The organism is Hymenobacter sp. APR13, assembly GCF_000737515.1.
Lineage (GTDB): Bacteria > Bacteroidota > Bacteroidia > Cytophagales > Hymenobacteraceae > Hymenobacter.
The window spans coordinates 749,730-863,842 of sequence record NZ_CP006587.1; the positions used below are offsets into that span (position 1 = coordinate 749,730).

General features: G+C 61.4%; 102 protein-coding genes, 2 tRNA genes and 1 pseudogene (1 of these 105 only partly in view). 69 read left to right on the top strand and 36 right to left on the bottom strand.

Features of this window, described 5'->3' with window-relative positions; translation table 11 throughout:
- The 3 genes from N008_RS03130 to N008_RS03135 all read right to left on the bottom strand — a co-directional run.
- On the bottom strand, positions 1 to 1,291 hold the 5' portion of the coding sequence (locus N008_RS03130; RefSeq protein ID WP_044013672.1) for a sodium:solute symporter. It extends 404 nt beyond the left edge of the window; the window shows 1,291 of its 1,695 coding nt (coding positions 1–1,291); it begins with the start codon at positions 1,289 to 1,291; its stop codon lies off the left edge, out of view.
- The gene (locus N008_RS23990) at positions 1,288 to 1,419 is read right to left on the bottom strand and encodes a hypothetical protein (RefSeq protein WP_261989931.1); all 132 of its coding nucleotides are present in this window, start codon (positions 1,417 to 1,419) and stop codon (positions 1,288 to 1,290) included. The genes N008_RS03130 and N008_RS23990 overlap by 4 nt, the downstream gene beginning before the upstream one ends.
- A 106-nt stretch (positions 1,420 to 1,525) precedes the next feature.
- Positions 1,526 to 4,114 (bottom strand): PIG-L family deacetylase, encoded by a 2,589-nt coding sequence (locus N008_RS03135; RefSeq protein WP_044013674.1) that lies wholly within the window; start codon positions 4,112 to 4,114, stop codon positions 1,526 to 1,528.
- 307 nt (positions 4,115 to 4,421) lie between these two features.
- Between N008_RS03135 and N008_RS03140 the strand changes: the two genes are divergently transcribed.
- The gene (locus tag N008_RS03140; RefSeq protein ID WP_081910583.1) at positions 4,422 to 6,062 is read left to right on the top strand and encodes a S8 family peptidase; all 1,641 of its coding nucleotides are present in this window, start codon (positions 4,422 to 4,424) and stop codon (positions 6,060 to 6,062) included.
- Between the two features lie 123 nt (positions 6,063 to 6,185).
- On the opposite strand, the gene N008_RS21260 is transcribed toward N008_RS03140, so the two are convergent.
- On the bottom strand, positions 6,186 to 6,590 hold the full coding sequence (locus N008_RS21260) for a DUF805 domain-containing protein (protein WP_052381139.1): 405 nt from the start codon (positions 6,588 to 6,590) through the stop codon (positions 6,186 to 6,188).
- Positions 6,591 to 6,742: 152 nt separating this feature from the next.
- Here N008_RS21260 and N008_RS03150 point away from each other — a divergent pair, with 152 nt between their 5' ends.
- The 4 genes from N008_RS03150 to N008_RS03165 all read left to right on the top strand — a co-directional run bounded on the left by N008_RS03150 (position 6,743) and on the right by N008_RS03165 (position 10,549).
- Positions 6,743 to 7,723: a YitT family protein gene (locus N008_RS03150; RefSeq protein WP_044013676.1), complete on the top strand. Its 981-nt coding sequence runs from the start codon at positions 6,743 to 6,745 to the stop codon at positions 7,721 to 7,723.
- A gap of 153 nt (positions 7,724 to 7,876) precedes the next feature.
- A complete protein-coding gene (locus tag N008_RS03155; protein ID WP_044018254.1) occupies positions 7,877 to 8,701 on the top strand; it encodes an MOSC domain-containing protein in 825 nt (274 codons plus the stop codon).
- A 305-nt stretch (positions 8,702 to 9,006) separates the two neighbouring features.
- Positions 9,007 to 9,801 (top strand): DUF547 domain-containing protein, encoded by a 795-nt coding sequence (locus N008_RS03160; protein ID WP_044013677.1) that lies wholly within the window; start codon positions 9,007 to 9,009, stop codon positions 9,799 to 9,801.
- Positions 9,802 to 9,880: 79 nt separating this feature from the next.
- On the top strand, positions 9,881 to 10,549 hold the full coding sequence (locus N008_RS03165; RefSeq protein WP_044013680.1) for a DUF2461 domain-containing protein: 669 nt from the start codon (positions 9,881 to 9,883) through the stop codon (positions 10,547 to 10,549).
- A gap of 159 nt (positions 10,550 to 10,708) precedes the next feature.
- Here the strand turns inward: N008_RS03165 and N008_RS03170 are convergent, their stop codons facing one another.
- Entirely contained in the window at positions 10,709 to 11,332 is a 624-nt protein-coding gene (locus tag N008_RS03170) for a deoxynucleoside kinase (protein ID WP_044013683.1), read from the bottom strand.
- A gap of 157 nt (positions 11,333 to 11,489) precedes the next feature.
- On the opposite strand from N008_RS03170, the gene N008_RS03175 reads away from it, so the two are divergent.
- Positions 11,490 to 11,960 carry a hypothetical protein gene (locus tag N008_RS03175; RefSeq protein WP_156108985.1) on the top strand — a complete coding sequence of 157 codons (471 nt, stop codon included), beginning with the start codon at positions 11,490 to 11,492 and terminating at the stop codon, positions 11,958 to 11,960.
- Between the two features lie 84 nt (positions 11,961 to 12,044).
- On the opposite strand, the gene N008_RS03180 is transcribed toward N008_RS03175, so the two are convergent.
- Positions 12,045 to 12,728: a hypothetical protein gene (locus N008_RS03180; protein WP_156108986.1), complete on the bottom strand. Its 684-nt coding sequence runs from the start codon at positions 12,726 to 12,728 to the stop codon at positions 12,045 to 12,047.
- Between the two features lie 142 nt (positions 12,729 to 12,870).
- Between N008_RS03180 and N008_RS03185 the strand changes: the two genes are divergently transcribed.
- Positions 12,871 to 13,389 carry a GNAT family N-acetyltransferase gene (locus N008_RS03185; protein WP_044013687.1) on the top strand — a complete coding sequence of 173 codons (519 nt, stop codon included), beginning with the start codon at positions 12,871 to 12,873 and terminating at the stop codon, positions 13,387 to 13,389.
- A gap of 108 nt (positions 13,390 to 13,497) precedes the next feature.
- On the top strand, positions 13,498 to 13,740 hold the full coding sequence (locus N008_RS03190; protein WP_044013689.1) for a CDGSH iron-sulfur domain-containing protein: 243 nt from the start codon (positions 13,498 to 13,500) through the stop codon (positions 13,738 to 13,740).
- Positions 13,741 to 13,870: 130 nt separating this feature from the next.
- On the opposite strand, the gene N008_RS03195 is transcribed toward N008_RS03190, so the two are convergent.
- Positions 13,871 to 14,122 (bottom strand): acyl-CoA-binding protein, encoded by a 252-nt coding sequence (locus N008_RS03195; protein WP_044013690.1) that lies wholly within the window; start codon positions 14,120 to 14,122, stop codon positions 13,871 to 13,873.
- Between the two features lie 160 nt (positions 14,123 to 14,282).
- On the opposite strand from N008_RS03195, the gene N008_RS03200 reads away from it, so the two are divergent.
- The 3 genes from N008_RS03200 (at position 14,283) to N008_RS03210 (ending at position 18,331) form a co-directional block, all read left to right on the top strand.
- A complete protein-coding gene (locus N008_RS03200; protein ID WP_197062940.1) occupies positions 14,283 to 15,578 on the top strand; it encodes a metal-dependent hydrolase family protein in 1,296 nt (431 codons plus the stop codon).
- 139 nt (positions 15,579 to 15,717) lie between these two features.
- Entirely contained in the window at positions 15,718 to 16,386 is a 669-nt protein-coding gene (locus N008_RS03205; RefSeq protein ID WP_044013692.1) for a hypothetical protein, read from the top strand.
- A gap of 124 nt (positions 16,387 to 16,510) precedes the next feature.
- Positions 16,511 to 18,331 (top strand): glycosyltransferase family 39 protein, encoded by a 1,821-nt coding sequence (locus N008_RS03210; RefSeq protein ID WP_044013694.1) that lies wholly within the window; start codon positions 16,511 to 16,513, stop codon positions 18,329 to 18,331.
- A gap of 383 nt (positions 18,332 to 18,714) precedes the next feature.
- On the opposite strand, the gene N008_RS03215 is transcribed toward N008_RS03210, so the two are convergent.
- Positions 18,715 to 19,749, bottom strand: coding sequence for a hypothetical protein (locus N008_RS03215; protein WP_044018257.1), 1,035 nt, complete (start codon positions 19,747 to 19,749; stop codon positions 18,715 to 18,717).
- Between the two features lie 225 nt (positions 19,750 to 19,974).
- Here N008_RS03215 and N008_RS03220 point away from each other — a divergent pair, with 225 nt between their 5' ends.
- Entirely contained in the window at positions 19,975 to 21,252 is a 1,278-nt protein-coding gene (locus N008_RS03220) for a zinc dependent phospholipase C family protein (protein ID WP_052381142.1), read from the top strand.
- A gap of 97 nt (positions 21,253 to 21,349) precedes the next feature.
- Entirely contained in the window at positions 21,350 to 22,114 is a 765-nt protein-coding gene (locus N008_RS03225) for a peptidylprolyl isomerase (protein WP_052381143.1), read from the top strand.
- 155 nt (positions 22,115 to 22,269) lie between these two features.
- On the opposite strand, the gene N008_RS22945 is transcribed toward N008_RS03225, so the two are convergent.
- The 3 genes from N008_RS22945 to N008_RS03235 all read right to left on the bottom strand — a co-directional run bounded on the left by N008_RS22945 (position 22,270) and on the right by N008_RS03235 (position 26,878).
- A complete protein-coding gene (locus N008_RS22945) occupies positions 22,270 to 22,446 on the bottom strand; it encodes a hypothetical protein (RefSeq protein WP_156108987.1) in 177 nt (58 codons plus the stop codon).
- Positions 22,447 to 22,968: 522 nt separating this feature from the next.
- The gene (locus N008_RS03230; RefSeq protein ID WP_044013696.1) at positions 22,969 to 25,080 is read right to left on the bottom strand and encodes a M13 family metallopeptidase; all 2,112 of its coding nucleotides are present in this window, start codon (positions 25,078 to 25,080) and stop codon (positions 22,969 to 22,971) included.
- 124 nt (positions 25,081 to 25,204) lie between these two features.
- Positions 25,205 to 26,878, bottom strand: coding sequence for an ArnT family glycosyltransferase (locus N008_RS03235; RefSeq protein ID WP_081910585.1), 1,674 nt, complete (start codon positions 26,876 to 26,878; stop codon positions 25,205 to 25,207).
- A gap of 150 nt (positions 26,879 to 27,028) precedes the next feature.
- On the opposite strand from N008_RS03235, the gene N008_RS03240 reads away from it, so the two are divergent.
- Both N008_RS03240 and N008_RS03245 read left to right on the top strand, forming a co-directional pair.
- A complete protein-coding gene (locus tag N008_RS03240; protein ID WP_081910586.1) occupies positions 27,029 to 28,066 on the top strand; it encodes a GDP-mannose 4,6-dehydratase in 1,038 nt (345 codons plus the stop codon).
- Positions 28,067 to 28,072: 6 nt separating this feature from the next.
- Positions 28,073 to 29,770: a glycosyltransferase family 39 protein gene (locus N008_RS03245; RefSeq protein WP_044013698.1), complete on the top strand. Its 1,698-nt coding sequence runs from the start codon at positions 28,073 to 28,075 to the stop codon at positions 29,768 to 29,770.
- Positions 29,771 to 29,912: 142 nt separating this feature from the next.
- On the opposite strand, the gene N008_RS03250 is transcribed toward N008_RS03245, so the two are convergent.
- Entirely contained in the window at positions 29,913 to 30,542 is a 630-nt protein-coding gene (locus N008_RS03250; protein ID WP_044013700.1) for a lipid-A-disaccharide synthase N-terminal domain-containing protein, read from the bottom strand.
- 111 nt (positions 30,543 to 30,653) lie between these two features.
- A complete protein-coding gene (locus N008_RS03255; RefSeq protein ID WP_052381144.1) occupies positions 30,654 to 31,418 on the bottom strand; it encodes a glycosyltransferase in 765 nt (254 codons plus the stop codon).
- Between the two features lie 162 nt (positions 31,419 to 31,580).
- Between N008_RS03255 and N008_RS03260 the strand changes: the two genes are divergently transcribed.
- The 9 genes from N008_RS03260 to N008_RS03300 all read left to right on the top strand — a co-directional run bounded on the left by N008_RS03260 (position 31,581) and on the right by N008_RS03300 (position 38,392).
- Positions 31,581 to 32,201: a hypothetical protein gene (locus N008_RS03260; RefSeq protein WP_044013702.1), complete on the top strand. Its 621-nt coding sequence runs from the start codon at positions 31,581 to 31,583 to the stop codon at positions 32,199 to 32,201.
- A gap of 58 nt (positions 32,202 to 32,259) precedes the next feature.
- Entirely contained in the window at positions 32,260 to 33,615 is a 1,356-nt protein-coding gene (gene xseA / locus N008_RS21265; protein ID WP_052381145.1) for an exodeoxyribonuclease VII large subunit, read from the top strand.
- A gap of 227 nt (positions 33,616 to 33,842) precedes the next feature.
- Positions 33,843 to 34,130: an exodeoxyribonuclease VII small subunit gene (gene xseB / locus N008_RS03270; protein WP_081910588.1), complete on the top strand. Its 288-nt coding sequence runs from the start codon at positions 33,843 to 33,845 to the stop codon at positions 34,128 to 34,130.
- Positions 34,131 to 34,272: 142 nt separating this feature from the next.
- A complete protein-coding gene (locus N008_RS03275; RefSeq protein ID WP_044013705.1) occupies positions 34,273 to 34,602 on the top strand; it encodes a hypothetical protein in 330 nt (109 codons plus the stop codon).
- A 10-nt stretch (positions 34,603 to 34,612) separates the two neighbouring features.
- Positions 34,613 to 35,332: a hypothetical protein gene (locus tag N008_RS03280; protein WP_044013707.1), complete on the top strand. Its 720-nt coding sequence runs from the start codon at positions 34,613 to 34,615 to the stop codon at positions 35,330 to 35,332.
- Positions 35,333 to 35,391: 59 nt separating this feature from the next.
- Positions 35,392 to 36,099, top strand: a complete 708-nt coding sequence (locus N008_RS03285) for a hypothetical protein (RefSeq protein WP_156108988.1) — start codon at positions 35,392 to 35,394, stop codon at positions 36,097 to 36,099.
- Positions 36,100 to 36,193: 94 nt separating this feature from the next.
- Positions 36,194 to 36,883, top strand: a complete 690-nt coding sequence (locus N008_RS03290) for a hypothetical protein (RefSeq protein WP_044013711.1) — start codon at positions 36,194 to 36,196, stop codon at positions 36,881 to 36,883.
- A gap of 286 nt (positions 36,884 to 37,169) precedes the next feature.
- Entirely contained in the window at positions 37,170 to 37,985 is an 816-nt protein-coding gene (locus tag N008_RS03295) for a sensor histidine kinase (protein WP_052381146.1), read from the top strand.
- The gene (locus N008_RS03300) at positions 37,982 to 38,392 is read left to right on the top strand and encodes a response regulator transcription factor (RefSeq protein ID WP_052381147.1); all 411 of its coding nucleotides are present in this window, start codon (positions 37,982 to 37,984) and stop codon (positions 38,390 to 38,392) included. The genes N008_RS03295 and N008_RS03300 overlap by 4 nt, the downstream gene beginning before the upstream one ends.
- Before the next feature lie 184 nt (positions 38,393 to 38,576).
- Here the strand turns inward: N008_RS03300 and N008_RS03305 are convergent, their stop codons facing one another.
- Positions 38,577 to 41,342 carry a TonB-dependent receptor gene (locus tag N008_RS03305; RefSeq protein ID WP_071884475.1) on the bottom strand — a complete coding sequence of 922 codons (2,766 nt, stop codon included), beginning with the start codon at positions 41,340 to 41,342 and terminating at the stop codon, positions 38,577 to 38,579.
- A 165-nt stretch (positions 41,343 to 41,507) separates the two neighbouring features.
- Here N008_RS03305 and N008_RS03310 point away from each other — a divergent pair, with 165 nt between their 5' ends.
- Together N008_RS03310 and N008_RS03315 are read left to right on the top strand one after the other, a co-directional pair.
- Positions 41,508 to 42,848 (top strand): hypothetical protein, encoded by a 1,341-nt coding sequence (locus tag N008_RS03310; RefSeq protein ID WP_044013715.1) that lies wholly within the window; start codon positions 41,508 to 41,510, stop codon positions 42,846 to 42,848.
- 56 nt (positions 42,849 to 42,904) lie between these two features.
- Positions 42,905 to 44,290 carry a hypothetical protein gene (locus tag N008_RS03315; protein ID WP_044013716.1) on the top strand — a complete coding sequence of 462 codons (1,386 nt, stop codon included), beginning with the start codon at positions 42,905 to 42,907 and terminating at the stop codon, positions 44,288 to 44,290.
- Positions 44,291 to 44,295: 5 nt separating this feature from the next.
- Here N008_RS03315 and N008_RS03320 read toward each other — a convergent pair whose 3' ends face one another.
- Positions 44,296 to 44,649: an MGMT family protein gene (locus N008_RS03320; RefSeq protein WP_044013718.1), complete on the bottom strand. Its 354-nt coding sequence runs from the start codon at positions 44,647 to 44,649 to the stop codon at positions 44,296 to 44,298.
- 271 nt (positions 44,650 to 44,920) lie between these two features.
- Between N008_RS03320 and N008_RS03325 the strand changes: the two genes are divergently transcribed.
- From N008_RS03325 to N008_RS22950, 4 genes are all read left to right on the top strand, one after another.
- The gene (locus tag N008_RS03325) at positions 44,921 to 46,093 is read left to right on the top strand and encodes an efflux RND transporter periplasmic adaptor subunit (RefSeq protein WP_052381148.1); all 1,173 of its coding nucleotides are present in this window, start codon (positions 44,921 to 44,923) and stop codon (positions 46,091 to 46,093) included.
- 88 nt (positions 46,094 to 46,181) lie between these two features.
- Positions 46,182 to 49,265: an efflux RND transporter permease subunit gene (locus N008_RS03330; RefSeq protein ID WP_044013720.1), complete on the top strand. Its 3,084-nt coding sequence runs from the start codon at positions 46,182 to 46,184 to the stop codon at positions 49,263 to 49,265.
- A gap of 47 nt (positions 49,266 to 49,312) precedes the next feature.
- Positions 49,313 to 50,731, top strand: coding sequence for a TolC family protein (locus N008_RS03335; RefSeq protein ID WP_197062941.1), 1,419 nt, complete (start codon positions 49,313 to 49,315; stop codon positions 50,729 to 50,731).
- 186 nt (positions 50,732 to 50,917) lie between these two features.
- Positions 50,918 to 51,103 (top strand): hypothetical protein, encoded by a 186-nt coding sequence (locus tag N008_RS22950; protein WP_156108989.1) that lies wholly within the window; start codon positions 50,918 to 50,920, stop codon positions 51,101 to 51,103.
- Positions 51,104 to 51,203: 100 nt separating this feature from the next.
- Here N008_RS22950 and N008_RS03340 read toward each other — a convergent pair whose 3' ends face one another.
- A complete protein-coding gene (locus N008_RS03340) occupies positions 51,204 to 52,472 on the bottom strand; it encodes a zinc dependent phospholipase C family protein (RefSeq protein WP_044013722.1) in 1,269 nt (422 codons plus the stop codon).
- A 215-nt stretch (positions 52,473 to 52,687) separates the two neighbouring features.
- Positions 52,688 to 56,047, bottom strand: a complete 3,360-nt coding sequence (locus N008_RS03345; RefSeq protein WP_081910590.1) for a fibronectin type III domain-containing protein — start codon at positions 56,045 to 56,047, stop codon at positions 52,688 to 52,690.
- A gap of 455 nt (positions 56,048 to 56,502) precedes the next feature.
- Here N008_RS03345 and N008_RS22955 point away from each other — a divergent pair, with 455 nt between their 5' ends.
- Positions 56,503 to 56,658, top strand: coding sequence for a hypothetical protein (locus tag N008_RS22955; RefSeq protein ID WP_156108990.1), 156 nt, complete (start codon positions 56,503 to 56,505; stop codon positions 56,656 to 56,658).
- A gap of 124 nt (positions 56,659 to 56,782) precedes the next feature.
- On the opposite strand, the gene N008_RS03350 is transcribed toward N008_RS22955, so the two are convergent.
- From N008_RS03350 to mltG, 5 genes are all read right to left on the bottom strand, one after another.
- Positions 56,783 to 56,867: transfer RNA gene (locus N008_RS03350), tRNA-Ser, on the bottom strand.
- A gap of 72 nt (positions 56,868 to 56,939) precedes the next feature.
- Positions 56,940 to 57,026: transfer RNA gene (locus N008_RS03355), tRNA-Ser, on the bottom strand.
- 133 nt (positions 57,027 to 57,159) lie between these two features.
- Positions 57,160 to 58,152: a YihY/virulence factor BrkB family protein gene (locus N008_RS03360; RefSeq protein ID WP_081910591.1), complete on the bottom strand. Its 993-nt coding sequence runs from the start codon at positions 58,150 to 58,152 to the stop codon at positions 57,160 to 57,162.
- Between the two features lie 97 nt (positions 58,153 to 58,249).
- Positions 58,250 to 58,735 (bottom strand): acyl-CoA thioesterase, encoded by a 486-nt coding sequence (locus tag N008_RS03365; RefSeq protein WP_044013726.1) that lies wholly within the window; start codon positions 58,733 to 58,735, stop codon positions 58,250 to 58,252.
- A gap of 103 nt (positions 58,736 to 58,838) precedes the next feature.
- Positions 58,839 to 59,909, bottom strand: a complete 1,071-nt coding sequence (gene mltG, locus N008_RS03370) for an endolytic transglycosylase MltG (RefSeq protein ID WP_052381151.1) — start codon at positions 59,907 to 59,909, stop codon at positions 58,839 to 58,841.
- 221 nt (positions 59,910 to 60,130) lie between these two features.
- On the opposite strand from mltG, the gene N008_RS21270 reads away from it, so the two are divergent.
- Both N008_RS21270 and N008_RS03380 read left to right on the top strand, forming a co-directional pair.
- Positions 60,131 to 61,954 (top strand): T9SS type A sorting domain-containing protein, encoded by a 1,824-nt coding sequence (locus N008_RS21270; RefSeq protein ID WP_052381152.1) that lies wholly within the window; start codon positions 60,131 to 60,133, stop codon positions 61,952 to 61,954.
- Positions 61,955 to 62,214: 260 nt separating this feature from the next.
- A complete protein-coding gene (locus N008_RS03380; RefSeq protein WP_044013728.1) occupies positions 62,215 to 62,847 on the top strand; it encodes an L-threonylcarbamoyladenylate synthase in 633 nt (210 codons plus the stop codon).
- A 175-nt stretch (positions 62,848 to 63,022) separates the two neighbouring features.
- Here the strand turns inward: N008_RS03380 and N008_RS03385 are convergent, their stop codons facing one another.
- Entirely contained in the window at positions 63,023 to 63,907 is an 885-nt protein-coding gene (locus N008_RS03385; RefSeq protein WP_052381153.1) for a lysophospholipid acyltransferase family protein, read from the bottom strand.
- Positions 63,908 to 63,916: 9 nt separating this feature from the next.
- Entirely contained in the window at positions 63,917 to 64,723 is an 807-nt protein-coding gene (locus tag N008_RS03390) for a hypothetical protein (RefSeq protein WP_156108991.1), read from the bottom strand.
- A 366-nt stretch (positions 64,724 to 65,089) separates the two neighbouring features.
- Between N008_RS03390 and N008_RS03395 the strand changes: the two genes are divergently transcribed.
- The 8 genes from N008_RS03395 (at position 65,090) to N008_RS03430 (ending at position 74,381) form a co-directional block, all read left to right on the top strand.
- A complete protein-coding gene (locus N008_RS03395) occupies positions 65,090 to 65,728 on the top strand; it encodes a WbqC family protein (protein WP_044013732.1) in 639 nt (212 codons plus the stop codon).
- 120 nt (positions 65,729 to 65,848) lie between these two features.
- Positions 65,849 to 68,470 carry an ATP-dependent Clp protease ATP-binding subunit gene (locus N008_RS03400; protein WP_044013734.1) on the top strand — a complete coding sequence of 874 codons (2,622 nt, stop codon included), beginning with the start codon at positions 65,849 to 65,851 and terminating at the stop codon, positions 68,468 to 68,470.
- Between the two features lie 177 nt (positions 68,471 to 68,647).
- Positions 68,648 to 70,216, top strand: a complete 1,569-nt coding sequence (locus N008_RS03405; RefSeq protein ID WP_044013737.1) for an acyl-CoA carboxylase subunit beta — start codon at positions 68,648 to 68,650, stop codon at positions 70,214 to 70,216.
- Positions 70,217 to 70,249: 33 nt separating this feature from the next.
- Positions 70,250 to 70,750, top strand: a complete 501-nt coding sequence (locus tag N008_RS03410) for a DinB family protein (RefSeq protein ID WP_044013738.1) — start codon at positions 70,250 to 70,252, stop codon at positions 70,748 to 70,750.
- Between the two features lie 14 nt (positions 70,751 to 70,764).
- Positions 70,765 to 71,286: a GNAT family N-acetyltransferase gene (locus tag N008_RS03415; RefSeq protein ID WP_044013741.1), complete on the top strand. Its 522-nt coding sequence runs from the start codon at positions 70,765 to 70,767 to the stop codon at positions 71,284 to 71,286.
- Positions 71,287 to 71,332: 46 nt separating this feature from the next.
- A complete protein-coding gene (locus N008_RS03420; protein WP_044013742.1) occupies positions 71,333 to 72,403 on the top strand; it encodes a M42 family metallopeptidase in 1,071 nt (356 codons plus the stop codon).
- Between the two features lie 158 nt (positions 72,404 to 72,561).
- A complete protein-coding gene (locus N008_RS03425; protein WP_044013744.1) occupies positions 72,562 to 73,440 on the top strand; it encodes a glycosyl transferase in 879 nt (292 codons plus the stop codon).
- Positions 73,441 to 73,577: 137 nt separating this feature from the next.
- Positions 73,578 to 74,381, top strand: a complete 804-nt coding sequence (locus tag N008_RS03430) for an ABC transporter substrate-binding protein (protein ID WP_052381154.1) — start codon at positions 73,578 to 73,580, stop codon at positions 74,379 to 74,381.
- Between the two features lie 231 nt (positions 74,382 to 74,612).
- On the opposite strand, the gene N008_RS03435 is transcribed toward N008_RS03430, so the two are convergent.
- Complete coding sequence (locus N008_RS03435) at positions 74,613 to 75,887, bottom strand: 3-phosphoshikimate 1-carboxyvinyltransferase (protein WP_316963301.1); 1,275 nt, start codon at positions 75,885 to 75,887, stop codon at positions 74,613 to 74,615.
- A gap of 120 nt (positions 75,888 to 76,007) precedes the next feature.
- Positions 76,008 to 77,048, bottom strand: a complete 1,041-nt coding sequence (gene aroB, locus N008_RS03440; protein WP_044013748.1) for a 3-dehydroquinate synthase — start codon at positions 77,046 to 77,048, stop codon at positions 76,008 to 76,010.
- Positions 77,049 to 77,264: 216 nt separating this feature from the next.
- Between aroB and N008_RS03445 the strand changes: the two genes are divergently transcribed.
- From N008_RS03445 to N008_RS03455, 3 genes are all read left to right on the top strand, one after another.
- Positions 77,265 to 77,615, top strand: a complete 351-nt coding sequence (locus N008_RS03445) for a hypothetical protein (RefSeq protein ID WP_044013749.1) — start codon at positions 77,265 to 77,267, stop codon at positions 77,613 to 77,615.
- Positions 77,616 to 77,816: 201 nt separating this feature from the next.
- Positions 77,817 to 78,230 (top strand): hypothetical protein, encoded by a 414-nt coding sequence (locus N008_RS03450; RefSeq protein WP_044013751.1) that lies wholly within the window; start codon positions 77,817 to 77,819, stop codon positions 78,228 to 78,230.
- A 61-nt stretch (positions 78,231 to 78,291) separates the two neighbouring features.
- Positions 78,292 to 78,726, top strand: a complete 435-nt coding sequence (locus N008_RS03455) for a hypothetical protein (protein ID WP_156108993.1) — start codon at positions 78,292 to 78,294, stop codon at positions 78,724 to 78,726.
- 88 nt (positions 78,727 to 78,814) lie between these two features.
- On the opposite strand, the gene N008_RS03460 is transcribed toward N008_RS03455, so the two are convergent.
- Positions 78,815 to 79,909, bottom strand: a complete 1,095-nt coding sequence (locus tag N008_RS03460) for a chorismate mutase (RefSeq protein ID WP_052381155.1) — start codon at positions 79,907 to 79,909, stop codon at positions 78,815 to 78,817.
- A 159-nt stretch (positions 79,910 to 80,068) separates the two neighbouring features.
- On the opposite strand from N008_RS03460, the gene N008_RS03465 reads away from it, so the two are divergent.
- From N008_RS03465 to lysS, 6 genes are all read left to right on the top strand, one after another.
- Complete coding sequence (locus N008_RS03465) at positions 80,069 to 81,259, top strand: proline dehydrogenase family protein (RefSeq protein ID WP_044013757.1); 1,191 nt, start codon at positions 80,069 to 80,071, stop codon at positions 81,257 to 81,259.
- A 172-nt stretch (positions 81,260 to 81,431) separates the two neighbouring features.
- Positions 81,432 to 81,752 (top strand): hypothetical protein, encoded by a 321-nt coding sequence (locus N008_RS22230; protein ID WP_316963302.1) that lies wholly within the window; start codon positions 81,432 to 81,434, stop codon positions 81,750 to 81,752.
- Between the two features lie 164 nt (positions 81,753 to 81,916).
- A complete protein-coding gene (locus N008_RS24125; protein WP_316963303.1) occupies positions 81,917 to 82,750 on the top strand; it encodes a hypothetical protein in 834 nt (277 codons plus the stop codon).
- A gap of 307 nt (positions 82,751 to 83,057) precedes the next feature.
- The gene (locus tag N008_RS03480; protein ID WP_052381156.1) at positions 83,058 to 85,205 is read left to right on the top strand and encodes a carboxy terminal-processing peptidase; all 2,148 of its coding nucleotides are present in this window, start codon (positions 83,058 to 83,060) and stop codon (positions 85,203 to 85,205) included.
- Between the two features lie 255 nt (positions 85,206 to 85,460).
- On the top strand, positions 85,461 to 86,492 hold the full coding sequence (locus N008_RS03485; RefSeq protein ID WP_044013763.1) for a hypothetical protein: 1,032 nt from the start codon (positions 85,461 to 85,463) through the stop codon (positions 86,490 to 86,492).
- A gap of 190 nt (positions 86,493 to 86,682) precedes the next feature.
- Positions 86,683 to 88,233: a lysine--tRNA ligase gene (lysS, locus tag N008_RS03490; protein ID WP_044013765.1), complete on the top strand. Its 1,551-nt coding sequence runs from the start codon at positions 86,683 to 86,685 to the stop codon at positions 88,231 to 88,233.
- Between the two features lie 417 nt (positions 88,234 to 88,650).
- Here the strand turns inward: lysS and N008_RS03495 are convergent, their stop codons facing one another.
- Together N008_RS03495 and N008_RS24130 are read right to left on the bottom strand one after the other, a co-directional pair.
- On the bottom strand, positions 88,651 to 89,025 hold the full coding sequence (locus N008_RS03495; protein ID WP_044013766.1) for a YtxH domain-containing protein: 375 nt from the start codon (positions 89,023 to 89,025) through the stop codon (positions 88,651 to 88,653).
- A 148-nt stretch (positions 89,026 to 89,173) separates the two neighbouring features.
- A complete protein-coding gene (locus N008_RS24130) occupies positions 89,174 to 89,608 on the bottom strand; it encodes a YtxH domain-containing protein (protein ID WP_071884478.1) in 435 nt (144 codons plus the stop codon).
- Between the two features lie 267 nt (positions 89,609 to 89,875).
- Between N008_RS24130 and N008_RS03505 the strand changes: the two genes are divergently transcribed.
- From N008_RS03505 to N008_RS03520, 4 genes are read left to right on the top strand one after another with little or no spacing between them, the layout of a single operon-like run.
- Positions 89,876 to 90,124 carry a Kazal-type serine protease inhibitor domain-containing protein gene (locus N008_RS03505; protein ID WP_044013769.1) on the top strand — a complete coding sequence of 83 codons (249 nt, stop codon included), beginning with the start codon at positions 89,876 to 89,878 and terminating at the stop codon, positions 90,122 to 90,124.
- An 8-nt stretch (positions 90,125 to 90,132) separates the two neighbouring features.
- Positions 90,133 to 90,507 (top strand): cupin domain-containing protein, encoded by a 375-nt coding sequence (locus tag N008_RS03510; RefSeq protein WP_044013770.1) that lies wholly within the window; start codon positions 90,133 to 90,135, stop codon positions 90,505 to 90,507.
- An 8-nt stretch (positions 90,508 to 90,515) separates the two neighbouring features.
- On the top strand, positions 90,516 to 91,400 hold the full coding sequence (locus tag N008_RS03515) for a hypothetical protein (RefSeq protein WP_044013772.1): 885 nt from the start codon (positions 90,516 to 90,518) through the stop codon (positions 91,398 to 91,400).
- A gap of 59 nt (positions 91,401 to 91,459) precedes the next feature.
- On the top strand, positions 91,460 to 92,320 hold the full coding sequence (locus N008_RS03520) for a dienelactone hydrolase family protein (protein WP_044013774.1): 861 nt from the start codon (positions 91,460 to 91,462) through the stop codon (positions 92,318 to 92,320).
- 53 nt (positions 92,321 to 92,373) lie between these two features.
- Here N008_RS03520 and N008_RS03525 read toward each other — a convergent pair whose 3' ends face one another.
- Positions 92,374 to 93,150 carry an IS5 family transposase gene (locus tag N008_RS03525; RefSeq protein WP_044013775.1) on the bottom strand — a complete coding sequence of 259 codons (777 nt, stop codon included), beginning with the start codon at positions 93,148 to 93,150 and terminating at the stop codon, positions 92,374 to 92,376.
- 144 nt (positions 93,151 to 93,294) lie between these two features.
- On the opposite strand from N008_RS03525, the gene N008_RS03530 reads away from it, so the two are divergent.
- Positions 93,295 to 93,576: a hypothetical protein gene (locus N008_RS03530; RefSeq protein ID WP_156108994.1), complete on the top strand. Its 282-nt coding sequence runs from the start codon at positions 93,295 to 93,297 to the stop codon at positions 93,574 to 93,576.
- Positions 93,577 to 93,993: 417 nt separating this feature from the next.
- Entirely contained in the window at positions 93,994 to 95,433 is a 1,440-nt protein-coding gene (locus N008_RS03535) for a carbohydrate-binding protein (RefSeq protein ID WP_044013778.1), read from the top strand.
- Positions 95,434 to 95,505: 72 nt separating this feature from the next.
- Here N008_RS03535 and N008_RS03540 read toward each other — a convergent pair whose 3' ends face one another.
- Positions 95,506 to 97,080: a M28 family metallopeptidase gene (locus tag N008_RS03540; RefSeq protein WP_044013781.1), complete on the bottom strand. Its 1,575-nt coding sequence runs from the start codon at positions 97,078 to 97,080 to the stop codon at positions 95,506 to 95,508.
- Positions 97,081 to 97,505: 425 nt separating this feature from the next.
- Between N008_RS03540 and N008_RS03545 the strand changes: the two genes are divergently transcribed.
- The 13 genes and pseudogenes from N008_RS03545 (at position 97,506) to N008_RS24235 (ending at position 108,620) form a co-directional block, all read left to right on the top strand.
- Positions 97,506 to 98,300 (top strand): alpha/beta fold hydrolase, encoded by a 795-nt coding sequence (locus N008_RS03545; protein WP_044013783.1) that lies wholly within the window; start codon positions 97,506 to 97,508, stop codon positions 98,298 to 98,300.
- Between the two features lie 93 nt (positions 98,301 to 98,393).
- Positions 98,394 to 99,365 (top strand): proline iminopeptidase-family hydrolase, encoded by a 972-nt coding sequence (locus N008_RS03550; protein WP_052381158.1) that lies wholly within the window; start codon positions 98,394 to 98,396, stop codon positions 99,363 to 99,365.
- A gap of 79 nt (positions 99,366 to 99,444) precedes the next feature.
- Positions 99,445 to 99,876: a hypothetical protein gene (locus N008_RS03555; protein WP_044013784.1), complete on the top strand. Its 432-nt coding sequence runs from the start codon at positions 99,445 to 99,447 to the stop codon at positions 99,874 to 99,876.
- Between the two features lie 101 nt (positions 99,877 to 99,977).
- Complete coding sequence (locus tag N008_RS03560; protein WP_044013786.1) at positions 99,978 to 101,789, top strand: ABC transporter ATP-binding protein; 1,812 nt, start codon at positions 99,978 to 99,980, stop codon at positions 101,787 to 101,789.
- 88 nt (positions 101,790 to 101,877) lie between these two features.
- Positions 101,878 to 102,462, top strand: a complete 585-nt coding sequence (locus N008_RS03565) for a hypothetical protein (RefSeq protein ID WP_197062942.1) — start codon at positions 101,878 to 101,880, stop codon at positions 102,460 to 102,462.
- A 296-nt stretch (positions 102,463 to 102,758) separates the two neighbouring features.
- On the top strand, positions 102,759 to 103,022 hold the full coding sequence (locus N008_RS03570; RefSeq protein WP_052381159.1) for a barstar family protein: 264 nt from the start codon (positions 102,759 to 102,761) through the stop codon (positions 103,020 to 103,022).
- Positions 103,023 to 103,093: 71 nt separating this feature from the next.
- On the top strand, positions 103,094 to 104,101 hold the full coding sequence (locus N008_RS03575; RefSeq protein WP_156108995.1) for a hypothetical protein: 1,008 nt from the start codon (positions 103,094 to 103,096) through the stop codon (positions 104,099 to 104,101).
- Between the two features lie 87 nt (positions 104,102 to 104,188).
- Complete coding sequence (locus N008_RS03580) at positions 104,189 to 105,001, top strand: SDR family NAD(P)-dependent oxidoreductase (RefSeq protein ID WP_044013792.1); 813 nt, start codon at positions 104,189 to 104,191, stop codon at positions 104,999 to 105,001.
- A 168-nt stretch (positions 105,002 to 105,169) separates the two neighbouring features.
- The gene (locus N008_RS03585) at positions 105,170 to 105,979 is read left to right on the top strand and encodes an SDR family oxidoreductase (RefSeq protein WP_231569774.1); all 810 of its coding nucleotides are present in this window, start codon (positions 105,170 to 105,172) and stop codon (positions 105,977 to 105,979) included.
- Complete coding sequence (locus N008_RS23710; RefSeq protein WP_231569775.1) at positions 105,900 to 106,241, top strand: hypothetical protein; 342 nt, start codon at positions 105,900 to 105,902, stop codon at positions 106,239 to 106,241. Before N008_RS03585 ends, N008_RS23710 begins: the two co-directional genes overlap by 80 nt.
- A gap of 249 nt (positions 106,242 to 106,490) precedes the next feature.
- Positions 106,491 to 107,189, top strand: coding sequence for a hypothetical protein (locus N008_RS03590; RefSeq protein ID WP_044013793.1), 699 nt, complete (start codon positions 106,491 to 106,493; stop codon positions 107,187 to 107,189).
- Positions 107,190 to 107,412: 223 nt separating this feature from the next.
- Positions 107,413 to 108,240 (top strand): annotated as a pseudogene (locus N008_RS03595) (porin); the annotation flags it as partial.
- 110 nt (positions 108,241 to 108,350) lie between these two features.
- Entirely contained in the window at positions 108,351 to 108,620 is a 270-nt protein-coding gene (locus tag N008_RS24235) for a hypothetical protein (RefSeq protein WP_410471197.1), read from the top strand.
- Positions 108,621 to 108,837: 217 nt separating this feature from the next.
- Here N008_RS24235 and N008_RS03600 read toward each other — a convergent pair whose 3' ends face one another.
- From N008_RS03600 to N008_RS03620, 5 genes are all read right to left on the bottom strand, one after another.
- Positions 108,838 to 109,659 carry an enoyl-ACP reductase gene (locus N008_RS03600; RefSeq protein WP_044013795.1) on the bottom strand — a complete coding sequence of 274 codons (822 nt, stop codon included), beginning with the start codon at positions 109,657 to 109,659 and terminating at the stop codon, positions 108,838 to 108,840.
- Between the two features lie 154 nt (positions 109,660 to 109,813).
- The gene (gene recN / locus N008_RS03605; RefSeq protein ID WP_044013797.1) at positions 109,814 to 111,487 is read right to left on the bottom strand and encodes a DNA repair protein RecN; all 1,674 of its coding nucleotides are present in this window, start codon (positions 111,485 to 111,487) and stop codon (positions 109,814 to 109,816) included.
- 230 nt (positions 111,488 to 111,717) lie between these two features.
- A complete protein-coding gene (locus N008_RS03610; RefSeq protein ID WP_197062943.1) occupies positions 111,718 to 112,647 on the bottom strand; it encodes a DUF4835 family protein in 930 nt (309 codons plus the stop codon).
- Entirely contained in the window at positions 112,637 to 113,287 is a 651-nt protein-coding gene (locus N008_RS03615; RefSeq protein ID WP_044013800.1) for a phosphopantothenoylcysteine decarboxylase, read from the bottom strand. Before N008_RS03615 ends, N008_RS03610 begins: the two co-directional genes overlap by 11 nt.
- A 121-nt stretch (positions 113,288 to 113,408) precedes the next feature.
- A complete protein-coding gene (locus tag N008_RS03620; RefSeq protein WP_044018277.1) occupies positions 113,409 to 113,996 on the bottom strand; it encodes a flavoprotein in 588 nt (195 codons plus the stop codon).
- Positions 113,997 to 114,113 lie beyond the last annotated feature (117 nt).

Here is a 114,113-nt window from a genome sequence, read left to right on the forward strand (position 1 = left end):
TGAGGCCGGCTGCCGCCGAGCCCATGGCTGCCGACAGCACCACCGCAATCAGCAGCCCTACCAGGCCCTGCGGCATATTGTTGAGCACGAAGGTCAGAAACACGTAGTCGGTGTCTTTGGCCTCGGCTGAGGGCACGGCTTTCTTGATGAGGGCCTGGGCGCGGTCGCGCAGGCCGCGGGTGGCGGCGGTGGCGGCCTGCAGATGGGTTTCGGCGGCGGCCAACTGAGCGGGGTCTTCGGTGTGCAGGGCCTCTACCAACTGGGTAGTGGCCTGGCGGCGCGCCAGAAACAGCGTGGCGTGGGTTTGCTCCAGCTCGCGCAGCTGCGGGCCGTAGGTGGCGGAGCGCGCCACCTGGTCGCGCACGGGGCGGTTGAAGGTGAGCGGCGGCGGGCTGAACTGGTAGAACACAAACAGCAGCACGCCCACCAGCAGAATGGCAAACTGCATGGGCACCTTCACGAGGCCGTTCATGAGCAGCCCCAGGCGGCTTTCGGTCACGCTACGGCCGGCCAGGTAGCGCTGCACCTGGCTCTGGTCGGTGCCGAAGTACGAGAGGGCCAGAAACAAACCGCCCGTCATGCCCGACCAGAAGTTGTAGCGGTCCGTGGGGTCGAAGGTGAAATCGACGAGGTTGAGCTTGCCCTGGTGGCCGGCCACCTGCAGCGCTTCCTTGAAGCCGACTTCGGGCGGCAGGTAGTGCACCAGCAGGTAGCCGGCCACCACCATGCCCGTGAAAATCACGGCTACCTGGCCCTGCTGCGTCACCATCACGGCGCGGGTGCCGCCGGCCACGGTATAGGCAATCATGATGCCGCCCAACAGCCACACCGTGAGCATGATGTTCCAGCCCAGAATGGCCGACAGCACCAGCGCCGGCGCGTACAGCGAGAGGCCGTTGCTGAGGCCGCGTTGCACCAGAAACAGCAGCGCCGCCAACGTGCGCGTGCGCCGGTCAAAGCGGCCTTCCAAGTATTCGTAGGCGGTAAATACTTTGAGGCGGTGGTAGATGGGCACCGCAAACAGCGCAATCAGCACCATGGCCAGAGGCAGGCCAAAGTAGAACTGAATGAAGCGCATGCCGTCGTCGTAGGCCTGGCCGGGCGTGCTGAGGAAGGTGATGGCCGAGGCCTGGGTGGCAATGATGCTCAGGCCCACGCCCCACCAGGAGGCGTCCCGGTCGCCGAGCAGGTAGGAATCCAGGGAGGCGCCGGCGCCGCGCGTGCGCCACGCCCCGTAGCCGACAATAAACAACAGCGTGCTGCTGAGCACCAGCCAGTCGAAGGTACTCATGCAGCGAAAGCGCGGGTGAGGTAGGTGAAAAAGGCCACTTCCGCCACCAGCGCGCCCAGCACCAGCCAGTACCAGGCCCGCCACGAAGGCAGCAGCGGCGGCTTTTCAGATTCAGGAGTAGCAGACATAGGAAACGAAGGTAAAGTAAACCATAGCAACACCCACTACAAAATGCGCCTTGCTTTGGTCAGGCGGCTATTTCGGTTGTCTGACCTACGGCGGCAGATATCAAAGCTACTTGCCCAACGACACCATATTGGTCAAGAGACGGTAGGCGCCCGGCACGCCGGCGGGCAGCTCGCGGAAGAGCGAGAGGCCGGTGTAGATGTAGTGGCCTTTGCCGTAATCGGCGACGAGGATGGCGCTTTCCTTGGCTTTCTCGCCGGGGTCGTTGCTGCTCAGCACGGTCTGGTACTTGGGGTCCCACTGGCTGGGGTAGTAGAGGCCCTGCTCCTGCACCCAGCCCTCGAAATCCTTGCTCGTGATTTTGTTGGGCGTATTGAGCAGGGGCTGCGTGGGGTTGAGGAAGGTAACGGGGGCGTTTTCCACCGTCACCCGGTCGTTGGAGAGCGTGAGCGGGTAGGGGCCGATTTGCGGCAGCACGGTGCCGCGGCTCACCGCATACTGCACCACTAGGTTGCCGCCCTGCTCCACGTAGCGCAGCAGCGTGGGCTGCAGGGTTTTGAGGCGGTCGAGGGTGTTGTAGGCGCGCACGCCCAGCACCACGGCGTCGAAGCGGCGCAGGTTCTGCTCGGTGAGGTCTTCGGGCTTGAGCAGGGTTACGGTGTAGCCGATCTGGCGCAACGCGTCGGGCACCTCGTCGCCGGCCCCCATCAGGTAGCCGATTTCCTGGCCTTTGCGCTTGAGGTCCAGCTTTACCAGCGGGGCCACGGCTTCAGGGAACAGGGTTTGGGTGGGAATGTGGGTGTAGGCAATGGTCTGGTAGCCGCGCGAGTACGCCTGGCCGTCCACGGTAGCCACGGCCCGCAGCTCCGATTTTCCTTCCGCGGCGCCCGCGCCGGGCTGCACCCGGAACTGCACGGTCTGCTCGGCGTCTTTGGCGGCCAGCTCGAACGGAATGCTGGCGGGCTCGGACGTCCAGCCTTTGGGCAGGTTCAAAGCCAGGGCACCTTTTACGCCCGCCTTGCCGGCGCGCAGCATCACGGGAACGGTTTTGGGCTGGTTATCGGCAAACACGTAGGCGTGGCCGCCCACGTTTACCATCACCGGCGGCACCACCGTCAGCGGGCGGTACTTCTCCCCTTCCACCGGGTCGGTGCTTTTGTATTGAAGAGGCTTGGTGTAGTACAGCGGCACTCTATCTACTTCTACGGCAAACAGGACCTCATTTACAGGCAGGTTTTCGGGGCGGCCGAGCACTTCCCGTTTTTCTATCCGCTGCCCCCTATGCGGATGCTCCGGCCAGGAAAATTCTTCCACAACTTCTGGCACCTTGTACATACCTGTTGTCCCGGCTTCGCGTAGCCAGTACGGCTGTGATACTGACTGCTTGGTTGGAATGGTGATAAATGCTTTTTTCAGAAAGGGCTTGCCGCTGCTCAACTGCTCGTTCACCTCCTGCTTAGCCATATTTCCCACCGTTGGGAAGCCGAAATCAATAGCCGGAACTTCCAGCCATTTTACCTTCACAGGTACTGCCGAACGGTTTAAAGCTTCAATAGCTATATCCAGTTTTCCATCGGGCGTGGCGGTGGTTTCCTGCGAAATGGCAGTCAGATTTAGCCCCAGACAGCCATATATCAGCTCATCAATTTCTTCGCGTTTTTCGTCATCCCAGAATCCTGCTTCTTTCGGTAGCTTCTCTAGCGCCACCCGCACCTTCAGCAACCCCGCCACACTCGCCGACGGATTGGCCGGGTCGTACTTGCGAATCACCTCATCAATCATCTTCCCGATGGCCGCGCCGCCGGGCACCCGGTTCCAGGTCAAGTCCACGCCCTCGAACAGGTCGGTGGTGGCCTTGTCGCCTTTCAGGGGCTGGAAGTATTCCAGAGCCTCACCGCGCTGGGCGCTGCTGCCGAAGCCCTGGCTGCGGTGCTGGGAGCGGCTGCGGGCGGCAATTTCGCCGTAGCTCTGCCCTAGCAGCGGGTTGTAGCCGCCGGCATCCAGCTTCAGGTACTGGCTCATGTCCTCACCGGCCTTCACGAAAAAGCTGCCGGTGTTCCAGAGCAGGCGCTTGGCCTGCCAGGGCTGCACGTATTGCAGCTGCTCGGGGAAGCGCTTGGGGTCGGCGGCGGCCGAGAAGGCCTCGATGGCCAACATGGCCGAGGCCGTGTGGTGGCCGTGGCCGGCCCGGGCGTCGGGCGGGAAGCGGGTAATCATCACGTCGGGGCGGCGCTGCCGGATGACCCATACCATATCGGCCAGCACCTGCTCCTTGTCCCAAATGGTGAAGGTTTCCTCGGGCGTTTTCGAGAAGCCGAAGTCGTTGGCGCGGGTGAAGAACTGCCGGCCCCCATCGATGCGGCGGGCCGCCAGCAGCTCCTGCGTCCGGATGACGCCCAGCCCCTCGCGCAGCTCCGGGCCGATGAGGTTCTGGCCGCCGTCGCCGCGGGTGCAGCTCAGGTAGCCGGTTTCCACGAGGCGGCCGTTGGCGAGGTAGGCAATCAGGCGGGTGTTTTCGTCGTCGGGGTGGGCGGCCACGTACAGGGCCGAGCCCAGCACGTTCAGCTTCTTCAGCCCCAGCAGAATTTCACTGGACGACCAGTTTTTGGGGGCCTGGGCGGCGGCTGTGCCGATTAGTAATGAGGAATTAGTAAGTAGGAATGCCGACAGGACGGCGCGGAACAGGCGAGTACGCATATAGTAGGGCAGCTTGAGGGCGTGAAGATAAGCCGCCCCGGCCGACCCTGTCCGGGGAAGCGGAACGAGTGGTGCTACGAGTTGCCCGCAGGGCCTCGTGGCACCACTATCGTTGAACGGCGCGGCTGGTTGTCGTTCAACGGTAGTGGTCCTACGACTGGAAAAAGTCGTAGGACCACACCGGCCACTACATCCTCGTGCGTCCGGGCGGGCGGAACTGTGTCTGTGGTGTTGAAGTTGGCAGGTGATGATCGTGAAGACCCTGCCTGCGTATAGGCCTCTTTTAGTATCCGCTCGCTATCTGCTGATGACGTTTTCCGTTCCTTCCCGCCTGCGCCTGCTGGGCCTGGCCCTGCTGCTGCCCCTGCTGGGCACGGCTCAGAATGCCGTTTCCACTGCCCCACAACCTGCCGTGCCGCCGCAGCAGTGGTACCTGCTCGACCCGGCCGCCGACGGCGTGATGGGCGTGAGCGTGCGCAAAACCTACGACGAGCTGCTCAAAAACCGGCCCTCCACGCCCGTAGTGGTGGCCATCATTGATGCCGGCATCGACACGGCCCACGCCGACCTGCGGCGCCTGCTCTGGACCAACCCGCGCGAAATTGCCGGCAACGGCCTCGACGACGACCAGAATGGCTACGTGGATGACGTGCACGGCTGGAACTTCCTGGGTGGCGCCGACGGCCGCAACGTAGACGTGGAAACCTACGAGGACACCCGTCTTGTGGCCCGCCTCCGGCCGCTCTACGAGGGCAAAGCCCGCACCGCCGTGCCCGCCGCCAAGCGCGCCGAATACGACCTGTATCAAAAAGTAAAAAAGACCCAGGCCGACAAGATTGCCGAGAACAAGGAGCAAGCCGCCTCCCTCGACCAGGCGTACACGCTCAATAAAAAGGGCGCCGACAACCTGCGCGAGGCCCTTGGCCTGGCCCGCCTCGATACGGCCAGCCTGCGCGCCACCACCCCCACCGACCCCAACCTCTACCGCGCCGCCCTCAGCCTCTACGCCAACCTGCGCTCCGCCGGCTACGCCGATCTGGAGTCGGTGCTGGCGGATATGAAAGAGGGCCTCGACGACAGCCGCAGCCAGTTGGAGTTCAGCCTCAATCCGGCCTTCAACCCACGCGCCAGCATCATCGGCGACGACCCCACCAACACCCAGGACCGCCGCTACGGCAACCGAGACAACCACGGCCCCGACCCCATGCACGGCACCCACGTGGCCGGCATCATCGGCGCCGACCGCACCAACCTGCTCGGCATCCTCGGCATTGCCGACAACGTGCGCCTGATGGCCGTGCGGGCCGTGCCCAACGGCGACGAGCGGGACAAGGACATTGCCAACGCCATCCGCTACGCCGTGGATAACGGGGCCAGCATCATCAACATGAGCTTCGGCAAGTACTACTCGCCGCAGCGTGAGGCCGTGGATGCGGCCATGCGCTACGCCGCCACCAAGGGGGTGCTGCTGGTGCATTCGGCCGGCAACGAAAACGACGACATCGATGTGAACGTGGAGTTTCCGTCGCCGGTGTACCCCGATGGCCAGCCCGTGCCGAACATGATTACGGTAGGCGCCAGCGCCCGCCTCAACGACCAGCACCTCGTGGCCGACTTCTCCAACTACGGCCGCAAAAACGTGGACGTATTCGCGCCCGGCAACCAGATCTACTCCACGCTGCCCGGCCAGCAGTACGGCAACAAAAGCGGCACCAGTATGGCCTCGCCGGTGGTGTCGGGCATGGCGGCGGTGCTGAAATCGTACTTCCCTACCCTCACTGCTGCTGATTTGAAGCGCATCATTCTACAGTCGGCGGTGGTGTACCATACCAAAGTACTTAAGCCCGGCACCCAAAAAACTGTGGATTTTGCCGAGCTGTCGCGCACTGGTGGCCTCGTGAACCTCTACCGCGCCGTGCAGCTCGCCGCCGCCGAAACGGCAAAGTAGGTTCGCCTACAGCCATAATTAAGCCCCGTAGCGGCGACAGTTCAGGAAGAGCACTTTCCTGGATCTGTCGCCGTTACGGGGCTTTTTGATTGTTGGCGTAGTCACCCAGCTCTTGCTATGCAGTTAGTCGGCTCCGCTGGATAGCCAGCGCCGGACTGGTGGTTCGTTGCCTGCAGGTGTCGCAACCGGTATCGGTATCAGTTGGGTGCCAGGAGCCGGCCCCCAGGGATTCAGGCCGGGTGTACCAGGCCGCACGGCCAGCAGCATATAGGCCAGCAGATTCACCAGGGGCACCAGCAGCACCAGCGCGTACCAGCCGCTCAGGTATACATCGTGGAGGCGGCGCACCGAAAGCAACGCCGCCAAAGCCGTGCTTACAGCTAGCACCAGCCCCGCCAGCAGCACTTCATACCAAACCTGCGGGGCCGGCAGAAAAGAGGCCGGCAGCAGCGGCACCAAAGCCAGCAGCAGGCGGAGTGCATAGTCGGAGCGGCCCAGGCGGCCCTGCAAAAAGTCGTACTGTTTCATAGTGATTTATGGAGTAATAAAGCGGGCCGCTACGTGCTGTGGCCGTGCTGTCGGTTGTTTCCAAAATCCGGGCCAAAACCGGCGCATTTGTCTGTTTATTCAACGTTTAGGCACCAGGGGCGTATGCTAAAGGACGCTTTAGCCTGCTTCATATGCTGATACCTCAACTCATTTTCCTGGATAAACTACGCAACAAGACCACCCCTGCTGCCCCGCCGGGCAAGCCGAAACGCCGCCTCAAACGGCGCCCGCACCGCACGGCCGCCGCGGCCCGCCGCTGGTTCCGGCACCACCTGTTCAGCGCCATGTATCTGGCTCTGGGCGTGCTGTCGGCCGCTTTCGGCCTGAAGGCCTTCCTGCTCCCCAACGACTTCATCGATGGCGGCGTGACGGGCATTTCGCTGCTGGTGCGCCAGCTTACCGGCCTGCCGTTGTCGTTGCTGATTATTGTCATCAACGCGCCGTTTATCGTGATGGCCTACTTCCAGATGGGCCGCACGCTGGCCCTGAAGTCGCTGGGCGCTATTCTGGCGCTGGCGGCGGTGCTGCTGGTGGTGTCCTTCCCTACCCTGACGCAGGACAAGCTGCTGATTTCTGTTTTCGGGGGCTTCTTCCTCGGGGCCGGCATTGGGCTGGCTATGCGCGGCGGTGGCGTGCTCGATGGCACCGAAATCCTGGCCGTGTTTCTGAGCAAGAAAACTAGCCTCACCGTCGGCGACATTATCCTGCTCTTCAACATCGGCATATTTGCCGTGGCGGCCTATGTGCTGTCTATCGAAACGGCGCTGTACTCCATCTTGGCCTATCTGTCGGCCGCCAAAACCATCGACTTCCTGATTGATGGCATCGAGGAATACACCGGCGTCACCATCATTTCGGGCCGCTCCGATGCCATCCGGCGCATGATTACCGAGAAGCTGGGCCGCGGTGCCACCGTGTACATGGGCAAGCGCGGCTACGGCACCCACGGCGACCAGCCCAATCCCGTCGAAATCGTGTTTACCGTCGTCACCCGCCTAGAACTCTCGCGCCTCAAGGGCGAAATCGACCAGATCGACCGGCAGGCCTTCATCGTGATGCACAGCGTGAAAGACACCAAGGGCGGCATGATCAAGAAACGGCCGCTGCACTAAGACTGAGGGGAAAATGAACGTCATGCAGAGCGGAGCGAAGCATCTCGCGTGCTGACATCTGAATAATTACAACGTCAGCACGCGAGATGCTTCGCTCCGCTCTGCATGACGTTCTACCATTTCACCTTTGCGTTTCGCGGCTACCTTTGCAGTATGGCCGCACCGCTCCTCCTGCAAGACCTCTACATCTACCCCGTCAAGTCGCTGGGCGGCATCCGGGTAACCCAGGCCGAGATAGAGCCGCGCGGCCTGCGCCACGACCGCCGCTGGCTGCTGGTAGATGAGCGCAACCAGTTCATGACCCAGCGCCAGACGCCCGACATGGCGTTGCTACGGGTGGCGCCGGCCTACAACGGCTTCCTGCTCACGCACGCCCAGCGGCCCGATCTGCTGCCGCTGTACGTGCCCTTCGAGGCTACGCCCGAGCGCACGCTGTTCGTGACCATCTGGGACGATATGGTGTTTGCCTGGCGCGGCACCCGCGCCGCCGACGAATGGGTGAGCGAGGCCCTGGGCCGCCCCTGCAAGCTGGTGTACATGTCGGATATGGCCCGCCGCGACGTGGAGCCCGACCTCAACCCCGAAGGCCAGCTGGTGAGCTTCGCCGACGGCTACCCCTTCCTGCTCATCGGCCAGAGCGCCCTCGATGAACTCAACGGCCGCCTCGCCGAGCCCGTGCCCATGGACCGGTTCCGGCCTAACCTCGTGTTCAGCGGCGGCACCCCGTTCGAGGAAGACACCTGGGCCGAATTCCAGGTGGGCGACGTGCCGTTCCGGGCCGTGCGCGCCTGCGGCCGGTGCGTGCTCACCACCATCGACCAGCAGTCGGCCGAGAAAAGCGCGGCCGGCGAGCCGCTGCGCACGTTGGCCACCTACCGCACCCAAGGAAGCAAAGTGATGTTCGGGCAGAACGTGACTGGCCCCGGCCGTGGTCTGCTCCGCGTCGGTGACACCCTGCAGGTACTAAACCTGAAATAAGCACGCCTGCCTTATTGCCTGATTTGCTGCCGGAGCCTTTTCGGGCAGCAAAGAGGCAGCATATTGCCGTTCAGTTATCAGACTATTTTCAGCAGTTTGTACATATCCTTGAAATATGTACATTTGCTAATTCTTACGCGTTTTCTTGTGTTTTAAGAAGATCAGGCAGGCTTGTTTTGCTACGCTGTCTGATCTGAATACCGTCATAATACTCTTCCGCGCTACAATCTGCACTACCCGGCATGGCTGCATGCCGGTGGGCCCATGGGCCGCACACCTGTTGTTCCTCTCCTTACTGCTCCCCTATGACGCGTACGCTCGCCAGCCGGGTTATCGTTCTGCTTCTGATTTTGGCGGGTGCCTTCCCCCAGGTTGGCGCATCCCAAACCGTTTCCAGCGCCCGGCTGCACGCCCCCTGGGACGAGCTGCTGCACCAATTTGTAACGCCCGAGGGGCTCGTAGACTACCAGGGATTGCTGGAGCAGGAAGACAAGCTGCTCGACTACCTGCTGGCCCAGCGCAAAGTGTCGCCCGAAGCGGCTGGCTGGTCGGCGGCCGAGCAGGAAGCCTACTGGATCAACATCTACAACGCTGCCACCGTGTACATGGTGCTGCAGTATTACCCGCTCAGCAACGTCAACGACATCCGGCTGAAAGGCAAGGTGCACTCATTGTGGGAGGCGCCGAGCGTGCAGGTAGGCGGCCAGGAGTACTCGCTCAACCAGATCGAGCGCGAAAAGCTGACGGCGCGCTTTCAGGACCCGCGCCTGCACTTTGCGCTGGTGCAGGGCGCCATGTCGGGGCCGCAGCTGCTGCCCGAGGCCTACGAGGGCGCGCAGCTGGCCCAGCAGCTGGAGCGCCAGACCCGGCGCTTCCTCAACGACCCGGCCCGCAATGTGCTGGCGGGCGCCCAGCCCCAGCTGTCCAGCCTGTTCAATTTCTACGCGGCCGAGTTCGGGAGCCGCACGCAGCTGCTGGAGTTTGTCAACCGCTACGCGCCCATGCCGGTAGCGGCCACCGCTCCAATTGAGTTTCTGCCCTTTAGCTGGGCCCTCAACGACCGGCAGCCGCTATCGGCTACCCAGGCTCTGCACAAATAAGCGGGCAAACCACGTCTCTGAGTGCATCTGAAAAGCTGGCCTGTCGTATCAAGGTCAGCTTTTCACTTATTTCTGCCTCATGGACCGAGCCCTGGTGCTGGCGTTTCTGCGCGAGCTGGCCACCCACAACCATAAAGCCTGGATGGACGAGCACCGGGCCGACTACCAGCAGGCGCGCGCCGAATTCACGGCCCTGCTGCGCGAGCTGCTCAACGGCTTGCAGCAGTTTGAGCCCGGCATCCGCGGCCTCACGCCGGCCGATGTGATGTACCGCCTGCACAAAAACGACCGTTCGCAGCGCGACCCCGAAACCTACAAGCGCCACATGAGCGCCGGCCTCAAGCCCGGTGGCCGCCACAGTCCCTGGGCCGGCTACTACGTGGTGCTGGAGCCGGGCGGCGAGTCGTACGTGGGGGCTGGGCGCTGGGAGCCTGAGCCGCAGCAGCTGGCCCGCATCCGGCAGGAAATCCACTACAACGGCCCCGCCTTCCACGCCCTGCGCCAGGCCCCCGACTTCCAGCGCCACTTCCCCGCCGGCCTCGACCCCGCCGACGCCCTCAAAACCGCCCCCAAAGGCTACGACCGCCTCGACCCCGACATTGAGTGGCTGCGCCTCAAGCGCTTCTTCGTGTGGCGCGCCATCCCCGATGCCGAGGTGCTGCGCCCCGACTTCCCGGCCCGCGTGCTGGAAGCCTGGCGCGCCGCCCAGCCCTTCATGCGCTTCCTTAATGAGACTATGAAGGATTAGGGAGTAGGGAGTAGGGAGTAGGGAGTAGGGAGTAGGGAGTAGGGAGTAGGGAGTAGGGAATAGGGTGTATATGAAAGGCCCCACCGGGTTACGGCGGGGCCTGTATTTTCTCCGTTTATCTGAGCCTAATTTCTAAGCCCTATGCCCTATGCCCTAAACCTAGAACAGCCCAAACAGGGTGCTATTGATGCTTTCGATGATGCCGCTCAGGTCTTCGGGGTTGCTCACGTAGTCGAGGTGGTTGACGTCGACGATGAGCAGCTTGCCGTGCTTGTAGCCGCTGATCCACTCCTCGTAGTGCTCGTTGAGGTGCTTGAGGTAGTCGATCTTGATGTTGTTTTCGTAGTCGCGGTTGCGGCGCTCGATCTGCTGCACCAGCTTGGGCAGGTCGGCGCGCAGGTACAGCAGCAGGTCCGGCGGATCCACCATGCTCACCATCGACTCGAACAGCCCCAGGTAGTTGCGGTAGTCGCGCTCGGTCATCAGGCTGGACTGGTGCAGGTTGGCCGCGAAGATGTGGGCATCCTCGTAGATGGTGCGGTCCTGAATGACGCCCTTGCTGGCCGCCTGCAGCTTCTTGATCTGCTGGGTCTGGCGGAAGCGGCTGTTGAGGAAATACACCTGCAGATGAAACGCCCAGCGCGGCATATCATCGTAGAAGTCCTTTAGGTACGGATTGTGGTCGACGTCCTCCAGGAAAACTTCCCAGTTGAAATGGTGGGCCAGCTTATTGGCCAGCGTGGTTTTGCCGGCCCCAATGTTGCCGACGATGGCAATGTGCATACGTCTGAGAGAAAAGGCGGCCAGCCGCCTTGGCCCGGCCCGAACCACAAAAGTACACAACCCGCCGCAAGTCGGCAGCAGCCGGCGGCCGGCTTTCCGCGTACATATAATAAATAATATATTTATCCTTCCACTCTGCCTCCTCCTTGCCATGCCGGTGCCCCTTCCATCCTTCTTTCAGCAGCCCGAATCAGAACACGCGCTTCCGGCGGGCACCCAGCAGTTGGGCTTCCTGCGCGATGAGCACGGCGCGCCCCTGCTGCGCCAGCTCTATTATGCGCCCGAGCAGCTGCTGTGCGGGCAGTGGTTCGGCAACCTCACGGCCGAATCGGTTATTGCGGGCGGCAAAGCCTGCCTGCAGGGCATGCAGCAGCTGCGCCCAGTACTCGTGCTCAACGACAAGAGCGTAGCCACCGGCGACTGGACCGAGGCCATGGACTGGCTGGAATATGAGTGGCTGCCGCTGGCCCAGCAGTACGGTATGCGGGCCTTCGCCTACGTTTTCTCGCCCGACATGCATAATCAGCTAGCGGCGCTGGAGTTCTTTACTCGCATCCGTCCGCACGTCGCCATTAAGCTTTTCTACGACGCCGATTCCGCCCACGCGTGGCTGCTCACGTATTTGTAGCGCATACTGGCCTAAACAGACGCCGCCCCGGCAACGCACTGCAATAGTGTGCTGCCGGGGCGGGCTTTATTTCAACTGGCGGGATTACTCGGCCATCACGCCTTTCACGTCGCGGGCTTTTTCTAGGGTGCGGAACTCTCCCTGCCACGACCGGATGCGCACTCGCTCTTCCAGCGGCAGCTGCTCGCGCACCTGTTCGTAGCGGGCATTCAGGCGGCCCAGCACGGCCGAGGCATTGCTCCAGTCGGCGGCAGTCCACTGACGGCGCTGGGCGCGGGTGGCCTCAATGAAGCGGCCGTAGAGGTCGGGCAGCTCGGTGGCGCGAGCCCGGCTGATGGTCACGTTTTCACCCAACAGCTTGTTCTGCGATTGTTGCGCGGTTTCGGGCGTGCGGGCAGCGCGGTCAAGGCTATCCTGGCGAGCCTGCCAGGAGCCGTAGCGCTTTTTCTGGATGTCGTATTCGCGCTTGCCTTCCACGGTAAGGCTGTCCACGGCCTTGTCGATGCGCTTGCTCTGGCGGTCAAACTCCTCGGTGATGCGCGGCGTTTCACGGGCTACGTCGTCGGCGACGCGGCTCACTTTGTCGCTTACCCAGTCGGAAAAGATGCGCAGGTCGCGCTCCACGGCCGAGGCCGTGCTGCTGGCCGTAGGGCGGGTTGTGCTGGCCGGCGCCTTGGTGGCCGGCGCTTTGGAAGCGGGCGTTTGCTGGGCCAGGGCGGCCGAAGCCGACAGCAGCACGGCAGCCAGTAAAAGGGAAAGTGGTTTCATGAGCATAGGAAAAACGGGAGAACATCAGCAACGCTGACCGGCCGCCTGGCCGTATGCCACAACAGGCAACTTCTGGCCCAAAAACGAGTGCGCGGGCCTTTTGGGTTCGGTTTTCCGTTATTTTATGCCGTTTTTGCGGCCTATGTCACGCGTTGAACCTGCTTCTGCTACCATCCGGGCGGCCACCACGGCCGATATTGCCACCATCGTTGAGTTGGCCGAAGCGACCTGGGAACCTACCTACCGCTTCATCATCTCGAAGGAGCAGATCGACTATATGTACCGCGTGATTTACACGCCGGCCTCGCTGCTGCGCCAGATGACCGAGCAGGGCCACCAGTTTCTGCTGCTGCTGGATGCCGACCAGCAACCGGGCGGCTTTGCGTCGTACTCGGCCAAGGAGCTGGCCGGCGCCTACCACCTCAACAAGATCTACATTCTGCCCTCGCACCAGGGCCAGGGCTTTGGGCAGCGGCTGCTGCGGGCCGTGGAAACGGCCGTGCGCACGGCCGGCGGCCACATTCTGGAGCTGAACGTAAACCGCCACAACCCCGCGCTGGCGTTTTACGAGCACGAAGGCTTTGCCCGGAACCGCGAAGAAGACATTGCCATCGGCCCCTACTGGATGAACGACTACGTCATGCGCAAGGAGCTGCTGTAGCATAGGCTTCAGCCTGTGCCGCTCTCCAACCCATCCCAATAACTCCGCTTTGTTTCTCCGTTTTTTTAACAAGCACAGGCTGAAGCCTATGCTACATTCCTTTTCTTCATGGCCACCACCAAACTCACCGTCCTCAGCAATGGCTCCCTCCGCGTGGAGGGAACCGATATCGAACTCGTAGATGCCCAGGGCCAGCCCTACGGCCTCGGCGGCCGGGAGCGGATCAGCATCTGCCGCTGCGGCCTCAGCAGCCAGAAGCCCTTCTGCGACGGCTCGCACAAAGGCCACTTCGAGCACGACGCCAAAGCCTTTGACCTGCCCGCGCCCAAGCCCGCTGCCCCGCAGGCTTAACCGATTTTAGATGTAACGCGAAGTTCCACTTCGCGGGTTGGTAGAGTAGTATTGACCGGGGGCATCCCCAACCAACACTGACTCACCGGCCCGCGAAGTGGAACTTCGCGTTACATAATGTTGCCGCCGCTTAGAACAGGGAGTTCACGAAGTCCACGTACTCCTGGCGGGCTTCGTCCTGGCTTTTGCCGCGCATGCCGGCCCAGGCGTCGTATTTGGCAATGGCTTTGAAGTCGAAGCCACCCGGACGGTCGCCGGAGATGTCGCCTTCGCTGCCTTGCTTGTAGAGGGCGTAGAGCTTGAGCAGGGTCATGTTGTCGGGCTTGGCGGGCAGTTCTTTGCTGCGGGCGGCGGCGGCTTCAAATTCTTCGGGAGTGGCCATAAGGCGGAAGGATGAAGTGGTAGAATGGTGAATTTGGTGCTCTGCTAGGCAGAACCCGTGGCAAAAGATACGGATTGCCGGAAAAATAGGCGGCATGCAGCGTTTTTTCTTCGTGTATCTTTCTCGCCTTCTCTCCCACTGCCTTCTTCGCCCCGAGCTCATGCTGAAAAAATTACTCCCCGGCCTGCTGGCCGCCACCCTGCTGCTGCCCGCCTCCACCCTGGCCCAGCGCACATACCTGCACTGCGGCCGCCTGCTGGACATGCGCGCCAACGGCCGCGCCCAGACCGAAATGACGCTGGTGGTAGAAAAAGGCCTCGTGCTGGCTGTGGAGCGCGGCTACACCACCCCGCCCAATGCCACCGACAAGGTCATCGACCTGAAAAACCGCACCGTGCTGCCGGGCCTGATTGACTGCCACGTGCACCTGGAAAGTGAAACCAGCAAAGACCAGTACCTCCAGGAATTCACCCAGAACCCGGCCGACGTGGCCTTCGGCACCCTGGCCCACGCCCGCGTGACGCTGCTGTCGGGCTTCACCACGGTGCGCGACCTGGGCGGCTCGGGCGTGAACATTGCGTTGCGCAACGCCATCAACCGGGGGCAGGTGGTGGGGCCGCGCATCTTCACGGCGGGCAAGGCCATATCGGGCACGGGCGGCCACATGGACCCCACCAACGGCTACCGCCAGGATCTGATGGGCATGCCCGGCCCGGCCGATGGCGTGGCCAACGGCCCCGAGCAGGGCCGGCAGGCCGTGCGCGAGCAGTACAAGCGTGGCGCCGACCTGATCAAGATTGCCAGCACCGGCGGCGTGCTGAGCGTGGCCAAAGACGGCAGCAGCGCCCAGATGACCGAGGAGGAAATCCGCACCATCGTGCAGACGGCCCGCGACCTGGGTTTGAACGTGGCCTGCCACGCCCACGGCGCCGAAGGCATGAAGCGCGCCATCCGGGCCGGCGTGACCAGCATCGAGCACGGCACGCTCATGGACGACGAAACCATGAAGCTGATGAAGAAATACGGCACCTGGTACGTGCCCACCATCACGGCCGGCAAGTCGGTGGCCGACTCAGCCAAAATCCCGAACTACTACCCACCCCTTGTAACGCCCAAGGCCCTGGCCATCGGGCCCAAGCTGCAGGGCACGTTTGGGCGGGCCTACAAGGCCGGGGTGAAGATTGCCTTCGGGACGGATGCGGCCGTGTTTCGGCACGGCGTGAATGCGCTGGAGTTCCGCTATATGGTGGAGGCCGGCATGCCGCCGCTGGAGGCCCTGCGCAGCGCCACCGTGTCGGCGGCGGAGCTGCTGGGCCAGACCAGCAGCCTAGGCACGCTGGAGCCCGGCAAGCTGGCCGACGTGGTAGCCGTAGACGGCGACCCAGTGCAGGACATCAACGCCATGCAGCGGGTGCGCTTCGTGATGAAGCAGGGCGTGATATATCGTAGCGAGTGATTTTTTCAAAACGCTTTTGAACTTTTTATTTAATTGATAATCAAGACTGTAATCAATAATTATAAGGCTATGAGTCTTGTCGAGGCAGCGTCTGGCATGTGTATTGTAAAAAGCGAATAAACCTTATTCCCTTACACATATGCGCTTCTCTACCCTCGTTACCGCCACTGTCTTTACCACGCTGCTTGCGGGCCGCGCCCTGGCCCAGACAGAGCTACCTGCCACCCCGCAGCCGGGCAACCTGCCGGCCCGCAGCGGGCAGCCCGCGTATGCTCAACAGCCCGTGTATCAATCGCCCGACACCCGCTACGCCCAATCAACGCTGGGCATTGACCTAGGCTGGGGCGGGCCCTACGGTTGGGGTGTCAGCTATGCGCATCTGGTAGCGCCAGGCACCGATGTGAATGTTGGCTTGGGGTTGGGAGTAGGCGGCAAAATTGGGGTGGGCGTGCGGCACTTTCTGGCGCCCAGCCGCCGGCTGTCGCCTTACTTTGGCCTGAGCCTGAGCCGCACCGGCCGCATCGATGACTTCACACTCACGCTCGACGAGGGCATGCCTACCGAAGAATACGCCAGCTTTGTACAGCGGCCAACCGGCGTGCTGCACTTCCGCTCGGGGCTGCGCTGGCAGCCGGGCCGCGTAGGGCTACTGGGCACGCTTGGCTACGGTGCCCGTTTCACCGGCGACCCTGCTGAATACGCTCCGGGTATCAACCCCTCGCCTCGCATGCGCAACCTCGTGAAGGCCATCGGGCCGGGCGGATTGGAGCTGTCGTTGGGTGTTGCCTTCAACCTAAGCCGCCTGTAACCGCCGCGGTGGCGCCGCACCGGCTGGCCGTGCCGACGCGGCGCTATACTGAAGCATGGCGCACGCATCCTGCCGATTTTTGAGCAATTTGCCGGCTCATCCCTATCGGCTATCTGCTGTACTAATGCCTCTTCGCAAGTCTCTTTCCTTTTGGGTGCTGCTAGTTTGCTCCGCCTCTATCCTGCTGACTTCGTTTCTGTATTACCCGCGCTGGAATAAGTCCCAGACCGAAGCCCTGATCAGCTGGGATGCGTCGGGTTACTATATGTATCTGCCGGCTACGTTCATTTATCATGACCTGAAGAAGCTGGATTTTCTGCCGGCCATCACCCAGAAATACTCGCCCGACCCGTACCAGAACCAAGCCTACCTGGACTCGACCAGCGGCAACCAGGTGATGAAGTATCCGGCGGGGTTGGCCGTGCAAAGCCTGCCGTTTTTCGCAGCCGGCCATCTGGCCGCCAAGACGCTGGGCTACCCCACCGACGGGTTTTCGGCGCCGTACCAACTGAGCCTGCAGATAGGCGCGGAGCTGGTGGCTATTCTGGGGTTTGTGCTGGTGTGGTATACGCTGCGGCGGCGGTTCAGTGAGGAGGCCACGGCCCTGACGCTGGTGGTGCTGGCGCTGGGCTCCAACTACCTCAACTACGCCGCCATCGACTCGGCCATGACGCATAACTGGCTGTTTACGCTGTATGCAGGCCTGATTCTACTCACTCAGGCTTTCTACAAGCGGCCTACGCTGGGCCGGGCCCTGGCCATCGGCGCGGTGTGCGGCCTGATGGCCCTGACCCGCCCAACCGAAGTGCTAGCCACGCTGATTCCCATTCTGTGGGGGCTGCGGCCTGACCGGCAGGTGCTGGCGGCCCGGCTGGCGTTCTGGCGTCGGCACCTGCCGCACCTGCTACTGGCCGGTTTAGCCGGCGCGGCTATCGGCAGCATCCAGCCGCTCTACTGGCACTACGTGACGGGGCGCTGGCTGGTGTACAGCTACGGCGACCAAAGCTTTAGCTGGCTGCGGCCCCACCTCTACGACGGTATCTTCAGCTTCCGCAGCGGCTGGCTGACGTATTCGCCGCTGATGGCCGTGGCTTTGCTGGGCTTCGGGGCGCTGTGGCGGCGCTACCCGGAGGTGTTCTGGGCCATGCTGATTTACTCGGTGCTGTTCATTTACGTCACGTTTGCCTGGGACATCTGGTGGTACGGCGGCTCTTTGGGGCAGCGGGCCATGGTGCAGAGCTACCCCGTGCTGGCCTGGCCCATGGCCGCGGCCATGAGCTGGCTGCTGGCCCAGCGGGTGCGCGTGGCGGCCTTTGCCGTGCTGCTGCTGCTTGGTATCTACTACAACCTCTGGATGACGCATCAGGCCCACGGCGGCTCCGGCCTGATTGCGGCCGGCGAGATGACCCGCCCGTTTTTCTGGCAGGTGGTGGGCCGCAACGCCGTACCGGTTTCCACCTTCTGGCTGCTCGACAACCCTGACCAGTTGGTGAATGACTCCAACCGCAAAAACGTGCGGGAGCTGTGGCACACCGATTTCGAGCAGGACACCACGGCCGGCTGCGGCACACCCGCGCTGCAGGGCCGCTGCTCGCTGGCCCTCGACCAAACCCACCAGTCCAGCCCCGACTACCGCATCAACATCTTCCAGAACGACGTGCAGTGGGTGCGGGTGCTCGCCCGCGCCAGGTGCGTGCAGAAGGAATGGGACACCTGGAAAATGACCCAACTAGTGGTCAGCTTCCGGCAGGGCGACGACAAGGTGAAGGAAGGCTTTATCCGGCTCCAGCGCGTGGTCGGCCAGGACTGGCCCGCCGAGGTATACCTCGACCTGCAGGCCCCGCGCAACCAGTCCTACGACAACATCCGGGTGGCCTTCTGGAACGCCGACGGCCCCCAGCGCATCCTCATCGACGAAGTACGGGTAGAGGCGTTTGAGCGGTGATTTTTGGTGATGGGGGGATGGGGGGATGAGGTGAATCGTGACAGGTGACAGGTAAATAAGAACGTCATTCCGAGCGGAGCGAGGAATCTCGCCAGCGTGGTAACTACCACCGGCGGGCGCGGTTGCACGTCGGCGGGCATCAGGCAAACAAACCCCGCCAGTTGGTTCTCCTGTTCGGCCACCCATATGCCGATGCCGCGGTTGATCGCCGCCAGCTGCGCCTCATTCATGCGCGATACGATAAATCCCTGCCGTTTTTGGCCAACGTCAGCACGCGAGATTCCTCGCTCCGCTCGGAATGACGTTCTTATTTTACCTGTCACCTGTCACGATTCACCTCATCCCCCCATCACTTCATCACTTCATCACCTCATCACCCAAACTCACTCCTTCTTCGCCTTCGTCAGCATGAGCTTGAGGTTGAGGCGCACGATGTCGCCCATGGAGCGGCAGCGGCGGAACTGGTCGGTTTTATGGTGCAGGCCCAACTGCTCTTTTAAATGCTCCACCTTCTCCGGCGGCGACACCTCGTCGCGGCGCAGGCAGTCGATGAGGTCTTTGAGGCGGTAGCGCTCCGAGCGGGCCCGGCGGGCCATCAGGGCGCGCTCCTCTGTCTGGTACTGGCGGGTGGTTTCGGCGTTGAGCAGGCGGCTGCAGAGCTGCACCACGGCCCGGTTGTCCTTGAAATACTGGGGCAGGTACATGGTCTTTTTGCCCTCGTAGCACTGCTGGTCGAAGTCGATGGCCCGCACGCGGTACTGCTCGTCCTCGAAGTCGGGCGTCACGTCGATAACGTAGTTGTAGGCCCGCATATCGCCCAGCAGGCGCGCAAAGCACCGCTCGTTGAACTTCACAAACTCCTTGGCGATGCGCACCTGGTTGAGGTGCGGGGCGGCCAGCCGGTCGCGGATGAAGTCGTCGCCGGGAATGCCCACAATGTGCTCCTCGATGATGGTGTCGCCGAAAACGAGGTAGTTGAGGCTGTTGGGCGAGAGCAGATGCTCCAGCTCCAGGCCGTACACGCGCGAGGCGTCGGCGCGCTTCACGTAGAAGTAGTCGTAGTTGTCGTTGAGCTGGTTGACGATGCGCACCCGAAACGGGTTGGAGTTGCCGAAGCGGCAGTAGTCCACCCGGTCGGCCAGCAGATGCTCCGTGAAGCTCAGGTCGCCGCCGGTTTTCAGGATGGCGTACACCTCGGCCAGACCGGTGCCCAGCTCGCGCAGGGTCTGGGGCTCGTAAAACACGGTTTCCCACATCGTGTCGCGGCCCTGGCGGTCGGCCAGCGGGTAGGAGCCGCTGCTGCGTGTGAGGTCCTGGTACGTGACGGGCAGCGTGGCTTCGCGGTCGTAGTGCTGCAGGTAGGTTCGGAGCGGCGCCTGAATGGCGTAGGTGATTTTCTTTTTGGTGATAAGCGTCACGGGCGGGCAGAGCTGGAACGGTGGGATGAAAGGCGCGGTGGCAGCGGCCGGAAACCGCACAATTTCAGGGGCTTCGGCAGGAGCCGGGCGGCAAGGTATTGTGTTTTGGAAACCTGCGTTTTGCTTATACGCAGAACCCGCCGCCAAACGCCCACGCCGTTACGGCTTCCCGGCCTCAATCCCTTAACTTCGCTGCGGGCCACCCCAAGCCGCTGCCCTTCTGCTATGAAAAAACAGTTTCTCCTCTTGTTGTGTCTGGTGCTGCTGGTTCCGGTTACGTCGCCGGGCTGGGGCTTTTTTGCGCACCGCACCATCGCGCAGATTTCCATCTATGCGCTGCCGGCCAGCATGCAGTCGTTCTATTTCCGGCACATGCGCGAAATCGTGCGCCTGTCCACAGCCCCCGACGAGCGGCGCGACGCCGACCCCAAGGAGGCCAGCAAGCACTACATCGACCTCGACCACTTCGGCGACAACCCCTTTGGGGCCATGCCCAAGGCCTGGGAGAAAGCCGAGGCCAAGTACACGGCCGACACCCTGCGCAAGTACGGCACCGTGCCCTGGACCATCATCGACGTGCAGGACCAGCTCACCACGGCCTTCAAGCAGCGCGACACGGTAGCCATTGTGCGGCTCTCGGCCGAGCTGTGCCACTACGTGGCCGACGCCTACGTGCCGCTGCACACCACCGAAAACTACGACGGCCAGCTCACCAACCAGGCCGGCATGCACTCGCTCTGGGAAAGCAAGCTGCCTGAGCGCCACATTGCCGAGTACAAGCTGGATTCGGAGCCGGCCAAGTACGTGAAGGAGCCGCTCAACGACGTATGGAAGGTGCTGCAGGAGTCGTACGGCTTCCTGGGCGAAACCTTCGACCGGGAAGAGAAAGTGACCCGGCAGTTTACGCCCGAAACCAAGTACAGCTTCTCGCATAAGTTCGGCAAGACTCGCCGCTTCTACTCCGATGCCTTCGCCGATGCCTACCACAAGGAAGTGGGCGGCATGGTGGCCTTCCGCCTGAAGCTGGCGCCCACGTTCATCTCGTCATTGTGGCTGACGGCCTGGAAGGACGGCGGCAGCCCCAACCTCAACGAGTTGATGACCCGCAAGCCCGGCAAGGCCGACAAAGACTCGCTGGATGCGCAGCTGAAAATCTGGAAAGACAACGGCCTAGTGCCCCAGCAGATGCTGCTGGCGATGCAGAAGCAGGCTGTAGTGGTGCAGCCCGACCAGATCAACGCCGCCAAAGACATGGCCCCGCCCGTGCTGGAAACCACTTCGCCGCCGGTAGCCCCCGCGCCGGCTGCCGCGCCCAAAGCCACCACGGCCGGCGCCCCGGCGCCTGCCCCAGCGCCCGCCGGGAAGGGCCCGGAAAAGGTGAAAACCAAAACCAAGTCGGCCGACGGCGGCAGCACCAAGACCAAAGACAAGGAGCCCGCCCGCAAGAAGAAGGCCGCCCAGAAGGACGACGGCTGGGGCGCGCCGGCCGGTTCGGGCTGGTAGACTACCGGCCACCCTGCTACCTTTGGCGTCGGCCGAGTTCCGTCTGGAGCCCGGCCGACGCCTTTGTTTTTCCCGCTCTCCGTCCAGTTTTTCGGTTATGCTCTCCTTCTCTCCTTCGGCCCGAACGGGCATTTTGCTGCTGGCCGCGGCCAGCCTGACGCTGCCGGCCTGCAACCGCCAGCAGCCCGTGGACGAAACGGCGGCGCCCGTCGTCTCGAACGAGAAGCCTACGCCCGGCCCGTCCCTGCTGTCGTTGGCCGACAGCAGCGCGGCGGCCCTGCTGCTGCCCTACGGCCGGCAGTATCCGGCCTCGGGCGTGGTGCTGCACACCCGCCACGGCGACATTCGGGTGAAGCTCTACGACGATACGCCCATCCACAAAGCCAACTTCCTGCTGCTCTCGCGCCGGGGCGTGTTCGACGAGTCGGTATTCAACCGCGTGGTCAAGGGCTTTGCCGTGCAGGGCGGCAGCTCCGAGCACCGTACCATCCGGCTGAACCGCTACCGGCTTCCACCCGAGCTGCGCCCGGCCCACTTCCACCGGCGCGGTGCCCTGGGCATGGCCCGCTACGACGACGAGCAGAACCCCGGCAAGCTCTCTTCCAGCACCGATTTCTACTTCGTGCAGGGCTCCACCATGACGCCCGCCCAAAGCCAGGCCATGGCCGGCCGGATCCTCACGCCCGAGCAGCAGCGCGTATACGCCACCGTGGGCGGCGTGCCCTCCCTAGATGGCCGCTACACCGTATTCGGCGAAATCACTGAGGGCCTCGACGTAATGGATAAAATAGCCAACGAGCCCGTCGATGCCTACAAGTGGCCTCTCAAAGACGTTGGCATCCGGATGGAGATACTGCCGTAAGGTGGTTTTCCATTAGGCAAGAACGTCATGCAGAGGCCGGAGGCCGAAGCAGCTTGCCAGTATGGCAAACTGCATCTACTACACCAGCGAGATGCTTCGGCCTCCGGCCTCTGGATGACGTTTTTTGAACTCCGCTTCCTCACACGACAACCACGCTACGGCCGGCGCACTTTGATTAGCTGGCTTTTCGTGACGTCGCCGGGCTGGAGCTCAAGCAGCTCGCGCAGCTCGGCGCGGGTGTAGACGATGGTTTTGGGGGTGGGCTCGAAGGCCAGCTGGCGCAGGTCGGCGTCGGGGCTGGGCGAGTCCTGGCGGGCGGGGTGCAGGTACACGCTGTCGGGCGCTACGCGGAACAGGTGGTAGAAGTAGTAGCGCGGGGCCGGGCTGCCCTAGGGCTGAAACTGCACCACGTACACGTCGCCCACCCGCGGGTCGGCCACCTGCTCCTGCACACTCTCCGAACCGGAACAGGCGGCCAGCAGCGGCAGCCACGCAAGCAAACGAAACATCTTAAGCATGGCGGCAAGTTAGGCAAGTGCACCCGATTGCGGGCGCCGGCCGGGCGCTGGCGGGCGCTGGCCCCGGTCTGAGCGGCGCAGCCGCGGCGACCGGTGGCCTGGCAAACCGGGCCGGTCTCCGGACCGGCAATCGGGCCGTGGCGGCGCGGGGCGGGATGGCTGCTGCACATCCTTCGGTCGGAGACCGGGGCGGTTTGGCGGCCCCCGGTCGTCGCGGCTGCGCCGCTCAGACCGGGGCCAGTGCTCGGCCAGTCGCCGCCAAACATGAAAAAGGCGGCCCGCGCTGTGCGGGCCGCCTTTTAGCAATTCAATCATTTAGCAATCAAGCCGCTCAGCCTACCAGATTTTGGCGCGCTCGGACTGCACGCGGACCATCTTGGCGTCTTCCTTGCAGCCGAAGGCCTCGTAGAACTGGGGCATGTTCATGAGCGGGCCGTTGGTGCGGAACTGAGCCGGCGAGTGCGGGTCGGTCATTACCTGCTGGCGCAGGTACTCGGGTCGGGCGTTGGTGCGCCAGATCTGGGCGTAGGCCAGGAAGAAGCGCTGCTCGGGCGTCAGGCCGTCGTACTTAGGCCGCTCGTTGCTGCCGTACTGCTTCTGCAGCTGCTTCTGCAAGGCGGTGTAAGCAATGTTGAGGCCGCCCAGGTCGGCGAGGTTTTCGCCCATGGTCAGCTTGCCGTTCACGTACACCGAGTCCAGCGGCGAGAAGGCGTCGAACTGCTTGCCGACAATGGCGGCGCGGGCGTCGAACTTCTCGGCGTCTTCCTTGGTCCACCAGTCTTTCAGGTTGCCCTCAGCGTCGTACTGCCGGCCCTGGTCGTCGAAGCCGTGCGTGATTTCGTGGCCGATAACCGCGCCCATGCCGCCGTAGTTTACCGCGTCATCGGCCTTGGGGTCGAAGAACGGAGGCTGCATGATGCCGGCCGGAAACACGATTTCGTTCATGCTCGGGTTGTAGTAGGCATTCACCGTGGGCGGGGTCATGCCCCACTCCTTGCGGTCAATCGGCTTACCAAACTTCTTCACGTTGTCGTTGATGGCCCACTCGCGCGAGGCCAGCACGTTTTTCAGGTAGCTCTCCCGCGAAATGGTCAGGGCCGAATAGTCCTTCCACTGATCTGGGTAGCCGATTTTCACGGTGAAGGCGTTTAGCTTCTTCATAGCTTCCACCTTGGTGGCGGGGCTCATCCATTCCAGCTGCTGAATGTGCTCGGCGAGGGCGGCCTTGATGTTATCCACCATGGCCATGGCCTTCTGCTTGGCTTCGGGCGTGAAGGCCTTGTCCACGTACAGCTGGCCGAAAGCCTCGCCCAGGGCGCCATCGGTGGAGCGCAGCATGCGCTTCCAACGGGGCTGCTGCTTCTTGGCGCCGCTCAGTACCTGCGTGAACTTGAAGCTCTCATCGGCATACGCCTTAGGCAGCGCCGACGAAACCGACGTGACCAGGTGCCAGCGCATGTAGGTTTTGAGGTCGGCCAGCGGCTCGGCCTTCATCATGGTGCTTACTTCCTTAAAGAAAGCCGGCTGGCCGACAATCACCTCCTTGGCTGCGCCCAGGCCCATCTGCTGGAGCACCACGGGCAGGTTCAGGTTCGGGAACTGCTGGCTGGCCGCCGCCACCGTCATCTTGTTGTAGTTGGCGTAGGGGTCGCGCAGGTCTACACGGCTCTTGCTGGCCTTGGCCATGCGCGTTTCCAGGCGCAGCACCGTGGCGGCGTTCTTGGCGGCCGCGGCGTCGTTGTCGCCGAGCATCTTGAACGTGTTGACCAGGTAGGTCATGTAGGCCGTGCGGATGCCTTTCGAGCGGGCGTCGTCCTTGAGGTAGTAGTCACGGTCGGGCAAACTCAGGCCACCCTGATACAGGTTTACGGCGTACTGGGTGCTGATTTTGTCGTCCTGGCCGACGTAGCTGTTGAAGAAGGCACCGGTCTGGATTTTCTGGGCCCGCACCACGGCGCTCTGCAGGCCTTTCAGGTCTTTGATGCCGTTGATGCGGTCCAGCTCGGGCTTGAGGAACTTCAGGCCGGCGGCCTCAATAGCCATCGAGTCCATGGCCGTGGCGTAGTAGTCGCCTACTTTCTGGGCATTGGTGCCTTTGGCGGCCGAGGTATTGGCGGCGGCCTCGTCCAGAATCTGACGCATTACGGCGTTGTTCTTGTCGGCCAACTCGTTGAAAGAGCCCCAGCGCGTTTCGGCGGCCGGAATCGGGTTGTTTTTCAGCCACGAGCCCGAGGCGTACTGGAAGAAGTTGTCGCAGGGCGAAACCGACAGGTCGCGGTTGGCCACATTCAGGCCAATGCCGGGCACAACGGGGGCTTCCGTGGGAGTAGATGCCGTAGTGGCTGGGGCGGTGGTAGCGGCCGTGGGCGCCGTGCCGGAGGCGCAGCCTGCCAAGGACAGGCCCGTGGCGGCCATGGCTGCCAGAGTCAGCGTATTGCGGGTTTTCATGGGAATTTGATTGGTGGAAAGCCGAATTGCAGGTGCCAAAGTAAGCGGAAACTGCCAATTGGTGCGCCGCCCGCAATAGCACGCCGCAAAGACGCGGTTGGTTTTGGCCGCGTTGCACGCCCGGCTACCAGTCGTAGTACACACGCCACGGCGGCAGATCCAGGTGATGCGAGAAATGCTGGCCCAGCCAGTTTTCGCCCACGGCTGCCTCGTCCCGCACCAGCAGCACCGGCCGCAGACGTAGCAACGAATCGAGGCGGGCCTGCGGCATATCGATGGCACTTAGGTTGGTATGGCGCCAGCGGGAATCGCGCTCGAACTGCGTTTCGCGTCGCAGGTTGTGGTTGCCGGCATAGAGTGAAATCGGCACGCGCCCCTGCGCAAACGCCAGGGACGGCAGCAGCTCGTTGTAGACCAGCACCGGCCGGCTCCCCAGGCCGTGCGCCTGCAGCAGCTCCGCCACCGGCCGCGTCCCGTGGAATTTTGCTTCGTTTTGCTGGAAAACGGGCTTGGCGGCCAGCACCAGTGTAGCCGTGAAAACAGCCGCGGCTGGCAGCAGCCGCAGGGCCGAAGGCAGCTTTCGGCTGCGCCACACGCTCAGCGCCAGCCCAAGCAGGCCGGCCGCCGGCAGAATTGCGACACTGGGCGTCAGGGCCAGATGCAGCAACTCAGCCACGGCCGGCAGTATGGCCAGCGCCAGCAGCAGCAGGACCCACAGCGCCAGGAAGCCACGATACCAGCGGCGGGCAGCGGCTTCGGGCAGTTGGTGCAGGTAGTAGGCCGTGAGCAGGGCTACGCCCGGAAATATGGGCAGCACGTACAGCAGCAGCTTGGATTGCGACAGGGAAAAGAACAACAGCGGCACCAGCACCCAGAACACCAATACGTTGCGCCACAACTGCGGCAAGGCAGCCCACCCCGTCCGGATGGCCTGCACAACAAGCAGGGCCGCCCAGGGCAGGCTGGTGGCGGGCGCCAGCACCAAGTAGAACCACCACGGCTTAGCGCGCCCGAAGGCCTCGGCTTTAGCAAACCGGTCGAGGGTATGCCCAACTACGAAATAGCGCAGGAACGCCGGATTCTCGCGCATCAGCAGCAAATACCAGCTCAGCCCCACCACCGCAAACAGCGCAATGCCCAGCGCATGGTGCCTGGTGAAAGGGCGCCGAGCCTGCCCGCGCCGGAAGTAGTGCCCCGCCACCGCCATCAGTGGCAGCACCAAACCCACCGGCCCCTTGGTGAGAAATGCCAGCCCCAGCGCCCCCCAGAACAGATACAGCCCCCACCAGCGCCCATGGAGATAATGGCGCAGAATACCATAGGTGGCGGCCAGTTCCAGCGTGGCCAGGTATACATCGGTCGTGACGTTGAGGGCCGACACCAGCACCACCGGCAGCGTGCCGTAGATGATGGCCGCCGTGCGGGCCCGGGTCTGGTCGCCGCTGAAGAGCAGTTTGCCCAGACCATATACCAGCAGCACCTGCGCCAGCACGGCCAGCACCGGCAGCAGCCGCACACCCAGCGCTGTGGGGCCAGCCAGGGCCAGCCCGGCAGCCGTGAGCCAATACGTAAGCGGCGGCTTATGAAAATGCTCGATGCCCAGCAGCCGCGGATGCAGCCAGTCGTGGCTGCTCAACATCTCCCGTCCGATTTCGGCGTAGCGGGCCTCACTGCTTTCCAGCGGCCCCCAAGCATTCAGGCCCAACAACAGACTGGCGGCCAGCAGCAGCACAAAGCCCCCCAGCCCGCGGCGGGCAGCCCATGGTGTGCCCACCGGCGTAGAAGAAAGCTGATTCATTAAAACTAAATTAAAATAGTGGCCGCATCGTTCCTTTTCTTTGCGACCCCGGTCCCGCGCCCACGGCGACAGCCCCCAGTAAAAGGCGCGTGTCTTATCTGTTAGTTGCTGAACTTCCCGACCTTTGAAGAATTCATTTAACGCTGCTGCATGCGTACTGTATTGGTAACCGGCTCGGCCGGCTTTATTGGCTCCCACCTGTGTGAACGGCTTCTGGCCGATGGTCACCGTGTTGTGGGGGTCGATAATTTTGATCCTTTCTATAAGCAAACAATTAAAGAAGCCAATCTGGCGGCGTTGCGGCAGCATCCCCACTTCAGCTTCTGCCAAGCCGACCTGCGGCAAGGTGCCGTAGCGCTGCAAGAGGCATTGCCGGCTGGTTTTACGTACGAGGCCGTCATTCACCTGGCGGCTAAGGCCGGCGTGGGCCCATCGTTGCGCGAACCCGCCGCCTACATGGAAAACAACGTGCTGGGCACCACCCACCTGCTGGAATGGATGCGGCAGCAGGAAGTGAAGACGCTGGTATTTGCCTCGTCGTCGTCGGTATATGGCAACACGCCGCGCACGCCGTTCCGGGAAGACGAGTCGCTGCTGGCCCGCAGCATCTCGCCTTACGCTGCCAGCAAACTGGCTGGCGAGGCCCTCACCTTCACCTATCATCATCTATATAAAATGAGTGTGCTGAACGCGCGCTTTTTTACGGTGTATGGCCCACGCCAGCGCCCCGATCTGGCCATCCATAAGTTTGCGCGCCTGCTGCGGGCCGGCCAGCCCATTCCGGTGTACGGCGACGGCAGCATGGCCCGCGACTACACCTTCGTAGCCGACACCGTCGACGGCATCGTGCGCGGGCTGGAGTACCTGCTGGCCCACCCCGGCACCTACGAAACCGTGAACCTGGGCAACAGCCAGCCCGTGCCGCTGCTGGAGCTGGTGGCCGCCATCGGGCAGGCCGTGGGCGTGGCGCCGGTGCTGCAGTTCCAGCCCACCCAGGCCGGCGACGTCGACATCACCTACGCCGACAACGAGAAAGCCGCGCGCCTGCTGGGCTATCAGCCCCGCACCACCCTGGCCGAGGGCTTGCGCCAGTTTGTTGGCTGGCTTGACACGCAGGTGGCCCCGGCTGAACCGGCTACCTTAGTGCCAGCCGGGCAGGCTCCGGTTGCCCTCACCCCCCGTTCGTAGTTCCTGATGCCCACTGGTTTGTTTGCTGATTTCGAGAGCCCGCGGCTGCGCGTGGCTTTGGTGGCGCTGGTTTGCGCCTTTTCCTTTTTTGTGCACCTGGGCAAGGCCGAGGTGAACCTGATGGAGGCCCGCAACTTCGTGGCGGCCCGCGAAATGGCGGCCGGCGGCTCCTGGGTCATCCCCACCATGAACGGCGCGCTGCGTTTGGCCAAGCCGCCGCTGCCCACCTGGGCCGTGGCCGGCGTCATCAATCTCACCCACCAGCCCGCCAACCCCGCACTGCTGCGGCTGCCCGCGGCCATCATGTCGACGCTGCTCGTGTTTTTCTTCTGGGGCTTGCTGCGGGAGCTGACCCGGCAGCAGCCCGGCGAAAAGGAAGCCCCGGGCCGCACGGCCTGGCTGGGCGCCTTGGTGCTGGCCAGCAGCCTGCTCATGATTACGGTGGGGCGCGAGGGGCACTGGGACATTTTCGCCAACAGCCTCATGGTGGGCACGCTCTGGGCGCTGGCCCGGGCCTGGAACGCGGCCAAAGGCAGCGGCTGGTGGTTTGCGCTCAGCGGGTTGCTGCTGGGCGGCGCCATCCTCAGCAAAGGTCCCGTAACACCCTACGCCATGCTCCTACCGTTTCTGGTAGCTTTTGGCGTGCCACGCCTCAACCCGGAGCGCGGCTCGCTCACGCCTGCCCGCAAGCGCGGCTTAGTGCTTCTGGCGGCGCTGGGGCTGCTGGTGGGGCTGGCCTGGCCGACCTATCTCGCCATTCAGGACACGGTGGCGCCGGCTGCACTGGCCGTGGCCCGGCTGGAGGCTACCTCGTGGGTGGAGCGCCACTCCCGCCCGTTCTGGGATTACTGGAACTTTGCGGTGTTTGCCGGCATCTGGGCGCCGGTGGCAGTGGCGGTGCTGGTCGTGCAGTTTGCGCGGCCCCGCGCCGGCCGCTACGTGCCCTATACCACCGCACTGGCCTGGCTGCTGCTCTCCCTGCTGCTGCTGAGCCTCGTGCCCGAGAAGAAAGAGCGCTACATGCTGCCCCTGATGCCACCCCTAGCCATTCTGATGGCCGGCCTGTTGCGCCACTTCGAAACCGCGCTGCGCCAGCAACCCACGCTGCAGCCCGAAACCCGGCTGCTCCGCATCTGGGCTGGCCTGCTGACGTTGCTGTTTGCGCTGATACCGGTGGCTATGGCTGTGGCGAACCTGCCGGGCTTTGGACTGGGCTCCTTGCCGTTTGGCTGTGCGCTGGTATTGTTCTGGGGGCTAGCCATAGTGCTGGGCCGCACACTGCGCCAGGTGGTGCGGCCTACCTTCGTGACGGGTGTGGCCCTCACGGCCATGGCGGTGCTGGTATCCCTGATTCTGCCGGCGCATGCGGTGTGGTCGGAGCGCAAGGCCGAGCCGGGCCTGCGCCGCGCCGATGCTTTGCAGCACAACCCGGCGCTGGCCCGCCTGCACTGGTACACGCTGGAAGAGCTGCACATGAAGGAAGTGTGGCGAGCCGGCCGCGCCGCCCCCGCCTGGCCCCGCAGCGCCGACTCGGTGCTGCTGCGCCCCACCCGCCCGGTAGCCGTGCTCACCGGCTCGAAAATAGCCCGGCAGCTGCCCCCCGCCTGGCGCGACCAGGTGCGCCTGCGCGTCGTCGACAGCTTCTACCTCGACCGCAACCGCCAGGGCGGCTTCTGGCACGTCACCATCGTGGAGCCGAAATAGGCTACCGGAGTGGTCCTACGAGGCCTTCGGCAACTCGTAGGACCACTATCGTTGAACGACCGTCGTGCAGGCATCAGCAACGGTAGTGGTCCTACGAGGCCTTCGGCAACTCGTAGGACCACTCCGGCGCCTCAAGAGCCAGCTACCCCTGCGGCTCGCGGCGCAGCAGCACGATGTTGCGGGCGTAGACCACGGTACCGAAGATGTTGCCCACAATCAGCACTATATCAACGGGGCGGCGTAGCAGGGCGTAGGTCAGGATCATCACCGAGCCCACGAAGCTCACCACCCAGAAGCTCAGCGGCAGCACCGACTCGCCCTTACGCTCAGAGTACAGCCACTGGTACACGAACCGGAACAGAAACACGGCCTGCCCCACCGCGCCCAGCAGCAGCACCCCGGCCGGAATGCCGTGGCTGAGCATGGCCCGCAAACTAAAGTGCTGGTTGCCGACGGCAAACCACGCCAGCATAGCCAGTGGAAACACGTAGGCCCCCACCCGGAACGGCGCGCTCAGCTTGCGCCACTCGCCCAGCAGCTGCAGGTTGCGGATGTAGATGGCGTAGCTGATGAGCTGCGCGGCCAGAATCACCGGGTCGTGGCGCAGCATGCCGTAAATAATCATCAGAAACGACGATACTAGGCTGATCTGCCAGAACAGCGTGGGCACCAGCACCCGCTTGGCCCGCTCGCTCTGCACCCACTGCAGCACAATCCGGCTGCTGAACAGCAGCTGCGAGGCAAGCCCGATTCCCAGCGCCAGACGCTCCATCTTTGGAATTAAAAATTAAGTAGTAAAAATTAAGAATTGGGGCATTCTGTGCGGCGGCAATACCTGCAGTCAGCTGCTTTAAACGGTGCCAGGTCGCAGAATTTTTAATTTTTAATTCTCAATTTTCACCTGGCTCCCCTCCCCTATCTCGTAGTTTTTCCAGCGGCTTCGGATCCAGCGGAAGCCGAACGTATCTACCAGCGGCTTCCAGGCGCGGTTCCAGAGGTTGTACTTGGCCGTGCCGGCGAAGCGCGGGAAGTGGCGCACGGGCAGCTGCTTCACGCGGCCGCCCTGCAGCTGCACCAGCGCCCCCAGAAAGCGGTGCATACCGTGGAACAGCGGCAGCCGCCGGGCGTACTCAATCTTCATGATTTTCAGCGGGCAGCCGGTGTCCTCGATGCCGTCGTTGATGAGCGTGCGGCGCACGGTGTTGGCAATTTTCGAGGACAGCTTCTTCACCACCGTATCCTGGCGCTTGGCCCGGATGCCGTTCACCATGTCGTACTCGGGCAGAAACCCGAAGAACTGCAGAAAGTCCAGCGGCGTGGTCTGGATGTCGGAGTCGATGTAGCCGACCAGCGTGGTGCGGCAGTGGTCGATGCCGGCTTTGATGGCCGTGCTTAGGCCCCGGTTTTCGCTCAGGCTGATGAAGTGATAGGCCGGGTTCTGGCGCGTAATGTCGCGCAGCAGGGCCAGGGAGCCATCTGTGGAGCCGTCGTTGACGAACAGCACGGTGGTAGGCACCGGTGTCTGAGCCAGAAACTTGTCCATCTCCACCACAAACTGCGGCAGGCTTTCTTCTTCGTCGTACACCGGCACGAGCACGGTGAGGGTTTGCTGGGAAAGATAGGTGGCAGCAGCGGGTGGTTGGGGCATGAGCAATAGGGCAAACCGGAAAAGAGGGCAAAGATACGTAACCCATACTGGCAGATCCGGCCCGAAGTTGCAGCCGCACCAACTCACCAGACAAGTGCTTGGCTGCTGCCGGAATTTGCGTAGGTTTAACCCCGTATTTCTACCGGTTAATTCTATATCCATATGCCTGCTTGCTACGTGCTGGCCCTGAGCGCCGCCACCCTGCTGTCTGCCCCCGACACCATTCTTGCTACCACCCCACCCCAGCAGATCGTCAAGCTGGGCTTACAGGGCTTCGGGCCCGGTTTCTATGCCCTGACCTACGAGCGGCAGCTGTCAACTCAGTGGTCAGTGATAGGCAGTGTGGGCTACCTGGGCTACTCGCGGCGCAGCGGCACCATCTTCTACGACTACGACGGGAGCATCGTGGAAGACAACTACACAACGCGGGAGCGGTTTTACAACACCAACGTGCAGCTGCGCCACTACTTCCGGCGCCACAAAATCCGGCCGCTGGCGGGCTGGTTTGCGGCCGCCAACCTGCACACCTACCTGCGCAACAGCAGAGAGCAGCATTCCCGGTACACCAACCTGAACTATAACCGCTCCCGCACCACCGCGCAGGTGCAGTTCCTGCTGGGCCGGCAGTCGTCGTTGGGCCGCCGCCTGACGCTCGACAGCTACCTGGGCCTGAACCTGCGGCGCCGGCAGTCGGCCTCGCTCAACAGCACGGGGGGCGTATGGATTGAGGGTGGCGTGGGCCTGCAGGTGGGCTACCGGTTCCAGCCGCTGGCCCGCCGCTAGCGTTTGCGCTAACGCCCGTGCTGGCATGGGCGGCGCGCAGGCCCTACCTTTACAGCCCATGCCACCGCTCTACAACCGCCGTTCCGAACCGGGTTTGCCGGCCACTCCGCCGCCGCCCGTGGCTTTGCCGCTGGCCGAGCTGCTGCTGCGTGTGAAGCAGACCCTGACCGAGCGGTTTGCCGATTCCTACTGGGTGGTGGCCGAAATTGCCGACCTCACGCTGCCGCGCTTTGCCGGCGCCCACTGCTACCTCACCCTCACCGACCAGCACCAGACCGGCCGCGGCGCCCAGCTCAAGGCTCAGGCCCGCGCCACCATCTGGAGCCAGCGCTACCAGCAGCTGGCCCCGGCCTTTGCCGAGCACACCGGCCAGGAGCTGCGCCCCGGCCTGAAAATCATGGTGCGGGTGCAGGTGAAATTCCACGAGCAGTATGGCCTGAGCCTCGACGTGCTGGCCCTCGACCCCACCTACACCGTGGGCGAGCTGGCCCGGCAGCGCCTCGAAACCATCCGCAAGCTCGAAGAAAAGGGCCTGCTGGAGCGGCAACGGGCGCTGCCGCTGCCCCTGGCCCCGCAGCGCCTGGCCATCATCTCGTCGCCGACGGCGGCGGGCTTCCAGGATTTTGTGCGCCAGCTGGAGGAGTCGGCGTATGCGTTTTCGCTGGCCTTGTTTCCGGCCGCCATGCAGGGCGACGACGCCCCGGCCAGCATCCGGACGGCGCTGGACGCCATCCGGCCCCACCGCCAGCGGTTCGATGCCGTGGTGATTATCCGGGGCGGGGGCTCTAAAACCGATTTGCTGGCGTTTGATGATTACGGGCTGGCGGCCGCCATTGGCGCGTTTCCGCTGCCCGTGCTCACCGGCATCGGGCACGAGCGGGACGAGGCCGTGGTAGATATGGCCGCGCATCTGGCCTTGAAAACGCCCACCGCCGTAGCCGCCTTCCTCTCCGACCGGCTGGCCCGCCTCGATGCCGTGTTTGAGGGCTACGGTGCCCGGGTGCAGGAGCTGGCCCAGCAGAGCCTCTACGCCGCCGCCGCCCACCTGGATAGGTTAGGCCGCCGTACCCACCAAGCCGCCCAGGGTTGCTTGCACGACCATCATTCGGCGCTGCGTCAGCGCGTACGTATTACGGCGCCGCTGGCCCGGCAGCGCCTGCGGCAGCAGGAGCTGCTGCTGAACCAGCAGCGGCTGGCCTTGCAGCGGGCCGCTCACCACGCCGCCGAAGGCCAGCACCGCCATCTGCGCCGCCTGGGCCAGTTGCTGGCCCGGCGCTTCCGCTATTTGCACCGCCGCCGCCGCGAGCAGCTGCTCACGCGCCGCTTCCAGCTGCAGCTGGCCGCCGAGCGCCTGCTGCACCGCGCCGAAATCCGGCTGCTGGAAATGAAGCGAAGTGATGGGGTAATGGGGTGAAGAAGAATGCCGTTCCGAGTATGTGGCGCATCAAGGCAGCGACGAGGAATCTCGCCAGCGTAGTAATCCCCGGAAAGGTATTCACCAATCAACCCCGTTCGGCTCCCCGCTCCTTTTTGGAAATGCAACCGGGTAAAGCGCGTCAGCACGCGAGATGCTTCGGCTGCGCCTCTGCATGACGTTCTTTGTCCCTCATTACCTCATCACTCTATCACCTCACAAACAAAATGGAAACCACCTACCGCGACGCTATAGCTGAACTGGAAACCATTCTGCGGGCTCTGGAAACCGATACTGTAGATGTAGACGAGCTGACGGCCCGCGTGCAGCGCTCGGCCACGCTCATCCGCCTCTGCAAACAGAAGTTGCGCACCGCCGAAGACGCCATCGACCGGGTGTTTGAGAACCTCGATCAGGACGAGGAACTGCCCGAGCCTGAAGCTCCCGCCCCTACGCCACCCGCCAAACGCACGCCCAAAACCCCGCGCGACACCAGCGGTGGTCTGCTGTTTTAGCAGCAGCGCAATGGCTGGCAACTGGTAAAGACAAACTGAGCAGCTTGCATACAATGGGCTTTCACCTATATTTGAATGGCTCAAATTCCTACTGTTTTTGTTCCATTCTGCTCTCTTCTTACACACCGCTTACCTGTTGCGCATGAATCCACCACTCCACTCCAACGACGACGAGGCAACCATCGGCCAATCCATCACCCTCGACGAGGCCAAAGCCTGGACTGCCACCTACCAGCACGATAATCCGGACAAGCTGCGCTCGGTGTACTTCTCCAACAGTGTCTTCACTGAGCTGATGGCCCAGCCCAACACCAAGGGCATCCGGATTTACTTGGCCAACAACGGCAGCACCGACACGATGGTGCTGGTCAGTGCCAACTCCACTACCGACCTGGTAGAAGACGGCTACAAAGTGTTCAACGGTGGGTTGCTTACGCCTCCTAACCACGTAGACAGCCCACTGCAGCACTAAGTTTACTGCCATGCCGACGCCGGATTCTGCTACGCTTACGCAGCTGTTCTACGCACTGGTTTATTTCAGTCAGGCGTCGATACTGGTACCGATAGTGGCTGGATTTCGACGTCGGCAGCAACTGGCATCGGCTCCGCGGGTCATCTTCTACTGCTGCCTGATGTGGCTGGTGATGATGTCTTTCGGCACTTTTGCCGGCAAATTCTGGGGCTATAATGTTGCTGTCTGGGATGCAGTGGATATCCTGGAAATGTGGTTTATCGGGGTAGCCTACCATCGTGTTTTGCGGTTCCGGCTCCGCCGCTACTTTTTGCCGCTGGGCATTCTGTACACAGCGTTTGCTCTGCTCGACGCCTTTGTACTACATGGACTAATGCTGCCTATTACCTATACAACTGTGCTTAAAAGCGCCTTCGTTGTGGTATTGACCCTGCTGTACTTTGAGCAGATACTGCGAGAACTGCGCAATGTCCGGCTGGAGCGTGACCCCATGTTTGTGATCAGCGTGGCCCTGTTACTGTACTACGCCGGTACGGTCGTAGCCCTTATAATGCGGTCCTACTTCTTTGAACAAAATGACGTCTTGCAGGGAGACATAGTTTATGCCATCAACTCCGTACTTAACTTGGTCATGCATGGGCTTATTGCGCGGGGCTTCTGGCTGACGGGGCGGCAGCCGCAGCTGGCCGTGGAGCCGCTGACGGAGGCCACGGCTCAACAGCCAGCTTAGCGTTCAACCCAGCGGGGGAGGCCTCTTACGAATCGTTTGTACTTCCTGCTACGCCTACTATGCCAGACCTGAGCGACATCATGTACTGGCTGCGGGCGCTGTATCTCGTTTGTCAGGCGTCCATTCTGATACCAGTGGTAGCCGGGCTGATATGGCGGCGACGTTTGCCACGCAACCTGCGTAGTTTGGTGTACTGTTGCCTGATGTGGCTAGTGCTGATGAGCTTCGGCGAATACGCCAGCTGGGCCTGGGGCAACAACAATGGAGTATACCAGTTGGTCGACATTCTGGAACCCTGGTTTATCGGCGCGGCCTACTACTACACGCTGCGGCTACCCTGGCGGCGCTACTTTCCGCTGATTGGGCTGGTGTTTACGACACTGGCGCTATTCGACTACTTTGTGCTCAGCGGCTTGTGGCAGGCCATCACGCAGACGCTTATTTTTAGTGACAAATATGCTACCCTGCTCAGGTATATCCTGATGATTGGGCTGCTGCTGCTGTATTTCGAGCAATGCCTGACGGAGCTGCGGCGGATAAATTTGTGGCAGGATGCCATGTTTGTGGTAAGTGTGGGGTTCTTAATCTTCTACACCAGTACGCTCATGCTATTCCTGACCAAGCACCTTATCCTGGGACCTGAGCGGCGCCTGGCGTTTGCAGGGCTGAGCGTCGTCAATCTGGGACTGCACGTGCTGCTGGCACGGGCCTTCTGGCTGGGCCGCCACCCGCCGCCGGCTGTTGTCGGCGCAGGTTTGCCGCTTTAGACTTCGCCGACAGCTGGCGGCGGGCAGCTTCAGTTTGTACCTTGCGTAGTGGATTGCCTCGCGAGTCGTTTGTTTCTCGCTGCTTCCACCTGCTATGCCCGACCTGAGCGACATTATTTACTGGCTGAAGGTGCTCTATTTTGTCTGTCAGGCATCCATTTTGGTACCGGTGGTGGCCGGGCTGCTATGGCGGCAGCGGCTGCCGCGCAACCTGCGCATCCTGGTTAATTGCTGCCTGATGTGGCTGTTGCTGATGGGTTTCAGCGAATACGCCAGATTGGCTTGGCATAACAATAATGGAGTAAATGAGCTGATTAGCATTCTGGAATTCTGGTTTATCGGGGCGGCCTATTACCACACGCTACAGCTTTCCTGGCAGCGCTACTTTCCCTTGATTGGATCAGTGTTTACGGGGCTGGCGCTGTTTGACTTTTTCGTGCTCAGCCACCTGTGGCAGGCCATCACGCAAACCCTTATTTTCAATGACACCTATACTACCCTGCTCAAGCACATTCTGATTATCGGGCTGGTACTGCTGTATTTCGAGCAGATCTTGCTGGAACTGCGCTCCACCAGCCTCTGGCAGGATGCCATGTTTGTAGTCAGTGTAGGGTTCCTACTGTTCTATTCGAGCACTATCACGCTGTTCCTAACGAGCCACCTGATTCCGGGGCCCGAGCTGCGCCTGGCGTACGCAGGGCTGAGCGTCGTTAATCTGGGGCTGCACCTACTCCTAACTCGGGCCTTCTGGCTGGCGAGCCGTTCTGGCCGCGACCTTGGCTGAGCAGCTGCCGCCTGCTCCCAGTAGCCCTCATCCCCAGCACACTAGCAGCAGGCAGCACTCCGCAACCTGCCCAAAATTGCAGCTGGACTGTGGTGATTTCAAGTGGAGCACCGTACTTTTCGGGGCTGGTGCTACAAGAAAAGCATGAATACCTTGTTTGACTCCCGGTGGGGTTGGTGGGGCAAAATCCAGTAGCTTTACTTTCGATCCTCGTCGCCTTTGTTTCCTACTGCTTGTTTGCTCAGGTAATTATTCACGCCGCCCGGCGTTTGTCTTTTTCGCGTTCATGAACAATTGGCTGATTCCGGTGCTGCTGGCTACTCCGGTGCTGCTGTTGCTGGCGCTGGGTATCGTGGCATTTGTGCTGCGCTACCAGCGCCGGCTGCTGCGGCAGCAGGAGCAGCTGCGGCAGGCCCGCGAAATGGGCCAGCAGCAGGCGCTGGAAGCCGCCCTGCTGGCGCAGGAAGAAGAGCGTCGCCGCATTGCCGCCGACCTGCACGACGGCGTGGGCACCACTCTGGCCATTGTGAAGCTGCACCTGAGCACGCTGGGCCAGCCCACCTACACCCAGGAAGCCACTGTCCTCCTCGACCAGGCCATTACGGAGGTGCGCCGCATTTCGCGCAACCTGCTGCCGGCCGCCCTGCAGAAGTTCGGGCTGCCGTTTGCGCTGGATGCCCTGGCCCGCACCGTGCCCGCCGATGGCGCTACCCACCTCACGCTGGAGCAGAAAGGCCAGCCCCGCCGCCTCGACCCCAAGTACGAGCTGATCGTGTACCGCGTGGTGCAGGAACTGCTCGGCAACGGCCTGCGCCACGCTCACGCCGAAACTATCCACATCGTCGTCGATTTCGGTCCCGACACGCTTTCCGTCTTCTACTCCGACAACGGGGTCGGATTCGACCCCACGCTGGTGGAGGCGGCGCCGCTGCCCGGCGCCCGCACCGGACACGGCCTCACCAACCTGCGCAGCCGCGTGGCGGTGCTGCAAGGCACCCTCCGCTACGAGTCGGAAACAGGGGCTGGCAGCCGTGTTTGGATATCCTGCCCCATTCCGTATCTTACTACCAATCAGGCACCTGCCCTTTCTCCTGCCCTATGACACCTGCTATTATTCGTCTTGCCGTTACCGACGACCACATCCTTTTCCGTAAAGGGCTGCGGGCGCTGATCAGCGGCTTCCCGGGCATGGAAGTGCTCTTTGAAGCCGGCGACGGTGAAGAACTACTCCAGCGGCTCGACCAGGGTAACCTGCCCGATGTCATCCTCATGGACCTGCAGATGCCCAACCTCGACGGCCTGCAGACCGTGCGCCTGCTGCGCGCCCAATACCCGCGCATTCGCGTCATTATCATCTCCATGCACGATGAGCCCGAGCTGATTGAGAGCCTCAAGGCCGAAGGTGCCCACGGCTACCTGCTCAAAAACGCCAGCCCTGAGGAAGTACGCGGCGCCATTCTGGCCGCCTACAACAACAACGAGTCGCGCCCGGCGCTGGCTACGCTGTAGAGTAGCTGCGTAAGCTGACTTTCATCATCCGATAAAGCGTCAGTTGCCACATGGCAGCCGACGCTTTTGGTTTTCCACGGGCTCCGCAGCCTGTTGCCATGCCTCACCGTAACAACACAAAAGCGCCGGCCTCCCCCAGGAAGCCGGCGCTTTTGCGTGGAGAGACAGAAACTACTCAGTTACTCTACAGCGTAGCCGACAGGCCTACCGTGAACGTGCGGCCCCGGTTGAAGAAGGCCTGAATCAGGTTGGGGTCGATGACGTTGGAGTTGTTGCGGTTGGAAACGTCGGTGAAGTAGTACTCATCCAGCACGTTGAGCACCGAGGCTTTCAGGCCCAGCTTCACCCGGTCGTTGAACAGCGGCTTGATGTCGTAGCCGAAGTGCAGGTCGAGGTTGCGGCTGGTGGGCAGGCGGTAGGAGTCGGTGCGGGTGGCCGGGTTGCGGATACTCTCGGGGTTGAAGGCGGCGTAGTACTTGGTGAACAGCAGAAACGATGGCCGGATGTACAGACCCCGGATCGGCTCGTAGCGCAAGCCCAGCTGAAACTGGTTTTGAGCGGCGTCGCCTACGTGGGTGTTGTCGAGGTATACTGGCTCGTCGAGCTGGGTGCCGGGAGCGGGGTTGCCGCCTTCGTCGGTCTGGTTGAGCAGGCCCTGCCCAATCCAGCGCCAGTCGCCGAGGGCAATGGCGGCATTCAGCTGCAGGCGGCGGCTGATTTCCTGCGCCACGCTCAGCTCTACGCCCATGTGGCGGGCATCCACGTTGCGCACGTTGCTGTATATCGCCTCGCCGGTGGAAGTATTCACCGAGTTGGTAGCCTTGTTGGCCCACAGCGTGTAGTACGTGTTCAGCGTGGCCTTCATGCTGGGGTAGTTGATGCTGTAGCCCAACTCGATGCTGGTGATACCTTCGGGGCGCACGTTTGGGTAGAGTAGGCCCTGCGTGGTGTATACCTGGTTGAAGAAGGGCACCTTGCTGTTGTAGCCCACGTTCAAAAACAGGTTGTTGAACTCGGTGAGGTTGTAGTTGGCGCCGGCTTTCACGCTGTAGCCGGTGTAGCGGGCCCAGTCAGTTTCTACGGTGCTGCCGTCGGCGGCCGTGTACACCTGGCCGTCGGCGGCCTTGTAGGTCTGGCCGAAGCCCACGGGGCGCTTGGCACCGTCCACGTCCACTGTCTTGGCCTGGAAGTAATCAATGCGCTTGTAGCCGATGCGCGATATTGTGCCACTCACCACGGCCGACAGCACCGGCGTTTTGTATTCGAGTTGGCCGTAGCCGCCCAGCCACTGCGTTTTGCCGTCGTAGTTGTAGCTGAGCTTGTCGCCAACGCCAAGCCGTGTGGTAGGGTCGGAATTCCGGTCACTGATCGGGAGAGCATAGTCGCCGCCCAGCAAATCCCGGATTTCGCGGTAGTGCAGGCCGTAGTACGTGCGCCCGTCCACCCCAGCCGATAGCGTAAGCTTGTCGTTGAGCGTGTAGTCGGCGCCCGTCACGAAACCATACCAGCGGTGGCTGTTCACGTTATTCACCAGGAACTGCGTGGAGCGGCGGGTGGGGTTAGGGTCGGGGTTGTTGGGCGTGGGCAGGCCGATGTTGCGGTCGTAGATGCCCTGGAAATCGGTCTGGCCCGTAGTCGAAATGGTGCTGATGGTGCTGGAGTTGCCGCTGGTCAGGCCGCTTACGCCGCCGCCGCGCCCGTAGGAGGCATACACCACCGTCGACACGAACAACTTATCGTTTACCTGCCAGAAATCGTTGAGGTTGATCTGGGGCTTGTGGTAGAAGTTGCTGCGCTCGTTCAGCACTTCCTCCCCCTGCACATTGCTCACGGTTCGGGTGGCGCGGTCGTAGTCATAGCGCTGCAGCGTGCCCCAGAACGGGTTATACTTGAAGCCTTTGTCGCCGTTGGCTACGGGCGTGGCGCCCAGCTCGCGGGCCTTGGCCTCAGAATACAAGCCAACATTCGACTGAAACGAGCGGGTGCCGTGGCTCTGCGGCGAGCCCAGCCCGGTGAGCGAAAGGCGGTGGCTGCCCAGCTTCTTGCTGACGTTGCCGAAGTAGGTCCAGGCGTCGTCAAAGGCGTTGGTCACCCAGCCGTCGGAGGTGCGGCGCGAGCCGTAGAACGTGAAGGCCCAGTCGCCTTTGCGCGTGCCGCTGCTGAGCATCAGCGAGGCTTTGCGGTAGTTGTTGGAGCCGGTTTCGAGGCGGGCCAGCATGCTGCGCTTGTCGTCGAAGCCGCGCGTCAGCACGTTGATGGTGCCACCCACCGAGGGCACCGCAATGCGCGAGGCCGACAGGCCGCGCTGCACCTGCAGGCTCTTGGTTACGTCGCCCAAGTCCCAGTTCGACCAGAACACCTGGCCGGTTTCCATGTCGTTGACGGGCACGCCGTTCACCATCACGGCCACGTTGCGCTGGTCGAAGCCGCGGATGTTGATGCGCGAGTCGCCGGTGCCGCCGCCGCCCTGGGTGGCGTACACGCCGGGCGTTTCGTTGAGAATCATCGGCAGGTCGCGGTTCGACAGCGTTTCGCGCAGCTTCACCTCGTTCACGGCCGAAAAGGCCACCGGCGTGGAGCGCTCCACGGCAATACCGAGCGAGCCCACCACCTGCACCTCGCTGAGCGTGGCGTTGTCGGAGTTCAGCGAGAAGGTAGCCACGGCGTTCTGGCTGCCGATCGTGACTTTCTGCTCGCCCATCTTGTAGCCGATGAACGAGGCCCGCACCACGTAGGTGCCGGGCTTGAGGTTGGGCACCGTGTAGGAGCCGTTTACTTCAGTGCCGGCGCCAGTGTTTACGCCGTTGCCGCTGATCTGGACGGTGGCCCCGGGCAGGCCCTCGCCGGTGAGCTTATCGAGCACCCGGCCCCGGATGGAAAAGGTACTTTGGGCTTCCGCCGAAACGACAGCCAGAGAGGTGAAAAGGAAAGTCAGTAAGGGTTGTTTCATACCGGAAAGCAGGAAGCGCGGGGTTTGCGCTTAGCAAAGGTAAGGGATTGAAGGGGAGCCGGAAAACGGAAGCGTGGGGTTTGCAGCAAGCTGTCCGCCAGCCGTACATTTGGCCTTATTCCACAATTTCGTCTTTATCTGATCCGGTTCTATTTTTTCTCTCGTATGCGCTTCCTATTCCTGCTGCAAATCGGCCTGGCCTTTCTGCTATATATAGGCTGTGGCCCGGCTACTGCTCAGCTTTCTTCGGGCGCGCCTGTGGTCATCAGCCTGCAGACCGAGCTACTGAATCTATCCGTACCGGGCGTATATGTGGAGCAGGTGATTGACGCCCGGCCTACCGCCGGGCCGCTGGGCCTGGTAGTGCGCGGCCTGAACAGCACATTGCGGGAAGTGGACCTGCAGCAGGGCTTGGTGCCGGAACTGGCCGGGCTCCTGCACAACCGCCTGCCAGCGGGCGGGGCCCGGCCTGTGGTGCTGCGCATTCTGTCTGTAGGCGTGGCGGAGGCACCCGTTGGCAACTTTCGCGTGCAAATGGCGGCGGAACTCTCCGCCGAATGGTACGCCCGCCAGCCCGATAGCACATATTACCTGCTGTGCCGCACCTCCCGCACCACGCAGCATATCAGTAGCGCGGAGCCGAAAAACAGCCACATGGCTAACCTGGGGGCATTGCTGGAAGCCAGCTTACAGCAGATGGCGGGCGTCGACTGGGCGGCGCAGCAGGCCGCCAACCCGCGCTGCGAGGCAGCGGCGTTGCGGCGCCGGCTACCAACCCAGACCTATCCTATCCAAAGCGAAGAGCGCCTTCGCCCGGGTGTGTACAACAACTTTTTTGAGTTTCGCTACAACGCCCCGGGCCGGCCAGGTAACGTGCAGGCCGACGCCCGCGCCTACCAGACAGCCGAGTGGCAGGGGCTGCGCGCCGTATCGCCGTTCATGCTCACGCCGGAAGGCCAGCACGTAGCGGTAGAGCAAGCTTGGGGCTTCTGCGACGGCCAACAGCTATACATCCGCTTCGGCGCCGATTACTATTTGCTGGAAAAGCGCGGCACGGCCTTCCTGTTTTTCGCGCCGGCGCTCTACAACAATAACAACACGCTGCTTTTCAACGGCGGGCCGCCCAAGCATGCCTATTCGCTTAATCTGTTCAGTGGGCTGACCACCAATTACGCGGGGCCATCGGGCCTGATTTCGCTGAATAAAGAAGGCCTGGTTACCCATTTGATGGTGTACAGACGGCGCCAGAAAAATGCGCCCCCGCTGCCGGTACAACTCAATGGCCAGGCAGCTGGCGAACTGCGCGAAGGCGATTATCTTTCGCTGCCCTGGCACGACGGCAACCAGCCGGTGCGCCTGTGCGTGGGCACCGAGGCCTGCCTGGAGCTGACGCCGAGCTTCAGCGAAGCCAATTATATCGAGTACCAGCCCGGGGCACCCGCTTCTTTGCAGCTGGTACCGGCGCGCGAAGGCAAAACCCAAGTAACGCGCATGGCCGGCCGCTGAGCGTACTGCGCCAAGTAGCTTTTTATTGTTTGTTTCTGGCATTTCACTCATCACTCGTGAAGCTTCTCTACTTACCGCTGTTGTTGTTGCCCCTGGCGGGCTATTCCCAAAGCACCAAGCTGGAAATCAGCCTCGCCCAGCAAGTACTGCCGGCCGCCGGCTCCGCCTTCCACTTCGATAAGCTGGTAGACGCGCGGCCTGACCGGACCAGTATCGGCAGCGTGCACCGCGGCCTCGACAACCACCTGGTACCCGCCACCTTAGGCGGCAGCCTGGAAACCGAGCTGACGCCGATGCTCCGGCAGGCGCTGCCGGCTGGCCCGGCTACCCGGCCACTGGTGGTGCGTATTTACACCCTGGCCGTGCACGAAACCATTACGGCCATGTCGGAAACGGGCAGCGCGGAGGTGGAAATGGACTTTCTGGAAGCTACTGGCCCCGATACCTACCGGCTGCTGCTCAGCGTGTCGGAGCTGGTGGAGGGCAAGGGCCTAGATGTAACCAGCAAGCACCCCGACAACATCCGGCGCGCCCTGCAGCAGGGCCTGCAGCGGCTGGCGGCGGCCGTACCTCCTGCCTCCGCCCCCACCCTGACGTGGGCGCAGGTGCTGGCCGGCGAAGAAGGCGCGCTGCCGCGCTTCCCGGTGCAAACCCAGCCGCTGCAGCGCGGCATCTACCGGTCGTTCGAGGAGTTCCGCCAGAACGCGCCTACGCTCACGGCCGGGCCGTTTGAGCTGCAGCGCAAAACCCGCAAGGGCGCGCAGTGGGCCGGCACCGAGGAAGTGGAAGCCTGGTACCTGCACCTCAGCGACGACCAGCCCCGCCGCCTGGTGCGCGGCGCCTGGGGCCTGAGCGACGGCCAGAATGCCTATATTTTCTTCCAAGGCCGCTACTTGCCCCTGCAGGCCGCCGACAAGTATTACAGCTTCACGGGGCACCGGCAGCCCGACCTCAACAACGTGGTAGCTGGCGCGGTAGTAGGCGGCCTGATGGGGGCCGCTCTAGCGACGAGCGGCACCAACCAGCCGCAAGCATACGAGCTGCGGCTAGCCTCGGGGCGGGTAGCTACCAGCCTGCAGCCCGTCGGCGCAGACGGTTTTGCCGCAGCGGCCGACACTGCCGCCATCTACCTGTACCGCCGCGCCGACGCCGGGCCTGCCGCGCCCCTGCGGGTGCTGGTGGACGGCAAAGAGGCGGGCCAATTGGGGCCGGGCCAATACCTGGCTTTCAGCTGGCGTGACAAGCGCCGCGACATGGCCATCTGCGTGCAGGGCGAGCAGGAGAAATGCCACACGTTTATGCCCCTGTTCGGTACCGCTACGTTTCTGGCCTGCGCCCCAGGCGACGGCGCAGTGGCCCCAACTGTGCAGCCGGTGGCAGCCAAGGAAGGTCTGTTCCAGCTCAAGCACATTAAAGCCCGCGAGAAAAGGCCCGTCAACTAACGCGGCTATTCCAGCTCCGCGGTAGGGTCCCAGAACAGACGCTTGAACTCCTGCACTTCATCTTCAATCACGCGTACGCCTTCAGCCTCCAGGGCTTCCTGCATGGCTGTGGGCGTGGCAAAGTGCAGGCGCCCGGTGAGCTGGCCGTTGCGGTTGATAACTCGGTGGGCCGGCACGTAGCCGTCGGCGGTGTGGGCGGCCATCATGGCCCAGCCCACCATGCGGGCGCCGTGCCGGGCCCCGAGGTAGTGGGCAATGGCGCCGTAGGTGGTTACACGGCCGGCCGGCACTAGGCGCACTACTTCGTGCACTTCCTGAAAGAAATTGCGTTGGGCTTCGGTAGGATTACGCGGAATCATCGGGAGAGGGCAGAAAGGAAAGACCGGAGAAATATACGGCATCTGCAGCCCGGATGAGGCATATCGTGCCGGGCGGACCGCACGGGCAGTCCCCCACAATTTCAGGAAGCAGGCGCAACCCAAGGTCAATTCCGGTGTCTTAAGCCCATGGCCGACCAGACCAGTTGGAGCAGGAAGTAAACCCCAGCCAGCTGATTCGCGTTGTCATCCGTTGCCCTGCCCACACGAACAAGGGGCCGTGGCAAACTGGCAGAATCTCCGATACTCACTTATGCAGACTCAGGAACAAGAACGGGAAGAACTACAGGTGGCCGAACAAACGCCCGGCAAAAGCCACGGGGTACGCTGGCTGATTATCGCCGTAGTGCTGATTGCCGCCCTGGCCTTCGTCAAGATAAAATACTTCCCCTCGCCTAACGCCGACGCCAAAGGCGGGGGCGGCAAGGGCGCAGCCGGCGGCGGCAAAGGCGCCCCTGGCGCGAAGGGTGGCAAAGGCGGCGGGGGCGGCGGCGCGCTGCCGGTGCAAGTGTACGTGGTGAAGCCCACCAACCTTTCAGATGAGGTGGCCGCTACCGGCTCTGTTCTGGCCGACGAGTCGGTGGTTATAAAGAGCGAGCTGTCGGGCAAGATTACCAGCCTCAACATCCGGGAAGGCCAGCCGGTGAGCAAGGGCCAGCTGCTGTTCAGCATCAACGCCGACGAGGCCCAGGCCGCCATCCGCAAGCAGCAGTACAACATCCAGCTCTTCCGCGACCAGGAGAAGCGCCAGCGCACCTTGCTGGACAAGGAGTACATCAGCGCCCAGGAATACGAGCAGTCCAACAACCAGCTGCTCACGGCGCAGTCGGACCTGAAAGCCCTGCAGGCTTCGCTGGACCGGGCCTACGTGCGGGCGCCGTTCAGCGGCGTGCTGGGCCTGACCACGGCCACCGTGGGCACCTACGTGAGCCCCGGCTCGGAAATCACGACCCTCTCCCGCGTGCGGCCCGTGAAGATTGACTTTGCTGTGCCGGGCCGCTTTGCTACCAAAGTGCGCGTGGGCGACGTGGTGAGCGTCACCGATGAAGGCACCAACAAGAAGTATGAGGCCAAAGTCTACGCCATCGACCCGCAGATTGACCCCGTGAGCCGCACCCAGCCGGTGCGCGCCCGCTACGCCAATACCAGCAACGAGCTGCGCCCCGGCGCTTTCGTGAAAGTGAACCTGCAGCTCGGCGAATCCACCGACGCGCTGCAGGTGCCCACCGAAGCCGTTATTCCGGAAGCCAGCGGCTATAGCGTCTACACCGTGAAAAACGGCAAGATGGCTCCCAAGAAAGTGAAAATTGGTATCCGCTCCGACAAGGTGATTCAAATCACCGACGGCCTGGCCGTTGGCGACTCCGTGATTCGCACCGGCATTCTGCAGGTGAAGCCGGGAGACGCCGTGAAGGCCACCAAGTAATTTTTCTCGCAGTGTTTCGCAGTGTGCTGACGCATGAACACTGCGAAACACTGCGCCAACACCGCGAAACACTGCGAGAAACAACGATATGAGCTTATCTTCAACCAGCATCAACCGCCCGGTCCTCGCCATCGTGATGAGCCTCGTCATCGTGATTTTCGGCGTGATTGGGTTTCGCTACCTCAGCATCCGGGAATACCCCAGCGTCGACCCGCCCATCATTACCGTGTCGGCCAGCTACACCGGTGCCTCCGCCGATGTGATGCAGGGCCAGGTGACCGAGCCCCTCGAAGAAGCCCTCAACGGCATCCAGGGCATCAAAAACCTGACCTCCAACTCCCGCGACGGCCGCACCCAGATTACCGTGGAATTTGACCTCGACGCCGACCTGGAAACCGCCGCCAACGACGTGCGCGACAAGGTATCGGGCGCCCAGGGCCGCCTCCCGCGCGACATCGACCCGCCCGTAGTGAGCAAGGCCAACGCAGACTCACAGCCCATTGTGATGACCTACCTCAGCTCCAGTAAGCGCACCCTGCTGGAACTGACCGACTACGCCAACAACACTCTCAAGGAGCGCCTGCAAACCATTCCGGGTGTGTCGGAGGTGCGGGTGTACGGCGAGCGGAAGTACTCCATGCGCCTCTGGATGGACCCTGTGAAGTTGTCGGCGCTGGGCGTGAGCCCCGTGGAGGTGCAGGCTGCCCTCACCCGCGAAAACGTGGAACTGCCCAGCGGCGCGGTGCAGGGCCAGAACACCCAGCTCACGCTGCGCACCATGGGCCGCCTTACGTCGGTGGAGGACTTCAACAACCTCATCATCCGCAAAGATGCCTCGTCCTTGGTGCGGCTGTCCGATATCGGCTACGCCGAGCTGTACCCTGAAAACGACCAGACCATCTTCAAGGTGAACGGCGTACCCATGGTGGGCCTGGCCGTCATTCCGCAGCCCGGCTCCAACCAGATTGACATTGCCGACGAGTTCAACAAGCGCATAGAGCTCTATGGCAAGGACCTGCCCAAAGACCTGGTGCTCAAGCCGGGTTTCGACAACTCGGTGTTTATCCGCAAATCCATTAACGAGGTAGAGCATACCATCATCGAGGCCTTCGTGCTGGTGGTGATTATCATCTTCCTGTTTCTGCGCGACTGGCGCTCTACCCTGATTCCTGTAGTGGCCATTCCGGTGTCGTTGGTGGGCATCTTCTTCGTGATGTACCTGCTCGACTTCTCCATCAACGTGCTGACGCTGTTGGCCGTGGTACTGGCCATCGGCCTGGTAGTGGATGACGCCATTGTGGTGCTGGAAAACATCTACTCGCGCATCGAGGAAGGCGAAGACCCCAAAACGGCCGCCATCAAGGGCTCCGAGGAGATTCTGATGGCCGTAGTCAGCACCACGGTGGTGCTGGCGGCGGTGTTTCTGCCGGTGGTGTTCCTCACGGGCATCACCGGGCGCCTGTTCCGCGAGTTCGGCATCGTGGTAGCCGGCTCGGTGCTGATTTCGGCGTTTGTGAGCCTCACGCTCACGCCCATGATGTGCTCGGTGCTGCTCAAGCGCCAGGAAAAGCACAACTGGTTTTACCGCAAAACCGAGCCCTTCTTCGAGAAAATGATTGGCGGCTACCAAAGCAGCCTGCAAACCTTTTTGCGCAACCGCTGGCTGGCGTGGGTGGTGGTGCTGGGCACGGGCGTGGGCATCTGGTTTTTCATGAAAACCATTCCGTCGGAGCTGGCGCCGGTGGAAGACCGCAGCCGCGTGAACGTGAATGCCACCGGGCCGGAAGGGGCTTCATTTGAGTACATGGATGCCTACATGACCCAGCTCACCAAGATGGCTATGGACTCGGCCGGCAACAACATGAGCAGCGTGTTTGCCGTGACCTCGCCCGGCTTCGGCGGCGGCTCCAACTCGGGCATTGCCCGCGTGCTGCTGCTGGAAGCCGAGGAGCGCCCCCGCACCCAGGACCAGGTTGCGGCCGGCCTGAGCGCCGGCGTGAAAAAGCTGACCGCTGCCCGCACCTCGGTGTCACAGGACCAGAGCATCGGCGGCGGCGGCGGCGGCCTGCCGGTGCAGTTCGTTATCCAGACCCAGGACTTCGACAAGCTGCGGGCCGCGGTGCCCAAGTTCCTTGATGCCGCCCGCCAGGACCCCACCTTCCAGTTCGTGGACGTGAACCTGAAGTTCAACAAGCCCGAGCTGCGCGTGAACATCGACCGCGAAAAGGCGCAGAGCCTGGGCGTGTCGGTGCAGAGCATCAGCCAGACGCTGCAGGCCGGCCTGAGCGGGCAGCGCTTCGGCTACTTTATCCGGGAAGGCAAGCAGTACCAGATCATCGGGCAGGTGGCGCGCGAAGACCGCAACCAGCCGCTGGACGTGCGCCTGCTGTCGGTGAAGAACAACGAAGGCCAGCTCGTGCAGCTCGACAACGTGATTCGCCTGACGGAAAGCAGCACCCCGCCGCAACTCTACCGCTTCAACCGCTACAACTCGGCCACCTTCTCGGCCTCGCTGGCGCCCGGCAAAACCCTCGGCGACGGTATTGCGGCCATGCAGGGCCTGGCCGAAAAAAACCTCGACGACACGTTCTCCACCGAGCTGTCGGGCGCTTCCCGCGACTTTCAGGAAAGCTCCAGCAGCCTCGTGTTTGCCTTCGGGCTGGCGCTGGTGCTGATTTATCTGGTGCTGGCCGCGCAGTTTGAGAGCTTCCGCGACCCGGTAATCATCATGGTGACGGTGCCGCTGGCGCTGTCGGGCGCGCTGCTCAGCCTGTGGTACTTCAACCAGACCCTGAACCTGTTTTCGCAGATTGGCATCATCATGCTGGTGGGCCTCGTCACCAAAAACGGTATTCTGATTGTGGAGTTTGCCAACCAGCAGGTGGAAAACGGCAAAGACTACATGACCGGCCTGATTGAAGGCGCCACGGCCCGCTTCCGCCCGATCCTGATGACCAGCTTGTGCGCCATTCTGGGCATTCTGCCGATTGCCATTGCTACCGGCGCCGGCGCCCTGAGCCGCCGGGCCATGGGCATTGGCGTGGTAGGCGGCCTGTTCTTTGCTACGGGCCTCACGCTTTATGTCGTGCCGGTGATGTACTCGTACTTCGCCACGGCCAAAAAGCACAGCCAGAAGCAGGAGGCCGCCAAAAAGAAGGCCGTAACGGCCTAGTTGCCGCCCGTGTCGGCTTCCGATTTTCTTTTCAGTTGATGTATTTCATGCCCCGCTCCTTCTTTTTCACTCTCCTATTGGCTTTGCCTCTGCCGGTGCTGGCGCAGCAGCCGGTACTGCCTACCCGGGAGCCCGCCTCGAAGCCCCAGAGCAAGCCCCAGACGGAGAAGCCGGAAACCGTGGCCGATGCCCCGTCCCTGACGCTGACCGAGGCCATCCGCATCGGCATTGAGAACAACTACAACATCCGCCTCTCGCGGCAGGACGTGCGCATTGCCGAAAACAACGTGACCCGCGGCAACGCCGGCCAGCTGCCGGTAGTGAACGGCAACCTGACCCGCAACTTCAACCGCAACAACGTGCGGCAGGAGTCATCGGCGCGGCCCGAGGCCAGCATTGCCAACGGCGCGCAGAGCAACCTGCTCAATGCCAACGTGGCCGCCACCTGGACTATTTTCGATGGGCTGGGTATGTTCATCGCCTACGACCGGCTGAAGTCGCTGGAGCAAAGCCAGCGCCAGCTCACCCGCGCCACCGTCGAAGAAACTGTGGCTTCTATCACCGACGCTTATTACGTAGTGGTGCGCGAGTCGGGCAAGATTAAGGCCAGCGAGGAGGCCCTGAAAATCGGGCAGGCCCGCATCGACCTCACCCAGGCCCGCGTGGATGTGGGCGTGAGCGCCAAGGTGGAAGTGCTGACCGCCCGCGTGGACTACAACGCCGACCGCTCCTTGCTGATTCAGCAGCAGGAGGCGCTGCAGACGGCCAAAATCAACCTCAACAACCTGCTGGGCCGCACCCCGCGTCTCAACTTCCGCCCCGCCGACTCCATTGTGGTGGCTACCGACCTGAGCCGGGAAGGTGTGGCGCAGGCCGTGCAGCAGAACAACCCGCGCCTGCAGCAGGCGCGCCTCAACACCGAAATTGCCACCTACGACCGAAAGCTGGTGCGCGCCTCCCGCTTCCCGCAAATCGGCCTGACCACCGGCTATGGCTACAACCGCAATATCAACGGGGCGGCGTTTTTCGGCAGCCAGCTGGTCACCAACACGGGCCGCACCTACGGCCTCAACTACGGCGTGGTAGCCACGATTCCCATTTTCGACGGCTTCAACCGCAACCGTTTGGAGCAGAATGCCCGCATCGGGGAGGAACAGAGCAACCTGCTGCTGGGCCAGACGCAGCTGCAGTTGGAAGCCGAGGCCGAGCAGGCCTGGGCCCAGTACCAGAACCGCCTGCAGTTACTGGAGCTGGAAGAAGCCAACATCCGGCTGGCCCGCGAAAACGTGGCCATTGCCCTGGAGCGCTACCGCCTGGGTCTGCTGGTACCGCTGGCCTTGCGCGAAGCCCAACGCACCCAGCTCGACGCCGAAGTGCGCTTGCTCGACATTCGCTACCAGGCCAAGCAGGCCGAGATTGTGCTGCGCCGCCTCAGCAGCGGCCTGGTGCAGGAAGGGGGCCAGTAACGAGCTTGAGCCAGACGAGTAGCCAGGGCTTCGTCGGGGAAAAAGCAGGTTTGGCGGGGCAGCTGGCACAGCCGAACGAAGTCGGTGTACTGGGGCAGGCGCAGCCTGTAGTTTTGTGTACTTCCTCGCCGGAGCTGCCGCAGTGGCGGCCAAGCCGGAAGCTCGCTCCCACACACCTATTGCACTATGTTCGCCCTTATCTGCCGCCTGTCCCTGGTCCTGGTCTTCGTTTCGATGAGCATTTGCTCGGCTTTCACGGCAGCGGCCCAGCCGTTTTTCCGGCTGCCCATCCTGCGCACTACCGTTAAGCAGAAATCGGGCAAACTCCACCGTCCGGTCTACCGCACCTACAAGGCCTACCGCCAGTACTAAGCACACCTACTCCAACAAAACGAGGGGCGGGCCGGACCGTCGAATGGTCTGGACCCCGCCCCTCCGTTTTGTTGGAGTAGATGTCTGCTTGCGGCCAGCGCTACTTCACGTCCAGCTCTTTCAGTTGCGCCAGGGCCTCCATGGTTTTTGCGCGGGTGCTAGCTTCTTTTTCGTCTTCATCGACAGGTTCCTTGGGACTGGGGCCAAAGAAGGTGAGAATGTTGCGCTGCACCGGCGTCGTCAGGCCGTCAAACTTGTTGTCGGCCAGCTTGCGCACCCATTCGCCGTAGGTTTCATCGGTCAGCTCATATTCGCCCACCACTGTCGGGCGGCCGGTGTCGAAGTCGGTATTGGGCAGCACTTGCCGGGAAACCGTGACCGTATCGGCGGGCTCGGCTTCCACATGGCGGCAGTAGCTGGTCATCACCTGCCGAAAGCTGGTCTTGAATAAGGCTTGCGCTTCCGGCGTCGGCAGCTTGAACGCGAAAGGCTCCAGCGGACCTATTTTGGGTAGCACCCGCACAAAATACGACAGCACCCGGGCCCCGGTACCAGGCTTTTGGTAGTCGGTGCCGTATTGCTTGCGGTAGTCGTGCTCACTCTGGTCGTAGACGTACTCGCGCCGACGGGCCTGCGGGCTGAGTCGCCGGATTTCTTTTTTCTGCGACTGCCACGCCGCCCGGCTGGCAATCGGAATCAGGCTGCGCACGGCAAACCGAAACGAGCTGATGGCCAGGTCCACGTTGAAGATCACCTTGCCCAGTTCCAGTCCATAGGTTTTGCGAAACGCCCGCTCCAGCACCGGCTTGCTCACCTGAAACCCGATATAGCGCTGGTAGTCGGCAGTGCGGTAGCGGCCGGCGGCCAGCTGCACCACATCAAAGGCAAACTCCAACTGCGTGTGCTGCACCGGGGCTTCTTCGTAGGTGATTTCTGTCCCGAATTTCCGCCGCAGATCCGGGTATACCGACGCCATGGCCTTGTTGGTACCTTCAGGATGCCCTATCACGTCGGCCGAGTAGTGCGCCAGGGCGCCGAGCGCAAACGCGTATTCATTGCGGCCGTGAGCTTCGTCCAGTAGGTTGCGCACAAAGTCGCCGCTGCGCACATAGTGCGTAAGGTTGGTGAACAGCTCCGAGCCGAATGGGTAAAAGCCCATATCCTGAATGATGGAGCCGCCGTAGGCGTAGCTCTTTGCCTCAATGAGCTGCTCCTCGGTGGCACCCGGGTAGCGCTTCTGCAACATAGGCATCAGGCAGCGGGTCCAGGAAGAATCGATATTGGCCTGGTGGGTAAGCACCGAGTAGGCAGATGCGGAAGAGGGAAACAGCAACAGCAGCGCCAGAATCCCAAGTAGCCATTTTAGCATAGGTAGCAGAAATGCTAAGCGAAGGCCGGGCACAGCACCCTGGATCGGAAAGCATTGCATCTACGCGCCGTACGGACCGGGGTTGTACTGTAGCGCTTGCCAGTTTCCGCGCATCGGCAACGTGGTAAAGCCCTCGAAACAAAAAAGAGGACCAGACGTGTGTCTGGCCCTCTTTTACTAGCAGCTTGGGCGTCATTACCCTGCTGGTATGTGCGCTATTCCAGCACTACTTTCCGCGTTACGGTGTGGGCACCTACCTGCACCCGCATTGTGTAGAAGCCTTTGGCCAGGTTCTGCACCGGCAGCGCCTGCTCCAGTGCCCCACCCCGAACGGTTAGCTCCTGGTGCATCACCTGCTGGCCGAGGGCGTTCAGCAATTGCACCTGCACCGCCGATACGCCGGCTTCCGCGCCACGCAGGCGCAACGTCAGCGGGCCGCTCTGGTGAGGCGTCGGGAACACACTCACCTCACCGCCCGGCAGCTGGCCCATGCCCGTGCTCAGGGTAGAAGTAAGAGCAATGGTGAAGGCGCCCTGCGTATCGCTGGAGCCGTAGCCTGATACAGAAACGTAGTAAGTGGTGCTTGGCGTGAGCGAAGGCAGCGCCATCGGACCGGCGGCCGTGCCGGAGCCCGTGCTGGCCTGGCAGGCCAGCTGCGTAAACGGCCCGTTGCAGGACGTCGCCGAGAACAGGCGTACCTGCCCGGCCGGTGCGCCCGTTACAACCAGAGAACGTGGCCCGTTGCCGGGAGCCACAAACGAGAACCACACATCCTTAGGGTTGGCGGCGGGGGCGCAGCCGGGGTTAGAATATCCGTTGGCCGCTGAGGCCGTAGCTCCCAAGTTAGACGTTGTCAGAGCGGTACCGTTGGCGGGCAGCGCCGTTGCAGTGCAGGGCTCGTCGTTGGATACCGGTGGCAGCAGCGTCGTGAAGGTAGCTGTTACCGGAGCCGACGACTGGCCGGCACCGCAGCTGCTCACCACCCCTACCGTGTACTGCATGAGGCCCTGTAGGCCCGTCAGTTGAATGGGCGAGTTGCTGCCCGATATTGTTACGGCCGGGCCGGTAGTTGGCGTGGCTACTACCGTATAGCCGCCGGAACCCGTTACCGGAGTGAAGGTAACCGTGGCAGTAGTGCCCGTGATGTTGCTCACAGCTACGTTGCTTACCCGGGGGCACGACGAAATGCTAACGTTATCAAGGCCGATGTCGGTGGAGCCAAAGTCGGCGCGGGCGCGGAAGCGGATAACCGTAGTGGCCGACGTACTGGTAAGAGCCAGCGTCTGGCCACGATAGCCACCCGTAGCACTACCCAGGCGCAGCAGCTGCGGCCCAAACGTGGCGCCGCCGTCCGTAGAAATCTGCACTGTCAGCGAGTCGGAGCCCGTGGTGTTGATGTAGTCGAAAGCCAGCTCCCGGGTTCCGGCGCCGCTCAGGTTCACATATAGATCCATGGTGCCAATCAGGCCCGAGCTGGCGCTGCCGCTGTGGAAGCGGGCCGAGTGGGCGCTGCTTTGGCTGCCAGTGGGAGTGTAGGCGTAGCTGGTGGGCGAGCCCCAGTTGGCGGCCGCGCCGTCGTCTTCGCGCCGCCAGGAGTTGTTGCCCGTCAGAGGTGAGTTGCGCCAGTTGTTGCTAGGCACGTCGCGCGTGGCGCACCGGTTCAGCCAGGTGCCCTCAAATGTCTCGCTGAACGGCAGCGTGGCGTACAAAGGCGTTACGCAATCAGTACGGAAAGCCCCCGGGCCGCCATTGGCGGAGGAAGAGCCCCCACAATCTTGACGCACATAGAACTGGTATTCGGTGCTGGCTGTGAGGCCCTGGATGGTTGCCGAAGTTCCCGTGATACCGCTGAGCGTCTGGCTGCCGGCACCGCCCGGCGTGAAGCCAGTAGGGCCATAGAACACTGTGTACGTACCCGTGCCAGCGCTGGCCCACGACACCGTAGCCGTGGTGGCCGTTACCGACGTAACGGCCAGGCCGAGCGGGCTCAGGCAGTTGCTGAACGATTCCAGCCGCACGTTATCGAGGCCGATGTCGGTGGTGCCGAAGTCAGCGCGGGCGCGGAAGCGGATAACCGTAGTGGCCGACGTACTGGTGAGCGTCAGGTTCTGGGAGCGGAAACCGCCGGTAGCACTGCCCAAGCGCAGCAGCTGCGGCCCGAAGGTGAGGCCACCGTCGGTCGATACCTGCACCGTCAGCGAGTCAGAGCCCGTGGTATTGATGAAGTCGAAGCTCAGTCGTTTATTGCCGGCGCCGCTCAAGTTCGCAAACAGGTCGAGGGTGCCAATCAGGCCCGAGCTGGCGCTGCCGCTGTGGAAGCGGGCCGAGTGGGCGCTACTCTGGCTGCCAGTGGGAGTGTAGGCGTAGCTGGTGGGCGAGCCCCAGTTGGCGGCCGCGCCGTCGTCTTCGCGCCGCCAGGAGTTGTTGCCCGTCAGAGGTGAGTTGCGCCAGTTGTTGCTGGGCACGTCGCGCGTGGCGCACCGGTCCAGCCAGGTGCCCTCAAACGTCTCGCTGAACGGCAGCGTGGCGTACAGAGGCGTTACGCACTCGGTACGAAAAGCCCCGACGTTGGAACGGTTGGAAGAACTGCCGGAGCAGAGCTGCGTGACGTAAAACTGATAGTTCGTGCTGGGCGACAGGCCCGGAATGGTTACTGAAGTGCTGGTGCTGGTAATCGTCTGGCCACCGGTGCCTGGCGTAAAGCCGGTTGGGCCATAGTTGATGGAGAACGTGCCACCGCCCCCGGTTACGCTCCAGGTAACCAACGCCGAAGTAGCGGTGGTACTGGTTACGGCCAGGTTACGGGGCGTGGGGCAGCCCGTAGCTGGCGGCGGCGTAAACGCGTAAATCTGGCCGGCTGCTGGCAGCGTGCTGATGGTGTTGGTTTCGGTGGTTGAGCTAACCGTGGGCGAGGCACTCGTATTGCCCAGCGACAAGAATGGAATGGGCGTGCCCGTGCCCGCAATGCCAATAGACGCCGAAGGCGAGTTCACCGCGCCGCCTTCCGGACGGTACACAAATTCGATACGATTGGAGGTTTCGTACAGCTTCACCTGAAACGACACCACCGCCGCCGTAGCGTTGTAGTTCCACGACCAGTTCTGCCATTCGAATGTAAAAACGCGGTTGGGCGCGGTGCCACTGGTTTGGTAGCGGGCCGCGCTGTTAGGCAGTTCGCCGCCCAAGTCGTCCCAGAGCGGGGCTACCAGAGGCAGTTGAGTGGCTCCACTACCAGTGGTCAGGTTGTTGGTCAGGCTGCTGGTGGCGCTGCTGTTGAACGACAGAAAGCCATTGGAGCTAGCGTAGACATTGGTGTACGGAACACCATCGAAGGAAAACGGAAACCCAATGGGCAAGGCATCGGAAATAGCATCGTCGTCCTGCACCGCCGTAGCCACGGGAGCCGTTCCCGGCAACGGCGCGTACGTGCCGGTAGTGGCCGCAAACTGATAGGCATCGGCCTGGGCGCGGGCCTGCCCCGCGCTTAGCGCAAACAACGCCAGACTACCGGCCGCTACTACAAGCTGGTGCCAGCTACGGCGTGCACGGCGAATAATGGGTAGAGGTTTTTGCATGGAGTAACCTGAAAAGTGAAAGAAGGACGATAAGCCGGATTAAACTCATAGTGCTGTTTGCGTGGCAATTGCAGCACATAAAGCGGAGGTAAGATAAGGTCAGATGGCAGCAATCCAAATCAATACTCTCATTTTCCTACAATTCCCCTCACTAGCTGCCTATCTGATTGCCAGCCACATGGCCGTCAGCGGCACTTCTCCCGTCTTCCCCTGTTTGCGCCTTTTAGGTTGTTCGAAACTGGCGTTCCTGTTGACCGCGCTTTTGCCCTTGCCGCCTGGTCTTTCCGGCCCATCCGCCCCAGCATCAGCGCAGTAGCAGAGGTTGTGATGATGCCTGTGTGGGTCCGGTATGGCTACAGTTGCTTCAGGTTGTGGTGCAGTTGCACCTAAATCTGCCGGAGGCTCTTGTTACGTATCTGGTTTAGCACTGATGTTCAACCTGCTAGCTACCAGTTATGGAAAAGGATGCCGTTATCAGACATTCCCGCCGCCAACGCACCAGCCGGCGTTCTTCGCGGCCCAGAATCCGCCGGGAAACCCTGCTGGCCTCTGCCCTGCTGGCACTGCTGGCTGGCTTTGTGTTCTACCACATCTGGCGCTACGGCTGGTAGTAGCAGGTGCTACAGCTACAAGCAGTGTGCTGCTAGTCCGCTGCAAAGTGATTCAGCGGTTTAAAAGCGTCTAAAAACAAAAATCCCCTTGGCGGCCGCCAAGGGGATTTTGCAGTTTACTACGCAGAGGAGGAGGGATTCGAACCCCCGGAGGTTTAACCCTCAACGGTTTTCAAGACCGCCGCAATCGACCACTCTGCCACTCCTCTAAGGTCATTCAACAACAAGCAATGCCTCCGGCCAAGTGAACCTTGGGCCGTGGCAGGTGCTTATTGGCACTGTAGAGAGGGGGGGATTCGAACCCCCGATACCCTTGCAGGTATAACGGATTTCGAATCCGTCGCATTCGACCACTCTGCCACCTCTCTAGGGTCCAAACTGAGTGGTTTGGGACGACAAAAGTAGCAGCGCCGCCCACCCATCACAACTTTTGGGCATTTATTTTTCTAAAAAACGCCCCCTCCTCTACCCTTTCCGGGGTTTCAACCTGATAATCAGGCGCTAAATTTTCACTTGCTGATTGCGTACTCGGTTCAGCAAACGCAACCCGGCGGCGTTGTTGCGCAGCCGGCCCGTCACGGCATCAATGCTGACGTTGATTTCGAAACCCAGAATCAGGGTCATGCACACGAAATCCAGCCACACCATGAAGCCCACGAGCGTGCCCACTGAGCCGTAGAAGTGGTTGTAGCTGTCGAAAATCTTCACGTAGAGGATGAACAGGAACGACACCAGGAAGATCAGCAACGTGGCCACAATGGCCCCGGCCGACAGGAAGGGCCACTTGTCGTGCACGGGCGGCACGTAGTAATACACGAGGCAGGTAGTGAGCAGGAACAGCCCCACCACCGAGCCGTATTTGATGACCGTAATCAGTTCAGCCGTATACTGCTCGGGCACGATTTCGTGAAACACCAGCGCATCAATAATATAGGTACCGAAGAAGATGCCCACCACCGACACCAGCAGCACCGACGACAGCACCACCGTCAGCAGCGTGGCAATGACCCGCTTGCGCACGTAGGTGCGCTTCTTGAACGAGGGGTACTTCTTCTCGAAGGCGTCGAGCAGGGCCATGATGCCGTTGGAGCTCAGCACCAGCGCCGTGGCAAAACCAAACGACAGCAACCCGCCGTGCGGAATGTTCACGATGTCTTCGATGGTGCCCGAAATGGCCCGATACATCTCACCCGGAATCAGGTCGGCCAGAAACTCCAGAATGTACAGGTTTAGGTTCGGGATGCGGATATACGGGATGAGCGTGAACAGAAAGATAATGGTGGGAAAGATGGCAATGGTGAAGTTGAACGCCATGTAGGAGGCGCGCTTGGCAATGCCATCCAGCCGGATTTCCTGCATCAGCCGGTCCACCACATCATACACCGAGGCCCGGCCGCCGGCAAAGCGCAGCCGCTTCAGAAACACAATAGCCTTCCGGTACGACCGGCGGCGGCGTACATCGGGCAAGTGGTAGCGGCGGGTGGGCAGGCGCATGTGGTCTGGATGGTTGAATTGTTTGATGGCTAAAGGGTTGGTTGTTCAACGAGGTTACAGAACAACCAACCCTTTAACAATGCAGCCATTAAACCATTCATTTTAAAAACGCGGCCGGGGCCGGCGCGTCGCTGGGGGCTTTGGGAGGCGTGAGCGGGCTGCCGGCTTCGTCGTCGGTGAAGTAGCCGGACAGCTTCTGCTGGATGTGCGGCGGGATGGGCACCGGGCGGCCGGTGCTCATGTTCACGAACACCATCAGGGTGTGGCCTTCGGTGAGTAGTTCCTGGGCCTCGTTGTAGATTTCGTATTCGAACAGCACCCGCGAGCCTTCGGCGGGCTGCTTGAGCAGCAGGCGCACCGTTAGCAGGTCGTCGTAGCGGGCGGGGCGGCGGAAGCGGGTGCGTATCTCCCCTACTGGCATGCCCACGCCTTCGGCTTCCAGGTCTTTGTAGCTGATGCCCAGTTGGCGGAAGGCCTCGGTGCGGCACACCTCGAAGTAGGCCGCGTAGTTGCCGTGGTACACGTAGCCCATCTGGTCGGTTTCGGCGTACCGCACGCGGATCTGGGTGTCGGAAGAATACATTGGGTTGAATGGTTAAATGGCGACATGATTAAATGGATGACTGTTAAACGATCCGTCAGCACGACCAACAATTTAACAATGCAGCCATCTAACCATTGAAGCGCTACTTCATAATCCCGCTCCGCGTGAGGGCAGCCTGGTAGCGGCGGGCGTTTACGAGGTGCTCCTGCTCGTTGCGGGCGAAGGCGTGGTAGCCGCTGAAGTCCTCCTTCGCGCAGAAGTAGAGGTAGTCGTGGCGCTCGGGGTTCAGCACCGCGTCGATGCTGGCAATGCTGGGCAGATTGATGGGGCCGGGCGGCAGGCCGGCGTACTTGTAGGTGTTGTAAGGCGAGTCTTTGGTGAGGTGCACGTTGAGCACCCGTTTGATGGTGAAATCCTGGTTGGCGTACACCACCGTGGGGTCGGCCTGGAGCTTCATGCCGCGGCGCAGGCGGTTGAGGTACACGCCAGCCACGCGCGGACGCTCATCGGCGTGCTGCTGCTGCTCGGCCTCCACGATGCTGGCCAGGGTGCTGACTTCGGCGCGGCTAAGGTTCATGGCTTTGCGCTTGGCGTCGCGGGCAGGCGTCCAGAACTTCTCGTACTCCTTTTTCATGCGCTGCATGAGGTTGTCGGGCGTGGAGTTCCAGTACAGCTCGTAAGTGTTCGGAATGAACATGGTCATAATGCTCGTGGTGTCGAAGCCCAGGCTTTTGGTGTAGCTGGGGCTGCTGAGCAGGCTGTCGAACTGGCCGGGGCGGGCATCAATGGCCGTGTTGAGCTTTTGGGCCAGATCCTGGCGCAGGCGGATATTCTGGAACGTAAGCTTAAGCGGCGATTGGCGGCCGGTGCGTAGCGCGTTGATCAGCTCGCGGTTAGTGTAGCCGTCTTTCAGCTCGTAGCGGCCAGGCTTCACCAGCTTTTCGTACTTCATCACCTTGGCCACGAAGCGCAGACTGAGCTTATCCACGATGACGCCGGTGGCCTCCACCGAGTCCAGCACCGACTTTGCGGTCTGACCGCGGCGTACCAGCACGTAGGTGGGCGTTTTGGTTTCTACGTTCGGCGTAAAGAAAACCTGGTAGAAATAGTAGGAAAACGTAATCAGAATCAGGCCCGAAATACCGGTGATGTACGCGAACCGGTTGCGGCGTTTCAGGGCCTTGGCTTTGTAGTCGATGCGGGGTTTGGCCATCGGGAAGGAAGGTGGTCAGGTTACCGGAGTATGAAGTTCCGGAATGCGGATTGGCGGGAGAAACCGTTTAGAGTAGCTTTACGGTTCAAAAGTACGCGGAATCCGGCAGTGCCGAAGCTTGCGCACGTTTGCCCGGCTCGGGAGCCAACCTTTGGCCCGGGTTTGCGTCCTTACCTGCAATACACCCATTCACATCCTCGTTTTTTACCCTCATTTCACCCATGCAACACTCCTACTCTTCCCGGTGGCAGCGGCTGGCCCTTCTGGCCGCACTGGGCCTGTTTGGCTCTACGGCTGCCCAGGCACAGCTAGCTACCTATAGCTTCACCAACGCTGCCGGCGACGAGGCGACGCTGCCAGCTGATGCCCAGCCGATCAACGCTTCGTTTAGCCCAATGAGCCGTGGTACCGGCCTCACACCTTCCCCAGGCAGTGGTTCAATTTCGGCCACCGGCTGGTCGCTGGCTGCCTTGGATGCCGCCGATTACTTTGCTTTCACGGTACAGCCTGCCTCCGGCTTCCAGGTGCGCCTCGACAGCCTGGTGCTGGATGAGCGCCGCTCCGGCACCGGCATCCGCGACTGGTCGGTACGCTCCAGCGTCGACAATTTCGCGACTGACTTGATTACGGTGAACGTGCCCGACGACAGCAACACGCGCACCAATAAGAAGATTGTGCTGCCCGCAGCTTTCGCCGCCCGCACCGGGGCTGTGGAGTTCCGGATCTATGGCTACAATTCGGAAGCCATTGCCGGCTCGTGGCGCATAGACAATGTGCGCACGTATGGTTTGGTTAGCGCCACGGGCGGCACTACCACGCCTACCGTGGAGTTTGGCGCTGCATCGGCTACTGTAGCCGAAAACGTGGGTGTGGTGCAGATTCCGGTTCGCCTGAGCAGCGTTAGCGCGCAGGCTGTAACCGTAGATGTGGTACTGGCTACTCCGGCTGGCACTGCCACCTCTCCTGCCGACTACACCTATACCACCCAGACCCTCACTTTTCCGGCCAACAGCACCACCGCCCAGAACGCCACGCTCACCATCGTGGACGACGCCGTGGCTGAATCCAGCGAAACCATTATCCTGAAGCTGCAGAACGCACTGCCCGCCGGCTCGGCCACGGTATCGGCTGACAGCTACACCATCACTGTTACCGACAATGACACGCCTACCGGCCCTGTCGTATCGACGGTAGCAGCCCTGACTGTGAATGACGCCAACGGCGTGCCTACCCAGAACACGCAGGTAGTATCAGCTCGCGGTACGGTATATGGCGTAAACCAGCGGACGGCTGGCTACCAGTTCACGCTGATCGACAACACGGGCGGTATCGGCCTGTTTGCATCGGCCGCTATCGGCACCAACGTGCTGGCTGAAGGCGACTCCGTGCTGGTTACCGGTGCGCTGGGCCAGTTCAACGGCCTGAGCCAGATTTCAATGACCGGCATTACGCCGCTGGGCCGGGCCCGTCGCACGTATTCGCCCCGCGCCGTAGTGGCCGCCCTCACCGAAAACGAAGAATCGGAACTGATTTCCATTGCCACGCCCGTTACTCTGGTGACGCCTTCCCAGTGGACGGGTGCCGCTACGGCCTACAACGTAGACGTTACCACAGCTGCCGGGGTAGTGTATCAGATGCGGGTTCCTGCCAACTCCGACTTCGCTGGCAAGCCTGCGCCTACCACGCCGTTCCTGCTCACCGGCATCGGCGGACAGTTCGACAACACCTCGCCCTACACTACTGGCTACCAAATTGTGCCACGCCGCTACTCGGATCTGGCCTTCGTGCAATCGGCCGCCGAGCCCGCCTTCGCCAAGAGCCTGGCGCTGTACCCGAACCCTGCTACCAGCCAGCTCACGCTGCGTGTAGCCGGCGCCCGTGGGGCTCAGGTGGAAATCCTGAACTCGCTCGGCCAGGTGGTAAGCCGCTCAACGGCCACTACCGACCTGACCACTCTGAACGTGGCGTCGTTGCCGGCCGGCATGTACGGTGTGCGCCTCACTACGTCAGAAGGCTCGGCTACCCGTCGTTTCGTAAAGCAATAAGCAATGTGGCTAACGGCCACCTGCTAAAAAGGCTCCGGCATACTGCCGGAGCCTTTTTTTGTGCCGGCTACGGTGCCGGACCGAAGCCAGTGGCCGGGCGTTTGCCGGCGGCGTGATACAGTTTAATAATGTGCTGCCTGTAACCTGCAGTGCAAAAACCACGAACAGGTTGGCAGTTCTCTGTTACAAGGGCTACCTTGCCCGCTTCGACGCTACTTCGGTTGTGTTCGTCGTCTTCTCACTTCATTTCTTGTCTTGCCATGGCCGCTACGCTGCTCCGCATTCACCCCGAAAATCCGCCCCAGAACCGTATCCAGCAGGTAGTAGATGTGCTACGCCGTGGGGGAATTATTATTTATCCGACGGACACGGTGTATGGCATTGGGTGCGATATTCATAATGCGAAGGCTGTTGACAAGCTGTGCCGCATCAAAGGGCTGAACCCGGAAAAGGCCATGCTCAGCTTCATCTGCGCCGATTTGTCGCACATCAGCGACTACGCCCACGGCATCACCACGCCCACCTACAAAGTGATTAAGCGCGCTCTGCCCGGGCCGTTCACGTTCATCTTCGAAGCCAGCTCCAAAGTGCCGCGCCAGGGCGGCAAGCAGCGCAAAACCGTCGGTATCCGCGTGCCCGACAACCAGATCATCATTCAGCTGGTGCGCGAGCTGGGCAACCCCATCATGAGCACCTCGGTGCGCGAAGACGAAAACACGCTCGACGAGTACGTAACCGACCCCGACCTGATCTTCGAGAAATACCGCTCCCTGGTAGACCTCGTCATCGACGGCGGCTTCGGCAACAACGTCCCCAGCACCATCATCGACTGCACCAACGACGATTTCGAGTTGGTCCGCCAGGGCGCCGGCGACATCGAGCAGTATCTGTAACAGCTGGCTGTCATTGAGAGCAGCGCGAAGCAATCCTTCCTCTCGTGGCAGGCACGACCCTGAAGCAGAAAGCCCTCCGGCATTAGGTTACTAGCCTACTGCCGGAGGGCTTGTCTGTAAATCGAGGCTTTCGTCTTTTAGAGGAAGGATTGCTTCGCGCTGCTCGCAATGACAGCTAAGGGCGCTTGTGCTTCCACCTTCTGTGCGTCCAAAGATAGTCGGCGGGAAAATCCTGAATATCCCGCTCCAGCTGGCGCACGAAAGCTTCCGTGATGGGGAAATCGTTGGCAGGCAGCGGCGCGTCGCCGTCGTATAGCTCCGTAAGGATGATTTGGTAGTAGCCGCGACGCAGGCGGCGGATGCTCACGTACACCACCGGGCAATGGAAGCGGGCCGCCAGCCGGTCGGCGCTGGTGTAGAAGCCGGAATCCTGGTGCATGAACTCAGTCCAGTAGGGCCGATCTTCGGGGCCGGCGGCCTGGTCGGAGAGCAGGCTCACCACCCGGGTTTCGCCGCGGCGCTGCAGCATGTCGCGCAGCGTGTCGCGCATCGGAATCAGGCCGGCACCGGTGCGGGTACGCAGTTGGTGCAGAAAGCTCTCAAAAAACGGGTTGTTCAACGGCTTATACACCCCATCCGCGTGCGCCGACAGCCACACGGCCCCCGAAGTCAGCACCCACTCCCAGTTGCCCGCGTGCGACGACAAGCCCAGCACGGTGCGGCCCTGCGCGAAGTGGCGCTCCAGCACCTCGGGGTTGCTGAACCACACCCGCTCCTTCAGCTCGGCGGCGGGCATCACCACCAGCTTCAGCGTTTCCACCATCACCTCCGCGAAGTGCCGGTAAAACTCTTTGGCGATGCGCTGGAGTTCCACTTCCGGCTTTTCCGGGAAAGAGTTGCGCAGGTTAGTCAGTACCACGTTACGGCGGTAGCGCACCACATAGGTCAGCAGCAGGTATATCCCGTCGGCCAGCACGTAGAGCACCGGCAGCGGCAAATGAGCAAGGCCGCGCAACAGCCAGTTTAGCGGGCGGTAATACCAGGGATAGGGCTTGGGCATGCCCCAAAGTTAACGGACCGGACCCGCTCCGGCCGGCGCGTAGTCGGCAGCATCCCGGTGCACCGAAACACTTTGCGTCGTAAGCAACTGGTTTTTAGCGTTGCGCACTTCCACCGTTAGGGTATAGTCGCCGCCGGGCAGCTTGCTCAGGTCCAGCTCGCCCAGCACCGGCGCCGGGCGGCCGGCCTGGCCCCGTACCGCGCCAGTGATGGCCAGCGCGTCGGTTTTGGCCGCGGCGGCCCGCAACCGGTAGCGCAGCACCAGCGGCTGGTCGGCCGCTACGTTGTAGAGCTCAGCATACAGCCAGAGCCGCTCGGCTCCGCGGGCATAAAAGCCGCCCGGGGCCCGCGTGAGGCTGTAGCCTCCTCGGCTGAAATTGCTGGCCTCAGCCCCGCGGGCGGGGGCGCGGGCCAGCAGCACCAGGTCGCTGAGCTGTGGCTTCGGGCCGATGGCAGCCAGCACCAGCGGCTGCTCCACCAGGCTTTGCTTGCCGGCCTGGTATTGGTCGCGCACCAGCGCCCGCAAAGTGTAGGTGCCTTCGGGCAGCAGCAGGCGCTTCTGGAAGCTCAGCGGGTTTTTGATTACGGCCGTAGTGTCGCTGAGTACCGGCGGCTTGAGCGTGATGGTTTCCTGGTACACGGCCTGCCCATCGGGCCGGATTACTTCCAGCGTGAGGGCGGCCGCCGCCTGGTACATTTTCGGCGCCCGGCGCATGTAGCGCAGGCTTTTGCCCGAAACGGTGGCATATATTTCCACTACAACTCCCTTCAGGGCTACGTCTTCGTTGCGAAAACGCGCCACATCGAGCTGTAGCATGGGTGGAGAAGCCGCCTCGGCGAATAAGGAAGTCAGCAGGAGAAATAGCAGAGAGAAATAGCGCATCATGCCAGATTGACAAAACTGTAAACAGGAAACCAGGGTACAACGCAACAAACCCGGTGCCACTGCCGGTTTCCTGCAACCAGCCGAAATACGGTTGTATTAAGACCCATTTCGACCCGGCACCGTCCCTTTTCTGGACGCGCCGTCCGGATACTGGCCGCGGCGGTTGGTCTTCAGCTGCCTTCTTACTGCCTTTTTGCCGGTATAATTTCGGTATTTCTTCAGCGGCAGGCCGCATTATCCGCGGCCGGCGTGCTATGTTGGGGGCCCATTGTTTCTTTCCGCATCCCGTCACCGCTCATGCCTGCCGTCTTATCCGAACTGCCCTACCACCCGCCAATTGCCTTTTTCAGCCAGCTGCTGGGGGTCGATGCCCTGTGGCTGGAAGCCCACGAGCACTACCGCAAGCAAACCTACCGCAACCGCTGCCTGATCCTGACGGCGCAGGGCCAGCAACCCCTCACCGTGCCCGTCGTAGACGGAAACCGCAGCGAGAAAGTAGCCATTTCCGCGCTGGAAATCGATTATCGGCAGAACTGGATTCACCGGCACTGGCGCACGCTGCAAACCGCGTACGGGGGCTCGCCGTACTTTGAATATTACGCCGATTACCTGCACGACATCTACCAGCAAAAGCCCGCGCTTTTGTTTGACCTGAACCTGCAGTTTCTGCGTTTCTACCTCCGCTGCCTGCGCCTGCGCGTGCCGCTGCACTTTACCACCACCTACCTGCCTGCTACCGCTGACCCCTCGCTCCTCCTACCCGACCTGCTCGACTGCCGCGACCACCTGACACCAAAGGCCCAGGCCAGCCCCGAACCTGACAGGACGTCGGGCCGGCCCTACCCCCAGACGTTTGGTAAAGATTTTGTACCGGGGCTCAGCATCTTAGACCTGCTCTTTATGCAGGGCCCGGCCGCCGGCAGTTTTCTCGCGTAGTGCCTACTGCCGCCCCCGAACCTTCGCCCGAGTCAATCTGTTTCAGATTATATCGGCCCAACCTGCACCAAGGCCCAAGGCCCGTTGCAGGGTACCATTTTTCTTCACTACCTTATCTGCATGGAAGCTAAATTCTCAAATCGAGTCAAGGAGGTCATCTCCCTGAGCCGGGAAGAGGCCATCCGGCTCGGGCACGACTATATCGGCACCGAACATCTGTTGCTGGGAATGATTCGCGAAGGGGAAGGCACGGCTATCGGACTGCTCAAGAAATTGGGCGTGTCGGTAGACGAGCTGAAATATGCCCTTGAGCAAGCCACTCGCAACACGGCCACCCAGGGCACGAGCATCACCGGCTCCATCCCGCTGACGAAACAGACCGAGAAAGTCCTCAAGATCACCTACCTCGAAGCCAAAATCTTCAAGAGCGAGATTATCGGTACGGAGCATTTGCTGCTGTCGATTCTGCGCGATGAAGACAACATTTCGTCCCAAATCCTCAGCAAATTCAACGTGAACTACGAATCTGTCCGCGATTCGCTGGATTACCACGGTAACACGGCGAACAACCCCACCAACGGCCCCGAGGCCGATGACGACGACAACGACCGCCTCTTTGGCGGCGGGGCAGGCCGCGGCGGTGCCGGGGCTGGCGCCACGCCCAAGAAAGGCACCGAAAAGTCGCGTACGCCCGTGCTCGACAATTTCGGCCGCGACCTGACCAAGCTGGCCGAGGACGACAAGCTCGACCCAATTGTGGGCCGCGAAAAGGAGATTGAGCGCGTAGCTCAGATCCTGAGCCGCCGCAAAAAGAACAACCCGATTCTGATCGGTGAGCCCGGTGTTGGTAAAACGGCTATTGCCGAAGGTCTCGCCTTGCGCATCATCCAGAAGAAGGTTTCGCGCGTGCTGTTCGGCAAGCGCGTGGTTACGCTGGACCTAGCGTCGCTGGTGGCCGGTACCAAGTACCGCGGCCAGTTCGAGGAGCGCATGAAAGCCGTGATGAACGAGTTGGAAAAGTCGCCCGACGTGATTCTGTTCATCGACGAGCTGCACACGATTGTGGGCGCTGGCGGTGCCTCCGGCTCGCTGGACGCTTCCAACATGTTCAAGCCGGCTCTGGCCCGCGGCGAAATCCAATGCATCGGCGCGACTACGCTCGACGAGTACCGCCAGTACATTGAGAAGGACGGCGCGCTGGCCCGTCGTTTCCAGATGGTAATGGTCGATCCGACCACGCCCGAGGAGACGATTGAAATCCTGCACAACATCAAGGACAAGTACCAGGACCACCACCACGTGGTGTACACCGACAAGGCCATTGAGGCCTGCGTAAAGCTGTCGGACCGCTACATGTCCGACCGGTTCTTGCCCGACAAAGCCATCGACATTCTCGACGAGGCTGGCGCCCGCGTGCACATCAACAACATCGTGGTGCCCGAGGATATTCTCAAGCTCGAAGAGCAGATTGAGAACATCAAGGTGGAAAAAAACCGCGTGGTGAAAAGCCAGAAGTACGAAGAGGCTGCCAAGCTGCGCGACACGGAGAAGAAGCTTATTGATCAGCTCGACCAGGCCAAAAAGGACTGGGAAGAGGAGACCAAGAAGAAGCGCTACACCGTGAAGGAGGAAAACGTGGCCGAAGTAATTGCCATGATGACCGGCATCCCCGTTTCGCGCGTGGCGCAAAACGAAAGCTCCAAGCTCCTGAAAATGGGCGAAGAGCTGCAGGGCAAGGTAATCGGGCAGGACAAGGCCATCAAGCAGCTGGTGAAAGCTATCCAGCGCACCCGCGTTGGCCTGAAAGATCCTAAGAAGCCCATCGGCTCGTTCGTGTTCCTGGGCCCGACGGGCGTAGGTAAGACCGAGCTGGCCAAGGTGCTGGCTACCTACCTCTTCGATAAGGAAGATTCGCTGGTGCGGATTGACATGTCGGAGTACATGGAGAAATTCAGCGTATCGCGCCTGGTAGGCGCGCCTCCCGGCTACGTGGGCTACGAAGAGGGCGGCCAGCTGACGGAGAAAATCCGCCGCAAGCCGTACTCGGTGATTCTGCTCGACGAAATCGAGAAGGCCCACCCCGACGTGTACAACCTGCTCCTGCAAGTGCTGGACGACGGTATCCTGACCGACGGCCTCGGCCGCAAGGTGGACTTCCGCAACACCATCATCATCATGACCTCGAACATCGGGGCGCGTGATCTGCAGGACTTCGGCGCCGGCATCGGCTTCGGCACGAAAGCCCGCAACGAGAACATGGACGAGCTGACGAAGGGCACCATCACCAACGCCCTGCGCAAAACCTTCTCGCCCGAGTTTCTCAACCGTTTGGACGATGTGATTGTCTTCAACTCGCTGGAGAAGAAAGACATCCACAAGATCATCGACATCAGCCTCAGCAAGCTGCTGAGCCGGATCCAGACGCTGGGCTACAAAGTAGAGCTGACCGAAGCCGCCAAGGACTTCGTGGCCGAGAAAGGCTACGACCCCAAATACGGCGCACGTCCGCTCAACCGGGCCATCCAGAAGTACATCGAAGACCCGATTGCCGAGGAAATCCTGAAGGCAGAAATTGCCCAGGGCGACGTCATCACGGCCGATTACACGGCCGGCGCCGAGGAGCTGGTGTTTGCGGTAAGCAAAAGCGGCGAATCGATGAATCTGGCCAGCGACGAGCGGCCGGAGGAAGCGCCGGAGCCATCGGACGACGAGCCGACGGACAACAAGAAGAAAGGCGAATAATCGTCAATAGAGAGTAAGAAACGGCCGGTTCCTGCAAAGGAGCCGGCCGTTTTTGCGTTGTGCACGCTCCTAATCTAGCTGCCGAACGCCGCCAAATTCTGGTGCGGCTTTTCCTGCCTTGTGCGTTACCTTTGGCACACTGTCCTTACGTAGCAAACCCAGACTTTCCCACCCCGCATGTCCGATCCGCACGCTGAAGCCCAACTGAGCAAAACCGAAATTCTAGCCCGTAAAAACGAAGAGGCCCTGCTCGGCGGCGGCCAGGCCCGCATCGATGCCCAGCACAAGAAAGGCAAGCTCACCGCCCGGGAGCGGATTGACCTGCTGTTCGACGAAGGCTCGTTTGAGGAAATCGGCAAGTTTGTGATGCACCGCTCCAAGGACTTCGGTCTGGACAAAGAGTATTACCTCGGCGACGGTGTGGTGACCGGCTATGGCACGGTGAACGGCCGGCTGGTGTACGCGTTTTCGCAGGATTTCACGGTGTTTGGCGGCTCGCTGAGCGAAACCCACGCCGAGAAAATCGTGAAAATCATGGACCTCGCCATGAAGAACGGCGCCCCAGTGCTCGGCCTCAACGACTCCGGCGGAGCCCGGATTCAGGAAGGCGTGGTGAGCCTGGGCGGCTACGCTGATATCTTCTACAAGAATACGCTGGCCTCGGGCGTGGTGCCGCAACTGTCGGCCATTATGGGGCCGTGCGCGGGCGGCGCGGTGTACTCGCCGGCCATCACCGACTTCATCCTGATGGTGGAGGACACGAGCTATATGTTCGTGACCGGGCCCAACGTGGTGAAGACCGTAACCCACGAAAACGTGACCAGCGAAGAGCTGGGCGGCGCCAGCACGCACTCGGCCAAGAGCGGCGTAACGCACTTCTCCTGCGCCAACGAGGTGGCCTGCATCACTCACCTCAAGCAGCTGCTGAGCTACATGCCGCAGAACTGCGAGGAAACGGCCCCCATGGTGCCCTATGAGGCCGGCCAGGACGAAAGCCGCCCCGCCCTCGACACCATCATCCCCGACAACCCCAACCAGCCCTACGACATCCGGGAAGTAATTGACGGCATCATCGACGCCGGCTCCTTCCTGGAGGTACACCAGAACTTCGCCGAGAACATCGTGGTAGGTTTTGCCCGCCTGGGCGGCCGCAGCATCGGCATCGTGGGCAACCAGCCGGCGGTACTGGCCGGCGTGCTCGACATCAACGCCAGCACCAAGGCGGCCCGCTTCGTGCGGTTTTGCGACTCGTTCAACATTCCGCTGCTGGTGCTGGAAGACGTGCCCGGCTTCCTGCCCGGCACCGACCAGGAATGGCGCGGCATTATCACCAACGGGGCCAAGCTGCTCTACGCCTTCTGCGAAGCCACCGTACCGCGCATCACCGTCATCACCCGCAAAGCCTACGGCGGGGCCTACGACGTGATGAACAGCAAGCACATCGGGGCCGACATGAACTACGCTTGGCCTACCGCTGAAATTGCGGTAATGGGTGCTAAGGGTGCCGCCGAAATCATCTTCAAGCGCGAAATTGCCGCCGCCGAAGACCCCGAGGCCAAGCTGCAGGAGAAGGTAGACGAGTATCAGCAGAAGTTTGCCACGCCCTACCGCGCCGCCCACCGCGGCTTCGTAGACGAGGTGATTCTGCCCTCGCAGACGCGCCAGAAGCTGATCCGCGCCTTCAAGATGCTGGAAAACAAAGTGGACACGCTGCCCCGCAAAAAGCACGGCAACATCCCGCTGTAAGCGCCTAATCAGCCGTTTCACCCTCCTTCTGCTATGTACACTGCTGTTTCCGACTTTGTAGCCGAATGGCAATATGAGGCTGCCGCAACTGAGAAGCTGTTGGCAGCCCTCACCGATGAGTCGCTGGCGCAGCCGGTGAGCGTTGGTGGGCGCACGCTTGGGCGCATTGCCTGGCACATGGTGCACACTCTGACGGAGATGCCGCACACCGCAGGTCTGCTGGCGGTTGATGAGCTGGCCGACCAGCCGGTTCCGGTTTCGGCCACCGAAATCCAGGACACGTATCGGCGGCTGGCGCCCCTGGTAGCGCAGGCTGCTTCCACCAACTGGTCTGACAATCAGCTGCTGGACGAGGTGCCGATGTATGGCGAAAACTGGGCGAAGCGCACCGTGTTATCCGTGCTGATCCGCCACCAGGCGCACCACCGCGGGCAGCTTACAGTGCTGATGCGGCAGGCCGGCCTGCCCGTGGCGGGTGTGTACGGCCCAGCCCGCGAAGAGTGGCTGGCATTCGGCGCCGACGCCCCGGAATAGTTTTGCCAGTTGCTATGTCCATCACCATTCGCCCCTCCACGCTCCACGATGCGCCCGCCATTCGGCGGCTGTACCAGCGCGTGTCGGCGGAAAGTGGCGGACTGGCCCGGCGGCCCGAGGAAATAACCGAGGACTACGTGCAGCATTTTCTGACGCGCAGTCTAGCCCAGGGCATCGGGCTGGTGGCCGAACAGGCGGGCGAGCTGGTGGCGGAAATTCACGCCTACCAGGCGGGCCTGCAGATTTTCGCCCACGTCCTCGGCGACCTGACGGTGGCCATTGCGCCCGCCGCGCAGGGCCAGGGCCTGGGGCGGCGGCTGTTCACCGAGCTGCTAAGCCGGGCTCAGGCGCAATTTCCGCAGGTAAGCCGGGTGGAGCTGCTGGTGCGCGAGAGTAACACCCGCGCCATTGCGCTGTATGAGAAGCTGGGTTTCCGCCAGGAAGGCCGTTTTGAGGGCCGCGTGGCTGGCGCGCAGGGCCTGGAAGCCGACATTCCAATGGCCTGGCACGCGCCACAGGTATTGGCGGCCGACTAAACCATCAGGCCCTGCATTTGTATTTTATCTTTTGATTCTTCATCCCATGCGCTCAGAAAGCTTCGATTTCCTCCAGAAATACCTCAATAACCCCTCTCCTACCGGCTTCGAGAAGGAAGGCCAGAAAATCTGGCTGGACTACATCCGACCCTACATCGACGAGTACTTCGTGGATACCTACGGCACGGTGGTGGGCGTCATCAACCCCGAGGCCAAGTACAAAGTGGTGATTGAGGCCCACGCCGACGAAATCAGCTACTTCGTCAACTTCATCACCGAGTCGGGCTTTTTGTACCTGCGCCGCAACGGCGGCTCCGACCCGCTGGTAGCGCCCAGCAAGCGCGTGAACATCCACACCGACAAAGGCATAGTGAAGGCCGTGTTCGGCTGGCCGGCCATCCACGTGCGCAAGGTGGAGCAGGACAAGGCGCCTACCATCGAAACGGTGTTCCTGGACTGCGGCGCTTCCTCCAAGGAAGAAGTCGAGGCAATGGGCATCCACGTTGGTTCCGTCGTCACGTTCGAGGACGAGTTCATGGTGCTCAACGACAAGTTCTACGTAGGCCGGGCCCTCGACAACCGCGTGGGCGGCTTCATGATTGCGGAAGTGGCCCGCATGCTCAAGGAAAACCAGAAAACGCTGCCCTACGGCCTCTACATCGTGAATGCGGTGCAGGAGGAAATCGGGCTGCGCGGGGCTGAGATGGTGGCCCACCGCATTCAGCCCGACGTGGCCATCATCACCGACGTGACCCACGACACTCAGTCGCCGATGTATGAGAAGAAGACCAGCGGCGACATTTTCTGCGGCAAAGGCCCGGTGATTACCTACGGCCCGGCCGTGCAGAACAACCTGCGCGACCTGATCATCCGGACGGCTCAGGAATCGGGCATTCCGTTCCAGCGCGCCGCCGCCACCCGCGCCACCGGCACCGACACCGATGCCTTTGCTTACTCCGGCGCCGGCGTAGCCTCGGCCCTGATTTCGCTGCCCCTCAAATACATGCACACCACCGTCGAAACCGTGCATCAGGACGATGTGCAGAGCGTAACCCAGCTCATCTACGAGACGCTGCTGCGCATTGAGGACGGTCACGATTTCCGCTATTTCAGTTAAACCCGGATTTTTTCAGAAGGGCTTTCATCTGAAAACAGAGCCCCGGCATGCGCCGGGGCTCTGTTGTTTTTATGGTAGGTTTGTAGTGTATCGAGTGCCCTGACTCAGGCCAGGTCGCCCGCACAAACCTTATACTCCGCTTAACTCCGCACTATTCCGTGTTCATCTCCGGCTTCACTATCATTCGCAACGCCGTCATCAACGACTATCCGGTGGTGGAGGCTATCCGCTCGATTCTGCCGGTGGTGGATGAAATGGTGGTGAGCGTGGGCGACAGCGACGACGATACCGAAGGCCTGATTCGCAGCATCGACTCGCCCAAAATCCGCATTGTGCACTCGGTGTGGGACCCGGCTTTGAAAACCAACGGCACGGTACTGGCCGTGGAAACCGACAAAGCCTTCCGCCAGATCAGCCCCGCCGCAGACTGGGCCTTCTACATCCAAGCCGATGAGGTGGTACATGAGCAGTACCACGCCGCCATCCGGGCCGCCGCCGAGCAGCATCTCCCCGACAAGCGCGTGGAGGGCCTGCTGTTCAACTACACGCACTTCTACGGCACGTTCGACTACGTAGGTGACAGCCGCCGCTGGTACGCCCGCGAGGTGCGCATCATCCGCAATGACGCCGATATTCGCTCCTACAAGGACGCGCAGGGCTTCCGGCGCGCCAACGGCGACAAGCTGCGGGTAAAGCCGGCCAACGCCTCCGTGTACCACTACGGCTGGGTGAAAAACCCGCAGCAGATGCTCACCAAGATGAAGAATCTGGGCCGCTTCTGGGACGGCGACAAGAGCCCTGACGAGCACCCGCTGGCCGCCGCCGACGTCTTCAACTTCGACGACTACGACTCGCTGGAGTTGTTCCGGGGCACGCACCCGGCCGTGATGCAGCCACGCGTGGCCCGCCAGAACTGGCAGGTGCAGATCGACGTCAGCAAGAAGCGCTTCGACAAGCCAAAATACCGCCTGCTGTATTGGGTGGAGAAGCTGACCGGCAAGCGTTTCTTTGAGTTCCGCAACTTCCGCCTGCTGTAGGCGCGTCGGCCGCTTGGCCGCGTCTGCCTTGAATTATCTTTTCGCTAGGCGCCTGGCCTGGTAAGCAGTTTGGCGCCATGTACGCGCCGGCCGTGAAGCGGAGCTTCGCGGTCCGTTTGTGTTTCCTTCGTTCCGTCATGCAACTTCCTCCCCTTTTCCCGCCGCTCACCGTCACGGACCAGATGGGCCGCCGGGTGGCGGTGCCGTTTCCACCGCGCCGCATTGTGTCGCTGGTGCCCTCGCAGACGGAGCTGCTGTTTGCGCTAGGCCTCGGCGAGCGGGTGGTAGGCGTCACGAAGTTTTGCATTCACCCGCCCGAGGCCCGGCAAACCGCTATGGTTGTGGGGGGCACCAAAAACTTCGATTTCGAGAAGATTACCGAACTCCGGCCCGATTTGATCATCGGCAACAAGGAAGAAAACTACCAGGAGGGCATCGAGCAGCTGGCCGTGCAGTTTCCGGTCTGGATGAGCGACATCAGCAACCTCGATGAAGCACTGGACATGATCCGGCGCGTTGGGTTCATTGGGGGCCACAAGGAAGCCGCCGAGCAGATGGCCGCGCAGATTGCCGCATCGTTTCAGCAGCTGCCTCTGCCGGCGGAGCTGGTGCCCGCCGCCTATTTTATCTGGCGCAAGCCCTACATGGTGGCCGCCACGGGCACCTTCATCGACGACTTGCTGGCGCGGGCCGGTTTCCGCAACGTGTTCAGCCACCTGGCTCGCTACCCCGAAATCGCGCCCGAGCAGCTGCAAACGGCCGCACCCCGGCAGATTCTGCTATCTTCTGAGCCCTACCCTTTCCAGGAAAAGCATCTGGCCGAATTCCAGGCGCTCTGCCCGCAAGCCGCCGTCCGCATTGTGGATGGGGAGTTGTTCAGCTGGTACGGCAGCCGGCTGCTGGAGTCGGCGGCGTATCTGAGGAGCCTGCAGGAGCAGTAGTTTTTGCCGAAGGCACTTGTCATTGCGAGCATGTAGCGCATCAAGCCAGTGTCGAAGCAATCCTTCCTCTCTGCGCACCAAGCAGCCCTAAAAGACAAGCCCTCCGGCGTTAGAGGAATACTCTATTGCCGGAGGGCTTATCTGTGAGGAAAGTTTGCATCAAATGAGAGGAAGGATTGCTTCGTCGTGCCTCCTCTCGCAATGACAGCTATTGACTGCAAAAACTAAAAATCAGCCAGTCACCTCAAATCCGGCCTTTTCCAGCTCGCTCCAGAACTGCGGATACGACTTGCGCACCACCTGCGGGGCCTCTATGGTGAGCGGGCCGAGCAGCGCCAGCGGCGCAAACGCCATGGCCATGCGGTGGTCGTGGTAGGTGGCCACGGTCTGGCCGCTCACCCGGAACCCGTCGGTGCTGACGCGGAAGTGGCCTTCGGTTTCCTCGGTGAGGTAGGCCCCGAAGTTGGCCAGCTCGGTCTGAAGCGCAAAAATCCGGTCGGTTTCCTTGATGCGCAGGCTTTCGAGGCCGCTCATCAGCACCGGCACGCCCAGCGCCGCCGCCACTACGGCCACGGTCTGGGCCAGGTCGGGGCAGTCGGTGAAGTCTTGGGTGAAGGGCGTGCGGGTGCCGGTCCGGGTGAGGCGCACGCCGTCCTGCACGTACTCGGTGGCCACGCCCAGCTGGGCCATAATGGCCACAATGGCCTGGTCGCCCTGCCAGGAGTAGCGGCGCAGGCCGGGCAGCGTCAGCCAGGAGCCGGCCGGGGCCAGCGCCACCATGGCGTACCAGTAGCTCGCCGCCGACCAGTCCGACTCGATGGTGTAGTCGGTGGGCTGGTAGCGGCCGGGGCGCGCCTCCACCACCGTGCCCAGGTCGCGGCAGTCGGCCCCGAAGTGCTGCATCAACGCCAGCGTCATGCGGATATAAGGGCGCGAGCCTACCTTGCCGGTGAGGCGCAGGCGCAGGCCGTGCGGCAGCGTGGGCCCCACCATCAGCAGCGCCGAAATGTACTGGCTGCTGATGTCGCCGCGCACGGACAGCTCCGTCAGGTCGCCGGCCTCGGTAGCGGCAGCGGTAGGGTTCCAGCCGCTGAGCTGCAGCGGCGGGTAGCCTTCCTGGCCTTCGTAGCTAATGGACGCGCCGAGCTGGCGCAAGGCATCCACGAGCACCGCAATGGGGCGCTCCAGCATGCGGGCCGTGCCGGTGAGGTGCGTATGACGGCCCGTGGCGGCTAGGTAGCCGGTCAGAAAGCGCATCACGGTGCCGGCGTCTTCGGCATCGAAGCGGGGCGCGTCCGGGTTCAGCAGCAGGCGCTGCATGAGCTGGGTGTCGTTGGCGTCGGAGAGGTTGTCGAGCTGGCCGCCGCCGGCCAGAGCCTGCAGAATCAGGGCCCGGTTGCTTTCACTTTTGGAAGCCGGCAGCTGGGGCGTGCCCCGCAACGGCTGCGCCGGCCAGGTGAGCGTGAGGGAAGAGTTGATGGCAAAGAGAGCTAAGCCGCCAGGCAAGCGCCCGGGGCGTGATAGAAAAAACAGCGGCCGCCGCCGCCCGGGGCCACGCAGCGGCCGGCCCGCGGCAAAAATAGCCCTCAACCCTGAACTACGGGCCAGGCCGGCGCCACCGGGCACCTACAGCCGGTGGTAGTAGCGCAACGACTCGGCCACGTCGTGCAGCGTAACCGGCTGGTCGTACACGCCCCGGCCAATGCCTTCCAGCAGCGTGCAGTTGATGGTAGCGCCCGAGTTTTTCTTGTCCTGCAGCGCGTATTCGGCAATGGCGTCAGTTTCGAGGCTCACGAAATGCACCTTCTCAAACACCGAAAACAGGAAGGTTTCCACCTGGTCCAGCTCGGTGGCGCTCAGCAGGCCGCGCTTCACGCTCAGCCAGGCTTCGCAGATCATACCCGCCGCCACGGCCTCGCCGTGCAGGATTTCGCGGCCGGGCTGCGTGAGCAGGTAGCTTTCCAGGGCGTGCCCCACAGTATGCCCGAAGTTGAGCAGCTTGCGTGGGCCGGCCTCCAGCGGGTCCTGGGCCACAATGCCCTGCTTTAGCGCCACCGACGCCTCGATGGTAGCTGTCCAGTCGTCGACGAACATGCCGGTGCGGCGCTGCTCCTCGAAGGCGGCGGCATCGGCAATCAGGCTGTGCTTCACGATTTCGGCGTAGCCCGACTTCAGCTGCCGCGGGTCGAGGGTTTGCAGGAAGCGGGGCTCGATGAACACGCCGGCCGGCTCCTGAAACACGCCCAGCTGGTTTTTGAAGCCCAGAAAATCGACGCCGGTTTTGCCACCCACGCTGGCGTCTACCTGCGCCAGCAGCGTGGTGGGCACCTGCACAAACCGGATTCCGCGCTTGTAGAGCGCTGCGCAGAAGCCACCCAGATCCGTAATGACGCCGCCGCCCAGGTTCACTAGCACCGCAAACCGGTCGGCGCGGTGCTCGGTCAGCGCGCTCCACACGGTTTCGCAGGAGGCCAGGGTTTTGGCTTCCTCGCCTGCCGGCAGCTCCAGTACCGTATGCTGCTCAGGCAGATAGGGCGCCAGCAGCGGGTAGCACAGGCGGTGAGTGTTGGCGTCGGCGAGCACAAAAACCTGGCTTATTGCCGGCCGCAGCAGCAGTTTCGCCAATTCTGGCAGGGCATTTGCTCCAATTTGCAGGATTTCGTTCAATTTAAACTGGCTTTAAGAAAACTTAACAGGCAGATTCGTTGCATAAAATGCAGAAAATGATTAGCATAGTGCAACGTTCTTGACCTTATTCTGATCATCTACTCGAAACTTACTAACTATTCAGGTATGTCCTTCTTTACCCGGTCTCAGTGTCTGGCCCCGCTATTGGCTATTAGCCTGTTATCTGCCGCTTGCAGCCGCGACTCAATGCCTCCTATGGAGCAGCAGCTGGTAGGCCGCTGGGAGTGGCAGCAATCGTCTACCGGCTCAGCCACCGTACTCACCCCAGCCACCACGGGCCACGAAGTAGTCGTGGAATTCGACCGCCGGGGCCGCGCCATGTTTTATCAGGATGGGTCGTTGCAAAGCGCAGCGGCGTTTTCGGTGCGGCAGCAGCGGCCTGGACGGCACATCATCCAGTACCGGGGCTACGGCGGCAGCCAGTACTACACGGTGTCGGGCAATGTGCTGTATCTGCAGGAAATGAAGGGCCAGACCACCCGCCACAGCTACGTGCGGCTGCCAGCCGTTCATTCTACGGCCACGGCCAGTTCCTCGGCCCTATAGGGTCTCGGCCAGATATTTTTTTGGGAGAGGTTGCAACCGCTCGGGTACGTAGCTGGCTCTTCCGTTTAATCAGGTAGACGTAAGTGAGCAGTAGGCAGATTCTGCTCAAGCATTTGACTGAAAGGCTTTTAACAATTGCCTGAATACGCAGCACTCAAGTCTCACTACTCAGCAGTATCGTTCCACTATTTCCCTTATCCGATGAAAGTGCTATCCTACGCCAGCCTGGTACTGGCCGCTACTCTCTTCTCCGCCTGTGCCAAGCAGGACGTTGCCCCGGAACAGGCTTCCGTGGTGGGTTCCTGGCAGTGGCAAAGCAGCTTCTGCGGCTGGGGCGGTGCCAGCTCTCCGGCCACCACCGGCACCAGCCGGCAGCTACTCATCGGGGCCGACGGCCAGGCGAAAATGTTGGAAAACGGCGTGCTGCGCTATACGACGCCCTACGTGCTCAGCCGCCATACTTCGCGGCTCAAAAACCAGGAAGCCGACTTCATCACCTTCACGGCGCAGCAACGGGAGTACATGGTGGAGCTAAACCTCCAGACCCGCACGCTGAGCCTGGCCGACGATGCCTACGACGGCTGCAGCGAAACGTACGCCTCTGCCAACCTCTAACGCATAGCGGCCCCGCCTCATGTACAAACGTCCCTTATCACTGCTCACGCTTGCCCTCGTTGTGTGCACTACCAACATGGCCGCCCTTTGCTGCCGCGAAGAAACCGACCTGCCACCTGCCAATTTCGACACGCTGGCGCAACAGCAGGGCTATTGGGAATGGCAAAACAGCGCTACGGAAGGCCCGATAGTGTCGCCGGCTACGGTGGGCTACACGCGCCAGCTGGTGTTTGGCAATAATGGGCAGCTGAGCATCCGCCACAACAACCAGCCGTTTTCAGCCGTGCCCTATCAGGTTTCCACGGGCACACTGCCGCGTTGCGGTGCTCCCCAGCAAACCGTGCCGCTGGTGACGTTCACGGCCGAACTGGCCAACAACGACCGCAAAGCCTACAGTCTCAGCACCGACGCCGCCGGCACCCATCTTATGCTCTCTGGCGAAGATGCCTGCGTGGATGGCGGCTACATCGAAACCTACCTCTGGAAAGCCGAATAAGCGCCTACCGGGTAATATTTCCCCACGAAAACAGCCCGCCTTTTCCCGTTGTAGGGAAAGGGCGGGCTGTTTCATGAGGCCATTACAGCTACTCGGGGCGCTGCAGAATCTCGGTCTGGCGCCGGATGCTTTCTATGTGAATGAGCTTGTAGAGCTCGGCCACGAATTTCTCGTTCACTCCGGCTTTTTTCGCCCATTCCGGCCGCGAGCTGAAGATTTCCTGCCACCGGTCGAGCTGCAGGATTTTCACGTTGTTTTCCTTTTTATACTCGGCCAGCTCGCCTACCAGCGCCATGCGCCGGGCCAGGGCTTCCACAATTTCCCGGTCGGCCACGTCCATTTTCTGGCGCAGCTCATCGGCTTTGTTGAGGTAGTCGGCATTATCCGACGAGCGGTAGCGGTACTTCAGCTGGGCCAGAATCTCACCCAGGCGCTGCGGCGTCACCTGCTGCTCGGCATCCGAGAGGGCGTGGTCGGGGTCGGGGTGGGTTTCAATCATCAGGCCGTCGTAGTCGAGGTCGAGGGCCTTCTGGGCGATGGGCAGCAGCAGGTCGCGGCGCCCGCCGATGTGGCTGGGGTCGCAGATGAGCGGGATGTGCGGAAAGCGGGTTTTCAGCTCGATGGGCAGCATCCAGGTGGGCGCGTTGCGGTAGCGCGAGGGCGCAAACGTGCTGAAGCCGCGGTGGATGGCGGCCAGGTCCGAAATGCCGGCCCGCTCCAGCCGCTCCAGCGCCCCGGCCCACAGCGCCACGTCGGGGTTCACCGGGTTTTTCACCATCACGGGCACGCCGGTGCCTGCCAGCGCATCGGCCAGCTCCTGCACCGCAAACGGGTTGACGGTAGTACGCGCTCCGATCCAGAGCACGTCGATGCCGTGGGCCAGGGCCTCTTCCACGTGGCGTGGCGTGGCTACCTCAATGGCGGTGGGCAGGCCGGTTTCGGCTTTCACGCGCTGCAGCCACGGCAGCGCCTCGCGGCCCATGCCCTCGAAGGAGCCCGGCCGGGTGCGGGGCTTCCAGATGCCCGCCCGAAACAGGTCGATGTTGCCCAGCGCCTGCAGGCCGCGGGCAGTAGTCATTACCTGCTCCTCGGTTTCGGCGGAGCAGGGCCCGGCAATCAGCAGGGGCTGGCCTTTGGCAGTGAGAAGGCGCGAAAAAAAGGAAGCAGCGGGAAGTGTGTTCATGAAAAGCAGCTATATAAAAGCAGGCAAGGAGATGCCCGGAATGAAAGCCCGCCAACTGCTGTTGGTCAGGCATCTGTTGCTGGCATAACCCAACCGGCTTAGCCTGGGTTTAACGGCTATATTTGCGTCACCCATCCACCTGCCCAAAGCTACCACCCGATGCCCACAACCCAAGCTCCGCCCATCTCCTTCGACGATACGGCCGTAGCCTTCGCCTCCAAGTCCGACGCCGAGTTGCGGAAGATGTACGCGCTGTTTGCGGCCATGAACAACAACACGCTGGTGAAAACCGGCGGCGGCCTGATGAAGGCCGCGCTGAAATGGAGTTTGCCCGGCACCAAGTTCCTGATCAAAAATTCCATCTTCAGCCAGTTTTGCGGCGGCGAAACCATCCAGGAGTGCGTGCCGGTGATTGCCGAGCTGGGCCGCTACCATATCGGCACCATCCTCGACTACTCGGTGGAGGGCGAAGGCAGCGACAAGAGCTTCGACCACACCCGCGACGAGATTCTGGCCACCCTGGACATGGCACACAGGTCCACGCACATTCCGTTTTCGGTGTTCAAGGTCACGGGCCTGGCCGACAGCGCTTTGCTGGAGAAAGTGCAGGCCGGCACCGCCCTCACGGCCGCCGAGCAGGCCAGCTACGACCGGGCCCATGCCCGCGTGGATGCCATCTGCCACCGGGCCCACCAGTATGGCGTGCGCGTGTTCGTGGATGCCGAGGAAAGCTGGTTTCAGGCCACCATCGACAAGCTGGCCTACGAAATGATGCGCAAGTACAACCGCGAGTCGGCCATCGTCTGGAACACCTACCAGCTCTACCGCCAAGACCGGCTCGATGCCATCAAGCAGGCTCACGATGACGCCCGGCAGGAAGGATACTACCTGGGTGGCAAGCTGGTGCGCGGCGCCTACATGGAGAAAGAGGCCCGCGTGGCCTCGCAACGCGGCTACGCCAACCCCATTAACCCCACCAAAGCGGCCACTGACCAGCTCTACGACGACGCCCTGCGCTACTGCGTAGAGCATGTGGAGCGCATCAGCATCTGCGCCGGCACGCACAACGAAGCCAGTTCCCGCCTGCTCACGGAGCTTATGCAGCAGCACGACCTCGCGCCCAACGACCCAAGGATTTGGTTCGCCCAGCTTTACGGTATGAGCGACAACTTAAGCTACAACCTGGCGCACGCCGGCTACAACACGGCCAAATACGTGCCCTACGGCCCCGTAGACGCCGTAATGCCCTACCTGCTGCGCCGCGCCGACGAGAATACTGCCATTGCGGGCCAGAGCAGTCGGGAATTTCTGCTGATCCAGAAAGAACTGCGCCGCCGCCAGGGCCGCTAGATTGCACTTTGCCTGTCCGGTAAGGTTTTGGGAATAACAGCTTATTATATTCGCGGCTTCGCATATTGTGAAGCCGCGTTTTTTTTCCCTATTTTCCGCTCCTCTTCACTCTCCTCCCTACGCCATGTTCGGCCGAATTCGAAACCACTTAATACGCTTTGCCCGCCACCAAGTGGGTACCATCAGCTACCTGAATCTGGTTCAGGAAGCCGAGCTGGGACTTAATCTGGATATCTCTCACGAAAAAAGCCGCCTCAATGAACTGCTGGCGGAAATCTCTGAACAAGAGCACGCCGCCGGACGGCCCATCCTGAGCTGCTTGGTAAAAGTACAAGGCTCGAAAGGCCAGGGCGATAATTTTTATAAGCTTTGTGAGCGGTTGGGCATGGGAGAATGGCGCACGCTCAAGCAGGAAGAGGATTTTCTGAAAAACCTGCGCCAGGAATGCCGCACATTCTGGCAGGATCAGCAGAATTTCGAGAAATACGGATAGCGCTGATTGGCAATAGAATATAGAAAACACGATACTCTAACGCCCGAATTTTGTGTGTAACCCCCACAGAACAGGCCGCGTTTAGTACCACAGATTCGCCGCTCATTAACATCCACCCGGCAGCGAATTTTTCTCTATTCTTTTCCATTTAACTCTCCCACCTCATGAGCACCACCGATTCGAATAACCCGACTAACTCAGGTACTGGTTCAGGCGCAAACTACGGTACCGGCAATGCTGGCACTGGCTATGGCACCGGCGCTAACACAACCTCGAGCGGCAACATGGGCAACGCCTCTACCGGCAACCCAAGCCTCGACAGCACCGACAACAACCCGCATCATGACCACAGCGCCACCCAGAAAGGTGCAGCTGTAGCCGGCACTGCTGGTGCAGTAGTGGGCTCAGGTATTGATGCTGTGCAGAACGCAGCCGGTGATGCTGCCCGCGCCGTAACTGGCAACGATACCACCTATGGCTCCGGTAGCAGTTACACTACGGGTATGTTCCGTGACCGTGACAGCGCCGAGCGTGCTTACACTTCGCTCTCGTCGCGTGGCTACACCAAAGACGACGTGAACCTGCTGATGTCGGACGAAACGCGCAAGACGCACTTCGGCGACAACACCGTAGAAACTGAACTTGGCGACAAGGCTATGGAAGGTGCCGGCGTTGGTTCGGCCATCGGTGGCACGGCTGGTGCCGTAATTGGCGCCATTGCTGCCATTGGTACTTCGGTAGCCCTGCCCGGCCTGGGCCTGATCATTGCCGGCCCGATTGCCGCTGCCCTGGCTGGTGCCGGTGCCGGTGGTCTCACGGGTGGCCTGGTAGGTGCACTGGTAGGCTCGGGTATCCCTGAGGAGCACGCTGTAGAATACGAAAACGACGTGAAAAACGGCGGTATCGTAATGGGTGTGAAACCTCGTAACGCAGAAGATGCCCAGTATTTCGAAGAAGAATTCCGCCGCAACAACGGCGACAAAGTACGCCGCTACTAAGTACCGGTAGCTTTGCGAAAAAGGACTCTCCCCACTCGGGGAGAGTCCTTTTTTTGTTTGTAAAGCAGTATCCGCTTCGCGCGGTAGTGCTCGGCAATGTGGCCCGATTTTTAAGTAGCTATATCTGGCTACAGAGTGCAACCTCTTTTGTCAGTTTTGTGCCTCTACAATTGCAGGCCACGATGCCAACGGGCACTTAACCGGCGGTAGTTGGGTTTTTCTTTTAGAACCGGCACCTTGGCTGCGCCGTACCTCTCAGGACGGCTTTTGTGTACATTTGATTTTCCTCCATTTCACCCGATTCTTCATGTCTTCTCCCCGAATCAAGATAGGCTTGTACGCCGCGGTGGTGCTGGCAGTATTCGTGCTGGCCTCCTATAAGCTGTACAACCGCGGTGATGCGCGTACGCCTCAGAAAGATGCCATTCTGGTGCAGGCCATGCTGCAGGGACTTACCTATCAGCACTACCAACCCGAGAAACTCGACGACGCTTTTTCGAAGCGGGTATTCGACCTGTATCTGAAGCGCGTCGACTCCAACAAGAAATTCCTGCTGGCCTCCGATGTGGCCCAGCTGCGCAAATACCAGAACACCGTTGACGACGAAGTGAAGCGTGGCACCCACGAGTTCATGGACCAGACCAACCTCGTGCTCGATCAGCGGGTGAAGGATGTGCAGGCGCTGTACCGTGACATTCTGTCCAAGCCGTTCGACTTCACCACCGACGAGGCCTTCGAGACCGAGCCCGACAAGATGACGTATGCCGCCGACAAAGCGGCCCAGCGTGAGGAGTGGCGCAAGTTCCTGAAGTACCAGACGCTGGTGCGCATTTCGGAAATGATGGACACGCAGGCCAAGAAGAAAGACAAGCCGTTGGCTTCGACCACTGCTACGCCTTCGGCAGCTACCACCACCGAGCCTACTCGGACACCGGCCGAAATGGAAGTGGAAGCCCGCAAGCGCGTGTTGAAGTACTTCGAAGACCAGTTTAAGGATCTGTTGCAGAATGATGCCAACGACCGGCTGGCTATGTATGCCAACACCATTGCCAACACTTACGACCCACACACCGAGTACTTCGCTCCGCGCGACAAGGAGAGCTTTGATGTAGCCATGACCGGCCGCTTCGAAGGTATCGGAGCCTCGCTGCAGGAAAAGGATGGCCTGATCAAAATCACGGACATCATTCCTGGCAGCGCCTCCTACCGCCAGGGCGACCTAAAGGCCGGCGACATCATTCTACGAGTAGCGCAGGGTGCCGACGAGCCGGTGTCGGTGGAAGGCATGCGCCTCGATAAGGCTGTGTCGCTCATCAAGGGCAAAAAAGGCAGCGAAGTGCGCCTGACGGTGCGCAAGCCCGACAACAACACCCGCATCATCTCCATCATCCGCGACGTGGTGGTGATCAAAGAAACCTATGCCCAGTCGGCCACCATCAACGAGGGCGGCAAGAAGATTGGCTACATCAAGCTGCCGACTTTCTACGCCGACTTCAACGACAACGGCGGCCGCAGCTCGGCCGAAGACGTGAAGAAGGAGCTGGAAAAGCTCAAGCAGGAGAAAGTGGAAGGGATGGTACTCGACCTGCGCTTCAACGGCGGTGGCTCTCTGCAGGACGCCGTGGAAATGGCTGGCCTGTTCATCGACAGCGGCCCGGTAGTGCAGGTGAAGGGCAGCCAGGGTGCCGCCAGTGTCCTCAACGACCGTGACCCGCGCGTGCAGTACAGCGGCCCGCTGGTGGTGCTGGTGAACAAGTACAGCGCCTCGGCCTCCGAGATTTTGGCCGCCGCCATCCAGGACTACAAGCGTGGTGTGGTGATGGGTGCTGCCAGCACCTACGGCAAAGGCACCGTGCAGCGCATCTTCGACCTCGACGACGCCCTGCCGGCGGAGTTCAACAGCATCAAGCCGTTCGGCTCGCTGAAGCTCACCACCCAGAAGTTCTACCGCATCAACGGTGGCTCCACCCAGTTTAAAGGTGTGGTGCCTGACATCATCTTGCCCGACGCTTACAGCTACCTCGACCAAGGCGAGAAAGAGCAGGAATACGCGCTGAAGTGGGACGAAATCAGCCCGGCCCGCTACCGCTCGTGGCCGCAGGCTCCGGCCTTCGACAAGCTGCGCACGGCCAGCCAGGCCCGCGTGGCCGCCAGCCCCAGCTTCCGCCTCGTAAATGAGCTGTCGCAGCGGATGCGCAAACGCAAAGACGAAACCAAGGTGTCGCTGAAGCTGACCGCCTACCGCGCCGAGCAGGAGCAGAACAAAGCCGAGTCGGACAAGTACGAGGCCGTGCAGAAGTCGGCGCAGCCGCTGGCCATTGCCCCGCTGTCCATCGACCTGAAAGCGCTGGGCACTGATACTGTAGAAGTGAACCGCGCCTCGCGCTTCACCAAAACCCTCAACAAGGACATCACGCTCCGTGAGGCCGTATCGGTGGTGAAAGACCAGATGTAAGCTAGCCGATCATCGGCTGTAGGAAGCCTCCGCAACGCACGTTGCGGAGGCTTTTTTTTGCGTCTGCGGCAGCCCGTCAGGCGCCGACAGTATCGTTAGTAAACCGACGCCAATACTTATTTTCAATAGCATCACCTTTTACGCTGCTAAATAACTGACAATCAATAACAAGTACAGTCATATATTTGCCCAATATTTTTAGCAAACAGCGAACTAACTATAGTATCATCCTGTTGAACAGATATGACGACGAACATGGAAACTCCGATCATTCCGCTCGTTACGGACGAGCAGCAGAAGCTGGCTGATGAAACCTGGCGCAAGTCGATTCCGGCCCAGGTGTTTCTCAACTACTTCTTCGCTATCAACTACCACATTCAGGAAGGCGACGACGCCAGCGGTGGCCTGCAGCACCTGCCCTTCTTCCGGGCGCACCAGGCCGAGCTGACCGACGCCGACCTGGCCGCCGTGACCAAGTTGCTGCATGCCTGCTGGAGCACTGAGTACGCGCTGCGCTCCACGGCCGAGCTGGGCGACGAGGACTACCTGCGCAACGCCCTGCACTGGACGTTCCCGCAGGCCTACCACACCATCATGGCCGGGCTGCAGGCCTTTCTGCACACGGCTGGCGTGCGCGGCAACAACCCGTCACTGGTGCGGCGGGAGGTGGGCCGGCTGGTGGTGCGCAATGCCTACCCGCGGCCGGTGTCGTTTTACGCCGCCGGGGCCTACGGCGACTTCAGCATTCATCGGCTGCCGCTGGCGGGCTATAAGGCCGGCCTGCACATTGCCGGCAAGGAGATTGACGCGCAGGCTCAGATCGGGCAGTTTCTGCGCACCACCCGCAAGCTCAAGGCCACGGCCACCCGCCAGCAGATTCAGGCCAACCCCAACACGGCCATCCGCAGCCAGAAAACCGGCAAGGTGCTCGACAAATGGACGGCCTCGCACTGGCAGCAGATCACCTGGCGCCTCGGCTATACCACCATCTTCGATCTGCTGGGCCGCCTGCGCATCTCACAGACCAGCCGCGAGATTGAGCGGTTCATTGAGGCCGAGATTGACTTCAAGCTGTTCCACCAGTCGCTGCTCAACATCGTGAGCTACCTCAACGGCATCCACGAAACCTACGTGGCCAAGGCCATGGGCCTGGAGCGCTACCAGCAGTTGGTGGCCGAGTTGCCCAAGCACCTGCAGCACAGCTTTGTGGAAGACCGCCTGCGCACCCGCGTGCAGCCCACCCTCACGGGCGAAACGCCGCTGCCGCAGATGGGCATTGCCGCCTAGTGCCTGCAGCCGCTACCTGTTACACCTCACTCCATATACACGTAAGCGCCGCTCCTTTGGGGCGGCGCTTTTTGCTTGTGGCTGAAAACCGAACGGGGGCCCCTAGCTGTTAGGTTAGCCGGACAGGCCGCCTTACTTTTGCAGCTTGACTTTTCCGGCCCTGCGGGGCCCTGTTTTTACGCCCTCCCCCATGCAGCACCTCAGCGAACAGGAAATCATACGCCGCCAGAAGCTCGAAGAACTTCAGAAGCTGGGCATTGAGCCATATCCGTCCGAGCTGTTTGACGTGAATTTCTACGCACAGGAAATCCACGACAACTATCACCCTGAGCTCAACAACTTCCAGGATGTAAGCCTGGCAGGCCGGCTGATGTCGATTCGGGTGAAGGGCAAGGCTTCCTTCGCAGAGTTGCAGGACGCTTCGGGCCGCATCCAGCTCTACATCAACCGCGACGAGATATGCCCCGGCGAAGACAAGGAGCTCTACAACACAGTATTCAAGAAGCTGCTGGATCTGGGCGACTTCGTGGGCGTGAAAGGCCACGTGTTTAAAACGATGGTGGGCGAAACCTCCATCCACGTGACGGGCCTGACGGTGCTCAGCAAGAGCCTGCGCCCGCTGCCCGTGGTGAAGGAGCGCACCGACGAGGCCACCGGCGAGAAAGTAACCTACGACGCTTTCACCGACCCCGAGCAGCGCTACCGCCAGCGGTACGTGGATTTGGTGGTGAACCCGCACGTGCGCGAAGCCTTCATCAAGCGCACCCAGCTGGTGCAGGCCATGCGCAACTACCTCAACGACAAGGGCTATCTGGAGGTGGAAACCCCCATCCTACAGCCGCTGTACGGCGGCGCAGCCGCCCGCCCCTTCAAAACGCACCACAACACGCTGGACATGACGCTGTATCTGCGCATTGCCAACGAGCTGTACCTGAAGCGCCTGATTGTGGGCGGCTTCGATGGGGTGTATGAGTTCAGCAAGGACTTCCGCAACGAGGGCATGTCGCGCTTCCACAACCCCGAGTTCACCCAGATGGAGCTGTACGTAGCGTACAAGGACTATTACTGGATGATGGACCTGGTGGAGGAAATGGTGGAGCAGGTAGCCTTGGCGCTGCACGGCAAAACCGAAGTGCAGGTAGGCGAAAACCTCATCAACTTCCAGCGCCCCTGGAAGCGCTTCACCATGGCCGAGTCCATTGAGCACTTCACGGGCTTCAACATTGATGGCAAGAGCGAGGACGAGCTGCGCGCGGCCGCCAAGGAACTGAAAGTAGGCCTCGACCCGAGCATGGGCAAAGCCAAAATCATCGACGAAATCTTCGGCGAGCATGTGGAGCCCAAGCTAATCCAGCCCACGTTCATCACCGACTATCCGGTGGAGATGTCGCCGCTGGCCAAAAAGCACCGCAGCAAGCCGGGCTTAGTGGAGCGGTTCGAGGCCATCTGCAACGGCAAGGAAATATGCAATGCCTTCTCCGAGCTCAACGACCCCATCGACCAGCGCGCCCGCTTCGAGGAGCAGCTGGAGCTGGGCAAGCGCGGCGACACCGAGGCCATGGTGCTCGATGAGGACTTCCTGCGCGCCCTGGAGTACGGCATGCCGCCCACGGCCGGCCTCGGCATCGGCATCGACCGCCTGAGCATGATCATGACCAACTCCAACTCCATCCAGGACGTGCTGTTTTTCCCGCAGATGAAGCCGGAAAACACCAAGTCGGAAAACGCTCCGCACGCGTAGCGTATCCGCCGCCACACAGCAGCAAAAACCCCAACGGGACTGGCCATCTGGTCAGCCCCGTTGGGGTTTTTAGCAGTTCGGGGATTTGATGATGCGCTGACCAATCCGCCAGAGCCAGCATCTGTGCAATCCGTTTTGATATGCAAAATCTGCGTTCAAAAATCAGAAAGCCTCCCACGAATAATGCGTGAGAGGCTTTCCTTTATATATAACTGACTTACCCTTCCAATCGGGGTCTACTGAAGAAGCTTGCGATGGGCGAACCAGATTTTACTATCAAGAAATAATCTCTCAATAGAAGCTCGGCTGCCGGCAATTTTACTTCAATAACTTCTCCGATCTTCTTTCAAGCCGGTTATATCTTCTCTAACGACTAGATACGTGGCAGGTTACACCTGACGCATTTTTTTTTAAGAATTATTTCGGGCGGCCGTAGCCTGCCGAATGGCGCGTGTCGCTGCCGATGCCGTCGTAGTCGGAGTCGTTGTCCTCTACCGGGTCGGGGGTGGCGGGGGCCTTGGTGGCGCTGCTGAGCGAGTTCAGCAGCTGGTCGGCGGCGGAGCGGTCGGCCTGGTGCTGCGGGTTGTGGGCAGCGGGCGTGCCGGCGGCGCCAAAGCGGCTCAGGCCACCTTTGAACAGCTTGCTCAGGTCTTCGCCCAGCTTGGAGGCCGACTTCTTGAGGCCGCTGCGGGTTTCGTCGCCGGTTTCGGGCGCCAGTAGCAGGCCCGTCACGATGCCTGCCGTGGCGCCTGCCAGCAGCGAGAAAATTACTTTGCCTTTCGTGTCTTGCATACCGCGCACTGAGTTTAGGATGAAACGACCCGCCAACTGCCTGCTGGCGTAGGACGATATAACGCGCAGAATGCCGAGTTGGTTAACAAAAAAAAGCCCCCGGCTTCCAGTGAAACCGGGGGCTTTTAGCATAGTGCTGCCTGATGACCTACAGGTCGTTCAGCATTTTCACTACTTCATTTTTGGCTTTGCCGAGCTTGTTCTGCAGACGGCCAACCAGTTCGTCGCCTTTGCCTTCGGTGTAGTCCAGATCTTCGTCGGTCAGCTGAGCGTACTGCTGCTTCAGCTTGCCTTTCGAAGCATTCCAGTCGCCTTTCAGCTTCAGGCTGCTACCAGCGCCGGTCAGGCCCAGGTCTTCCAGTTTCTCAACGTAGCCTTTGAACTTGGCATCCAGCTCTTCGCCGTACTTCGACAGCTGCTCGCCGAATTGGCCGCTGTATTTGGTGGCAGCGCTGCCCAGCTTTTCGCGAGTGGCTTTGCCTTTATCGGGGGCCATGAGCAGGCCAGCAATGATGCCAGCACCGGCACCAGCCAAAGCAGCGAGGAGAATTTTGCCGGAGTTGTCTTCTTCGTGATACGACATGGTAGTAGGGAGAGAATGGTGATGAATGAATTTCGAGTGGGTGGCCTGGCAGGGGGTATTTCCGCCAAAACCCAGGTCGAGGCCCGGGTTTGTGCCATTCTGAAGCCTAATACGGCGTGTGGCAGCCGGGGTTATAACCAGGCCTTAAAAAAGATGCCTAACCCGCTATATGCCCTTAGCAGAATAGTGGCCTGCCGGAGCTGGCAGCCCGTATATGCCCCCGAACCTCTACTTTCGTTTGGTCGTTCGTCTCAATTTGCTGTTCGTATGAAAACGATTCTCCCATTACTGCTGCTACTGGCTGGCGCCTGCCAGCGGACCACCCCACCAGCTGCCAGCGCCTGCATCGATCCGGCCAAGATCCGCAAAGATGCCATGTGCACCATGCAATACGACCCCGTGTGCGGCTGCGACGGCCAGACCTACGCCAACGCCTGCACGGCCACCAACGCGGGCGTCACGAGCTTTACGCCCGGCCCCTGCGCTACCACCCCCTCCACCCCTACTCCCCGCTAGCCGCTGCCATGTCTTCTGAAAAACGCTATTTCCGCCAGCAAAACCCTTTCATCGTGCCTACCACCGATGGCAAGCTCATTGAGGAGCACATCGGGCAGGCCAGCACCGGCACCAGCCAATACAGCGTGGCGCACATGGTGGCTCCGCCGCAGTGGAGCGAGCCGCACCAGCGCCCCGAGTTCGACGAGGTGACCATTGTGGTGCGGGGCCGCAAGCGGTTCGAGATTGACGGCGACGTGGTGGAGCTGGGCGCCGGCGAGTCGCTGCTGATTAAGGCGGGGGCGCGGGTGCGCTACTCCAACCCGTTTGAGGCCGAGTGCGAGTACTGGTCGGTGTGCGTGCCGGCTTTCTCGCCCGCCACGGTGCACCGCGAGGAAGAATAGCGCCGCCGATGAACCTGCTTTACCTGGTGTTTGGCGACGCGGTCCGGAATCATTTTCAGGCCCAGTTTTCCATTCTGTCGTTTCTGCGCCACCGCGCCGGTCTCAGCGGCATTACGGTGGTGACGGATGCGCCCGACTTCTACCGCCACCTGGCCGGCCACGTCACGGTGCTGCCTATTGATGCGGCTACGTTACGCGAGTGGAAGGGCGAGTTCGATTTTTTCTGGCGCGTCAAGATCAAGGCCCTGGAGTACGTGGCCGGGCGCAGCCCCGGGCAGGCCATTCTGTATCTCGACACCGACACCTTTCTGTATGGCTCCTTTGCCGCGCTGCAGCAGGCGCTGGCGGCCGGCACGGCGTTTATGCACGAGCCGGAAGGCGCGCTGTCGGCGCTGGGCAGCAAAACCGAGAAGCTGATGTGGCGCCAGACCAATGGCCGGACCTTCGGCGGCATAAAGCTGCACGAGCGCCACGCCATGTGGAACGCGGGCGTGGTGGGCATTCCGGCCGTGGGCGGCCCGGCGGCCATTGCGCTGGCCCTGGCCATCTGCGACGATTTGAGCCGGCAGGACGTGACGCCGCGCCTGATCGAGCAGTTTGCACTGTCGGTGGCGCTGCAGGAGCAGTTTGAGCTGCGGGCGGCGCGGCCTTACATCGGGCACTACTGGAGCAATAAGGACGAGTGGAACGACGCCATCAGCCTGTTTCTGCTGGAATCGAGCCTGAGGGCGCGCACCGTGGACGAGGAAGTGGCAGCCCTGGCCGACTTCAATTTCCGGGCTGTGCCGGTGAAGAAGATGCTGAAAAACACCCGCTGGCGCTTGGTGCACTTGGTAGACTGGCTGTTTCCGCCCCGCGAAACTGTGTACGCCGGCGACGAGCCTACCGCCTAGCCCGCACTTCCGGCATCCTGTCTATCTTGCTGTTGTCTTCCTCCTCACTTTTCTATCCTATGGACCAGCGCATTATCAACCTGTTCGACGAATACACGCACGCGCCGCTCAGCCGCAAGGAGTTTATGGAGCGCCTGCTGAAGCTGACCGGCGGCACGGCCCTGGCGGCAGCGGCCTTGGCGGCGCTGGAGCCCGGCTACGCGCAAGCCGCCGGCCTGCCCCAGAAGAACGATGAGCTGCTGATGGAAGACGTGACCTGGCCCGGTGCCGAGGGCGTGACCATGAAAGGTTACCTGGTGCACCCTAAGGCCAAGAAAAAGCGCGGGGCCGTGGTGGTGATTCATGAAAACCGGGGCCTGACGCCGCACATCAAGGACGTGACGCGCCGCGTGGCAGAGGCAGGCTACCTGGCGCTGGGCGTGGATGCGCTGTCGGTATTCGGGGGCACGCCGGCCAACGAAGACGAGGGCCGCGCGCTCATCGGCAAGCTCGACCCGAAGCAGAATCTGCAGAACTACCTTGCCGGGCTGGCCTACCTGCGCCGCCACCCTGAAAGCAACGGCCGCACCGGCTGCGTGGGCTTTTGCTGGGGCGGAGCCATGGCCAACAAGCTGGCTATTGCCGACCCGTCCCTCAACGCCGCCGTGGCCTACTACGGCACCCAGCCGCCCGTTTCTGATGTGCTGAGCATCAAGGCGCGTCTGCTGCTGCACTACGCCGGCCTCGATGAGCGGGTAAACGCCGGCAAGGACGCCTACGCGGCAGCCCTCACGGCCGCCGGCATCAAGTTCGACCAGTACGTATATGAAGGCGTCAACCACGCATTCAACAACGACTCCTCCCCCGCTCGCTACAACGCCGAAGCCGCCAAGCTGGCCTGGGACCGGACTCTCAAGCTCTTCAAAGAACAGTTGGGGTGATGGCAGCCGGGTTGGCTGGCGTAAGTGCATAGCGCAGTCTGCTAAGAAGCTGTTTAAGTTAGCTTGGTAAGTCGTCGGATGTTTGCCAGGCAGAGCCAAGCTGTGGCGTGTTGGGTTTTTCGTTCGTAGTCTTTGGCTAAGCGGCGGTTGGTGCCGGCCCAGGCAATGCTACGTTCGACCACCCAGCGCCTAGCATGGATGAAAAACCGGCCTTTATCCACGACTACGCCCCTGGGCACCTGAGCTTGCAGGCCGCGTTGGGCCAAGTGCTGGCGAAAGCGGCGACCAAAGCCGCCGTCCACGAACACGGTCTGCAGCCGGTCGAGTAGCTCGTTGCCCACCGCCAGCGCGTCCCACAGCCGGGCGGCGGTGGCCCCGTCGTGGCAGTTCGCCCCGACCACGCAGCAAGCCAGCAGGTTGCCTAACGTGTCCACGAGGAAAAAGCGCTTGCGCCCCTTCGTTCGTTTGCCCGCGTCGTAGCCCACATGGCGCGTGCTGGTAGCCGTGTTCTTCACGCTTTGGCTGTCGAGGATAGCGGCCGTGGGCTGGGCGGTTTTTTTTGCCCGTTCGCGCACCTCCACCGTCAGGCAGGTGCTGATGCGTTGCCACGTACCATCCGCACTCCACTTGGTAAAATAGTAGTACACCGTAGGCCAAGGGGGAAAGTCCGCCGGTACGTCGCGCCATACACACCCGTTCTTGAGCACGTAGAAGATGCCATTGACTACCGCCCGCAGCGGCCACTTACTGGTGCGCTGCACCACAAAAAGCGGGGCCAGTTTCGCCCATTGCCGTTCCGTTATATCCGAGCTGTACCGCTTCTGTTGCATTTTCAAAGCTACGCGCTAACTTAAACAGCTTCTAACGAATACCCGGATGTAGCCTGCCTTGTGGAAGTCAGTTGGCCGAAGATGGAGCGCCTGGCAACTCTGCATCATCTGCGGCAGGGCTGGGTGCTGCCTTACTGAATGGGTATGAAGATATACCTGTTGGGATGCAGGCACGATCTGCATATCAGCGGCTATAGTGATGGCATTTATTATTGGCCCGAGAGCCTGCTGCATTACCTGACGCACTATGCGGTACGGTTGCCGAACGAATTTACGGAGCACGTCCGACCGCTGCCTACGTTTCCGACGGCTACTGTCGCCGCTGTCGATGAAAATACCGAAACCGATTTTACGTGGTGGAAAACGCAACAGGGCAGCAGTCAGGTGCTTCCTCTCTGCACCACTAAGCCAGCCAGAAACCCCTAGCTACCTGCGACGCTACAACCGTCAGCATATCGACTGTTCGAACGGAACTTATAAGCACCTGCTGATAAAGTGGCGCTTGTATGTATGGTTGCCGAGTTACGGGATATACTTCCACAGCAGGCAATTCAATAACCCGTTAACCGCCTACAAAGGCTGATTTTTTTCTGTTTTTTAGCCGCACCGGCCCGCCAGCTCTCCCGCTGCGCGGGCCTCTTTTTTGCCTGTTTGCGGCAGTTTTGGCATTGTGCAGTAGGCGTATAACTCCTTCATCAGGCGCAGATTACCTGCCTACGCGGGGCTTGCATTTGTTGAAAAATGAATGAAACCTTAGCGTACCCTACTGCCCTGCCGGCGTGGCGGTTTAGGCCCGACCCGGGCGTTTTCACTGCTCTTCATCCACCAAATCCCACACAACCAATGAAACACGCGTTTACCTCCCTGCTAGGAGCCGCCGCTTTGTGCGTACTCGGTTCCTTTACCTCCCAGGCCCAAAACTACCAGCAGGTCTGGGCCGATGAATTTACCTCTGGCATAAGCTCTAATTGGGTGTTTGAAACCGGCGGCGGCGGCTGGGGCAACAACGAGAAGCAGTATTACCAACGCGCCAATGCCACCGTTGCCAACGGCATCCTGCAGATTACGGCCCGCAAGGAAAACGTGGGCGGCTACCCGTACACTTCCTCCCGCATGAAAACGCAGGGCACCAAGGAGTTCAAGTACGGCAAAATTGAGGCCCGCATGAAACTCCCTTTGGGCCAGGGCCTGTGGCCGGCGTTCTGGATGCTGGGCAGCAACATCAGCACGGTGAGCTGGCCAGCCTGTGGCGAAATCGACGTGATGGAGCACATCAACGCCGAAAACAAGGTGTATGGCACTGTGCACTGGGACAGCAACGGCCACGCCGAGTACGGCGGTAACATCATCACCTCCCCCGATGCGTACCACGTGTACACCGTGGAGTGGGAGCCCACCTACATCCGCTGGTTTGTGGATGGCGTGAAGTACCACGAAATCAACATCAGCAACAACGCCGGCGGCACCGAGGAATTCCAGCGGCCCTTCTTTTTGCTGCTGAACCTGGCCGTAGCCGGCAACTGGCCGGGCCAGACGGTGGACGAGAGCAAGCTCCCCGCCACCATGTATGTGGATTACGTGCGGGTGTATCAGAAAACCACCGCAGCCATCAGCAAAACCATTCAGGCGGAAAGCTACTCGGCCATGAACGGCGTGCAGCTGGAAACCACTACCGATGCCGGCGGCGGACAGAACGTGGCCTACGTGGACGCCGGAGACTGGCTGGCTTACAACAGCGTAAACTTCCCAACGTCGGGCAACTATCTTCTGGAGTACCGCGTGGCCAGTCCTTCAGGCGGCACCCTGTCGTCGGATCTGAATGCGGGTGCGGTGCAATTGGGTAACACAGCTATTCCGGCCACCGGCGGCTGGCAAAACTGGACTACGGTTTCCCGGACGGTATATGTGAATGCGGGCACGTACAACTTCGGCGTATTTGCCCAAACTGCTGGCTGGAACCTCAACTGGATCCGGATAACGCCGGCCGGCAGTGCCCGCGCCGCCACTATCATGGCTATGAACACTGGTACCACTTCAGCAGATTTGGCCGCGTACCCCAACCCCTACGTGGCGGGGCCACTGACCATCCAGCTGCCCAACCAGTCCCTAGCCACGCCTTCGCAGGTGCAGATTCTGGATGCCAAAGGCCGGACTGTCTGGCAAACCACGGCCTTCGGTGCAACGGTGCAGGTGAACAATGGCCTCCAGCTCAGCAGTGGCCTCTACCTGATTCAGATAGTAAATGCCACCGGCAAAGCCACACAGAAGCTGGTGGTACAGTAGTAAAGTGAAGTGGTGAAACAGCACTGGCATCCGTCATTTCACTCAGGATGCCAGTGCTGTTTCACCTTCTCGCTACATCCGCTGCTCGGGTTTGGCGGCGGGCAGGGGCTTGCGAGGCAGCTTCTGGTCGCGCATGGCAGCCTGGTACACGAAGGAGGCTACCAGCACGGAGGCCTGCTTGAGGTCGTCGGCGGGCAGGCGCTCGTAGGTGTCCATGTTGGTGTGATGGGTGCGGGTGCCGTAGTCGAGCGGGTCCTGGATGAACTGGAAGCCGGGCAACCCTACGGCGTCGAACGAGAGGTGGTCGGTGCCGCCGGTGTTGCGCAGCGTAACGGTGGTGGCGCCCAGGTCGGCCAAAGGCTTGAGCCAGTCCTGGAAGATGGGTACCACGCCTTCGTTGCCCTGAGCGTAGACGCCGCGGATTTTACCGGCGCCATTGTCGAGGTTGAAGTAGGCGGCCAGCTTCTCGTGGGCAGGCAGCAGCTTCATGGTAGCCGGGTCGGCAAAGTGATTTTTAACGTAGTTGCGCGAGCCGAACAGGCCCTGCTCCTCCTCGCCCCACAGCGCAATCCGGATGGTGCGGCGCGGCTGCACGCCGCTGGCTTTCAGAATGCGGACGGCTTCCATCATGATGGCGCAGCCGGCGGCGTTGTCGGTGGCGCCGGTGGCGGCGTGCCAGGAGTCGAGGTGGCCGCCGAGCATCACCACTTCGCTTTTCAGCTTTTTGTCGGTGCCCGGAATTTCGGCCACCACATTGTAACCTTTCAGATCCTGCGTCTGGAATTTGGTGCGGGTTTCCAGCTCAATTTCCACCGGAATACCGGCATCGGCCAGCCGAATCAGGCGCAGTTGGTCTTCGGGCGCCATTTCCAGCTCGGGCAGCACCGGCTTGGCATCGGCGGCGTAGGGCGCGCCGTTGCTGGTGAAGAACGTACCATCGGAGCCACCGCGGGAACTCAGGATGGCTGCGGCGCCTTCGCTTAGCACCATCTCCGACATCTTGGTACGCAACGCCATTTGGGTGCGGCGCTGGGCCATGCGCTTCTCCATTTCGGTGGCGTCGGGCGTGGCGGTGGGCGGTTCGGGCCGGAAGTCGGCCATCTTTTTCAGGTCGGCGTCGGAGTGCCGGCGGGCATCGGGCTCGAAGCTGGGCTTGGGTGGATTGGCTACATCCAGCAGTACGATTTTATCGCGCAGTTGGCCTTTGTACTTGTCTAACTCGGCTTCGGTGGTGGCCTTCACCACCACCACCTGCTTCTTGAGGGCGCCGTTGGTGCCCGGCGTCCAGGCTTTGGGCGCCCCGATGAGCGTGTGGTAGTAGGGCGCCGTCATGGCTACGTACGACTTCTCGATGTCCCAACCGCGGCCGAAGGTGCCCCAGGGCTCTACTTCAGCGTTGGTGAGGCCCCAGTCGGCGAGCTGCTTTTTGGTCCAGGCATGGGCGCGGCTAAGGCCTTCGGAGCCGGCCAGGCGTGGGCCACAGACGTCGGTGAGATAGAAGGCGGTTTCCATCACCTTCGAGCGGTTCAGACCCTCGTCTTTGATTTTGGCCAGCACGGCCGGGTCGGCCTTGGTGCCCTGCTGGGCCAGGGTGGGCATGGCAGCAGCCAGCGAGCCGGCCAGGATCAGGTAGCGCAATGTCGTCATATGGGGGTTGACTGTGATGATAGAAAGGACTTGGCATCTAATAGTCCCGGCAAACCGGTGGGCGTTGCGCCAAGGTAGAATATCTTCTTCCCGGAGTCCACTGCCTACCAAGCCACCGTCATGAAAGACGGCGGCCTGTGCAACGGCTGTCGGCTACACGTCCCCTGCGCCCCTGTGTTCCCAATTTGATACCGGCCGATTTTTTTTACTGCCTGTAGCGCATTTGCAGCCGTTGAGTTCCCCACTCTGGAAGTCACTCAGCCTGCTGCATCCTTTTTAAAAGGGCTGTCTGGCGTCAATTGGATGTCGGCTTATGCCAGCCGCCGAATTCCCGATTTTACCATCCTTAATTTTATATATAGAATCCCTTACTTACCCTGAAAAGCGCCGTAACAGTCAGTGCTGAAGAGCTATAGACCGATATTATGGACATCTTAAAACGCAATAATGTACGTATTCTGGGGCGAGGGGCGCGCACACTAGTACTCGTAAACGGCTTCGGCTGCGACCAAAGCATCTGGAATTCTGTGGCTCCTACCTTAGCCAAGCAGTTTCGCGTGGTGCTCTTCGACCAGATGGGCGCCGGCGACGCCGATTTTGCTGCTTATGAGCCGGAGAAATATGCTTCGCTGGCCGGCTATACGCAGGATCTGCTGGATATCTGCCGGCACCTGAAGCTCAGCCAGGTCACGCTGATTGGCCATTCTGTAGGAGCTATGATCTGTATGCTGGCCGCCATTGAGAAGCCCGACCTGTTTCGGCAGCTGCTGTTGCTGTGCCCCTCGCCGTGCTACACCAACCACCCCGACTACCACGGTGGCTTCGAGCAAACCGATATCGACTCCATGCTGGCGTACATGGAAACGGACTTTGTGGGCTGGGCCGATTCGTTTGCGCATTTTGTCATGGGCACGCCCGACCAGCCCTCCCTGGTAATGGAACTCTCGCACCGCATCTGCAAGAATGATCAGCTCATTGCCAAGCAGTTCGCGCGTGTCACCTTCACTTCCGACAACCGGCATGACCTGGAACGGGTGACTACCCCCTGCCTGCTGGTGCAGTGCGCTCAGGACCTGGTAGCACCGCTGGAAGTAGGCTCCTACCTGCTAGCCGCCATTCCGCAAGCCACCCTAGTGACCCTGCCCATCAGCGGGCACTGCCCCCACGTGAGTGCGCCGCTGGAAACCCTGACGGTGCTGCAGTCCTTCATGGCGGCCTGAGAGCCTAGGCGGCTCCGGATTTTTCCGCATCTTAAGGCCTCTGAGGCCTATTGTGGCCGACTATCCGTCTACGCTCTCTTTTCTGCTATCCGCTTGTATTATCACCGTCTGCTGCTAGCCCTAACCCTGCTGCTGGCCCCTTTCGCACTGCGCGCCCAAGCCAAAGACAGCAGCTACACCGCCAAAATGCAGGCCCCCGGCGTGCGCATGATCACCGTCGATGGCAAGTACAAAGTCTGGACCCAGAAGGTGGGCAAGGGCCGCATCAAGCTGCTGCTGCTGCACGGCGGCCCGGCCAATAGCCACGAGTACTTTGAGAACTTCCCGGAGTACCTGACCAAGGAAGGCGTGGAAATCTACTTCTACGACCAGCTTGGCTCCTACCACTCCGACCAGCCCAAGGACACCAGCATCTGGCAGATAAACCGCTTTGTGGAGGAAGTGGAGCAGGTGCGGCAGGGGCTGGGACTCGACCACTTTTTCCTGCTGGGCCACTCTTGGGGCGGTTTGTTGGCCCAAGAATACGCCGTGCGCTATCCGCAGCACCTCAAGGGCCTCATTATCTCGGATATGGGATACAGCGCGCCCATCTACAACAAGCACCGCTTCGGCCTCTACGCCGATATCATTCGTGACCAGGCCGCGGCCAGGGGCCGCCAGGTGCCCACCGACAGCCTGCAGGGCGACAACAAGATGTACCCGCTCATCACCAAAACAGTGCAGGACGAGTTTTTCCGCCGCCACATGATGCGCCTGACGCAGGAGCCGGAACCCTACAAGCGCAACCTCGCCCACATCAACCGCACCGACCGGCTGCCAATGTTTAAGCACATGGCCACCTGGGACTTCACCGCCCGCTTATCGGCCATCCGCACGCCCACGCTGCTGCTGGGCGCACAGTACGATTTCATCCCGCCTTCGGCCTACGACACCATGCACCAGCAAATACCCAACAGCCGGGTGTACATCTGCCCCGAAGGCGCGCACTTTGCCATGTGGGACGACCCGCAGCATTATTTCCCGGCCCTCATTTCGTTTCTGAAGAAACCGGGGCGGAAAGGGTAACGTCGGTTTCTCGTAACCGATACTGCATGAGTGTCTAAAAGTGTCATTCGCCGCATACTTTCAAGGCAAATAACTAACTATGCTTCATCTCTTCTATGCTCTCAAGTTTCTCATACTGGCAGCATTTCCCACAGAAAAACTGCCGCTGCCAAAAATCTATTACAGCACTTATAACCCAGGCGGCTCGCATACTTTCCAGAGCAAGCTTGTGCTGAAGCGCAATGCTTACCATGAAATACAATATCCAACCAGCGCCACTCCCCTCCTCCGGACCGAAGGCATGTATAAAATCAAAGGCGACACCCTGATTTTATGGAAGCAGAAGGTTTTCACCGTCGATTACCGCAGTAAACCGCGCAGCAGGAAAACCATTCCTTGCCCAAAGGCCCCGGGCTATTCCTGCGAGTCTGGTTATTACCTTATTCGCCCGGATAGCCTCCTATCCATTTATTATTCGGAGAAAACGCACGCATACCAAAAAGGCAGCCTCTTTTTTGTCGTCTCGCACTGAATGCGTTTTTGAAATAAGTGAGCAGTTTCCTTTTTCCTGAAAATAACCCCACCCACGCCCCGCTCGTCTAACCGGCTACTGTTTACTTAGCCGCTGCCTGCATGAGTCTTTGGGAAATTATTAAGCGCCTGCTGCCGTACGTGCGGCCGTACCGGGGACTCGTACTTGCCACGCTGCTCCTCACGCTGGTGGGCTCGCTGGCGGCGCAGGTGAACCCGTTTGTGTTGCGCTATACCGTGGATACGGTGCAGGGTCTGCTCGACCGCAACCAAGGCCTAGCCGAAGGCGCGGAGCTGCTGCTGCTGGTGAGCGGGCTGCTGCTGGGCAAGGAAATCATCAACACCGGCATCCAGTTCGGGCAGAAGTTCTACGGCGAGAAAATCCGCATCAATGTATCCAGCACGCTGGTGCGCGACGCGGTGCACAAGGTGCTCAGCTACCAGCTCGGCTTCTACTCCGACAGCGGCAACCAGACCGGCAAGCTCCAGACCCGCATCGACCGGGGCGTGGAGAGTCTGATGAAGCTGGTGCAGAACTTCTTTATTGATATTCTGCCGCTGTTTGCCAACTCCATTGTGGCCCTGGTGGTGATGTTTGCCAACAACCTGTATGTGGGGCTGGTGGCGGTGGCGGTGCTGCCGGTGTACTTCTGGCTGAGCTACCGCCAGGCCGATAAGCTCAACGGCACCCGCCGGGCGTTGCGCGGCCTGCGCGAGGCCCGCAGCCAGGGCCTCGTGAATCTCATCGACTCGGCGGTGGTCATCAAGAGCTTCGTGCGCGAGGACTACGAGGAGCAGAAGCAGACCCGGGTGCAGCAGAACCTGCAGGAAGCCCAGCTGGAAACGCGCAAAACCAACTTCCTCTACGACGGCCTCAAAACCTTCACCGAGCAGATTGGCGTCGTGCTCATCATCATCCTGACGGCCTACCTGGTGCTGGATCGGCAGATCAGCATCGGGGCCATCATGTTCCATATCCTGCTCTTCAACAACGTGTCGGCCCCCATCCGGCAGCTGCACCGCATCTACGACGAGATGAACGACGCCCTCACCTACGCCGAGGGCTTCTTCGACATTCTGGATGCCGAGGACGCCGTGGAGCCCACCGGCCCGCTCCTGCCCGACCACCTGCAGGGCACCTTCGACATCTGCAACGTGGACTTCACTTACCCCAGCGGCACCCAGGCCCTGCACGACGTCTGCCTGACCATCGAGGCCGGCAAAACCACCGCGCTGGTGGGTTTGAGCGGGGCCGGCAAGAGCACCATCATCAATCTGCTCTGCAAGTTCTACGCCCCCGACTCGGGCCGGATGCTGCTCGATGGCCGCCCGCTGGCCGACTACGACACCCACGCCCTACGCCGGCAAATCGGGCTGGTGCTGCAGAAAAACCACATTTTCAAGGGCACCATCGAGGAAAACATTCGCTACGGCGTGATGGATGCCACCCTCGACCAGATCAAGGCTGCCGCCCGTCAGGCCTACCTGCACGAACAAATCATGGAGCTGCCCAATGGCTACCAGTCCGACGCCCAGCAGCTCTCGGGCGGGCAGCAGCAGCGCATTGCCATTGCCCGGCTGTTCCTGAAAAACCCGCCCATCATCTTCCTCGACGAGCCCACCGCCTCCCTCGACGCCATTGCCACCGAGCAGATCAAAAACTCCCTCGACGCCATCAAGCAGGGCCGCACCGTAGTCATCATCTCCCACAGCCTCGCCCAGATTGTCGATTCCGACTGCATCTACGTGATGAAGCAGGGGCGCATGGTGGAAAGCGGCACCCACGAGCAGCTCTACGACCTGCGCGGCACCTACCGCGAAATCTTCGACGCCTCCGCTAGAAGTTTGAATATCGAGAAGCTGGCCCGGGTAATGGTAGACGACGAGGACGAAGTGGGCGACACGGCGGGGTAGTAGCGCGAACTTTGTAGTTCGCGCCCCCGCGCCATTCGAGTGATTTCGTTCCGGGGCGCGAACTACAAAGTTCGCGCTACTGTGCCGTTTGGATAATTTCGTTCTGGGGCGCGAACTACAAAGTTCGCGCTACTATCTTTCGATCAGCTATTTATTCTGTTATCGAATGAGCAATCTGCTGTACTATGAGCGCAATCTGCCGCACCGCCTGCCGCCGGGCTCCGATATTTTCCTGACGTTCAGACTGGCCGATTCATTGCCTGCTGCCACCATTGCGCGCCTGCGGGCTCAGTTTCTCACGGGAGAAAACCACTTACCGGAAGCTACTTACGCCGGGCAGCGCCGCTACTTCGGTCGCTTTGATCAGCTGCTGGACGAAGCGGCTCACGGCGCTACGTGGCTGCGCCACCCGGAAATAGCCAATCTGGTGGGCGGTTCATTGCGGCATTTCAACGGAATAGCCTACTACCTGCGCTGCTACTGCATTATGCCCAATCATGTGCATCTGGCTGTGTCGCTGGAAGATGGGGCGCCGGCACTGGCTGAAACGCTGCAACGCATCAAAGGCTACACGGCTTTGCAGGCCAACAAGCACCTGGGCGCACCGGCCAGTTCTGGCAGCGCGAAACCTACGACCACCTCGTGCGCAGCGGCGACGAGATGCAGCGCGTAATTGCCTACGTGCTCAATAACCCGGTAAAAGCCGGCTTGGTGGAAAGCTGGGAGCAATGGCCCTATACCTACTGGCCGGAATCCTGACGTACGGCAGCGCAGTAGCGCAAACTTTGTAATTCACGCCTCAGAACGAAATTCTCCGAACGGCACAGTAGCGCGAACTTTGTAATTCGCGCCCCAGAACGAAATCACCCGAACGGCACAGTAGCGCGAACTTTGTAGTTCGCGCCCCAGAACGAAATCACCCGAACGGCGCGGGGACGCGAACTACAAAGTTCGCGCTACATTTAGCCCATGACCCTCGACCTCACCGGCATCACCAGCAAAGCCGCCATTCACCAGCTGTTCAAAGAAGAGCTGGGCTTTGAGGAATGGTATGGCCCGAGCTGGGACGCCTTCTGGGACTCCATCGTGGCTATTGTGGAGATGCCGCCCGTACTGACGCTCACGAACTGGGAGGAATTTGCCCGCTGCTGCCCCCGCGACATGCAGATTCTGCGGCAGGTGATAGAGGACTACGCCGTGGAAATGCACCCCAAGCAGATTGTACTGGGGTAAAAGGAGCTGACGACGTGGCTGGCCGACACGGGCGGCACCGTACCTTTGGCGGCTTATCCGCTTCCTGCCTGATGAAGTACCGTTTGCTACCTGCGCTGTTGCTGCCGGCCGCTTTTGCCACCGCCCAACCCACTGCCCGCCCGCCCCAGACCATTGCGCTGCCGCCGGAGCTGGCCGATAAGAACAACCAGTTTTCCGGCCTGTACCTACACGGCCGTGAGCTGCTGCTGCTCTCCGAAAGCCGCCTGCAGGAGCAGGCCGAAGCCAAGGTATACGGCCTGCCGCTGGCCAGCCTCAACCGCCAGCTCACCGGGCAGCCCCGGGAGCTGCCGTACCACAAGTACCCCATCCGCGGCCTCGACCAGCTGCGGGCCCGCATCGACAGCCTGGGCCAGGTGTACGAAGGGCTGGAAAGCCTGACGGTGCTGAATGGCGAACTGTACTTCACCGTCGAGACGGCCACGGCTGCGCCCTACTGCTACCTGATCAAGGGCCGCTTCGATGCCGCCCACACGGCCATCCAGCTAGATCCGGCCTACTTAGTGACGCTGGCCAAGCCCGCTCTGCCCAACGGCGCGCACGTGTACAACGCCGGCTTCGAGGCCCTGGCCCGCTACCGCCGGCACCTGCTGCTGCTGTTTGAGTACAACGCCTTTCCACCCGATAACAAGGCTCTGCTGCTGCCCGCTGCCGCCACCCGGCCAACGCAAGTGCAGTCGGTGCCCGTGGCGGCGCTGCCGTTTCGGGTGACGGACATGGTGCGTACCGGCCGTGGCCGCTACACCGCCATCAACTACTTCTTCAACGGCCCCGATGACAGCGTGTACCGCCCCGCTCCCACCGACGCCAGCTCCCGGCTGGTGCTCGACAGCGCCGGCCGCTACCAGAACTACTGCCGCCTGGTCAGCCTGCGCTACCGCCGCCGCAAGTTGCGCTGGGAGCCGCTGCTGGAGCTGCCGCGCTCCTACATGACTTACAACTGGGAAGGACTGGCGGCCTACCGGGGCGGCTACTTTCTGCTCAACGATAAATACGGGCCGTCGGGACAGTCCACTTTGCTCTATATCAAACAGAAATAGCTCAGCAGCCGCTACCTCCCAAGCCCGACCATAACCGCCCGCGGAAAGGATTCGTTAGCCATACACTAACCCATCCTTCCCAATTTTATGGCAACTACCTCCAAAACAGCCCTTATCACCGGCGGCACCAGCGGCATCGGCCGGGAGCTGGCCAACTGCTTCGCTCAGGACAAATACAACCTCATTATCGTCGCCCGCGACGCGCAGGAACTCAGCCAGACGGCCCAGGAGCTGCAGCAGCAGTACGGTATCGAAGTCACCACCATTGCCAAAGACCTGTTCGAGCGCGAAGCCCCATTTGAGGTCTACAACGAAATCAAGGCCAGCGGCAAGCAGGTGGATGTGCTGGTAAACGACGCCGGCCAGGGCCAGTACGGCACCTTCGACACCACCGACATCCGGCGCGAGCTGGACATCGTGCAGCTCAACATCGGGGCCTATCTGGTGTTTACCAAGCTGTATCTGCAGGAAATGAAGGCCCGCAACGAGGGCAAGATTCTGCTGGTGGGCAGCATTGCAGGCGAGCTGCCCGGCCCGTTGCAGGCGGTGTACCACGGCACCAAGGCCTTCGTCAATTCCTTCACCGAGTCGATTCAGGAGGAAAATAAGGACAGCAACGTCACCATCACCAACCTGCTGCCTGGCCTCACGGATACCGACTTCTTCGAGAAAGCCGACATGACCCGCGCCAAGAACGTGGCCGAAAAGAGCGGTATGGCCCCCGCCGCCGACGTAGCCAAAGACGGCTACAAGGCCCTGATGGCCGGCGAGAAGCGGGTTATTTCCGGCTTCATGAACAAGGTGCAGGTCACGGCCAGCAACGTATTGCCCGATGGCCTGATTGCCGCCAAAGTGCACAACGAAAGCCAACCCATCGACGGCGACGAAAGCGCGAAATAGGCACATTCAGCACAGTTTTTTCAAGAGCCCGGCCCCGCAAAGGCCGGGCTTTTTTTGGGCGCGGGCCGCGAAACAGGCACCACCCGCGGGACACTTGCTGCCTTCGGCTGTTATAACACCTTGTGCCGTACATCACCCGGCATGCACCCTCCCCGAATTTCAACTTTCATGAAGAATATAGCCCTTGTAGTAGGTGCCAGCGGCATCATCGGTAGCAACCTGGCCCGCGAGCTGGTGGCCCACGACTGGCCCACCTATGGCTTGGCCCGCTCGCCCCGCCCCGACGACGTTCCCGGCCTGCACCCCGTCGCCGCCGATTTGCTGAACCCTGCCAGCCTGCAGACTGCGTTGGCCGACCTCGCGCCTACCCACGTGTTTATCACCAGCTGGATGCGCCAGGACACCGAGGCCGAGAACATCCGCGTCAACAGCCTGATGGTGCGCAACCTGCTCGACGCCCTGGCCCCAAAAAAATCGGTGCAGCATGTGGCGCTGGTAACGGGCCTGAAGCACTATCTGGGACCGTTTGAGGCCTACGTGAGTGGGGGCACCCCGCCGCCCACGCCGCTGCGCGAGGAGCAGCCCCGCCTCCCGCTCGACAACTTTTACTACGCCCAGGAAGACGAGGTGTACGCCGCCGCCGCCCGCGACGGATTCACCTGGAGCATCCACCGGCCGCACACCATCATCGGCAAGGCCGTGGGCAACCTCATGAACCTGGGCACCACTCTGGCCGTGTACGCCAGCATCTGCAAGGAAACCGGCCGCCCCTTCCGCTGGCCCGGCTCCGCGGCCCAGTGGAACGGCCTCTCCGACGTCACCGACGCCCGCATCATCGCCCAGCAGCTACGCTGGGCCGCCACTGCCGAAATCGCCCAAAAACCAGGCTTTCAACATCGTGAACGGCGACGTTTTCCGCTGGAGCTGGCTGTGGCCGCGCCTGGCCGCGTGGTTTGGGGTGGAAGCCGTGGGCTTTGATGGCACCATTCACCCGCTGGAAGCCGAGCTCAGCCAGGATGCCGCCGTGTGGCGCGACATTGCCGAGCGGCACCAGTTGCAGGAGCCGGCCCTCGACCGCCTCGCTTCCCCCTGGCACACCGACCTCGACCTGGGCCGCCCCGTTGAGGTGATGACCGACATGACCAACAGCCGCAAGCGCGGCTTCCTGGCCTACCAGTCCACCGAAGATTCCTTTTTCGACCTGTTCGAGCAGCTCCGCACCGACCGCCTGATTCCATAGTTAGAACGCTGTAGAGACGCAATATTTTGCGTCTCATCGTTGCTGACGCTGTTTAACGAGTGCAGCGCCAGTCGTTAAACGACGAGACGCAAAATATTGCGTCTCTACTTCGCCCAAACCGGCCCCAACCACGCTGCCAGGCGCTGTTGGGGCCGGTTTGCGGTTTTTAACCCAGCCTTTACCGCGGGCCAACGTATACAAGCTGAACAGCGGCGCGCCTGCGCCGCGTAGTCTATTTAGTCTTTCCGCATGCAGAAGTTCACCGTAGAACGCCTCACCTTCGATACCCTCACTCAATTGCCCAACTCTTGGGAGCCAGCCGACTATAAGGCCCTGCTCACCAAAACCGGCTACGACAACCCCGACGACATAGCCGCCAACGAGCTGACCGACATGGCCCACATGGCCCTCACCGACCTGGAGCCCACCGAAGCCGCCCAGCTGGTGCTGGAGTATCTGTTCGAGGACCAGCTCACCGCCGGCCAGATCGAAAACCTGGCCCACCAGATGCTCACCGAGAAACTCTGGGAAGAAAACCCCGAGCTCGGGCAGCACGAAGGCTTTTTCAAAGCTACCCAGCTGCTCTACACCGCCTACAACGGCAAGTTCCCGCGCGCCGAAGCCGTGCAGTTTCAGGTGCAGCTCACCACCGAGGATGCCGCTGGCCTGAGCGTATTCGACCAGCAGCCCGAGGCCCCGCTGCTGCGCCTGCTAGCCCAGGGTATGCCCGACAACACCCTGCTCAAGCGCCTCTTCCACGAGCAGCTCGACGGCACCGGCTTCCCCGAAGCTCCTAGCATCATCTGGCAGCTCACGCCCTCGAAGAAAACCGACAAGTCGGTGGTTTTCGATGTAGTCAGCTCCGCCTACTGGCTCGACGATTTCAAGTACGCCGACACCTACGAAGCCACCACTCAGGCCGACACTGTTCCTGAAACGGCGGAGTAGCGTGGGCTTGGTAGTGCGCGCCCCGGAACAAAATTACTGATGCGGCGCGGGGGGGGGGCGAACTACCAAGTTCGTCCTCCGGAAGCCCCACTATCAATCAGCCCCCACCTGCTCAGGCTGGTGGGGGCTGGTTTGCGCAGATGGCATTGGTAACATTGTCGTAATACACCGGACATGTTGAAGTAACATCTAATGCCGCACTTTGTGCCAGCATTATCATTTCATGAATAAACTGTTAACCATCCTGTTGCTACTGGCGGCCGGCCGGGCCCACGGTCAGGCCGCCGACTCAGTTTCCTCGGAGCCGGCCCCGGGCAAAAAGTGGTACCAGACGGTAGCCGTGCGGGGCTACGTGCAGGCCCGCTACAACCGGCTGCTGGAAACCAACCCCGACCTCACCTGCGAACAGTGCGACCGGTCGTGGGGCCGCAACGGCGGGTTTTCGCTGCGCCGGATTCGCATCATCTTCTTCGGGCAGCTGCACGAGCGGGTGTACTTCTACCTGCAGCCCGATTTCGCCAGCACGCTCAGCGGCAGCTCCTCGCTGAACGCCACGCTCCTGCGCGACGCCTACTTCGATGTGGGCCTCGACAAAGCCAGCCAGTTTCGGGTGCGGCTGGGGCAGAGCAAGATTCCGTTCGGGTTTGAGAACATGCAATCCAGCCAGAACCGCCTGGCCTTGGACCGCAGTGACGGCATTAACAGTTCCTTTTCCAACGAGCGGGACCTGGGCGCCTTCCTGTACTGGGCCCCGACGGCCGTGCGCCAGCGCTTCAGCCGCCTCGTGAAAGACGGCCTGAAAGGCTCCGGCGACTACGGCGTGGTGGGACTGGGCGTGTTCAACGGCCAGACCGCCAACCGCCCCGAGCTCAACAACCAGCGCCACGTGGTGGCCCGCGTCACGTATCCGCTCGAAATTGGGGGTCAGCTTATCGAGCCAGCCCTGCAGGCGTACTCCGGCGAGTACGTGGTAAACCGCGACCAGCTATCCAGCGGCGTGAAAACCCGCCCTGATCTGCGCTACCCCGACCAGCGCGTGGCCACCACCTTCGTGCTGTATCCGCAGCCTTTCGGCCTGCAGGCCGAGTACAACGTGGCCGCGGCCCCGAGTTCAATCCCAGCACCGACAGCATCGAGACGCAACGCCTGCACGGCGGCTACGTGCTGCTCAACTACCGCTTCCAGCACAAAGGGCAGCAGTTTTACCCCTTCCTGCGCGGCCAGTACTACGACGGCGGCAAGAAGCACGAGCGGGACGCCCGCAGCTACACCGTGCGCGAGGCCGAGCTGGGCGTGGAGTGGCAGCCCTTCCCGAGCTTCGAGCTGGTGACGATGTACACGCTCTCCAACCGCCGCTTCGAGGATTTCCAGAAGCAGAACAACCGCCAGCGCGGCGGCCTGCTGCGCCTGCAGGCCCAGCTGAATTTCTGAGGAAACTTGTAGCGCGAAGCCTTTGCTTCGCGTTGCAGTAGAGCGATAACGTAAACGCGAAGCAAAGGCTTCGCGCTACCCTGTTTAATCGTCTCTACACTGACCTAAAAACCGTCGTCAACAACATCGGCAACGATGAGAGTACAGTGCCCCTTAAACGCAACAACGCCCAGCCAAACCGGCCGGGCGTTGTCGTTTATTGAGAAGGTAGAAAAACCTAGGAATTGGCCTTCGACATCAGCTCCACGATTTCCTCCGAAATGCCGGTGGTGCTGAAGCCGCCGTCGTGCATGAGGTTCTGCATGGTCACGTAGCGGGTCAGGTCCGAGAACAGGCTGATGCAGTAATCGGCGCAGGCTTCGGCCGGGGCATTGCCCAGGGGCGAGAGGCGGTCGGCGTACTCGTAGAACGCATCGAAACCGCTGATGCCGGTGCCGGCCGTGGTTTTGGTGGGCGACTGCGAGATGGTGTTCACGCGCACTTTCTTGAGCTTGCCGAGGCGCTGGCCGTAGCTGCGGGCAATACTTTCGAGCATGGCCTTGGCCTGCGACATGTCGGTGTAGTCGAGGAAGGCGCGCTGGGCGGCAATGTAGCTCAGGGCCACGGCCGAGCCCCACTCGTTGAAGGCGTCCTGCTTTTCAGCCACCGCCAGCATCTTGTGGAACGACAGGGCCGATACATCGAGGGTTTTCTGGTACCACTCGTAGTTCAGCTCGCCGTAGTGCTTGCCCTTGCGGATGTTGGCGCTCATGCCGATGCTGTGCAGCACGAAGTCGAGCTTGCCGCCGAGGTGCTCCTGCGCGCCCGAGAACAGCTTCTCCAAATCCTCCATGGACGTAGCATCGGCCGGAATGATGGGCGCCGAGCACAACTCCGAGAGCTTGTTGATTTCGCCCATGCGCATGGCCAGCGGGGCATTGGTGAGCACAAAGCGGGCACCTTCGGCGTGGGCCTTCAGGGCTACTTTCCAGGCAATGGATTCTTCGTTCAGCGCGCCGGAAATGATACCGACTTTGCCCGCGAGCAGGTTATTAGCCATTCGTTTTTGGTTATTCGTTGTTCGTATTTCGTAGCCAGGCGCTACTTATCAGCCAGAATGAGTCCGCCATTTGCGCAAGACATTCTGTATCCAGCCCCAAGTTTACAAATAACACTACACTAAAAACCAACAACGGGAAACGAACAACGAAATCTTACCCCGCCATTTCCACGCCGCGCAACGCCAGCAGCTCGCGGGCGCTGTGGTAGGCGTGCTGGCTGGGGTTGGCGCCGGAAATCATCTGGGCAATTTCCTGGATGCGCTCCTCCTGGCTGAGCTGGCGGATGCGGCTCACGGTGCGGTCGGCGCGGTCTTCCTTGTACACGAAGTAGTGCGTGTCGCCGGCGGCGGCCATCTGGGGCAGGTGGCTGATGGCAATGAGCTGGTGCTTTTTGGCCATCTGCTGCATCATGCGGCCCACTTTCACCGCAATTTCGCCGCTGATGCCGGTGTCAATTTCATCGAACACGATGGTCGGCAACGCCGTTTTGTCGGCCAGCATGTACTTGATGCACAGCATCAGGCGCGAGAACTCGCCGCCCGAGGCGGCCTTGCTCAGCGTCTGGGGCTGGGCGCCTTTGTTGGCCGTGAACAGGATACTCACCACATCAATGCCGCTGGTAGCGGGCGGGCCTTCCTGGTGCTGCACCACAATGCGCGAGTTGGGCATGCCCAGATCGGCCAGCAGCGCCACCAACTCCTTCTCAAACTTCGGGAACACCTTGCGTCGGGCTTCCGAGAGGCGCGTGGCCTGCTTGGTTACGGTGGCCAGGGCGGCGTCGGCGTCACGGCGCAGGCGCGTAATCTGGCGGTCTAGGTTGAGCACGGAGCTGACCTTGTCGCGCAGGTCGGAGCGCACGGCCAGTAGCGCCACCACGTCGCGCACCTGGTGCTTGCGCTGCAGGCTGTAGAGCACGTTCAGGCGGCCTTGCAGCTCATCGATGCGAGCCGGGTCGCCTTCGGTGCGGCGCTCGGCGGCTTCTATTTCGTCGGCAATGTCGTGCAGCTCAATCAGGCAGCTGTCAAGGCGCAGCTTTAGCTCGCGGGCCTGCTCCGAGTAGTTGGCAATCTGGCCCAGCAGCGTGGCGGCTTCCTTCATGCCGCTGGTGGCGCAGTACTCGCTTTCGGTGAGGCTTTGCAGGGCGTGGGTGAGCTTGAATTTGATTTCCTCGGCGTGCTCCAGCTCTTTCACTTCCTGCTCCAGCTCGTCCTGGCGCTCGTTGTCGAGGCGGGCATCTTCCAGCTCGGTCAGCAGGAAGCTGTGGTAGTCCAGCTCCTTATTGGCCTGCGCCACCTGGTCCTGCAGGGTTTTCAGGTCGGCTTCCAGCTTGCGATACTGGCGGTAGGCGTTGCTGTACTGGCCCCGCGTGGGCACCAGCCCGGCGTACAGATCCAGCAGGTTCAGCTGAAACACGGCATCCCCGAGCAGCAGCGTGTCATGCTGGGAGTGAATGTCCATAAGGTTGGCCCCAATGTGGCGCAGGGTTTCCAGCGTCACGGGCGTGTCGTTCACGAAGGCCCGGCTCTTGCCAGCGGGGCTGATTTCGCGCCGCAGAATGCACTGCGCATCGTAGTCGAGGTCTTCGGCCTCGAAAATATCCTGCAGCTGGTAGCTGCTGATATCAAACTGGCCCTCAATCACGCACTTCTTGTCGGTGTCGAAGAGCATGCGCGAGTCGGCGCGGTTGCCGAGCAGCAGGCCGATGGCGCCCAGCATAATGGACTTGCCGGCCCCGGTTTCGCCGGTGATGATGTTGAGCAGTGCCGAGGGTTGCAGCTGCAGCTGCTCAATCAGGGCGTAGTTGCGGATGCGGAGGTCAATGAGCATAATCTACCAAGTGAAGGCCGGACTCCCGGCCGTAGCTGCCAAAACACACGCGCTACGGACCGGCACATACCAGCCGGGTCTAGTAGCTTTAGCAAAGCTACTAGTTCAATTAGTCAATTGCCAATAAAATTTGCAGGAAGGTTTTGTCATTCCGAGCAAAGCGAGGAATCTGAGTGGAACAGTTCAACTGATTCAACCCAGATTCCTCGCTTTGCTCGGAATGACAGGTGCTACGGCTGGCGCAGCATGGCTTGGTACTTGGCCGAGTTGGTGGGGTCTACTTCCGTGAGCAGGGTGGTGAGGCGCTGCTTCTGCTCGGCATCGGGTGAGCTGCGGAAGATGTTGGCAATTTCGTCGGCCTTGGTGTCGAAGAAGGCGCGGGCCAGCAGCGTGCCGGGACGGCGGATGGCGGCGTTGTGCACGCCCTCCAGGGCCCCGTAGATGCTGGTGCGGGCTTCTTCGGGCTTCTCGATGAACACGTCGAGCCCCTGCCGGTAGTAGGCGTAGATGCCCGTGCGGATGGCTTCCAGCTGCGGGTCCTGCAGGTTGTTGAGCAGCCAGTAGCGGTTGCGCGACTGCCCGTCCTTCCAGGCGTCATCCTGCTCGTTGGTGATGGTCTGCGACGAGGCGTTCTGCACCACAATGCGGGCCCGGTCGTAGTACGGCGAGCCGCTCAGGCGGGCGAAGCTGTCCTGGTCGATGCCGATGGTGAGGTAGGCGTAGAAGGTCAGCAGCGACGACAGGTTGCCCACGAAGTTGTTTTCCGAGAAGTCAATCGGGTTCTGGGGCGAGTAGTTGAAGACGAAGTTGCGGTCGGCGAAGCTGAGCAAATTCGTTTCAAAGCCGGTGCCATACACCGGCCGCGACGACACGATGCGGGCCGTGGCCTTGTACTGGCCGTTCTGCGGAATTTCGGTGATGCCCACAAAAATGCGCATCCGGATCCGCTCCTCGGGCCGGTAGGTCTGGCTGGTGAAGGAACGGGTGTTTAGAAACGACTGCATATCGTTCTGCATCTGCTGCACCAGCTGGCGGTCGGCGATGGTCACGTTTTCGGTGGTCACGCGCACTTCGGCCTGGATTTCCTGGGCCTTAGTGGGGCGGGCCAGCAGCGAAACGAAGGCAAGCAGCAGAGCAGACAGCGGCAGATTATACTTCACGGGGCAGGCGGGCAAGAACGGCGTCGACAATATCCCGGGCCACTTCGGCCTTGGGCTTTACTTCAAATATACGGGATTCGCCCTGCGCGTCGAGCAGCGTCACTTTGTTGGTATCGTGGCGAAAACCGGCCCCGGCGTCGCGCAGGGAGTTCAGCACCACGAGGTCGAAGTTTTTGCGGCGCAGCTTGTCCATGGCGTGAGCTTCCTCGTTGTTGGTCTCCAACGCAAAACCCACCGAAAATTGTTCGGCCCGCTTGGTTTTCCCTAGCGTGGCCGCAATGTCCACGTTCTTTACCAGTTCCAGCGTGAGCGTGTCGCCGGCCTTTTTGATCTTCTCGGCCGCTACGTGCGCGGGCTTGTAGTCGGCCACGGCGGCCGCAAATACCCACACATCGGCGGTGGGTGCCAGGGCGGCGGCGGTGGCGTACATCTGGTCGGCGGTTTCCACGCGCTGCGTGCGGATGCGTGGGTGCGCGGGGTCGGGCAGGTTGGTGGGGCCGCTGATCAGCGTCACGTCGGCGCCGATGGCAGCAAAGGCCTCGGCCAGCGCGTAGCCCATCTTGCCGGTGCTGTGGTTGCCGATGAAGCGCACGGGGTCCAGCGGCTCGTAGGTAGGCCCGGCAGTGAGGAGAACACGCATAGAAAATTGTCATTGCGAGCAGAGCGAAGCAATCCTTCCTCTACTATGCTGAATGCTTAAAGGTAATGGCAAGCCCTTGAGGCCAGAACTTAAGTAGGCTTGTCGGTAAGGGTTGCTTGTCTCAAAGAGAGGAAGGATTGCTTCGCTCTGCTCGCAATGACAACTCCTCGAAAAACCGCTCCAGTTCCGTCACAATGTCTTCGGGCTCCAGCATGCGGCCGGGGCCGGAGAGGCCGCTGGCCAGCTCGCCGGCCGGCGAGTCGAGCACGAGGTTGCCGTAGCGGCGCAGGGTGGCCAGGTTGGCGGTGGTGGCGGGGTGGGCATACATGTCGAGGTCCATGGCGGGGGCCAGCAGCACGGGGCAGCGCGCCGACAGGTACACGGCATCGAGCAGCGAGTCGCAGAGGCCGTGGGCGAAGTGGGCCAGCGTATTGGCCGAGGCCGGCGCCACCAGCAGCGCATCGGCCCACAGGCCCAGGTGCACGTGGTTGTGCCACTCGCCGGCTTGCTCGTCTTTCAGGAAGCCCTGCAGCACCGGGTTTTTAGAGAGCGTGCCCAGCGTGAGCGGCGTCACGAAGGCGGCGGCCGCGGGCGTCAGAATCACCTGCACCTCGGCGCCGGCCTTCACCAGCAGCCGCACCAACGGCGCGGCTTTGTAGGCGGCAATGCTGCCGCACACGCCCAGTAAGATCTTGCGTCCCTGAATCACGGATTTAGCGGATTTTTCGGATTTCCCGGATGGTAGTTGAAGCCCTGCTAAAACGCGTCATGCAGAGCGAAGCGAAGCATCCGGCCAGGGCAGTAAAATTACTACGCTGGCGAGATG

What these genes read in the sequence shown, in the direction of transcription:
- N008_RS23990 (WP_261989931.1), bottom strand. Translation starts at nt 1,419, where the DNA reads ATGTCTGCTACTCCTGAATCTGAAAAGCCGCCGCTGCTGCCTTCGTGG.
- N008_RS03135 (WP_044013674.1), bottom strand. Translation starts at nt 4,114, where the DNA reads ATGCGTACTCGCCTGTTCCGCGCCGTCCTGTCGGCATTCCTACTTACT.
- N008_RS03140 (WP_081910583.1), top strand. Translation starts at nt 4,422, where the DNA reads ATGACGTTTTCCGTTCCTTCCCGCCTGCGCCTGCTGGGCCTGGCCCTG.
- N008_RS21260 (WP_052381139.1), bottom strand. Translation starts at nt 6,590, where the DNA reads ATGAAACAGTACGACTTTTTGCAGGGCCGCCTGGGCCGCTCCGACTAT.
- N008_RS03150 (WP_044013676.1), top strand. Translation starts at nt 6,743, where the DNA reads ATGCTGATACCTCAACTCATTTTCCTGGATAAACTACGCAACAAGACC.
- N008_RS03155 (WP_044018254.1), top strand. Translation starts at nt 7,877, where the DNA reads ATGGCCGCACCGCTCCTCCTGCAAGACCTCTACATCTACCCCGTCAAG.
- N008_RS03160 (WP_044013677.1), top strand. Translation starts at nt 9,007, where the DNA reads ATGACGCGTACGCTCGCCAGCCGGGTTATCGTTCTGCTTCTGATTTTG.
- N008_RS03165 (WP_044013680.1), top strand. Translation starts at nt 9,881, where the DNA reads ATGGACCGAGCCCTGGTGCTGGCGTTTCTGCGCGAGCTGGCCACCCAC.
- N008_RS03170 (WP_044013683.1), bottom strand. Translation starts at nt 11,332, where the DNA reads ATGCACATTGCCATCGTCGGCAACATTGGGGCCGGCAAAACCACGCTG.
- N008_RS03180 (WP_156108986.1), bottom strand. Translation starts at nt 12,728, where the DNA reads ATGAAACCACTTTCCCTTTTACTGGCTGCCGTGCTGCTGTCGGCTTCG.
- N008_RS03185 (WP_044013687.1), top strand. Translation starts at nt 12,871, where the DNA reads ATGTCACGCGTTGAACCTGCTTCTGCTACCATCCGGGCGGCCACCACG.
- N008_RS03190 (WP_044013689.1), top strand. Translation starts at nt 13,498, where the DNA reads ATGGCCACCACCAAACTCACCGTCCTCAGCAATGGCTCCCTCCGCGTG.
- N008_RS03195 (WP_044013690.1), bottom strand. Translation starts at nt 14,122, where the DNA reads ATGGCCACTCCCGAAGAATTTGAAGCCGCCGCCGCCCGCAGCAAAGAA.
- N008_RS03200 (WP_197062940.1), top strand. Translation starts at nt 14,283, where the DNA reads ATGCTGAAAAAATTACTCCCCGGCCTGCTGGCCGCCACCCTGCTGCTG.
- N008_RS03205 (WP_044013692.1), top strand. Translation starts at nt 15,718, where the DNA reads ATGCGCTTCTCTACCCTCGTTACCGCCACTGTCTTTACCACGCTGCTT.
- N008_RS03210 (WP_044013694.1), top strand. Translation starts at nt 16,511, where the DNA reads ATGCCTCTTCGCAAGTCTCTTTCCTTTTGGGTGCTGCTAGTTTGCTCC.
- N008_RS03220 (WP_052381142.1), top strand. Translation starts at nt 19,975, where the DNA reads ATGAAAAAACAGTTTCTCCTCTTGTTGTGTCTGGTGCTGCTGGTTCCG.
- N008_RS03225 (WP_052381143.1), top strand. Translation starts at nt 21,350, where the DNA reads ATGCTCTCCTTCTCTCCTTCGGCCCGAACGGGCATTTTGCTGCTGGCC.
- N008_RS03230 (WP_044013696.1), bottom strand. Translation starts at nt 25,080, where the DNA reads ATGAAAACCCGCAATACGCTGACTCTGGCAGCCATGGCCGCCACGGGC.
- N008_RS03235 (WP_081910585.1), bottom strand. Translation starts at nt 26,878, where the DNA reads ATGAATCAGCTTTCTTCTACGCCGGTGGGCACACCATGGGCTGCCCGC.
- N008_RS03240 (WP_081910586.1), top strand. Translation starts at nt 27,029, where the DNA reads ATGCGTACTGTATTGGTAACCGGCTCGGCCGGCTTTATTGGCTCCCAC.
- N008_RS03245 (WP_044013698.1), top strand. Translation starts at nt 28,073, where the DNA reads ATGCCCACTGGTTTGTTTGCTGATTTCGAGAGCCCGCGGCTGCGCGTG.
- N008_RS03250 (WP_044013700.1), bottom strand. Translation starts at nt 30,542, where the DNA reads ATGGAGCGTCTGGCGCTGGGAATCGGGCTTGCCTCGCAGCTGCTGTTC.
- N008_RS03255 (WP_052381144.1), bottom strand. Translation starts at nt 31,418, where the DNA reads ATGCCCCAACCACCCGCTGCTGCCACCTATCTTTCCCAGCAAACCCTC.
- N008_RS03260 (WP_044013702.1), top strand. Translation starts at nt 31,581, where the DNA reads ATGCCTGCTTGCTACGTGCTGGCCCTGAGCGCCGCCACCCTGCTGTCT.
- xseA (WP_052381145.1), top strand. Translation starts at nt 32,260, where the DNA reads ATGCCACCGCTCTACAACCGCCGTTCCGAACCGGGTTTGCCGGCCACT.
- xseB (WP_081910588.1), top strand. Translation starts at nt 33,843, where the DNA reads ATGGAAACCACCTACCGCGACGCTATAGCTGAACTGGAAACCATTCTG.
- N008_RS03275 (WP_044013705.1), top strand. Translation starts at nt 34,273, where the DNA reads ATGAATCCACCACTCCACTCCAACGACGACGAGGCAACCATCGGCCAA.
- N008_RS03280 (WP_044013707.1), top strand. Translation starts at nt 34,613, where the DNA reads ATGCCGACGCCGGATTCTGCTACGCTTACGCAGCTGTTCTACGCACTG.
- N008_RS03285 (WP_156108988.1), top strand. Translation starts at nt 35,392, where the DNA reads ATGCCAGACCTGAGCGACATCATGTACTGGCTGCGGGCGCTGTATCTC.
- N008_RS03290 (WP_044013711.1), top strand. Translation starts at nt 36,194, where the DNA reads ATGCCCGACCTGAGCGACATTATTTACTGGCTGAAGGTGCTCTATTTT.
- N008_RS03295 (WP_052381146.1), top strand. Translation starts at nt 37,170, where the DNA reads ATGAACAATTGGCTGATTCCGGTGCTGCTGGCTACTCCGGTGCTGCTG.
- N008_RS03300 (WP_052381147.1), top strand. Translation starts at nt 37,982, where the DNA reads ATGACACCTGCTATTATTCGTCTTGCCGTTACCGACGACCACATCCTT.
- N008_RS03305 (WP_071884475.1), bottom strand. Translation starts at nt 41,342, where the DNA reads ATGAAACAACCCTTACTGACTTTCCTTTTCACCTCTCTGGCTGTCGTT.
- N008_RS03310 (WP_044013715.1), top strand. Translation starts at nt 41,508, where the DNA reads ATGCGCTTCCTATTCCTGCTGCAAATCGGCCTGGCCTTTCTGCTATAT.
- N008_RS03320 (WP_044013718.1), bottom strand. Translation starts at nt 44,649, where the DNA reads ATGATTCCGCGTAATCCTACCGAAGCCCAACGCAATTTCTTTCAGGAA.
- N008_RS03325 (WP_052381148.1), top strand. Translation starts at nt 44,921, where the DNA reads ATGCAGACTCAGGAACAAGAACGGGAAGAACTACAGGTGGCCGAACAA.
- N008_RS03330 (WP_044013720.1), top strand. Translation starts at nt 46,182, where the DNA reads ATGAGCTTATCTTCAACCAGCATCAACCGCCCGGTCCTCGCCATCGTG.
- N008_RS03335 (WP_197062941.1), top strand. Translation starts at nt 49,313, where the DNA reads ATGCCCCGCTCCTTCTTTTTCACTCTCCTATTGGCTTTGCCTCTGCCG.
- N008_RS22950 (WP_156108989.1), top strand. Translation starts at nt 50,918, where the DNA reads ATGTTCGCCCTTATCTGCCGCCTGTCCCTGGTCCTGGTCTTCGTTTCG.
- N008_RS03340 (WP_044013722.1), bottom strand. Translation starts at nt 52,472, where the DNA reads ATGCTAAAATGGCTACTTGGGATTCTGGCGCTGCTGTTGCTGTTTCCC.
- N008_RS03345 (WP_081910590.1), bottom strand. Translation starts at nt 56,047, where the DNA reads ATGCAAAAACCTCTACCCATTATTCGCCGTGCACGCCGTAGCTGGCAC.
- N008_RS22955 (WP_156108990.1), top strand. Translation starts at nt 56,503, where the DNA reads ATGGAAAAGGATGCCGTTATCAGACATTCCCGCCGCCAACGCACCAGC.
- N008_RS03360 (WP_081910591.1), bottom strand. Translation starts at nt 58,152, where the DNA reads ATGCGCCTGCCCACCCGCCGCTACCACTTGCCCGATGTACGCCGCCGC.
- N008_RS03365 (WP_044013726.1), bottom strand. Translation starts at nt 58,735, where the DNA reads ATGTATTCTTCCGACACCCAGATCCGCGTGCGGTACGCCGAAACCGAC.
- mltG (WP_052381151.1), bottom strand. Translation starts at nt 59,909, where the DNA reads ATGGCCAAACCCCGCATCGACTACAAAGCCAAGGCCCTGAAACGCCGC.
- N008_RS21270 (WP_052381152.1), top strand. Translation starts at nt 60,131, where the DNA reads ATGCAACACTCCTACTCTTCCCGGTGGCAGCGGCTGGCCCTTCTGGCC.
- N008_RS03380 (WP_044013728.1), top strand. Translation starts at nt 62,215, where the DNA reads ATGGCCGCTACGCTGCTCCGCATTCACCCCGAAAATCCGCCCCAGAAC.
- N008_RS03385 (WP_052381153.1), bottom strand. Translation starts at nt 63,907, where the DNA reads ATGCCCAAGCCCTATCCCTGGTATTACCGCCCGCTAAACTGGCTGTTG.
- N008_RS03390 (WP_156108991.1), bottom strand. Translation starts at nt 64,723, where the DNA reads ATGCTACAGCTCGATGTGGCGCGTTTTCGCAACGAAGACGTAGCCCTG.
- N008_RS03395 (WP_044013732.1), top strand. Translation starts at nt 65,090, where the DNA reads ATGCCTGCCGTCTTATCCGAACTGCCCTACCACCCGCCAATTGCCTTT.
- N008_RS03400 (WP_044013734.1), top strand. Translation starts at nt 65,849, where the DNA reads ATGGAAGCTAAATTCTCAAATCGAGTCAAGGAGGTCATCTCCCTGAGC.
- N008_RS03405 (WP_044013737.1), top strand. Translation starts at nt 68,648, where the DNA reads ATGTCCGATCCGCACGCTGAAGCCCAACTGAGCAAAACCGAAATTCTA.
- N008_RS03410 (WP_044013738.1), top strand. Translation starts at nt 70,250, where the DNA reads ATGTACACTGCTGTTTCCGACTTTGTAGCCGAATGGCAATATGAGGCT.
- N008_RS03415 (WP_044013741.1), top strand. Translation starts at nt 70,765, where the DNA reads ATGTCCATCACCATTCGCCCCTCCACGCTCCACGATGCGCCCGCCATT.
- N008_RS03420 (WP_044013742.1), top strand. Translation starts at nt 71,333, where the DNA reads ATGCGCTCAGAAAGCTTCGATTTCCTCCAGAAATACCTCAATAACCCC.
- N008_RS03430 (WP_052381154.1), top strand. Translation starts at nt 73,578, where the DNA reads ATGCAACTTCCTCCCCTTTTCCCGCCGCTCACCGTCACGGACCAGATG.
- N008_RS03445 (WP_044013749.1), top strand. Translation starts at nt 77,265, where the DNA reads ATGGAGCAGCAGCTGGTAGGCCGCTGGGAGTGGCAGCAATCGTCTACC.
- N008_RS03450 (WP_044013751.1), top strand. Translation starts at nt 77,817, where the DNA reads ATGAAAGTGCTATCCTACGCCAGCCTGGTACTGGCCGCTACTCTCTTC.
- N008_RS03460 (WP_052381155.1), bottom strand. Translation starts at nt 79,909, where the DNA reads ATGAACACACTTCCCGCTGCTTCCTTTTTTTCGCGCCTTCTCACTGCC.
- N008_RS03465 (WP_044013757.1), top strand. Translation starts at nt 80,069, where the DNA reads ATGCCCACAACCCAAGCTCCGCCCATCTCCTTCGACGATACGGCCGTA.
- N008_RS24125 (WP_316963303.1), top strand. Translation starts at nt 81,917, where the DNA reads ATGAGCACCACCGATTCGAATAACCCGACTAACTCAGGTACTGGTTCA.
- N008_RS03480 (WP_052381156.1), top strand. Translation starts at nt 83,058, where the DNA reads ATGTCTTCTCCCCGAATCAAGATAGGCTTGTACGCCGCGGTGGTGCTG.
- N008_RS03485 (WP_044013763.1), top strand. Translation starts at nt 85,461, where the DNA reads ATGGAAACTCCGATCATTCCGCTCGTTACGGACGAGCAGCAGAAGCTG.
- lysS (WP_044013765.1), top strand. Translation starts at nt 86,683, where the DNA reads ATGCAGCACCTCAGCGAACAGGAAATCATACGCCGCCAGAAGCTCGAA.
- N008_RS03495 (WP_044013766.1), bottom strand. Translation starts at nt 89,025, where the DNA reads ATGCAAGACACGAAAGGCAAAGTAATTTTCTCGCTGCTGGCAGGCGCC.
- N008_RS24130 (WP_071884478.1), bottom strand. Translation starts at nt 89,608, where the DNA reads ATGTCGTATCACGAAGAAGACAACTCCGGCAAAATTCTCCTCGCTGCT.
- N008_RS03505 (WP_044013769.1), top strand. Translation starts at nt 89,876, where the DNA reads ATGAAAACGATTCTCCCATTACTGCTGCTACTGGCTGGCGCCTGCCAG.
- N008_RS03510 (WP_044013770.1), top strand. Translation starts at nt 90,133, where the DNA reads ATGTCTTCTGAAAAACGCTATTTCCGCCAGCAAAACCCTTTCATCGTG.
- N008_RS03515 (WP_044013772.1), top strand. Translation starts at nt 90,516, where the DNA reads ATGAACCTGCTTTACCTGGTGTTTGGCGACGCGGTCCGGAATCATTTT.
- N008_RS03520 (WP_044013774.1), top strand. Translation starts at nt 91,460, where the DNA reads ATGGACCAGCGCATTATCAACCTGTTCGACGAATACACGCACGCGCCG.
- N008_RS03525 (WP_044013775.1), bottom strand. Translation starts at nt 93,150, where the DNA reads ATGCAACAGAAGCGGTACAGCTCGGATATAACGGAACGGCAATGGGCG.
- N008_RS03530 (WP_156108994.1), top strand. Translation starts at nt 93,295, where the DNA reads ATGAAGATATACCTGTTGGGATGCAGGCACGATCTGCATATCAGCGGC.
- N008_RS03535 (WP_044013778.1), top strand. Translation starts at nt 93,994, where the DNA reads ATGAAACACGCGTTTACCTCCCTGCTAGGAGCCGCCGCTTTGTGCGTA.
- N008_RS03540 (WP_044013781.1), bottom strand. Translation starts at nt 97,080, where the DNA reads ATGACGACATTGCGCTACCTGATCCTGGCCGGCTCGCTGGCTGCTGCC.
- N008_RS03545 (WP_044013783.1), top strand. Translation starts at nt 97,506, where the DNA reads ATGGACATCTTAAAACGCAATAATGTACGTATTCTGGGGCGAGGGGCG.
- N008_RS03555 (WP_044013784.1), top strand. Translation starts at nt 99,445, where the DNA reads ATGCTTCATCTCTTCTATGCTCTCAAGTTTCTCATACTGGCAGCATTT.
- N008_RS03560 (WP_044013786.1), top strand. Translation starts at nt 99,978, where the DNA reads ATGAGTCTTTGGGAAATTATTAAGCGCCTGCTGCCGTACGTGCGGCCG.
- N008_RS03570 (WP_052381159.1), top strand. Translation starts at nt 102,759, where the DNA reads ATGACCCTCGACCTCACCGGCATCACCAGCAAAGCCGCCATTCACCAG.
- N008_RS03575 (WP_156108995.1), top strand. Translation starts at nt 103,094, where the DNA reads ATGAAGTACCGTTTGCTACCTGCGCTGTTGCTGCCGGCCGCTTTTGCC.
- N008_RS03580 (WP_044013792.1), top strand. Translation starts at nt 104,189, where the DNA reads ATGGCAACTACCTCCAAAACAGCCCTTATCACCGGCGGCACCAGCGGC.
- N008_RS03585 (WP_231569774.1), top strand. Translation starts at nt 105,170, where the DNA reads ATGAAGAATATAGCCCTTGTAGTAGGTGCCAGCGGCATCATCGGTAGC.
- N008_RS03590 (WP_044013793.1), top strand. Translation starts at nt 106,491, where the DNA reads ATGCAGAAGTTCACCGTAGAACGCCTCACCTTCGATACCCTCACTCAA.
- N008_RS03600 (WP_044013795.1), bottom strand. Translation starts at nt 109,659, where the DNA reads ATGGCTAATAACCTGCTCGCGGGCAAAGTCGGTATCATTTCCGGCGCG.
- recN (WP_044013797.1), bottom strand. Translation starts at nt 111,487, where the DNA reads ATGCTCATTGACCTCCGCATCCGCAACTACGCCCTGATTGAGCAGCTG.
- N008_RS03615 (WP_044013800.1), bottom strand. Translation starts at nt 113,287, where the DNA reads ATGCGTGTTCTCCTCACTGCCGGGCCTACCTACGAGCCGCTGGACCCC.